Here is a 115,343-nt window from a genome sequence, read left to right on the forward strand (position 1 = left end):
ACGAAGAGGTCGTGGGTTCAAATCCCGCCACCCCGACAGTGAAGAACAGAAATCGAGGCCCTTCCGCTTACGCGGGAGGGCCTCGATTTCGTTGACGATAAGGTGAAGCCGTGGCATCCGAACCAGACTTCGCGCACAACGACATGGCGAGCCGTAGCCGACGTGAGAAAGCTGTCGGTCTTGCCAAGTTCGCCTGGGATCGCGATATCAGTAGTGCAGAGTTGCTCGACATGCCCGACGATCGGCTGCGCAAGCTTGCGCGGGCGGCGGGCGCCAATCCGCCGAGCACGCGGGAGACCTGGACGATCGCGGCCGGACTGCTCGACGAGAAAGCCGTGTGGGCAGCAGCCAACCCAGACCGTCCCGAAGCTCGGCGTGAGCATCCGGACGAGAAGATCATGTGGGTGAAGAAGCCGATCGAGCCCTGGCTGTGACAGCCGAATTGAGTGCAGCTGTGACAGCCGAATTGAGCGCAGCTGTGACAGCCGAATTCAGCGGAGCTGTGAACCGGTGATCGGGCAGGTCGATGAAGTAGTTGTGGATTGCTCCGCACCAGCCCAGTTGGCGATCTTCTGGGCCGGAATCCTCGGTGGGCAGCCGGTGGAGCGGAGCGCGGAGTGGGCGTTTGTCGACCCTCCAGGATGGACTCGCCTCGCCTTCCAACGTGTACCGGAATCCAAGCTGACGAAGAATCGTCTACACATCGACGTCAGTGTGGATGACGTCGTCGCTGCGACCGAAGCTGCCGAGCGCCTCGGCGCAACTCGGGTCGGCACTGTCCAGGAGGACCCGGCCGGCGCCTTTCAGGTGCTGCTGGATCCCGAGGGAAACGAGTGGTGCGTCGTCCGAAGTGCCGGAAGGTGATTTACGCTCCCGCTACGGTTTCGCGAGCCCAACGGTAGTCGGCCTTACCGCTGGGCGAGCGGAGGATGGTTGGTACGAGCACGATCGAGCGGGGGATCTTGTACCCGGCGACGTGGGTGCGGCAATGCTCCGACAATGATTCCGTCGCAACATCTTCGAATCCCGGTCGAACCTGCACCACCGCGGCGACCTTCTCACCGAATCGAGTGTCGGGCGCACCCGCCACCAAAGCGTCGAAAACTGCCGGGTGAGTTTTGAGTGCCTGCTCCACTTCTTCGGGGTAGACCTTCTCGCCGCCGGAGTTGATGCACATCGAACCGCGCCCGAGCAGCACGATGGTTCCGTCGGCTTCCATCGTGCCCATGTCCCCGAGCACCGCCAGACGAACCCCGTCGACGACGGGAAAAGTTGCAGCAGTCTTGGCCGGGTCGCCGAAGTAGGCAACGGGAACATGGCCGGCCCGGGCGATGAAACCGACTGTGTCCGAGCCTGGTTCGATGCGACGGAATTCGTCGTCGACAAGAATCATGTTGGGGTTGGATCGAATTCGCTTGGAACCGTCCTCACCGAATTCGACGACGCCGTCGTTGCCGGATTCCGAAGCACCGAATGCATCCTTGATCACCAACCCCGGTAGTCGGGTTGTCAGTTCTGCCTTCAGGTTCGGCGAGAACAATGCGCCACCCGACCCGATCAGTTGGAGAGTCGAAAGGTCGTAGCGCCCTTCGCTTGCGGTGATGGCGTCGGCGATCGGCCGAGCAATTGCGTCGCCGACGACGGTGATTCCGGTGATCTTCTCGGCCTCGACCAGTCGCAACACTTCCATCGGATCGAAGCTGCGGGTCAGCACTCGGGGCGCTCCCATGAGGAATGCCGTGAGCAGTGAATAGATTGCGGCTCCATGCATGAGCGGCGGGATGAGTAGCAGCACAGTTGGATTGGTGTTCGCTACAGCTGCATCCACAACCTCTTCGAGGCTACGACGCGGCGGCCCGCTGAGGTTCGCTCCGGACAGCGCGGCAAAGAAGAAGTCCTCGTGCCGCCACACCACACCCTTGGGCATTCCGGTTGTGCCGCCGGTGTAGATGATGAAATGGTCGTCGTTGCTGCGAGGGCCGAAGTCGCGGGTATCAGTCTGCGCGGCAAGGGCGTTCTCGTAGTCTTCGCCGACGATCAACACGTGGGTGATCTCCGGACACTGCGGAACCACGGCCAATGCCGTCGGCGCGAATTCCTCTTCGACCAGCAGTGCCACCATTTGAGAGTTGGTGTAGATGTACAGGAGTTCTGCATCGGTATAGCGGAAGTTGACGTTGATCGGTACCGCTCTGATCTTCAAGCAAGCCAGGAGCGCTTCGACGTACTCGACGCAGTTACGCATGTGAATACCGACGTGCTGCCCAGGCTCGACGCCCACCGACTGCAGGTGATGAGCGAGTCGGTTCGATCGCAGTTCGAGTTCGGCGTAGCTCAATCGCACGTCTTCCAGAATCAAGGGAACTCGATCGGGGATCGCATCGGCAACGGCCTCGAACAGATCGGCAATGTTCAGGGTCATCGAAATCCTCACTACACGCGTCTTCGCTTACCAGTACAGGTCTTTCGCGAAGCTAACACGTTGGTCGCACCCTGTAGTCCGAATTGCGTAGCGGTCCCGCTGAGCGAGACCTGACGCGCCGCTCACCTGGCGTCAACGGTGCGGATACCTCCCTGACCAAGCCCGATAGCCGAAAGGTAGGGTAGCCTAATGCACTCACGCACCACTCTCCGGAGCCGCACGTCGGTCCGGGTCGCCATGGTTGCCTTGGCGACTGTTTTTGCCGCTACGGCCTGCGGCTCTTCCGACGCCGGCGGCAACGCAAACGGCAACACCGATGTCGCGACCGGCGGCAAGCTGTTCAGCACCGCCGACACGGAAACCGCGAAGCTCGGCAGCGGTGCCGCGCCAGGCGAGTTCCCTCGCACCATCACCCATGCCCTGGGCGAGACCACCCTCGAGGCCAAGCCGACCCGCGTCGTCGTCCTCGACAGCGGTGAACTCGACGAGGTTCTCTCGCTCGGGATCACCCCGGTCGGCATCGCCAGCCCGGAAAGCGCCGCCGGTCAGCCGTCGTACCTGGCGGACAAGTTGGTCGGTGTCCCCGATGTCGGCACGACCAACAACCTCAACCTCGAGGCGATCACCGCACTGCAGCCCGATCTGATCCTCGGCAGCAAGCTGCGCCAGGACAAGCTTTACCCGCAACTCGCGGCAATCGCTCCGACGGTCTTCAGCATCCGCCCCGGCTTTCCGTGGAAGGAGAACTTCCTCCTTGCCGGTGACGCACTCGGCGAGGAGACCAAGGCTGAGCAGGTTCTCAACGACTACCAAGATGAGCACGCCGACAAGGTACGTGGGTCGATCGACGGCTCCCCGACCGTTTCACTGGTTCGTTTCATGTCCGGGAAGCTGCGCCTGTACGGCAATCTGTCGTTCATCGGCGTCATCTTGAAGGACGTCGGCCTGCCCCGCCCGGCGATCCAGGACATCGACGAACTGGCCGTCGAGGTCAGCCCCGAAACGATCACCGAGGCGGAGGGTGACCGAATCTTCTACTCCAGCTACGGAAATCCCGCCGACACGGGCCAGACCACCGTTGTTGCCGGCCCGCTGTGGGCAAGCATGGACGCAGTCAAGGAAGGCCGCGCCACCGAGGTGAGCGACGAGACCTGGTTCCTGGGCCTCGGCCCGACAGGTGCCGGCCTGGTTCTCGACGACCTGCAAGCCAAGCTCGGCAAGTAGCCGTCACCGGCACAAAGAACGCCGCCCGACTCTCCGGAGTCGAGCGGCGTTTTTTGTTCAGCGGTTGTCCTGCTCGAGGTGTTCGTTCATCGTCGAGTGAAGGTCGACGAGAAATTCCTCGAATCGACTGAGCAGTTCGGGCGGGTACTTCGCCATCATGGCGTCGAGTCGCACGGCAAGGGGCCCGAAGAACTCGTCCGCCAGGTCCTGCACATGCGCACTGCTGTGCAGCGTGACCACTCGCCGGTCGGCATTCTCTCGGGTCCGGACGATATGTCCCGCCTTCTCCAGGCGGTTGAGCAACGCGGTGGTTGCACCCGACGTCAGCGAGATCCGCTCTCCGAGGCGGGCGGGTGAGAGCGGCGTCCCCTTCTCCTCGGCAGCGGTGATTTCCATCAAGGCAGTCGCGTCGGTGGAATGCAGGCCGAGCCACGACGCGAATCGATGGCTGAATTCGGTGAACGTGCCACCGTACGCGCGGAATTCGTCCATCAGCCGCTCCCGCTCCACGGAGATGTCGCGCGGTGCCTCCACCTCAGTGATCCCACCTTTCCTGTGCCAGACGGCGGCCGGTCGAGCCCAGCGCGCACGTTGACAACTTACCGCCTCAAATATACCTTCATTGTAAAGTTACTTCACAATGGAGGTTTATTCGTGAACATCTCACCCACCACCCGCAAGTGGTTGGGCCTGATCGCCATTGCACTCGGCGTGGCACTGATCGTCGTCGACACCACGATCGTCAACGTCATAGTTCCCTCGATCATCGAAGATCTCGGGATCAATTCCGTTCAGGCTCAATGGATCCAAGAGTCCTACGCAATCGTGTTCGCGGCACTTCTGCTATTGGTCGGCAGAGTTGCCGATCTGGTCGGCGCTCGTCGCATCTTCATTGCCGGTGTCATCGTGTTCGGAACGACGAGCCTGCTGGCCGGACTGGCACCGAACGGCGGTCTGCTCATCCTGGCGCGATTCCTGCAGGGCGCCGGCGCGGCCATGATCCTGCCCACGTCACTGTCGCTTCTGAACGCGATGTTCACCGGAAAGGCGCGCGGCCAGGCCTTCGCGGTCTGGGGCTCCACCATCGGCGCTGCATCCGCCCTCGGCCCATTGCTCGGCGGCTGGCTTGCCGAACATGCCTCATGGCGTTGGGCATTCGGGATCAACATTCCGCTTGCTGCGCTCATTCTCATCGGCGCAGTGCTGTTCATCGCACCCTCGACGCGCACCGCAGGGCGCGTCGACGCCACCGGAGCGGCACTGTCCATCGCCGGCCTGGGCCTGCTGGCCTTCGGACTCGTCGAGGGACGAACGTACGGGTGGCTGACGACGAAGGAACCCTTCGATCTATTCGGTCTTTCATGGTCCAGCGGCCCGTCGCCGGTTCTGGTGGCGCTGGTTCTCGCCGTTCTGTCGCTCGGTGCGTTCGCCTACCGTCAAACCATGCTCACCCGCAGCGACGATCCGTCGCGGGCACTGATGGACGTACGGTTGTTCTCCATCTCGTCGTTCCGCAACGGCAACATCGCGACGCTGATCATCGGACTCGGCGAGTTCGGAATCGTTGCGGTGCTTCCTCTCTGGCTCCAGTTCACGCTCGGATACAGCGCACTCCAGGCAGGGCTCGCACTGGTTCCCATTGCCATCGGCAGCTTTGTCGCCAGTGGTGCGAGCTTCGGGCTGGCATCGAAGGTCTCGCCGTTGGGCTTGGTCCGTATCGGCCTGGCTCTCGAAGCACTCGGTCTCGCCGGTCTCGGATTCATCGCTGCGACAGACAGCCCCTGGTGGACTATCGCCGCAGTGCTGTTCTTCTACGGAATCGGCGTCGGTTTTGCGACTGCCCAGGTGACCAACGTCGTGCTCGAGGAGATTCCCGAGCAGAGCGCCGGTCAAGGCTCCGGCATTCAGAGCGCGTTCCGCCAACTCGGATCCGCACTGGGCATCGCTGTCCTCACCACGGTCTTCTTCAGCACTCTCAATTCGACGCTGAACAACGACCTCACCGGATCCGGTGTCGACCAAGCTCAGGCTGATCAGTTGACGCGGGCAGTCACCGACAGCGCAGGCGCCGCCATCGACTCGCTGGCCGGTTCACCGAACACTGCCTTCGTCGCCGACGCTGCCCAATCTGCGATGACTCACGGCATCACACTCGGCGGATACCTTGCGGCCGGATTTGTCGTGGTGGGCCTGATCGCCACGGCGCTCATCCCGAACAAGCCCGCCCCGTCAAACGAGGAGGAAACGAAAGCAGCAGCCGACGTCGCCTGACGGTCGGATCGGTGCAGTACGGTGCCGGTATGCGATTGCCCTGGTCACGGTCATCACAGTCACGGTCAGCACAGTCACGGTCAGCACCGGGGCTCAGTGAGGCCGACATCGTCGCCGTACGTGAGCAAGCACGCGAACTGGTAGTCCCAGGTTTCGCGACGTTCGACGAAATCTGCGAAGCCGCCCGAGACTGTGTCGAGGGCGGCTTCGAGAACGACGAACTCGGCAGACAGATCGACGCAGTAGTGCGTGAGGTCTGGGACCGAAGAGTCGAGGAGCAGACCCAGTGGACGGCTCCCGGAGACTTCGAGCGCCTCTCCGCAGCCTTCGCCGAACTCGAACGCAACGGCATCGTGGCCCGGATGAACTTCACCTGCTGCATGCAGTGCGGCACTACCGAAATCGACGACGAACGCACGCCGTCCGAACCCGACGAGAACGGGTATCCCTTTGTTCAGTGGGCGTACACGTTCTTCCACATGCAAGATGCGGAGCGTCTCGGCGACGAGCCGTCCGATCTCTACTTGTCCTACAGTGCGTTTCGTCCGGCCCACGATCTCGATCCCGCGCTGGTCGCCGCTGCTTTCGGCGGCGACGAAACCGCCAAGGCACACATGATCGCGCACACCGATCAGACCGTCGGGCGCCAGGTAGCCGACGCACTCCGAACTCAGGGGCTGAGCGTCGATTGGAACGGCGACAACAATCAGCGTATCCGTGTCACCGACGTATGTTGGCGTAAACCGCTTCCGCAGTAGGAGATTCAGCTGGGTGGCAATACGCGGTCGAGGAACGTATTGCTGAATACGCGGTGCGGGTCGTGTTCGTCGAGAGTGGCGAGAGCGAAGTCCCAATTCCCGTCGCCACCGGCACGGAAGGTGGCAGGCACTGTGCTGGTGAGGAATTCGTCGTCCTGGTACGCCGCCTGATCGGTGAATGCCCACCCCTTGGACCACTCCGGACGGAAGGTCGCGTAATCGCCGGAGTAGTTCGCGACCATCCACAGTTCCATTTCGCGAAGGAACGCAGGCAATCCCGCGGTGCCGGGAATCGAGACCACGTTCATCCAGATCGCTGTGTCCCAGTCTTGACGATCCGCCCGCGGCCGCACCGCTGACAGGTCCGGCACTCCGGCGCTGTCGACCAACACCTCGCCGTCATCGTCGACACCGCAGAGACGCACTTCGAACGGCATGTTGACGGGATACTGCCCCAGCGACGCGTAGTGCGTCATTCGTTCGTTCAGCCAACTCGTCATCTCGTGGACGACTCGGCCGATGTTGGACCGCTTGGTGATCACGGCTCCGCCCCCGGCTACGACGCGCAAGGTCGTGCGCCGGAGGTAGAACAGAACGTCTTTCGACCAGCCCCAGAGATCGTCGGTGTCGGTCAGCACCAATCCTGCTGCTACAGCGCCGAACTGAGAGGCGCCGAACAGCGGTGTCGCAGCTTGGAGACCCTGTGCCACCATCCCCAACGGGGTGGTGACTTCTTCGGGAATCGCGTCGGAGAAGAAGTAGTTGTACGGTCCGCTCACCTCTCGGGACTCCGGCGGTTTGACCGGGGTCGGTGTCCAGACCTTGAGCCACGGTGTTTGCGTGAACGGGAACCAGATTGCTTCCACCCGTCCGGATTTCTCGACGAAACTCTCGTAGGTACGCCCTGGCGAACCGGGAGCAGCAAAGAGTTCTTGCCACGGAATGTCGGTGAAACTCTGGCACCGCAGCCGATAATTCTCCCCGGCTTGCAGCGTCACGGAGGTGACGAAGGTTCGACCCAGATGGGTCAGGAAGGCGGTGCTCTCGACGTCCGATCGGTGAAATGTCTTCAGTGCGTACCGATTGATGCCTTCGTCCCACGCCACCACCGTGATCTCGGTGATCAGGTTGCTCAGCGAACCATACGATTGACCAGGGGTGATCGTCTCCCCCACAGCCGGATAGGTTGCCCCGTGAGCACCGATCGCCAGCGCGCCGGCGATGGACAGCTCACCGATCGCCGGAGAGTTGGCCCAGCCGAGCCCTTCTCGCTCGAGCGCTGTCAGAATCGCTTCGATACTGGCGCCGGCGCCCGCCGTGACCGTTGCGGGCGTGCCGTGCTGCACCACAACCGAATTCAAGTTGGCCATCGTATCGACCAGCAGAATTCGATCCGAAGGCGCGCCGGGCACCACCGTCAACGGGCTCCACCCGTGCATCGTTCCCTTCGCACGCACTGTGTACCCGTTGTCGAACGCCCAGTTGGCGAGGGTGACCACGTCGTCGCTGTGACGTGCCGCGGCCGTCCACACGCTGTCGAGCATGATTTCTCGCGACCAGTTCGCGTACGCCTGCTGTGACAACGGAATGTCCGACGGAAATCCGGGCGGTGGCGCGATGGTCGATGCCGAACCCCAGGGAACTGCTCCCGCCGGCGCCCAGGAAATGCCCGCGAGAGCAGCTGCGCCGGCACTCGCTGCGAGAAATCCGCGCCGGCTCACTCCGTCTTCGCTCGAGCTGTGCTCTGCCATGCGCTCTGCTTGATGCACCACTGCTCACTCCGTCAGCCGACTCGGTTCATGTCAGGGACGAACGTAGAACAAATATGATTACGATGCCAGTGGTTCCGTAATAAAAGTTTTCCGAAGCTCACTGCACCATCGGAGCGAATACCGCGTAGATCGCTTCCGGGGCACCGTCGAACGCACTGATGATCAACCAGGCAGTCAGAACCGTCAGAGCCGGCCCGATCAGAACCTTCTCTAGGTTCCCACCTGCACGGATGGACAGGAATGACGGCAGCCGTTGTTCCCACCATCGCTTGCCGCCGAGTGGGATCAGGGGCGCGAGAAACGGCACCCCTTCCTTGGTGATCGCATCGCCGAGACAGTGCGTGGCGCAGCCCAGTGCCACCGCAACACCTAGCCCCGTGGATCCGGCCTCACTCGGATACCACTGCCAGGTGAGGGCAGAGAGCACCAACGCAACGGCGGAGACCGCGAGCCAACCCTTCTCCTTGGCCAATTCACCCGCCAATCCACGGATGGCCAACCCGAGGCAGAAGAACAGGGTGATGATGATGGCTGGCTTCCCGAACTGAACAACCAGCGCCGAGACCCCGGCACCCAACCCGGCGGCGAACAGCGCGGTGTGCGTGAGCGTCCGATGCCCACCACGACGCTTGCCGTCCTTCTTGCCTTTGGTGATGCGGTAGAAGGTCACCGAAAGTGCGTCGATGCCTTTGGCCAGAGCCTTGCTGAGCGGACCGAATGATCGCGAAACCGTCGACTGACCGGTATCGAGGTCGGGAAGCAAGGCGGCTCCGGCGCACACCCCGGCAAAGGTCAAAGTTTCCGCAGTGGATGTGGGCCCTCCCCAGTCGAGAGGCAACAACTCCGCAACCACCAACCCCACAGCAGCACCGGACATCGCGTGGGTGGGGCCCATGACCATGAAACACAACACCTTTCGAAACGCGCCCCGCATCAGGCCGTACCGCACCTCTGCAAGACACCACACACATGACGCCGTCGGCGACGGCCCCGGCATGCTCGCCGAGACCGCCCCGAACGTAGCAAGTGCTACCGACAGGCTTGACCAACCTCCAGACCCAGTTGAGTACGGCCGTACCGTTCCAGGTCAAAGCGGTTCATGCGGAGCTTTTTTCGCTCGTCAGCCCGCGGCAACCGTGCATGACAGGGCAACACCCTCCTCCAGCGGAGCGACACCGGCCATGTCGAGCACGTCTGCCGGAACACCTTCGGTCGTCGGAGCCCATTCGACGGTCGGCAACGCCGGCACCCCTTCACGCGCAACGAATGTCGCAGCTTCGCTCGGCACTTCGATAGTGACTGCGGCCGTACCGGCCTCCTCCGCGCGCACGACCTTCCCCTCGTCGATGAGCTTCTGCAGCTCCTCGTCGGAAATCGGCGCCGCGACACCACACGCTACTTCGGGAGCCACACCCAACTCGGCTGGAGCGGTCGCGATCGACCGCACCGCCACCGGTGACCCGTCGGAAATCGGGTTGGAAGCCCAGGCGATTCCCGGCGCCACTGCCATACCGAGGACCGCCACGGACGCCACCACCACACCGGTCCGGCGGGCCCGCTTGCCGTTCACTTTCAATCGCGTCATCGTTGTTCTCCTTGATCGAACGTTCTCGAGTTCTCGGCGCGGTCGCATCCGAGAAACCCGAGGTTATGAAGCCAACACTGCAGATCTGTTGTCGGTTTCTTAGGAGTTGATGAGAATGCGACGGCCCTCGCTCCGAGCGAGGCCCCAGGCCTTGATCCGATGGCACCATGGCTGGGGTGAGTACACGCGAGCGCATCCTGATCGTTGACGACGACGCGAAGGTTCTGAATTCGCTCGAACGTGGACTCCGATTGTCGGGCTTCGACACGGCAACTGCCGTCGACGGACGATCGGCCTTGTCATCGGTGAACAAGCAATGCCCGGCCGCGCTCGTTCTCGACGTCAACATGCCCGGCCTCGACGGCGTCGGGGTGGTGACCGCCCTGCGCGCGATCGGCAACGAGGTTCCGATCTGCGTGCTCAGCGCCCGAAGTTCCGTGGGTGATCGCATCGCGGGGCTGGAGGCGGGCGCCGACGACTACCTCACCAAGCCCTTCGAGTTGGCCGAGCTCGTCGCCAGACTCCGCGCATTGCTTCGACGCACGACGCGAGCCACCCCGTCGGTCGACCATCCGATCACGGTGGGACCGCTGACGGTCGATCTCCGTGGCCATCGAGCGCACATCGACGGTAGGCGAATCGAACTCACCAAAAGAGAATTCGACCTGTTGTCGGTACTCGCCGAGCACGCCGGTGTCGTACTCAGTCGCGCACAACTCCTGCGACTCGTCTGGGGTTACGACTTCGCCGCCGACACCAATGTCGTCGACGTCTTTGTCACCTATCTACGCAAGAAACTCGAAGTCGACGGAGCGCCCCGCGTGATCCACACAGTGCGTGGGGTGGGCTTCGTCCTGAGGGCCGAACGATGAAGCGGCCGCTGTCACTTCAGACTCGCGTAGCCATCGCCTCGGGCCTGGCCGCCGGAATCGTGATTGCCGCGATCGGAATTGCGTTCGCGGTCTTTCTGCGTGTCAACGGATCCGAACAACTCGAACGCACTCTCGATTCCGTCACCCTGGGCGTCGCGGCGAGTGCGCCGAGCCCGCTATTCATCGAAACACCAACTGCAACAACAGAACCATCCGTGGTCGGCCCCGGATTCAACGCCGCGACCGTCAGCGCCTTGGCTACCACCGATGTTCGCAGTCGTGATGTTCTGGTGCCCGGCGACAGCGGCGCCGCACTGGCCGTCAGCATCCCCGAAGACCCACTGACCCAGGCAATCCGTGAGCAGCAGTTCCAAGTGGCCGCTGCAGCAGTGGTCGCCATCCTTGCCGCGGCCGGGCTCGGTTGGTTCCTCACCGGCCGAGCCGTCCGGCCACTACAGCAATTGACCGAAACCACCAGTTCGATCGGCAACAACCTCGACGTCGACGGACTCTCGCGCCGGGCACCGTCGGTACGTGGAACGCGAGAAGCCGAAGAACTGTCGGAGGCAATCCACAGCATGCTCAGTCGCATCGAAAGCGATCGAAGCCGCACCGAGGAGGCGTTGGAGTCGGCACGCGATTTCGCTCGCGTCTCCGCCCACGAACTGCGCACACCTCTCACGTCGATGCGTACCGATCTCGAAGTTCTCGCAACACTCGATCTCACGGAAAGCCAACGGCGCGAACTGTCCGGCGAATTGTTGGAAGCGCAGCGCCAGATCGAGCGCACCCTGACCGACCTCGAGACTCTAGCCCTGGGTGACGTGGCCGATCCCGAGGATTGTGCCGACGTCGATCTCGTCGAGGTTGCCGATCGCGCCGTCGCTGACGCCGGCCGTCTGCACCCGCAGGTCGACGTTCGTTTGAAAGCACCGGAAGAACTTTCGATTCAGGCCTTTCCCGCGGGTATCCGTCTGGTGCTGACCAACGCCGTCACCAATTCCGTTCGGCACGGCAATGCCGACGAAGTCGAGATCACCGTCCGATCAGGGGCTGCGACGGGTTCGGCGACGGTTTTCGTCGACGACAACGGTACCGTGATCGCGCCTTCGGAACGCGAAGCGATGTTCGAGAGATTCGTTCGTGGTACCGGTGCGGGCGACGCCGGAAGCGGTTTGGGACTGGCCCTCGTCGCGCAGCAGGCGAGGCTGCACGGCGGTAGCGCGCGACTCGACAAGAGCCCACTCGGCGGAACTCGATTAATCTTCTCGATCAACCCAATTCGACGTGCAGAGCCTCGAGCAGCGGCTTGGCCGCCTCGTCGAAGAATCGGTCTTGGGTATCTCCACCGATCTGTACCAGTGCCACATCGGTGAATCCGGCGTCGGTGTATGCCTTGACCGCTTCGACGATCACATCGAGATCGGGACCACACGGAATGCTTTCAGCTACATCCTCTTTGCGCACGAACTGAGTCGCACCCGAGAAGCTCGCCGGCGTCGGCAGTTCGGAGTTCACGGACCACCCTCCGCCGAACCACCGGAACTGCTGATGAGCTCGTGCAATTGCCGTGTCGCGATCAGGGTCCCACGAGATCGGAATCTGACCGATGGTCCGGCCTGCGGGAGCCAATCCGTATGCTCGGCCGTGCACGTGCTTCCACAAGTGCACTAGCTCCGAATCCGGTTGCACGGCAATCAGATCGTCGGCCATCGGACCGAAACGCTCGACGGACTTGTCTCCGGACATGGCCAGCGCCAGCGGAACCGGGTTCTCGGGGAGATCCCAGATCCTGGCGGACTGGACGTCGAAGTACTCCCCCTTCCAGCTCACCAGATCTCCGGCGAGCAGTGCGCGAATGATGCTCACCGCCTCCTGCAGCATGTCCTGGCGGGTGTCGATGGACGGCCAACCCTCGCCGACCACATGCTCGTTCAGGCTCTCGCCACTTCCCAATCCCAGGGTGAAGCGTCCGTCCGCGAGGATCTGGATCGTCGCAGCTTTCTGAGCGACGACGGCGGGGTGGTACCTCACGGTCGGACAAGTCACGTACGTCATCAAACCGACTCGCTCGGTGGCGTGGGCGACTGCCCCCAGCACCGACCAGGCGTAGGGTGCATGCCCCTGCTCGGTCAGCCACGGCGAGTAGTGATCACTCATCACTTCGAAGTCGAAGCCGACTTCTTCGGCCCGAACTGCATGGCGAACCAGTTCTTTCGGACCTGCCTGCTCCGTCATCAAGGTGTAGCCGAATCGTGCCATCACTGATCAACTCCCGGTATCTAGGCCTGAAACGAGTTCGGAAATCACACTGCCGTCGAGGTGGTCGAGAAGGTCGCGGGCGTCGTCGTACACGGCAGCCGCACCGGCACCTTCGAGTTCGTCGGTCGACATGCCGCCGCTGCGCACTCCCACAGCCACAACGCCCGCCCATGTCGCCGCCTTCATGTCCCAGACGGCATCCCCGACCATGACCGCATTGCCCGCGTCGACACCTGCCTTCGCGAGCGCGACCTCGATCAGGTCCGGATCAGGTTTGGCTTCGTCGACGGATTCCGAAGAGGTGGCGGCGTAGATCATTTCGTCGATGTCGAGCGTCCGGCGTAGCAACTTCAGTTCGTCGTCCGGCGCCGAGGTAGCGAGCACCACGTGCAGTCCGAGCGAGTGAACTCGGCGGATCAACTCGCGCGCTCCCGGCAGTACTCGGAGACGGTCGGCCGACTGCCGGTAGTACGTGGTGTGAAGTTCTTTGGCTCGCGGTCCGCACCCGTCGATGTCTTCGCCGAGCAAGGACTCCAGTAGTTGGTCTCCGTCCATGCCGATGCTGCGGTGTACCCGCCACGCGTCGACCGGGCGACCTACCTCGAAGAAAGCTCGCGACCACGCTTCTACGTGCAGATAGTTGGAATCGACGAGCGTTCCGTCGATGTCGAAGAGAACCGCACCTATTGCCATGGGAATTGACTGCCCAACACCTCGGTTCGCGAAACTTGTGCCCCGAGCATTCTCAGCTCGAGAAGCGGATCATGGAGAGTGCGAACAGCAGAAGTGCACGTCGAACAGGGGTGTCGTCATGGAGTCAGTCGTTGTATTCCTTCTCGCATGCTTCGTCTATTGGTTTGCGCTTCTGTAGTTGGGTAGACGGAAACGGACCGCTGCCGGGAAGTGATTTCCCTTGCAGCGGTCCGCATTCGGTAGACCTAGGCGATGCTCATGTCAGCGGGTCACTGACCTGCGCGTACACCTTCTTCGACGCGCTTGCCCAAATCTGCGTCGACGTTCTTCCAGTACTCGAAGACACGCAGCAGAACTTCTTCGCTGACGCCGGCAAGGGCGTGGCCGACGATGTTGCTCACCAGGCGCTCACGAGCTGCGTCGTCGAGAACTTCACGGACCAGCGTTCCGGCCTGTGTGAAGTCGCCGTCCTCGGCGTGCTCGATGTATCCGGCGCGCACTGCCTTGCCGTCGAACGCCCACAGTCCTTCGTCACCGGCAACCGACGGATCGGCATGCGGTCCGCCGTAAGAGTTCGGTGCGTACACCGGCGTCGACGGGGAATTGAAGCTGTAACGCATGGCGCCCTCCTTGGAGTAGGAGTTCACCTCGTTCTTCGGCGCGTTGACCGGCAGGTCGGCGTAGTTGGTGCCGATGCGGTAACGATGTGCGTCGGCGTAGGAGAAGACGCGACCGAGAAGCATCTTGTCCGGGCTGAATCCGATGCCGGGCACCACGTTCGACGGCTCGAAGGATGCCTGCTCGATCTGCGCGAAGAAGTTCTCCGGGTTACGGTTCAGCGTCCACTTGCCGACCTCGATCAGCGGGTAGTCCTTCTGGGACCAGACCTTGGTGAGGTCGAACGGGTTGAAGCGGTAGCCTTCGGCCTCGTCGACCGGCATGATCTGAACCTTGAGTGTCCAGCTCGGGAAATTACCGGCCTCGATGGCGTTGTACAGATCCGCGCGGTGGTAGTCGGGATCGCTACCGGCGAGGCTGTCTGCTTCGGCCTGCGTCAGGAACTCGATGCCCTGATCGGTCTTGAAGTGGTACTTCACCCAGAAGCGTTCACCCGCAGCGTTGACCCACTGGTAGGTGTGCGATCCGAAGCCGTCCATGTTGCGCCAGGTCTTCGGGATACCGCGGTCACCCATCAGCCAGGTCACCTGGTGAGCGGTCTCGGGACGCAGAGTCCAGAAGTCCCACTGCATGTCGTGGTCACGAAGACCGGAGCCGGGCAGTCGCTTCTGCGAACGAATGAAGTCGGGGAACTTGATGGCGTCCTTGATGAAGAACACCGGGGTGTTGTTGCCGACGAGGTCGTAGTTTCCCTCTTCGGTGTAGAACTTCATCGCGAAACCGCGCGGATCGCGCCAGGTGTCCGGGCTGCCCTGCTCACCGGCGACGGTGGAGAAGCGGACGAGGGACTCGGTCTTCTTACCCGGCTGCAGGAACGCGGCCTTGGTGTACTTGCTGACGTCGTGTGTGATGACGAGTTCACCGAAAGCGCCGCCGCCCTTGGCGTGGACGATGCGCTCCGGGACACGCTCGCGGTTGAACTGCGCGAGCTTCTCGATCAGGTAGTGGTCGTGAAGGAGCACCGGCCCCTGAATACCCGCGGTCAGCGATTCGTCATCACTTGCGACCGCGATACCGAAATTGTTGGTGGTGGGCTTGGTCATGGCGAAGCCTCCTAGCGTTGTGGGCTGGGCGTCAGAGGAGCGGGGCTGCATCCGAGTCGAAAGCATGGGCTGCATGCGAGGTGGCTGACTCGGAGGTTCTGGACGCATCAATTCGATTCTGCGAGACCGCGTCCGACTCGGTGTCGGATTCGGCAGAATTCTTCAGGCAATCTTCGCAACGGCCCCAGAACACGACCTCGGCTTCGTCGATTTCGAAGCCGTGATTATCGGAAGGTTCGAGGCAGGGAGCTTGGCCGACAACACAATCGACGTCGACGACCTTGCCGCAGCCGCGACAGACGAGGTGATGGTGGTTGTCACCAGTCCTCGTCTCGAACCGTGCGGGCGAACCCGCCGGCTCGATGCGTCGCAGCAATCCTGCGTTCACGCATGCCTTCAGCACGTCGTAAACGGCCTGTGTGGATACCGATCCGAGCTGCTGCCGCACGAGTGCTGCAACAGAATCGGCGTCTGAATGCGGTTGGGCTGTAACCGCATCCAGCACGGCGAGGCGCGGAGCAGTGACCCTCAACCCGACGGCGCGCAATTGCGCTCGGGGGTCGAAGTCATGCTCTCCGTCTCGCATGTTTCCCAGTATGCCGCTTTTCTGGAATTAGTCAAGAAAAGGATTGCCTAAGTTGAATCGAGACCGGTGTCACATATCAAGGACGGGAACAAATCCGGGGAGACCGCCGTTGAACACCCTGTCGGCGTCCGAACAAGCCCCGGGCCCCACCCCTTTTGTCGCTGCGAGCGACCACCCGCCGAGAGGCGCCTGTGGGACGTCGACACCTGACTTTCACACCACACGACCAAGGCCGCCCGGTCACTGACGGGCGGCCTTGGTCGCTTTTCGCAGGTCAAACCCCCGCTACCGATGCTTGGCCGCTCCCGTAGTCATTTTTCCGCCCAGAATCACGACGCCGTGATGGGTGCCCGCAGCCAGCCAGTCCGGCAGGGTCTGCCCCTCTGCCTCGACGCTCACGCGCGCGTATCGGAACGATCCCGTCAGCCTTGCCGACGCGATCGCCAGACCTCCACCGGACTCCGGCTGCGCAAATCCCAACGCCCCGGCGATCGGCAGACGCGGCCCAAGCATCCGCGTATCCGAACGCACCCGCCATCCGTCGCCGGTTGCAGTGAATTTCTGCTGCACGTCTCCGTCGAACTCGGCCAGAACCTTGGGTAGTTGCCAGTGGACTCGCCCACCGTGCACCGACGGTTCCGAATCCACCGCGATGAAAGGGACCGCCATCCGCGGCATAGGCCCGATCCGTTTCCCTGGCGCATGCAAGACCGGACTGGCGAGGATCTCGCGATACGGGCCGACCGGCGAATCGAGGTAGTCCACCATCATGGCCACCGTCATCGGAATCGTTCGACCATCCGGGCCGAGCTCGCGTGCCGCCGACGTACTGCGGTGCCACCACAGTGTCGCGCGAACGCGAGCCGGCCACGGCGGCGGATCACTCACCGGCCAATCGACGCGGTCACTTGTCGATTCAGGCACGCTCCACATCGGACACCTTCTCAGCTCGAATGGTCAGGGGAAGCCGCAAAGCGCCTGGTGCATGCGTCGGCACCACCGGATCGGACGGCAAAGTCGGATCGATACGTACGTATGGCTCGCCGGTCTTCGGGCGGGCGTCCGCGCCACCCTTGTTCGGCCACATCGCGCACGCTCGTTCCGCCTGCGCAGTGATGGTCAGGGAAGGATTCACTCCGAGATTTGCGCTCACCACCGAACCGTCCATGACGTGCAGTCCCTCGTGACCGTATGCACGCAGATACGGATCGACGACGCCACTCGACGCGCTGTCACCGATCGCGCAGCCACCCAGAAAGTGTGCCGTCATCGGGATGTTCACGATCTCGGCGATGGAACCACCCGGGTCGCCGTCGATCTTCTCGGCGACCTTGCGAATGGCTGTATGACCCTGCGGAATCCACTGAGGAGGTGGATCGCCCGGTCCCGGTCTACTGGTGAGGGAGCGCCCGAATCGTTTGGTGTTCTTGGAAAGTTCGAGGGAGTTGTCGTCGGTCTGCATCACCAGCGCGATGACGGTTCGCTCGGACCAGTTCCGTACCGACAACGACCGCAAGAACGCTCCTGGGTGTCGGGCCGCGACTGCCAGAGTCTTCAGCACCCGGGGAGTTCGCCCACCGCCGTCACTCAGGACGGTCTGCAGAAGTCCTATTGCATTGCTGCCCTTGCCGTATCGCACCGGCTCGATGTGCGTGTGATCATCCGGGTGAAAGGACGACGTGATGGCTACGCCCTGCGTGAAGTTCCGTCGACGCGACTTCGACGTTGCGGCCAGTACGGCTTCGGAATTGGTACGTACGACGGTGCCGAGAGTATCCGACAGGCCCGGCAGGGCACCGGATTCCTTCATACCGAGCAGCAGTCTCGCCGTTCCGTACGTTCCGGCGGCAACCACCACCTGATCGGCGGTGAACCGAACTTCTCGCCGGCGGACGCCGTCCGTTCGCCTCGCGAGCAGGCGGTAACCACCGCTTGCCGCCGGCCGAAGGTCGGTGACGGTCGTGAGCGGATGAACCCTGGCGCCCGCTTGCTCGGCGAGATGGAGGTAGTTCTTGACCAGCGTGTTCTTCGCACCGACTCGGCAGCCGGTCATACATCCCCCGCATTCCGTGCAACCTGTGCGTTCGGGTCCTTTTCCGCCGAAGAACGGGTCCGGCACGGAAACTCCTGCCTCCCCGAAGAAAACACCGACGGGGGTGGACGTGAAGGTCTCCCCCACGCCCATCTCTTCGGCTACGTCCTTCATCACCGCATCGGCAGGAGTGAAGGACGGATTGGTGCGAACACCCAACATCCGTTTGGCCTGGTCGTAGTACGGCGCCAGTTCGTCGTGCCAGTCAGTGATGTGCGCCCACTGACGGTCTTCGAAGAACCGATTGGGTGGCTGATACAACGTGTTGGCGTAGTTCAACGACCCACCTCCGACGCCGGCCCCCGCCATCACGAGCACATCCGGAAGAAGATGGATGCGCTGAACCCCATAACATCCGATCCACGGCGCCCACAGGTACTTTCGAAGTCTCCAACTGGTTTCAGGCAACTCGTCGTCGGCAAACCGTCGACCGGCTTCGAGCACCCCGACACGGTAGCCCTTCTCCGTCAGGCGAAGAGCGGCGACACTGCCACCGAATCCCGAACCGATAACCACCACGTCGTAGTGCGTCGCGGTCATGCCTCGACGCTTTCGATCTTGCGAGCGGAGTAGTTCTCCCGATCGAAATGCTCCAGCAGCGAACGGAATTTGAAAGTGAACGTCGGCCACTGCACCGAGTTGCGCCCCTCCGGATCGATGTACCAACTCGAGCATCCGCCCTTGTTCCACACCGTGTGCTGCAACTCGTGCTGAATTCCCTTGTTGTAGTGCACCTGCACCGTCTCGTTCACGTCGAGGGCATCGATCCGCTCTCGCTTCATGGTGTTCACGGCGTCGTTGACGTACTCGGCCTGGGACTCGAGCATGTACACGATCGAACTGTGTCCGAGGTTGGTGTTCGGACCGTACATGAGGAACAGATTCGGGAACCCGCTGACCGCAGTACCCTTGTACGCGTTGGGACTACCGTTCCAATGTGCGGCCAGCGTCTCGCCACGTTTTCCGGTGATCAGATGCGCAACAGGCGGTTCCGTCGGCGTGAACCCCGTGGCGAAGATGATGGTGTCGACCTTGTGCTCGACTCCGCGTCCGTCGACCACTCCGTTTTCGGTGACCGAGACGAGCCCACTGTCGACCAGACTCACGTCCGCGCGGTCAAGGGTGCGCAACCAGTCGTTGGACAGAAGCATGCGCTTGCAACCGATCGTGAAATCGGGAGTCAGTTTCCGGCGCAACTCCGGATCTTTCACCTGTCTGCGCAGATGAAGGCGCGCGGCCGCCTCGAAGGCAGGCAGCACCCACGTCGCGTGCGACATCGCGGCACCGAGTAGCTCGCGGAAGCCGTAAACCCACCCTCGAATCACCTTCTGTGTAACGGGAATCCGCGAGTACACGGCCTTCTGTGCAGCAGGCAGGGTGCGATCCATCCGCGGAATCACCCAGGCCGGAGTTCGCTGGAACACGGTGACATGGGCAGCAGGGTCGGCAATTTCGGGAACGAACTGAACCGCCGACGCTCCCGTTCCGATCACGGCTACGCGCTCACCGCGCAGTTCGTGTTCGTGGTTCCACGTCGCCGAATGGAAAGTGGTCCCCGAGAATTGGTCGAGGCCGGGGAAATCCGGGATCTTGGGCGTCGACAACGCTCCGGTCGCGGCGACCAGAGCTTTGGCCGTCAACGACCCTCGAGATGTCCGAATACGCCACAGCACCGCATCCTCGTCCCACACAGCAGCTTCGAGTTCGCAGTTCAGGACTACGCGTTCCACGATGCCGGTGTCTGCGGCCACCTTCTTCAGATAGTTGTAGATCTCGGGTTGACGAGCAAAGGTATGACTCCAATCGGCGCTCGGCGCAAAAGAATACGAGTACAACGCCGTCGGCACGTCACAGGCACAGCCTGGATAGGTGTTGTCGCGCCAAGTGCCGCCGATGTCAGCTCCACGCTCGATCAACACGACGTCTGCAGCGCGGTTGTCGCGAAGCATTCTGGCGGCCAAGCCCATACCGGCAAATCCGGCACCGACGATCAGCGTTTCGACATGTTCGGGAAGCTTCACTTCTTCTCCACTCGGGATTGCCAGGCCGGCAACAGTCGCGCTCTGAGCGCGTCGTCGGCTTCGGATGTACGAAACAGGGCTGAGACGGCAAGCCCACGAACGAGTTCGATGGTGAGTTCGACCGACTCGGAATCGAACCGATCACCGAACAACTCGGCGCTGCCGAACTCGAGCGCCTCACTCACCTTGCGTTCGAGGGGCACCGTCGCCGCATGCAGAACGGGATCGGTCCGCGCCGCGACCCACAATTCGAGGGCGGCATAGAACAGCGGCCCGGAGAACGCGTCCGACAGGACCTCGAGGCCTCGACCACGATCCACTTCAGCGGTGAGGATTTCTTCCAGCCGCTTGTCGACCAGATACTCGACGGCCGCGACGACCAGCGATTCCTTGGTCGGAAAATGATGCAGTTGCGTACCCCGCGAGACGCCTGCCCGGCGGGCGATCTCTTGCGTGCTGGTCCGTGCGTAGCCCAGCTCGACCAACGATTCGACGGCGGCGTCGAGGAGGCGCCCACGCATCGCCGCTGTACGTTCGGCCTGGGTACGGCTTACTTTCGCATCGGAAGCGGTCTCGGTCACAAGACAACTGTAGAGCCGAAACGTAAAACAGTCCAGGCTGACTTCAAATCTTGACACGTAACATACCGGTCAGTCAGCTCTGCCTGATAACGTCCTCGCATCGAGCGGAGGGAAACAATCGCTATGCCAGAGCAAACAGCATTTCCACACCGCCGTGTCGGGTTGGTGGAAGACCACGAGTCGGTAGCAATCGGCGTGTCCGTGATGCTCGAGGACGAGCCGGACCTCGAATTGGTGTGCATCGCGACCACTGTGTCCGAGATGCTCGCTCAGAACGTCGCCTTGGATCTGGCAATCCTCGACCTCCGGCTGGCCGACGGTTCATCGCCCAAGAGCAATGTCGAGCAACTGCGGGCCGCCGGGCTCGAGACATTGATCTTCACCGGGGCGGAAAACCCGTACCTCGTTCGCTCGGCCGCCCGTGCCGGCGTACTGGGTGTTGTACGCAAGTCCGAACCGACTGCCGTCGTGGTTGATGCGATACGCGCCGCCGCGTCGGGAAGGCAGGTGGTGACGACAGAGTGGGCTGCCGCAATCGACGGGGATCCAGGTCTCGACGAAGTGGGTCTGAGCCCTCGACAACTCGAGGTCCTCGAACTTTACGCATCCGGAGAGAAGGCGGATCGAGTTGCGCGACTCACCGGTTTGGCGCCGCAGACGGTTAACGACTACCTCCAGCGCATCAGGCAGAAATATGCGGCTGTCGGACGACCCGCACCGACAAAAACGGATTTGTACAAACGCGCGGTCGAAGACGGGGTGTTACCAATTCCTGAACGGCCTACTTCCGGAAAAAAGCTGACTTTGACTAACAATGAGGTTCGGCAACAATAACTCTCACAGCGCTGCCCCTGAAAATATGGGCAGAGGAATTGATGTCTGGGAAAAATTTCCCTCTTCGAATTACATTCATCTGACAAGAAGACGGCACTGTCGGGGGTCTGTCATTCCGCTACAGAGAAGTAAGGACGAAACTCATGACAGTCACTGTGGAAAACTGCATGGCACAGGATCCCGTCGGACCGCACCTTTCGGAGCGCGAAATCGAGGTTCTCAGGGAATGGCTACTGAGTGATTCGAAGTCACGCGTTGCTCAAAACCTCTACATCAGCGTGGGAACGGTGGGGACCCACCTGTCGCGGATTCGCGAGAAGTATGCCGACGTTGGAAGGAACGCACCGACGAAATGCGAATTACTCGTGCGAGCGATACAAGATCAGATAGTGACGATCGACGAACTCTGATCGACAGAGTTGCTTTCGACAAAACAGCCAGTGCTTCTGACGAAATTCTGAGGCTCTTCGGCCGTTTCATCGGCGCCGGCTATGTCTGCTATCTGATATTGCTTGCCCCTGCGATTGCAGAAGCCACCACGATGTCTGCGTCGTGGTGGACTCCACTGGCGGTGGTCGCGACTTTCGGTAGTGGGCTGGCGCTGGGAGCATCGACGTTCCACGCCGACACCCGATGGGTGAAACGAACTGCGAGCGCAAATGCGGTTCTCTACGTCGTGGTCATCCTCCTGTGGTGGCCGGCGTGGAATGGTGACCACGTCACAGATTTCACCTTGTGGATTTCCAATTTCCCCGGCGTCGCCAGCCTTGCTGCCGCTGCAGCTTGGCGACCGGCCGCTGCCGTCGTGCACCTTTTCGTAGTGGCAACACTCGCACAGTTGACCAATCACATAATCCGGACGAGTCCCACGACGCACCTGTTGGTTCCCGACCTCGCCTTCGCCTGGACATTCTGCGCGGTTTTCGTAGCAGCGGCCGTCATGGCCTTGCGAACCGGACGAGTACTGGATGCGACCATCGCCACCACTCATGCCGCTGCCGCCGGCGCCGCCGCGGCCGAGGCCAAATCCGTCGAACGCGAGAGATTCGACGCACTCATCCACGACACCGTGATGTCGACTCTGCTCGCTGCTTCGAGAAACGACGCCGATCCCTCGGTCGTCGCTCAGGCGCGAAGGACGGTGGCAAGACTCGACGAACTGCGCTCCGGAACCGACCACGAGACGAGTTTCGACTTCGACGGAATCCTCGCTCAGTTGCGTTCAGCCGCTTCGGAAGTGGACGAAAACATCACGTTCGAGACCGCCCTCTCCGACGGGTCTGATCCGAGCGGATACGCACCCGACTCGATTCGTGCGATGGCCGGTGCGATGGCCGAGGCACTGCGCAACAGCGTCAAACACGCCGGAAGCAGTGCACGGCGTTCGGTCACGGTCACGGCAACCGCCACCCACCTCGAAGTAGTCGTCACCGACGACGGCGTCGGCTTCGATCCGAGCTCCGTCGAGACGCATCGCCTCGGAATCACTGTCAGCATCCGCGGCAGAATGCGTCAACTCGACGGCGGATCGGCAACCATTCGATCGTCACCCGGCCGCGGCACTTCGGTGACTCTGACGTTGAGCTTGCCCGTAGCGGTGATGACATGACCAGGCCGGACGGACGAGATGTCCGCGATCTTCTCGGCATGCACAGCCGTGCTGCTCGATTCATGGCTGCATGCTTCGCGCTCACCTGCGTGATCTCGGTCGCCTACACATCCTCCGACGTCCGCGCAGTCTGGCCGATGATCTTGGCAATTATCGTGTGCTCGACTGCGGCTTTCACACTCGTACTGAGCAGAGGCGACCCGATGCCGCTGGGGCAGAGCGTTCTGGTGTCTCTGACCGGCGCCGTCACGAGCGGCCTGGTGTTGTCAGTGGTTCCCGTCCCCGTCAACGACATGACTCAACTCTGGATGTTCGGGATGTCGACGGCAGTCTTCACCTTCATGTGCGTTCGTGGGCGTACAGCACTCGCGTGGCTCGGGCTTGGACTTATGGTGTTGGCGACCGCCATCTGGTCCTCCACCACCGGCCAGGGGGCCATGTACGGAGTGTCGTTGACGGTCATCAACGCGGGCCCTGTTCTGATGTCGACCTTCTTCGCATACACCATCCGTCCTCAAGCCAAGGTTATCTACGAACTTCGTGAGCAGTCCACCCAACGAATTGCCTCCGCATCCGCCAGTGCTGCGATTCTCGAGGAACGCGACGCGCAACTCGACAGGCTCGATGTCCTTGCACGCCCGCTCCTCGAACGGGTCGCTTCCGGGGTTCCACTGACAACCACCGAGCGGCAAGAATGCGAACTCCTCGAGGCGCAACTCCGAGATTCGCTGAGGGCGACAGGCTTACAACAAACAGATGTCATCGATGCTGTGCGTGCCGCTCGAAACCGCGGCGTCGAAGTGGTCCTGCTCGACGACCACGGAATGGATGGCGCGAACGCCGACGTGCGCGACCGAATCCACTCGAGCATCGTCCGGGAACTCACCGCGATCACGCGAGGAAAAGTGACCATACGGATCCTTCCACCTCGGCGTACCGCTATGGCCACGATGCTGGTCGACACTGAAGACGTTCGACGAATCGAGTTCGATCACAACGGAATGCAGCTGCTACGGCAGGGGGACCGGGGAGAGCTCGGCACCTCGTCCATGTCCGTCGATCCGACTACAGACAGCGCCGTCGAACCCGAATAGCTTTCGAGGAGAGTGAGATTCACCGGGTCGATCACCAGGAGAAATGAATGATCTTCGAACTGCGTCCAGCGCATGTCGCACGTGCCCTCGCCGCACTGTGTGCCCTTCCGATTCTGTGGACATTCGCAGTAGAGGGAATCACCACGACAACGGAATACGACTACAGCACGGGCGAAGTGTCCTCATCGAGCGACCTGGGCTCTCAGATCGGAAGCGTCGCGATCTGGATCGTCCTCGCGATCGCATTTGCCGCCGGTGCATGGTATCTGGAGAAGCAGCGCATCGGTTGGCCGGCCGCGGCGCACGAGCAGCTGGTCAAACTGCAGCTGGCATCACCCAACCGAGAAGAGTAAAGGTCCCTACCGCTTCCGATCGCCGGCGCGGAGAAGATTACTGGGAACCGTATGGCCCACTATCTCCTCTGCAACGGCAGCGGCACGAATGCTCGCATCCAGGTCGATACCTGTCGCGATGCCCATGTCTTCGAGCATGTAGACCAGTTCCTCCGTCGCGATATTGCCACTGGCACCGGGAGCGAACGGACAACCACCGAGACCTCCGGTGGACGCGTCGAGGTTTCGAACACCGTGCTGCACAGCCGCAAACGCGCACGCAAGACCAGCGCCACGCGTGTTGTGGAAGTGCGCACCCAAGCCGAAGTCACCTACTCTTTCGCCCACAGCGTCGATCAATCGTCCGACACGTCCCGGCGTGGCAGTGCCGATGGTATCTGCGATCGAGAACTGATCAGCACCGAACTCCTTGGCCTGCTCCGCAATCCGCAGAACACGATCCGGGTCGGTTGGACCGTCGAACGGACAGTCCCAGGCTGTGGCCACGATGACCTCCACCCGTCCTCCGGCGTCGTGGACGATCCGGACGACCTCTCCGATACGTTCGGTCGCTTGCTCCGTCGTCGACCGAGTGTTGGCCTCGCTGTGGCCATTCGATGCCGACACAACATATTCGACGGTTTTCATTCCTGAGGCGACGGCCCGTTTCGCTCCACCGATTCCGGCGACCAATGCCGAGAACTCGATGCCGGGCCACTGGTGCAGTTCTGCGGCCAACAATTCCGCGTCGGCCAACGCCGGCACAGCGCGCGGTGAGACGAACGACGTCGCCTCGATACGCGAAACACCCGTCGCAGCCAGAGCGTCGACAAGACGAAGTTTCTCGGCCAGCGACACCGGGTCTTCGATCTGCAACCCGTCCCGTGGTCCGACTTCACGAATACTGACTGCTGGAATACCCACGCCAGGTACCGACATGTCAGATCACGCCCTTCATCTTCAGTTCTGCCTGCTCGTCGTCCGAGAGTCCGAGGAGCCCGCCCCACACCGAGGAGTTGTCGTGACCCGGCGCCGACGCTCCCGCGTTGCGCACGGATCCGGGTGTCTCACTGAAGGTAGGCACGACGCCCAGGCCGAGGACGTTTTCACCGATCCGCTCGTCGTAGTGGTCGACGAGCATCCCACGCTCGATCAGCTGCGGGTCCTTGACGACATCTTCAACCGTATTGATCGGCCCGGCAACAACTCCCACTTCGGTGAGGCGTTCCACCAGGCTGGTGGGGTCTTGGAGCGCGACCCAGGCACTGATCAGTTCGTCGAGCTCGTCCTGATGTTTGCCACGCGCAACATGATTGGAGAAGCGGTCGTCATGCGCTAGTTCCGGTCGCCCCATGATGGTGCACAGACGCACGAAGAGCGTGTCCTGATTGGCTGCGATCACCACCCAGTTTCCTTCAGAGGTCTGATAGATGTTGGACGGCGCAATACCCTCCAATCTCGTTCCCGAGGGCTGCCGGATGATCCCGCCCCGATCGTAATCCGGGATCGTGGATTCCTGCACCGCCAGACAGGATTCCGTGAGGGCAACGTCGACCACCTGACCACGGCCGGTCCGCTCTCGTGAGAGCAACGCCGCCAGCACTCCCTGAACGGCGAACATCCCGCCGAGAGAATCTCCGAGCGAAAGGGCAATACGCGGAGGCGCCTGCCCTGGATAACCGTTCAGATGCCGAAATCCGCTGACCGCTTCGGCAACCGAGGCGTAGCCGGCGCTCTTGGCTTGCGGTCCACTCTGCCCGTAGCCGGATACCCTGGCCAACACCAACTTCGGATTGCGCGCACTGAGAACGTCGAATCCCAGGCCCCACTTCTCGAGGGTGCCCGGCCGGAAGTTCTCGACTACCACATCGGCATGTTCGATCAGATTCAGAAACAGGTCTCGTCCCGCGTCGACGCGAAGGTCCAACGTCACACACCGCTTGTTGCGGGCGTGAACCGTCCAGAAGAATCGATGACCGTCCTGCTCGGCCTGACCCCAGGTACGAAGCGGGTCCGGGCGGTCCGGCGATTCGATCTTGATCACGTCGGCGCCCATGTCGCCGAGCAGTTTCCCGGCGAAGGGCCCGGCGATCAAGGTTCCGAGTTCAATCACCCGATATCCGTCCAGGGGCCCGGTGGGCGCACCTTCCGACACAGCTGCCTCCTCTGGGAACTTTTCTCCCCTTGAAGGCTACGTCACCACCCGATATCGCAACATCATGTCGTGGTCTTCGTGATCGAGCATGTGGCAGTGCCAGACGTACCCCTGAAGGTCCCCCATGCCGACTTCTCCGTGTGCCGAGTGATCTGCCATGGAACCTCTCGCGAAAGTTGCATCCGGATCGAAGCCCAACTCGTCGGCCGTCGGAAAGCGCACGATCACGCGGGTAATCGAGTTGGCATCCACGATGACAGTGTCCTTCTCCCCCGTTTCCCACACTTCGGGAGGCCGCAGCGGGGAGGTCACGAATTCCTCGGCCGACGGCGTCCACCGGACTCCCAGGTCAGGTACCGGATACCGCTGCATGAGCGCTGCAGTGTCGATGTTCTGGCGCCCCACAACGCGGAACGCCACCAAGTGCAGATGAATCGGATGCGGTTCTGTGGTGATGTTGATCAAATTCCATTGCTCGATGGTTCCCTGACGCGGCAGTTCGATATCTGAATCAGTGAACCGCAAATTATTGAGCGACATGGTGATCGACGGGTAATCCGAGGGACGCGACAGCTGCATGATCGTGAGATTTCGCACCACATCCGGGGACGCCGGTTCGGCAGCAACGGAATTCAGCTGCTGCGGGATCGAGCCGGTGAATCCCTTTGCGCTGCCCACGTCGAACCGACAGAAGACCGGCATCACCTGCGTGCCGCGTTGCGCCACCGCAAGGGGTACCGGTTCGTCGTTGCGCAATTCCACCGTCGTGCCCGGCTCGAGCATACTGAAGTCGACAAGCAGATCAGCGCGTTCACCCGGACTCAGCCGGACGTGATCCGTCGGCGCAGGAGCGGCCAAAAATCCTCCTTCGGAACCGATCACCCAGAACCGCATACGATTTGCGAAGTGCAGATTCCACACCGAATAGGTTGCGGCATTGAGCAGTCGCAATCGGTACAGTCCGCGAGCCACCTCCACTTTCGGCCATACGACGCCGTTCACTACACCCACGTCACCGGGAGTCGCCGGATCCCAGGAACCCTGCGGAGTGAGCCACGTGGAACGGACACTCTGTTGACCGTCGGAGGTGAAGACCTTGTCCTGCAGAATCATCGGAAGCTCGAATTCGCCGGACGGCAAGCCGAGAGAATTCCCGGTGGTGCCTGTATCTGCGTCGTCACGGAGAAAATACATCCCGACCAGCCCGGCGTAGACGTTGAGGCGCGTCATTCCCATGGCGTGATCGTGATACCAAAGATTGCCGGCTGCACGACCATTCGTGTACTCGTGAACCAAACCTTCGCCCGGACGCTGGATCAGCTCCGGATGCCCGTCGAACTGCGGTGCAGTAACTCCTCCGTGCAGGTGAAGCGAGGTGGGGACCTGTGTGCGGTCGAGGTCGCTGACGCCGTGCAGACCCGGATCGACATCCGCGGCAAGCGGATACGCAGAAATGTCATTGGCATATCGGACTGTGACGAGCTGATCGACGTGAGCTTCGATGGTGGGGCCCAGATAATCCATTCCGCCGTAACACAGCGACGGCGACGACGGTAGGTCCGGATGGAATCGGTGCATCGACGATGCCGCACGAAGCTCCAGGTTGCCACCCGAAATGCCCGGCAGGACAGGAAGGGTCTCCCGAAACGGTTCCAGACGGGGCGACGGAAGTTGGAACGGGCGCAGTGGATCGACATCAGGTGGTCGAGCCGTCGCTAATCCAGCGGACAACGCGCTCAGACCGGCCAGCAGGCCAAGCCCTTGAACAAACGATCGGCGACGGATCTTGTGTGACTCGTCCACTCACGGCCCCCTCACGCTGACGGCATCCGGAGCGGGTTACCCGTGTGCCCGCACGGTCAAACACCGACCACCTTCTCCAACCAAAGCTCGAAAATCGGCGACCTTACCCCACCGCACCGGTCGCCGTACTCGACGACCTCCTCCGTCCCGACGAAACACGTTTGCGGACAACGGATGCACTCTTGCAGCTTTGCGAGAAGCCGAAGATTCGAAAACACTCTTGACTCGAACGCATGTTCGAGTATAATTTGGGGAGGGGATCGGGGGATTCAATGAGTGTCTTGTTGTCGGACGTGGTGTCTGGTTCTGCGGTGGGGTTACGCGGACGCCTGTGGCGGTTGACTGCTGCCGAGTTGCGCGCTGCTGCTGTCGAAGCGAGTGCGGAGATTCTTCGTCTCGAAGCTGTGCGTGTGGCGGTGGTGGACGAGTTGTCGTTGCGCCCGGATGATCAGGTGATTGCCAGTCGCGGTGTGGGTGCGTGGTTGGCGGCTAACACGATGCTGCAGGTTCGGGACGGGAAGAAGATCGCCGCGTTGGGTGCTGCTTTGCGGCCGTTTCCGGCTGTGGCGGCTCGGTTCGATGGCGGGGAGTGCTCGTTCGAGCATGCCGTGTTGATCGTGGCGTTCTGTGAATCACCACCGAAGGGCATGCCGGAGGAGGCGCTCCCTCGCTGTATCGACCTACTGCTTGCGGCTGCGTCGGGCGTGGAAGCGACGACCACGAAAGTGCGGAACGTGATCGCGACCTTGGAGCGAATCTTCGAATCCGATGAAATTCCACCCGCCGAAGACGTCGACCGGAATGAGCTGCGGATCGCGTCGACATTGAACGGTCGAGTGGTGGTGCGCGGTGATTTCGACGCCCTCACCGGCGAAATGCTGTTGTCGGCGTTGTCGAATCTGACGATGCCCACCCCGGCACCCGATGGAACCCCGGATGCTCGGTCGGCAGCGAAACGAACTGCCGACGGGTTCACCGAACTGATCCGCCGCTATCTCGACTGCGCCAAAACAGGCACAGACGGTGGTCAACGCCCGCACGTGAACGTGCACCTCAATGCTCGTGATCTCGCTGAGCATCGGGATTGCGCCGCGTCGCCTTCTGATGTGGACGACGAAGGCTCACCCGATCTGGACTTGTCGGATCTTGATGTCGGCCACATGCCCTGGCTCGGGCCACTGTCGGTGTCGCAGACCCGACTCCTCGGATGCGACTGCTTCCTCTCCACCGTTCTGCTCGACGATCACGGCGCGCCCTTGGATGCGCAACCAGGAAAGAGGTTGGTCACCGCCGAACAACGCGTCGCCCTCATCGCCCGAGACAAAGGCTGCGCCTTCCCGGGCTGCACATGCGTGCCCGCCTGGACTGATGCGCACCATATCCGGCACTGGGCCAACGGTGGCCCGACGGTGATGAACAACCTGGTCCTGCTGTGCCGTTCACACCACCGACTGATGCACCGAAAATCAGGGTTCGTCGGGAAATGGGAAATCCGAATAGGAGTCGACAACAAACCCTGGTTCATTCCCCCGCCCTCGATCGACCCCGGGCAGCAACCGCGCCCGGCGAACACCACATTCAAAACCTGAGAACGAACCTCAGGCACAACAGAACACGGCCGAGCACCGCATCGAAGGGATCCCCCCGATGCGGTGCCAACAGGCCGTGGCGAACCCGTCAGACGGCCTGCGCAACCTTGGCGGCTCGCGGGAATCGCTCCCGAATCTCCGCTGGCGTGACAACTCTCGGGTCCAGGGGTTGCTCGTCACGCAGGTGGCGCTCCAACACCTTGCCCGTCATCGGCGCAATGACTTTCAGAGCAGTGGTCATGTTCTTCGGTGAACTACCCAACCGGACTGCCGTTCGCACCGCGGGCGCAATTGCTCTGTCCAACAACGCTGGCTGATCGAACCCACCCATCGTTCGCATCCAGCCGGGCAAAGTCGCGATAGTGGCCGGCGCGACCAATCGGCTGAATGTCGCGAACTTCGTCTTCCCCTGCGCTCTCGGTGTTCTCAACAAGTAGTGCATCGCCCGGTTGGCACGCTCGGAGGTACACAATCTGGGCCTGACTTCAGCGAAGTACTCACGTACCTCGTCTCGGGAGCGTGGAACGTCGGAGGTCTTGCATGTCTGTAGTTCGGCAGCGATCACGCATTCTTCCCAGTACCGCTGCTCTTCGACAGCTGAAAGCGGGCCCGGCCCATACATCTCGTAGCACTTGAGCACCGAATGCCAACCCGTCACGTGGATCCAGAGTTGTGACGCCGGATTGTTTGCGCTGTAACGAGTTCCGGTGATCGGTTCGATGCCCGCAGCCTGAGCATGAACTGTCATGAGGTGGTCGGACAGCGCCAGTGCTGTCCGCCCGTCGGCAGTGGCGACGGTCAGGAAGTACGCCAAGGTTCGGTCGAGTCGCCCGGCCGGATCGCTGTAAATCCCGCTCATGTCTGCCACTGCGGCAGCCAAGAAGGGGTCGAAGTGCTCGAGCACCACCGACCGCTGGAACCCGATCAGCGCTGTCGGCGCGGCCCAGATCTTCCAACTGGGTGATCCTGGGCCGAAGAAGCCGTAATCCTCACGCGGTCGATTCATCGTCAGTTCAGACATTTCATTCCTCCCCGTTCGTTGAGCCGGCACCGTTCATTTCGTAGGCACCAGACAAGGCGACTACTTGCTGCCAGACGTACTCGAATCGCTCCGCCGCGAACGTGGGGCGCCGAATAGATGCGAGTGCCAACCGTTGCTGATCTTCACTGGCGCTGGGTTTTCCGTACAACTCCACCGCTGCAGCACTGAAGTCGCGGACCAGGACATCGAAGATCTGATCCAGCACCCCACCGCTCCGCTGTCCCTCGTCCAATCCCAAGATCTCGGCTTGTTCGAGGATCAGCTGGCCGTAGACGACGAGGGTGAAGAGTTCGGTGATCGCAAGGCCGAAGTCCAAGTCGACCTGCTGCGCCGCATCCGGTGCAGCTTCGGCTAGAAGGGTCACGAGCGCTTCTGCCTGCTCCACGAACAGTGCAACGTTGGGAACATCCGCAAACTTCGCGTACACCGCTCGCCAGTCGTCGAATCGAACCTTGGACAACCCCCGTGCCGGGCCCTGACGGAACAGGAACTCGTCGTCGGCTGCGTCGTTACGCGTCGGAATCGCCGGAAATGACTCGGGGGCAAAGAGGTACGCCGGCATGAACTTGGCGATCAGGGCGAGATTGACGGCGACGGTCCCCTCGAGCTTGGGCAGCCCGTCGACATCCATCTTGGCCACCGCGAGGTAGCTGTCCTTCTCGAAGCCCTTTGCCGCAGCGATGTCGGAGAGCAGTCCGATCACCTTCTGTGCCTCGGTTGTCACCTTCATCTTGGTGACGGGATTGAACAAGAGGTAGCGGCGGTCCTCGGGCGATGCGGTGCGGAAGTAGTCCACCGCACGATCCGAGAAGAGCCTCATCGCCAGCAGGCGCGCGTACGCGTCGACGAATTCACGTCGTACGTGTGGGAACGCCGTGACGGGATTGCCGAACAGGATTCGATTGTGCGCGTGGGTAATCGTCTCGTACAAGGCATGAGTCGACATACCGATTCCGCCGAAGCACAGGTTGAACTTTCCGATGTTCACGGTGTTGAGTGCGGCACTGAAAGCTGCCTCGCCGGTATGCAGGATATCCTCTGCCGCAACGGGATAGTCGACGAGTGAGAACTCCGCTACGTACATCTGGGCCGGAACGATGTTCTTCACCACGGTGAATGCCGGATGGTCCGAGTCGGCGTAAAAGAAGACGTACTGATCAGTGCCCTCCACTCCGTCGACACGGCCGAAGACAGAGACCGTGTTGGCGCAGTTGCCATTTCCGATGTAGTACTTCGAACCGCTGGCCAGGTACCCGCCGCTGCCGTTGGGCGTCAAGACCATGTCCGTGGAGTAGACGTCCGCGCCATGCTCTTTCTCGGACAGTCCGAATGCCGCAACGCCTCCGGAAGCCAAAGCGGAAGCTGCTCGCGCCCTTGCCGTCTCGTTGTCGCTCTGCCACACCGGCCCGAGGCCGAGGATGGTCACCTGCCACGGGTACCAGTAGTTGAGTCCGTAGAAGCCGAGGATCTCGGACAGTGCGGCGATACGACTGGTATCCCAGCGCTTGTCGGAGTCGCCACCACTGTCGCGGGCGGGCGTCAGAAATGTGGCGAACAGGCCTTCCTTTGCCGCGAAGTCGAGGAAGTCGGAGTAGAAGATCTTGTCGTGATAGTCGGCCAGGAGTCGATTCTTTCCACGCGCCTCGAACCAGTCGACGGTCGCGCCCAGCAGTCTCCGCGTGGTCGCGTCGAACTCCGGCCGATCGTACGTGGAGGGATGGAGCAGCAGATCATTCGGCACTAAAGAGGTCGACGCTGTCATAGCGGTTGTTCTCCTCGAGATCTCGGCAGAGGCGCCTCACTGAGCACCATTCGAATGCAACGCCACCGTAACAATTGCAGACGATGAATACAACGGTTGCGTATTATTCACGAAGAAGTGGCAGGCAGATTAGGGTGAGAGCGGAGGTGATGCACACGATGACCAGGTCACAAGCTGACGCAACGGATACACCGCGGCGCAAGTACGCCCCTCGCATGGCGCCCGAGCAACGTCGCGAGCAGCTCCTCGACGCAGCATTCGAGGTCACCGGCCGCGTTGGCCTGCACAACCTCAGCATGGAATCCGTCGCTGCCGAAGCCGGTGTCGGCAAGCCCGTCCTCTACACGATTTTCGATACCAGGACCGATCTCGTCGCTGCACTGCTGCGCCGCGAGCACGAGCGAGCCATCGCTCAGGTGCTCGAAACCATGCCGACAGATCTGAGCGAACTCGGCCCAGCGGCGTCGTACACCGGGACCGTCGGCGCCTTCGTCGACGCCGTACTGGAGAACCCGACGCGCTGGCGCCTGATTCTGACGTCTGTCGAGAACGCCCCCAGCGAGTATCACGGCTTGTTGAAGCTCTCTCGCGGAGCTGTCTTCGCCCGCGCCGAAGAACTGGCCCGCGCCGGGATTGCCCTCGAGTCGAAGCTCGAAGGCCTTGATCCGGTTCTCCTCGCACACACCATGATGTCGTTCGCCGAAATGCTCGGACGACTGGCCGTCAGTGATCCCGAAACCTATACCCGAGAACGACTTTCCAGTTTTGCCGTGGCTCTCGCACAATCGGTCGGGCGTTAGCGGCCGACTGAAACCTGTCGGTCGGATCTGCTTCAATACACGCATGACATCACCATCGATCGAACCGCTACAGCTTTTCGAAACGTCTCCGGGCAACTGGTCACTGATGCTCACCGACCAGCATTTCGGCAAGGTGGCATCGATATTCGAGCAGGTAGAGGGTTTCGAAGGCTCCGGTTACGACTGGGCGTCGGTCGCCCACGCAGTGGTAGGCCGCGATGCACCGCATCTGGAGGGCCGCTTCGGCACCGATCCCGAAGCGGGCATGTTTGTTGCGTACGGCAGCGACAACGGAGCTCTCGGTGAGCTCGGAGCGCTACTCGCCAAAGCGTATTCGGATGCCGAGTACCTCGGTGGCCTGGTCGCCATTTCCGAACTCGACTAGAGCGCCGGTCGAAACGACACCGGCCCCACACCTAGGTGCGGGGCCGGTACCGAACGAAAGATCTAGCCGACCAACAGCTCGGCAATCTGAATCGTGTTGAGCGCGGCACCCTTACGCAGGTTGTCGCCCGAAACGAAGAGCGCGAGTCCGCGTCCCTCCGGGACACCCGGATCCTGACGGATACGACCGACCAGCGACGCGTTGCCACCGGCAGCGGCCAGCGGCGTCGGAACCTCGACCAGCTCGACGCCCGGAGCGTCGGCGAGGATCTCCTTGGCGCGAGCAACCGAGAGCGGGTTGGCGAACTCTGCGTTGATCGCGAGCGAGTGCCCGGTCACGACGGGAACGCGCACGCACGTACCCGAAACCAACAGATCGGGAAGTCCGAGGATCTTGCGGCTCTCGTTGCGGAGCTTCTGATCCTCGTCGGTCTCGCCGCTTCCGTCGTCGACCAGCGAACCTGCCAGCGGCAGGACGTTGAACGCGATGGGGGCGACGTAGTTGTTCGGGGCCGGGAAGTCGACGGCACTGCCGTCGTGAACCAGCTTCTCCGCGTCTCCGACTACGGCGCGCACCTGGCCGAGGAGTTCCTCGACGCCGGCGATGCCGCTACCGGACACGGCCTGGTAGCTGGAGACGATCAGACGCTGCAGACCGGCTTCGTCGTGCAGAACCTTCAGCACCGGCATCGCTGCCATGGTGGTGCAGTTGGGGTTCGCGATAATGCCCTTGACCAGGTTCTTCGTGTCCTGCGGGTTGACCTCGCTCACCACGAGGGGAACCTCGGGATCCTTGCGCCATGCCGAAGAGTTGTCGACAACGGTCGCGCCGGCAGCAGCGAAGCGCGGAGCCTGGGCGCGCGAGAGCGTCGCACCGGCTGAGAACAGGGCGATGTCGATGCCCTTCAGGTCCTCATCCGATGTGGCGGCCGCATCCTCGACGATGATCTCTTCGCCGCGGAAGGGCAGCTTCTTACCGGCGGAGCGTGCAGATGCGAAGAACCGCACCTTGTCCGCGGGGAAGTTCCGCTCTTCGAGCAAAGTGCGCATGACGATGCCGACCTGACCGGTCGCACCGACAACAGCGATAGTCGTCATGAGAAATTACCGTCCCGTTCCAGCGTGTACTACTGCTTCTTCTTCGCCACCGAGCCCGAAAGCGTCGTGGATGACACGTACAGCGTCGTCCAATTCGGTGTCCTTGACCAGCACTGAGATGCGGATCTCAGAGGTCGAGATGAGGTCGATGTTGATGTCTGCCTTGGCCAGCGCCTCGCAGAACGTGGCGGTGACGCCCGGGTGGCTCCGCATTCCGGCGCCGACCAGGGAAACCTTGCCGATGTGGTCGTCGAACAAGATCTGCGTGAAGCCGATGTCTTCCTGACGCTTGGTCAGGATCTCGACGGCGCGGGGGCCGTCGGCCGTCGGAAGCGTGAAGGTGATGTCCGTCTTGTTGGTCTCCACCTTGGAGATGTTCTGCAGCACCATGTCGATGTTGATCTCGGCATCGGAGACTGCGCGGAACACCTTGGCAGCGTGTCCCGGTGTGTCCGGCAATCCGACAACGGTGATCTTGGCTTCGCCGCGATCGTGCGCGACTCCGGTGATCAGGGCCTCTTCCACAGGAATGTCCTCCATCGATCCGGACACGATTGTTCCGGGCTTGGTGGTGTATGACGAACGGACGTGCACAGGCACGTTGTAACGACGGGCGTACTCGACGCACCGGAGCATGAGCACCTTCGCACCACACGCTGCGAGTTCGAGCATTTCCTCGAAGGAAACCGTCTCGAGGCGGTGAGCGTCGGGGACGATGCGCGGATCGGCGGAGAAAACGCCGTCGACGTCGGTGTAGATCTCGCAGACGTCAGCGTTGAGTGCAGCTGCCAACGCCACGGCAGTGGTGTCCGAGCCACCGCGTCCGAGCGTCGTGATGTCCTTGCTGTCCTGGCTGACGCCTTGGAATCCGGCGACCAGAACGATCGAGCCTTCGTCCAGCGCAGTGCGAACACGGCCCGGCGTGACGTCGATGATCTTGGCGTTTCCGTGGCTGCCGGTCGTGATGACTCCGGCTTGTGAGCCCGAGAACGAACGAGCTTCGGCGCCGAGGGAGTGAATTGCCATCGCTACCAAGGAGTTGGAGATGCGCTCACCCGAGGTCAGCAGCATGTCCATTTCACGGGCCGGCGGGGAAGGGCACACCTGCTGAGCCAGATCGAGCAGCTCATCGGTGGTATCGCCCATCGCTGACACCACGACGACGACATCATTGCCGGCCTTCTTGGTCTCGACGATCCGTTCAGCGACTCGTCGGATGCGCTCGGCGGTTGCCACCGAGGATCCGCCGTACTTCTGGACGACGAGAGCCACGCGTTTCTACCTCCAGGTCGAAATTGTTTACAGATACCAGAGGTCGAGCTTACCGAGGTGGTCCTGGGACTTCCCGATGCGTACTGCTGTTCGCCTCAGATCCGCGCGGGATCAGTTGCGAGATCCGCGATCGCATCAACGTCGCAGAACGCGAGCCACCGGCAACGTAACCGACCACCGTGACGGCAACTCCGCAGGCGAGAAGCACGCGGATACTGCTGACCAGCGAAACTGCCAGCGCGTCGTACACCGCGACTGCCGCCTCAGATGACGGTATGTCTGAATTCTGTAAATAGACTCGCCGCACGACGGCCAGCGCCACCAACAGGGCGATCATCGCCACCGCCGTCGCCAGCCCGACCAGGGACAGTGCGCGCATTCGCCTCGGCGCAACTGCGACGGCCGCGATCGCACAGGCCAGCGACACCCACGGCAGCCAGGCCGCTGCCCGGTCGAGAGTGTTCGAGAGGTCCTGGGCCCGCACCAGCTCGTCGGATTGCAGGATCTCGAACTGCGGATCGAACGTCGGAAGACGATCGACGACGGTGAATCCGCGATCGCGGAGGTTCGTCCGCAGTTCTGTCATGATCGGCTCGAGGGACAAGGTGACTGTTCCGCTGTCGTCGGACCGAACGATGCCGTCGGTGGCTCTGCCGGTCACCATCGCAGCAAGTTGCGCGTGCGCCTGACGGTTGGCCGCGGTCCAGAGCGTCGCGAACTGGTCGCTGGAGACCAACGACTGAGCCGCCTCCCGAACAAGTTTCTCGGCTTGTCTCGTCACCACCTGCGGAAACCGGTCCAACCGCTGCGTCAGTTCCTCGGTCAGCCGATCAACGACAGCCGCTTGGACAGCAGGTTCGGAAGCCAACGGGGCAACCGTCTCGACGTAACTGTCGGTGTCGTTCACCTGGGTGTGGACGAACAGCGCGAGCACCGAGCCGGCAGCACCGAGACCAGCGAGAACGATCAGCAGTGAACAGACGATCCAGCGGATCGAGCGCATCACGTGTGCTTGGCGCGCGCCGGTCGAATCTTCGCGGTGATGTGGTGAATGCGGTGATCGTCAGCGGGTATCCGGAAGGTCTCGGTAACCCGAACGGTCATCAGGTTCCGCCCGAACAACCCGGCGTCGAGGAGGTAGTCAGCCGTCAGGTCGTCCCCGTCGACCGTCCACTCCACCTCACGAATGTCGCGGATCACGCGATACTGAGGACCTCCGGAAAGGCTGCGCCGCAAATGATTCCCCGAAAATCCGGTCTTGAGCCCGACCTCGTGGCGTACCGCGTCCGGAGCCAGCGGTACGGAACTGCCATCGTGACTGCGGAGCGCGTCGAGGTACGCGCTCGCCACGGCGATTCGGGGATCCATGGACGACAGTCCACCATTTTCGGGGCCGAAACGGCAGCACAATTCGGCGACAAATTGGACATGAGGGCGAACCCCACCGATTTCTCGCGAAATCCAGGAGTAGAGTGCTGTGCATGCAGCGCGCACTCCTTCTTGGTTGCCGCGACGGGGTCTGATCCAGACTGGCCTCCCGCCGCGGGGTTTTTGTGCGCCGGTCGACCAAGCCTTCCGGACTCATGGTCTTGACCAACAGGTCAACAGGCCGGGTCCACAATCCTGGAGATCACACCCATGTCCCCCGCTGACGCATTCACCACCGGCACTCGCACCATCACCCCGCCCACGAAGCCGGCACCGTCCGACCAGCCTGCGTGGAACACGCAGAAGAACTCGTCGATGCCGACGTTCCGCTACCGCCCGTTCGCCGAAGAGGTCGAGACGGTCACGCTGCCCGACCGCACCTGGCCGGACAAGATCATCGACCGAGCACCCCAGTGGTGTGCCGTTGACCTGCGCGACGGCAACCAGGCGCTGATCGATCCGATGAGCCCGGCGCGCAAGCGTCGTATGTTCGATCTCCTGGTTCGTATGGGCTACAAGGAGATCGAGGTCGGCTTCCCGTCCGCGAGCCAGACGGACTTCGATTTCGTTCGCGAGATCATCGAGGACGGCGCCATCCCGTCCGACGTCACCATCCAGGTGCTGACGCAGTCGCGTCCCGAGCTGATCAAGCGCACGTTCGAGGCCTGTGAAGGTGCCGAGAACGCGATCGTGCACTTCTACAACTCCACCTCGATTCTGCAGCGCCGCGTCGTATTCCGCGCCGACAAGGACACGATCAAGAAGATCGCCACCGACGCCGCCGAACTGGTCCTCGCCGAGTCGAAGAAGTACCCGGACACGAACTGGCGCTGGGAATACTCGCCCGAGTCCTACACCGGCACCGAGCTCGAGTACGCCAAGGAAGTATGTGACGCCGTCACCGAAACCCTGGGTGCGACGCCGGCCAACCCGGTCATCCTGAACCTGCCCGCCACCGTCGAGATGGCGACACCCAACGTGTATGCCGACTCCATCGAGTGGATGCACCGCAACCTGGCCCGCCGCGATTCGGTCATCCTGTCGCTGCACCCCCACAACGACCGCGGCACGGGTGTCGCTGCAGCCGAGCTGGGCTACCAGGCCGGCGCGGACCGCATCGAAGGCTGCCTGTTCGGCAACGGTGAGCGCACCGGCAACGTCTGCCTGGTCACTCTCGCTCTGAACATGTTCACGCGCGGCGTCGATCCGCAGATCGATTTCTCGAACATCGACGAGATCCGTCGCACGGTCGAGTACTGCAACCAGCTGCCCGTCCACGAGCGTCATCCGTACGGCGGCGACCTGGTCTACACCGCGTTCTCCGGCAGCCACCAGGACGCGATCAACAAGGGCCTCGACGCCATGAAGGTCGACGCCGACAGCCAGAACTCCGACGTCGACGACATTCTCTGGCAGGTCCCCTACCTGCCGATCGACCCGAAGGACGTCGGCCGCAGCTACGAGGCCGTCATCCGTGTGAACTCGCAGTCCGGCAAGGGCGGCGTCGCATACATCATGAAGGCCGATCACGGTCTGGTGCTGCCGCGTCGTCTGCAGGTCGAGTTCTCGCAGTCGGTCCAGAAGATCACCGACGGCGAGGGCGGCGAGGTCTCGCCGAAGGAAATGTGGGATGTCTTCCACGAGGAGTACCTCGCTCCCATCACCCCGCTCGAGCGCATGAAGCAGAAGGTCACCGCGTCCGAGGAGGACGGCGGCACCGATGCGATCACCGCGATCGTCAAGGTGAACGGCAAGGAGCAGGAGATCTCGGGAACCGGCAACGGCCCGCTCGCTGCCTTCGTCGACGCGCTGGGAAGCATCAACTTCGACGTTCGTGTCCTCGACTACTCCGAGCACGCGATGTCCGCCGGTGACGACGCCCAGGCCGCGGCCTACGTCGAGTGCGCCGTGACGGGCCCGGAGGGTCAGAGCACCGTCGTCTGGGGTGTGGGTATCGCCACGTCGATCACGACGGCCTCGCTGCGCGCTGTGGTCTCGGCAGTGAACCGCGCCAGCTGACACTCAGCTCCTGACTCGTGAACAATCCCTGGTCTCACCCGATTTTCGGGTGGGGCCAGGGCCGTTTTCAGAGCACTGAAGATTTTCGGTCGATGTTTTCGATTCGGCATGACATTGGTCCCGAAAGAGTCGGTTAGCGAAGTTAACAAAAAGAATTCACCCATCGAGGATGATGCAGACGCCACGTGCGCGTGAGATAGTCAGCTCAGACAAATCCGACTTGTGAAATGGAGCTCGACAATGGATTCCTTTTGGGACTTCCTCTGGCTGATCATCATCAGCTTCGCGTTCATCGCGTACTTGATCCTGCTCTTCTCGATCATCACCGACCTGTTCCGCGATCACAAGACCTCCGGCTGGGTGAAGGCAATCTGGATCGTCTTCCTGTTCTTCATTCCGCTGCTCACCTCGCTCGTCTACCTGATCGTTCGCAGTGACGGAATGGCACAGCGGTCCCTCGAGGCTGCGCAGCAGGTCAAGAACGCACAGGACAGCTACATCCGTGAGGTTGCCGGAAAGTCCCCGGCCGAATCCATCGCAGATGCAAAGGCACTTCTCGACGCCGGCACCATCAGTGAAGAAGAATTCGCAGCACTGAAGGCCAAGGCTCTCGCCTGATACCGGCCCTCACTAAGCGGCCCTCACTAAACCGTGAGGATTGCACTACCGAAACGGGAGCGACACTAATCGTGTCGCTCCCGTTTTGTGTTCATTCACCAACAGCTGCTCATTCACCGACAGCCGTTCATTCACCAACGGCCCTTCATTCACCGACAGCCTTCATTCACCGACAGCACGCGCGACGTCACGAAAGGCGTCGAGCACGACTCCGATAGCCGGACTGCGGTTGGCGTGTAACCGAGTCGCCAATTCATAAACTCGTGCAGCGCGCACTCCCGCCACCGGTTTCCTCGACACTCCGGGATGCGTGATCGCGTATCGCGGCATCAAAGCCACGCCGTGGCCCGCCGCCACCAGCTCTTCGATGACGCGGAAATCGTTTATCCGATGAGCGACGCGAGGCTGGACGCCGGTTACCGACGCAACCGACAGCAGAACGTCGTCGACCGGAAACCCGCCGCGCACGCTTATCCAGTTCTCGTCGGCCAATTGTTCCAGCCGGACCGAATCCTGCTCGGCGAGGGATGATCAGGCCGCAGCACCAGATCGATCGGTTCACGCATCAGCGGTTGCACGCTGACCCGGGGAAACGACGTCTCGGCTCCGCGTTCGTCACGGTGGGTGAGGATCACATCGTGATCGGCCAACAGCCCAGGGACAGCGGACGCCGGTTTGTCGACGTCGTAGGCGTCGATGTCCACGTCCGAGTTCTTCAGCGCCGTCAGGACACCGGGCAGCAGGAGCGCCGCGCCGGAGGGAAAGAACGCGACTCGCACCTTTCCCCGCGGCGAGCCTCGGTACGACGCCATCTCGTCCGCCGCCCGGTCTAGCGCCGCCACCACGTCGTCGGCGCGAAGCACCAGCGCTCTGCCCGCGTCGGTGAGGCGCAGCGTGCGCCCGTCCGGTTCGAGGAGCGAGACCCCCGCTTCTCGTCCGAGGATCTTGAGTTGTTGCGAGACGGCGGACGGCGTCATCGAGAGGGCGAGAGCAGTAGCGCCGACGGTTCCTCGGTCGGCGAGCTCGCGGAGGATTCGCAAGCGCGTGGCATCCATACGGTGACGAATATCCATGTAGCAAAACTACATGGATAGTGCATCTATATTCGCTTGTTCTGATGATTAGTAAGGCTCACGATTAACGCATGACTCCCCGCGACCGTCTCCTCGGCCTGACCGTGATCGTCTTGTGGGGTCTGAACTTCCTGGCCATTCGCGTCGGCCTGGATCATTTCCCGCCGTTCTTCTTCGCAGCGCTGCGGTTTCTGATCATCGCGATTCCGGTGGTCATCTTCGTGCCGCGTCCACAGGTGCCGCTCCGCTGGCTGCTGCTCTACGGATTCGGTTTCGGATTCGGCCAGTTCGTCTTCCTCTTCTGGGCGATGCATTCGGGGATGCCGACGGGCCTTGCATCACTTGTCCTGCAGTCGTCAGCACCGTTCACCGTCCTACTCGGCGCTTTCCTGCTCCGCGAGAAGCTCAGCGTCTGGCAGGTCTCCGGTATCGCCGTCGCCGTTGGCGGGATGTCCTTGATCGGCTGGGACCGCTCGCACCACGCGGCACTGCTGCCCGTCGTCCTCACACTCCTCGGCGGCCTGTCCTGGGCGTTCGGCAATCTCGGCAGCCGCTTGGCTGCGGCAAACACCGTCGGCGAGCCTGCACCGATGCGCTTGATGTTGTGGATGTGTGTCATCCCGCCGTTACCGATGCTCGCTCTGTCAGCCGTGGTCGAAGGCCCCACAGTCGGCTGGCACGCACTCGGCACCGCATTCAGCGCCGACGCCTGGCCGTCGCTGGTCGGGCTGGCCTACATCATTCTGCTCGGCACCATCGCCGGATCCGGGCTCTGGACGATGCTCATGGGCCGCTATCCCGCCGGCATGGTGGCGCCGCTCTCCTTGCTGGTGCCAGTCGTGGGAATCGGCGCGTCCTGGCTGTTCCTGCACGAGGATCCGAGCCCGTTGTCACTGGTCGGGGCGGTCATCGTGATCGCCGGAGCGAGCGCCGCACAGATGAGACGTAAGCCCGCGAACACTGTTTTCTCGGACACACCTGCAGCCTCACCACCGGCGCGACTCGGCGTCTGACGACGCCCTGTGCCAAACTCGGGCCGTGGGAACTGGACTATCGATCACAGCGCGCGGAAAGCTCGCCATGCGAGCTGCCGCAGCAGCATCTTGGGCATCGCAGAAGGCCGGTCGCGGCAAGGGTTCGATGATCGGCGGGCTGATCGCCCTCAAGATCGACCCGACGCTCATGACTCAGCTCGGACGCGGCAAGCGCACCGTCGTGGTCACCGGCACCAACGGCAAGTCGACGACCACGCGTATGACCGCCGCAGCGCTCGCGACACTCGGTGACGTCGCCACGCAGGCCGACGGCGCCAACATGGATGCCGGGATCGTGGCCGCCCTGGCCGCGCGTACCGATGCGACGCTGGCGGCACTCGAGGTCGACGAACTGCACGTCCCCCACGTAGCCGACGCCGTGAACCCGGAAGTGATCGTGCTGCTGAATCTCAGCCGCGATCAGCTCGACCGGGTCGGCGAGATCAACATGATCGAACGGAAACTGCGCGCGTGCGTCAACGCGCATCCGAATGCGGTGATCGTCGCCAACTGCGACGACGTACTGGTCACCTCCGTGGCATACGACGCCACCAACGTCGTGTGGGTTGCTGCCGGCGGCGGTTGGGCCGGCGATTCCGTCAGCTGCCCGCGCACCGGCGAACCCATCGTGTGGGAGGGAAAGCACTGGCGCAGTACCGGTTCCGACTTCGCGCGGCCCGAGCCGACCTGGTGGCTCGACGACGACAATCTCTACGGCCCCGACGGCCTGAAGATTCCGATGACGTTGACCCTCCCCGGAAAAGCCAACCGCGGCAACGCATCTCAGGCCGTAGCGGCTGCAGCGGCTTTGGGTGCAGATCCGGTCGGGGCAGTTGCCGCCGCATCGACGGTTCAAGAAGTCGCGGGTCGATACAGCACCGTCGAGGTCGGACCGCACTCCGTTCACATGCTGCTCGCGAAGAATCCCGCCGGCTGGCAGGAAGCGCTGTCGATGATCGATCCCACGGTGGACGGTCTGGTCATCGCGGTGAACGGTCAGGTGCCGGACGGCGAGGACCTCTCCTGGCTGTGGGACGTGAAGTTCGAGCACTTCGAAGGTGTCAAGGTAGTGGCCGCCGGTGAACGCGGAACAGATCTGGCAGTTCGCCTCACGTACGCGGGCGTCGAGCACACTCTCGACCCGGACCCGTTGCGCGCCATCGCTTCCTGCCCTCCCGGACGTGTGGAGGTACTGGCGAACTACACGGCCTTCCGTGACCTCAACACTGCCATCGCGAAGGAGTCTCGCAATGTCTGACTCGACAGTTCGCATCGGTCTGGTACTCCCCGACGTCATGGGCACCTACGGCGACGGCGGCAATGCCCTGATCCTGCGTCAGCGCCTGCGGATGCGCGGCTACGACGCCGAAATCGTGGACATCACCCTCAGCGATCCGGTCCCCGATTCGCTCGACGTGTACACGTTGGGTGGCGCCGAGGATTCCGCTCAGCGCCTCGCAACGCGTCACCTCGCGAAATACCCTGGTCTGCAACGCGCCGCCGAGCGTGGCGCACCGGTTCTGGCGATCTGCGCTGCCATTCAGGTGCTCGGCAACTGGTACGAAACCTCCAGCGGCGAACGCGTCGACGGTGTCTCGATGCTCGACGTCACAACCTCGCCGCAGGAGAAGCGTTCCATCGGCGAAGTCATCACGAAGCCGCTGATCGACGGACTCACCGCGCCCCTCTCAGGTTTCGAGAATCACCGCGGCGGAACAACTCTGGGTAGCTCAGCCTCTGGATTCGCACGTGTCACCCATGGTGTCGGAAACGGCGTCGGCGACGGATTCGAAGGCGTCGTGCAGGGTTCGGTGATCGGGACGTACATGCACGGACCCGCTTTGGCTCGCAACCCCGAACTCGCGGACCTCCTGCTCATGCGCGCCTTGGGTGTGAACGAGCTTGAACCCCTGCATCTGCCCGAGGTCGACAAGCTCCGCAAGGAGCGACTCGCGATTCGCTGAGCCAGTGTCGTCCGTTCGGACGACTGTTGACCGGCCACGTCAGCTCGTAGCCTCGTTCCATGCGTCTTCGTGTGGCGATCTGTATTGCGGCGACTGCGATCATTGCCGTCGGGTGTTCGACGCAGGGCAGTGGCGGGCCCAAAGAAGCAGGCGGGACCCAGCAGGTAAGTGTCACTGCTGATCCGGCTTCAGAAGCGAGCGCAACGGCGCCTACCGTCATCGTGCTGGACGCCTCGGGGTCGATGAAGCAGGACGACGCTCCCGGTCCTCGAATCGATGCCGCCAAGAACGCGATTCACACTCTCGTCAGTGGCCTCCCAGACGATGCTGCGCTCGGTCTGATCGCGTACGGCACCGCCACGGGTAGCAGCGACGCCGAGAAGGTCGCGGGTTGCCGCGACATCAAGACCGTCGTGCCACTCGGACCACTCGATCGAAATGCATTCGCAGCGGGAATCGACGGGCTGTCCGCGTCGGGATACACGCCGATCATGGCTGCGCTTCAACAAGCCGCCGCCGCACTCCCCGCCGATGGTGAGCGCACGATCATCCTCGTCTCCGACGGGGAGGACACCTGCTCGACCGAACCTCCGTGTGAGTCCACCCAAGCGATGCCCCACGATCCTGACCTGACCATCCACACCATCGGATTCAAGCTCGACGCCGCTGCGTCCGCCCAGCTGAAGTGCATCGCCGACGCAACCGGGGGCATGGCGATCGACGCTGCCAACGCGGCGCAACTCACCGCACGACTGGCGGTTGCCTCGGATCCCGAATCCGCACGGGAGCGACTCTCCACCAGCGGCTTCCGCAACCTTCGGATCGGCATGACGGAGGAGGAAACGCGGAAAGCCGCCGGCGACCTTGCGCCGGTATCGAAGACCGGAACAGTGGTCGTCCAGTGGCAGGACTGCGAATTGACCTTCACCGACGGCGTTCTCGTCGAAATCGCGCCCCGGACCGGCGCTGCCACACTGGACGGACTGACCGTCGGCCAGAAGATGCAGCGTGCCGCCGAACTTTACGGTCCCTTCACTGCCACAACCAATTCCGACGGGGAATCCGTCGCAGTCTTTCCGGCCGACACCGAAGCGGGAACCGGCTATCGCATCACCTTCACACCCGAAGGCAAGAAGGCGGATGAGGGAACGATCACCCGCATAGTCCTCTGCCGATGCTTGCCTGCGACTGCGGGATCATCGGCAGGCGGTACCCCGACCGAGATCGTGAATCTTGTTGCCGTCGACGGTTCCGGCAAACCCAAATCCGGTTGGAGCGTCCAAACGCCGGCCATGAAGATCAGCGAGTGCTACGCAGCATCACAGTCGGCTGTCACGCCGGGAGTCATCACCTGCGGAAGCACCGCAGACGGGGCGGACGCGTGTTGGCCCGGTCCGGAGCCCGATTCGATTCTCTGCCTGCAATTTCCCTGGGGAACAGAACTGATCACCGCTCGGGGAGTCGACGGCGTCGAGGCCTATCCGCCGCCCGCCGACCCGACTCCCTTCGGGCTCGAACTCGAGAACGGTCTTCTCTGCCGCGTCCGACACGGCGGTTCGTGGCCCTCTACCGAATCCGACCCCCGTCTGGCGGGCGCCTACTCCTGCCGAGGGCAAGGGGCGGATACCCCCATCGTGTGGGCCGAAAACACCTATCCGATCGATCGTTCCGAAGATCGGTGGACCGTGCTGGTCGGACCGTCGAAGGGACCGTTGGAAACCGTCGCCGTCACCAAGGCGATATTCCTTGCCGCCGAATGAGCGCTCAGACGGTTTCGGATTTGCCCTCGGTCAGAATCAGTTCCACGGCCAACAGCGCGGCGCAGGCCAGTCCCGCGACCAGTTCGGGCACCGCGGTGTAGGTACCACCGAGCACGACGACTATCGCGACCGAGAACGGCACGAGGGTGCGTACCGAGGAGTCGTGTAGTCGAATGTGGATGAACCACAAGGCGGCAAGGATGACCGCGACCGGAACGGTGACGGCAGCACCCGTCACCAACGCGCTGCCGTCACCGTGATGAGTCCAGAAGTCGACGCGCGAGGCCAACCCCGCACCGATGGCGGCAGCGGCGGCGAAGATGAAGTAGTGACCGAACCCCCAGACGAAGGGTGAGACGTTGTCACCGCCGATCACTTCGCCTGCATTGCGTTGGAAGTACAACCACCACAGGCTGAAGACAATCAGAATGCCGCCGATCACGACGTAGGTGACCTGCGCTGCCGGATGCTCACCGTCCACGGCGTCCTGAATCGCGATGGTGGTCGAAAGGATCGTCTCGCCCAGAACGATGATGAAGAACAACGAGTACCGCTCCGCGATGTGATGCGGGTGCCACGGCGTCATGCCCGGCTTCTCCGACCAGATCGGTACCGCGAATTCGCACAGAACCAACACCAGGAACGTCGGGACGTAAACGGCGGACGGCACGAAGTAGAAACCGATCCAACCGATCTGGACCAACACGATTCCGAGAGCGTATCGACGCGCCGTGAGCGCATGCTCGGGGTCGTTCCGCGAGACCCTGAGCCATTGGATGACCAGTGCTATTCGCATGATGACGTAGCCGACGATGATCAGCAGGGCGTCGTCGTTGAAGAAGCGGACGATGCCGGCTGCAAGGACCAGCGATCCGAGGATCTGGAATATGGTCAGCAGCCTGGCGATTCCGTCGTCGTTGTCGTACGCCGAGGTGAACCACGTGAAATTCAGCCACGTCCACCAGATCGCGAAGAAAGCCATCGCGAAGTGCCCGACGCCCGAAGCCGCATGCCCTTCGCTGATCGCGTGGTGCAGACCGGTGGCCGCTTGAGCGACCGCCACGACGAAGCAGAGGTCGGTGAGCAGTTCGAGCGGCGTCGCCACCCGGTGCGGCTCGTGCGGGTCCCGCGGAACCAACGGCCTGATGAACGAACTGGTGCGATTCACGAAGGGCAGAGTAGCGCGATGATTGCCGACGCGCTGCCCGTGACTGGAACCTGTCGTCTCAGATATTCACGCCGACGCCCCGATCTGGGCTCGGATCTCCAACTGATCGGCGAGTTCGGCGCCTATCGCCCCCGCGCTCCCCAAAGTGAAGGCGATCTGCCGTCCCCACAGGAAATAGCGGTGAATCGGATAGTCGACATCCGCACCGATTCCGCCGTGCATGTGCTGGGTCGCGTGCACCACGCGCAAACCGCCACGCGACGCCCACCATTTGGCGACCAGCGCCGCTGCTTCCGCTTCACTCTCGACTCCGCTGTCCATCAGCCAGGCAGCGCGGTGGGTGGTCAATCTGGTGCTCTCGGTGTCGAGGTACGCGTCGGCGGCCCGGACGGCAACTGCCTGGTTGGTCGAGAGTGGACGACCGAATTGCACTCGCTCGGAGGTGTATTTCGCCGTCATCGCCAGCGCTTCCTCGCAGACGCCGGTAGCCAGGGCCGCCAGAGCGACCCGCGCACGTCGTAACGTCCAGTCTCGAACCACCGCGCCGTCCGCGGGAAGTGCGTCAGCTGCAGTAACCGCAACCCCGTCGAACTGCACAGCGCTGTTGCTCTCGCGGTTCGTCACCGCAAGCGGTGTACGCACCAGCGCGTCCCGGTCCGTCGGCACGATCATCACGGTGACACTGCCGTCCGGCATCGTCACCGGAACCACCAGTGCGGCAGCGAACTCGGCGGCAGACACGGAGTCGACGCGGCCTGACAGAACCCAACCGTCAGGCGCCGGCTCGGCGCGAACCGCCGTCTCGGCGTTGTAGCCGGTGTCGAAGGCGCCGGTGACGATCACCGAGCCGTCGAGCAGTCCCGGAAGCCACGACGCTTTCTGCTCCGTACTGCCGAACTCGGCAATCGGCAGCGCTGCCGTCGAAATCACCGACCAGAGCGGCACCTGGGCGACCCGGCGGCCTTGTTGTTCGAGCACCGCTGCCAGGCCTAGCATTCCGAGTCCCGCTCCCCCGACTTCCTCTGGCAGAGGAATTCCCAGAACGTCGGAGTCGGCGAGGAGCTTCCACAGTTCGGCGTCGAAACCGCCGGCGCCCTCCACTTCCCGCAGGCGGTCCACTCCGGACTTCGCCGAGAAGATCGATTCACTCAGATCCCGCACCGCGGACAAGTTGTCGTCGAATTCGAATTCCATGTCAGCTCTTTTCGTTCTGTGCAGCGGGTCGGCGACGCGCAGCAAGCGCCATGCCCAGACATTTTGCGGCGACGATTTCACGCATCACTTCGTTGGTACCACCGCCGAAGGTGTTGTTCTGGGCGCGTCGACCCAGGTTCTCGACCCGCCCTTCCAGTACCGCTCCGGGCGTGCCGGGGCGCAGTAAGCCCTTGGCGCCCAGCACTTCCTGCAGCATGCCGTACGCACTGACGACGGCTTCGGTACCGAAGATCTTGGCCGCGGCCGAATCCCCGCCGCCCAAGGTGTTGGCGGCGACGTCCGCCACCAGTCGCAGGTTCATCAGGTCGGCAGCACTGAGCAGCGCGTAGACTTCCGCCAATTTCTCACGTACCCAGTCGATGTCGTAGACGTGGCCGTCACCGGCGGGTTCGGTCTTTGCCCATTCGACCACCTCGGCAAAGAGCTCGTTGGCTATACCACCGCGTGCTGCCAGGGCAACACGTTCGTGGTTGAGCTGGTTGGTGATGAGCTTCCACCCTTGATTGAGCTCACCGACGACATTGCTGATCGGCACCCGAACATCTTCGTAATAGGTTGCCGAAGTGCTGATTCCGCCCACAGTGTGAATTTCGGTGACCGAGAACCCCCGCGAATTGGTCGGTACCAAGACCACGGAAATGCCCTGATGCGTCGGCGCGTCGGGATCGGTGCGAACGGCAAGCCAGACCCAGTCGGCAAACACACCGGCGCTGGTGAAGATCTTGTTGCCGTTGATGACAAGCTCGTCACCCTCGATGCGGGCGCGTGTTTCGAGGGCCGCGAGATCGGTGCCCGCATTGGGTTCGGTGTAGCCGATGGCAAAGATCAGTTCGCCCGCCAGAATCGGACGCAGGAAGAAGTCCTTCTGAGCTTGCGTCCCATGCTTGATCAGAGCGGGTCCGACGGTGTTCAGCGTGACCAGCGACAGCGGCGCATTGGCGCGAATCACCTCGTCGTAGAACACGTACAGAGCTTCGGGGTTCTCGCCCCGACCGCCGAATTCCTCCGGCCACCCCAAGCCCAGCCAACCGTCTTTACCCATTCGGCGCAGAATGCGATCGAAGACGGGGCCGCCTTCGGTCTGATCCACGAGAGCACGGCGGTCTTCGGCGTTGATGATCTCCGCGAAGTACGCCCGCAATTCCTTGCGCAGAGTCTTCGACTCCTCCGACAAATCCAAGTACATGGTGAAACTCCTAAGATCTACGAACGCGGCAGGCCGAGTACGCGCTGCGCGATGACGTTGAGTTGAATTTCGACGGTTCCGCCGCCGAACAGAATCGAGGGAAGTCCGATGTGGTCTATCGCGTAATTCGCCGACGGGTCGACAACGGCGGCACGAGGTCCGAGCAGTCGCAACAGATCCCGCGAGCCCTCACGCTGTGCCAGGGCGTTGTACACCTTCGACACGCTGATCTCGGCGCCCGGTTCCTGACCCGCCAGTCGCGCCGACACCCCGCGTAGATTCATCGCGGACAGTGCCAACTCACGAGAGATACTGCGGCCGAGGCCCTCCACTGCGTCTTCGCGAGGGCAGTCGTGGCTCGCGTCGGCGATAACCTGACGGAACAGCCGACTCGAACCGTGGTGCAGCGTGCTGCCCATACTCAGGCGTTCGTTGGACAGCGTTGTCGCAGCAAGCTTCCACCCTTGCCCCGGCTCCGCCACCAGGCAGTCGTCCGGGACGAAGACGTCGTCGAGGAATACCTCGTTGAACTCCGACTTACCGGTGGCTTGTTTCAGCGGACGTACGTCGACACCTTTCGAGGTCATGTCGACCAGGAAGTACGACAGCCCACGATGTTTCGGAGCGTCGGCGTCGGAACGCGCCAGGCATACTCCCCAATCGGCCTCGTGCGCGCCCGAGTTCCACACTTTCTGACCCGACAGGACCCAGCCACCGTCGACCTTGCGCGCTTTCGTGCTCAGACCGGCCAGGTCTGATCCCGCGCCCGGCTCACTGAACAGCTGGCACCAGATGATGTCGGCGCGCAGCGAAGGCTCGACGAACCTGTCCTGCTGCTCGGCGTTGCCGTGTTCGAGAATCGTGGGCAGCACCCATTCCCCGATCACCGTGGACGGTTGAGCCCAACCTCGCATCGCGAATTCGTGTGCGATGACGGCCTGTTCTCTCGGTCCTGCTCCCAGCCCGTACGGCGCCCGATAGTGCGGGGCTACCAGTTTGGCGTCGGCAAATCGGGCGCGTCGAGCGCTCCCCTTGGCCGGCGCCCAACTGGCGCTGGTGGTTCCGTCGTCGGGCAGCAGCGCAACCTCGTCCAGAACCCTGCGAACCTGCTCTCGTAGTTCAGGCAGCATGTCCGGGTCTACAAAGGAGAAATCCCGTTCCGAATCGGCGGACCGGTCTCCCAACGTGTGTGCCCACTTCACCTCGGAACCCGCCACCGCAGCGATACTGATTGCCCGGCGCCAGTACAGATGCGCGTCATGCTCCCAAGTGAATCCGATTCCGCCGAGCAACGTGACACATTCGAGGGCGTTCTCGATGCCGACGGGCAAAGCGGCCAACGCAGCTTGAGCCGAGACAAGTCTCTGCTGATCCTCGCCGTGCTCTTCGGACCGAGCTGCGTCCCACGCTGCGGCACAGGCAATCTCGGAGCGGACCAGCATCATGGCCGCCTTGTGCTGAACTGCCTGGAAGCTTCCGACCGGACGGCCGAACTGCTGCCGGGACTTCACGTAGTCGACCGCGGTGCGTAGCGCCCACCCGGCGATACCGCTCGCCTCCGCAGCCAACACCGTGTTGACGATCAGTTCGACTCGGTGCGCCTGGAGACCTTCGACGATCAGCCCAGCGTCGACCTTGTGATCGGTCAACGTCAGCGTCCCGATCGAGCGTGTCAGATCCACTCCGTCTTCGACCTCCACCGCAGCGGAAGACGACTGCTCGAGCCGGAACCACAACTCGCCGTCTTCGCTGTTCGCTTGCACGAGAACGACATCGGCTCCGGGTAGACCTAGAGCCGGGTCGGCAGAACCGCTCACGGTCCACCCTGCATCGCTGCGAGCCGCGCGCAATCCCACGCCGGTGCAGACTGCTCCGGTTGCACCGGCAGCCAATTCGGTCAGCATTGATTCCGCAGCCGGGCCGGCAGCTGTTGCGAGGATCCCACTGGCGATGACCGTCGGAACGTACGGTCCCGGGTAAAGCGCATCACCCAATTGCTCGACTACCACCGCCAGTTCGGCAAGACCTGCCCCGTCACCGCCGTACTGCTCCGGCAGGTGCACTGCGTGCAGTCCCTGACGGACCAATCCATCCCACGAGTCCGGCCGATCACCGGCGGCGTACCGCTTGACGTTGCTGCGCGTGTCGGCGATTCCACCGAAGCGGTTCGCGAATGCGGCTACCGCTTCCGCCAGGTCACGGTGATCTTCGAGCAGGGGCAGTGCCATGGCAGGTTCCTCAATCTTCGGTTCTTGTCAGATGCGTTCGAGAATCAGGCAGGTGGTTGCGGCGGACGCGCAGATCGCGATCAGTGCGATGGACTTGTCCCGGCGCTCCAGTTCGTCGATGACATTGGCCAACAGTCTGATTCCGGTTGCACCGGCCGGATGGCCCAGTGCGATTGCACCACCGTTGACGTTCAGCAATTCGGGATCGACGCCGTGAACCTGCGCGAACGACATCGGTACCGAAGCAAATGCCTCGTTGACCTCGAACAGGTCGATGTCGTCGATCGTCAGACCGGTGCGGCCGAGCACGATGTTTGCCGCGTCCACGGGACCGTCGAGCATGAACTCGATGTCTCCGCCGATGACGCACTGCGCCAATATCTTTGCCCGCGGCCGCACGCCGAGCATCCTGGCTCGATCCTCGGACATCAGCAGAGCGGCACTCGCACCGTCCGAGACCTGCGAAGACGTTCCAGCGGTGTGCAATCCGCCCTCTTGAACGGTCCGCAGTTTCGCGAGTCCTTCGAGACTCGATTCGCGCAGACCCTGATCCCGATGAACCGGAGCGTCAGAGCCCGGAGCGACCACATCGATGATGTGCGAGTCGAAGCGTCCTGCCTCCCATGCTGCTGCGGCTCGCTGCTGCGAGCGCAGCCCGAAGGAGTCGAGATCCTCGCGGCTGAAACCGCGCTTGACAGCAATCCGATCGGCCGCGGTGTACTGGTCGACGGTATCGAGTGACCACGACTCCGGACGCGGTGTTCCGAGGCCGGTACCCACCTTGTAGGTGAGTGGTGCCCGCGACATCAACTCGACACCACACGCCACACCCACGTCGACTGCACCGATGGCAATCTGCCCGGCAATCAACTGCACCGATTGCTGCGCGGTTCCGCACTGCGCGTCGATCGTGGTGCAGCCCGCTTTCAACGGAAGGCCCGCATGCATCCAGGACGTACGCACGATGTTTCCGAACTGCTCACCGAGAGGCGTCACACAGCCGCCGATGACCTGGTCGACCGCGTCAGGATCCACGCCCACCCGATCCAGCACGCCTTTCTGCGCATAACCCAACAGTTCCGCCGCGTGGACTCCGGACAGCCAACCCTCACGCTTGCCGAACGGCGTTCGTGCTGCGTCCACGATGACGGGCTTCATGCCAACTCCTCGGTTCGTAATGCTGGGTTCTCCGGTAATGCTGCGCCGTCCAGACCACGCACGGTCAGGGACCACTCGTCGATCAGGTCCAAGCTGACGCTCGAGCGCGCGGTGAACTCGGTGTCGCAATCACACAGCGCTGTGACCGCTTCCACCATTTCTTCCATAGATTCGACCTGATCCGGCCGGATAGTCTCACCGACCAGGACTCTGGCGCCCTCACTGAGCACCGCTGCCCGCGGTTGAACCGTGTTGACGCGAACCCCCTGGCCGTAGAGTTCCACGCCCATGCCGTTGCTCATCCTGTTGAGCGCTGCTTTGGAGGCGCCGTACACGGTCATGGCAGTTCCCGGTTCGACCCACGTGAACGGCGGGCCATGCCACGGTTTGACGGTGCCACTGGACACGTTCACGATCCAGCCGTGTCCGTTTGCCACCATCCCCGGCACCACGGCTTGCATCAGATCGAGCGGTGCATGGACATTTGCCTCGAACATCAACCGTCGCCGCCGCAGTGGGTAATCCGAGAGCGGCTGATAGATCGCCGCTGCCGCGTTGTTCACCAGGATGTCGATCGTCCCGCCAAGCTTCTCGATCGCCAGCGGCACAACGGTGTCGCGCTGCTGCTCGTCCGTCAGATCTGCGACAACTATCTCGACTTTGTTTCCGTACTTGGCAATTCGAGCCGCAGTCTCTTCGAGACTGCCCGGCAGGGTTGCATGCGTGCCGAGCGTCCGGGCCACGAGAGCGACGTCAGCGCCTTCCGCTGCCAGCCTCTCTGCGACGCCTGCACCGATTCCGCGGCTGGAACCGGTGACAAGCGCTCGGCGTCCTTCGAAGCGATCGGTCATGCTACTTCCACTTCGCAGCGAAGCGATTGATGCTCTCCGCAATCCGAGCAACTTCGTCGTCACGCAAACCGTGGCTCATGCCGAGTGTCATGCCGCGGGCAAAAACTGCGTCCGCTTCCGGCAAACCTTCGGCCGGCTGGCGAAATTCGATGTTGTTCATCATGGGGTGACGAGTGACGTTGCCGCTCCACACAGTTCGGGTGTCGATGCCGTCGGCCTCGATGGCTTCCTGCAGGTCGCTGCGCGTGAAGGGGGCGTTCTCGTTGATCATCACCGGGTAACACAGCCACGCCGTGTCGAGACCGTCGAGTTCTACCGGCGTCGTGAAGAATTCAGGATGGGCGCCGTATGCCGCCGAGAAGGCCGCAAATGTTGCCTTACGCGTCTTGTAGTTCTGTTCCAGCTTGTCGAGCTGCACGACGCCGTATGCTGCGCCGAGTTCGGAGGGCTCGAAGTTCCACGACATGAGCTCGAAGATGAAGTCGTTGTCGTAGTCGACGCCGTCGAGTTCTTCACGGAAGACTCGGCCGGACTTGGTACTGCCGAACAGGTTCGGCTCGCTACGACGGCCCCAGCGGCGAAGCAGCAAAGCCTTGTCACGGCTGGCTTCGTCGTCGACGCACACCATTCCACCGGTTCCCGCGCACGTGATGATGTGTGCCATCGAGAAACTGGTGACGACGATGTCCGCCCGAGACCCGGTGGGAGTACCGCGGAGCGTGGCGCCGATCGCGTCACACGAATCCTCGATCACCTTGAGTCCATGGCGATCAGCGATATCACGGATGACGTCCCAGTCTGGGCAGTTGCCGGCCAGGTTCGGCATCAGGATGGCACCGGTCTTCGCGGTGACCATGGCTTCGATCTTGGTGACGTCGACGTTGAACGTGTTGGGTTCCACGTCCACGAACACCGGCACCAGACCGGCACGCACGATCGGTGCGATGTCGGTGGAGAACGTCAACGGCGACGTGATGATCTCACTGCCGGCAGGCAGTCCGAGCAGCTCGACTGCCAAGTACAAACCCGAGGATCCCGAGTTGCACATGACGCCGAACTTCTTGCCGGCCAAGGCCGCGATACGTTCTTCCATCTCGAAGACGTTCTTGCCGATGCGCAATCCTTGATGCCCGCTGCGCAAGACGTCGACAACAGCCTGTATTTCTTCCTCGCCGTGGGTGGCCCTGGCGTAGGTGATCCGCTCGCTCATCTTGTTCCTGCTTTCTCGAATAGGCGGCAGATTCAGCGATCTGCCGAGAGGACGAGCGCACTGTGCGGGACGGGAGAGCCGCCGGTCACGAGCACGTTGTCCAGAGTTTTGGTCGGTTGATTGGTGGAGGTGCCGCGGATCAGGCGAACACCTTCGGCAATACCGTTGACGCCGTGGATGTATCCCTCACCGAGTTGACCGCCGTGGGTGTTGATCGGCAGGCGACCGTCCAGCTCGAGATTGCCGTCGGCGATGAAGTCTTTTGCCTCGCCCCGACCGCAGAATCCGTACTCCTCGAGTTGAAGCAGAACCATCGGGGTGAAAGCGTCGTAGAGAATTGCGGCATCGATGTCGTCCGGCCCGATACCGGCCTGGTCCCACAGTTGGCGCGCCACGAGTTCGACTTCCGGCATGCTGTCGATGTCGTCGCGGTAGTAGCTGCTCATCGAAATCTGTTGCGGACCTACACCTTGCGCAGCGCCACTGATGACCGCAGGTTTGTGCGGCAGGTCGCGGGCGCGCTCCGCACTGACGATGACCAGCGCCTGTCCGCCGTCACTTTCCTGGCAGCAGTCGAGTAGGCGGATGGGATCGGCGATCATGCGTGAGTTCTGATGGTCCTCGATAGTGATCGGGCGTTCGTAGAACCAGGCCTTGGGGTTGTTCGCCGCATGCTTGCGTGAGAGGACCGAGATCTGGCCGAAGTCGGCGCTTGTTGCCCCGTACTTGTGCATGTACAGCTTGGCGAGGAAGGCTTCCTGCTGCGCCGGGGTCAGAAGCCCGTACGGGTTGATCCAGTTCCGATACTCCTGGTCCGTCGACGCGTTGTACGCAAAAGGTGGCGGGCCGGCGCCGAATCGGTGACCTGATCTTTCGTTGAAGGCACGGTAGACGACCACAACGTCGGCAACTCCGCTGGAGACGGCAAGCGCTGCTTGTTGAACCGGTGCGCAGGCACCGCCGCCGCCGTGTGGAATTCGACTGAAGAACGTCAATTCCGGGATCCCGAGGGCGCGTGCGACCGCAATCTCGGGATTGTTCTCCATGGTGAACAGCGCAAATCCGTTCACCTCTTCTGCCTCGATGTGAGCGTCGTCGAGTGCGGCGATCACGGATTCGCACGCCAACTGCCATTCGCTACGGCCGGAGTTCTTGGAGAACTCGGTTGCGCCGATTCCGGCGATGGCTGCTTGCCTCGAAAATCCTCGTGTCATGCGATTACCCTTTCCACCGGTTCGAGAGTCACGTCGGCCGTCACGTGTGTTCCACGGGCGTTTTTCCCGAGAACCGTCACGGTGAGCGCCCGGCCGTCTGTGGCGGTGACCTCGCCGGTGAATGTCATGGTGTCTCCGGGAAAGTTCGGAACACCAAGCCGTAGTGATGTTTTGACGATCCGTGATGCCGGGCCGGACCAGTCGGTGATATAGCGGTCGATGAGCCCGTTGGTGGTGTTGATGCTCATGAAGATGTCGGGAGTTCCGCGATCCTGGGCCTTGCCCGGATCGTGATGCACGTCCTCGAAATCCTGAGAAGAGATCGCAGTGGCGACGATCAGCGTTCGATCCAACGGCAATTCGAGGCTGGGGAGGACCGAACCCACTTCGCAGTCAATCAGTTTCGTCATTGCACCGAACCCCGTCGCCTCAGTTGCGGCAGCATCTCGCCGTGAGCGTGCTCGGAGAAGGTCACTTCGAGTTCCAAGCCGAAGTCGAGTTCCTCGTGATCGATCCCCGCGATGTCGGCAACCAGACGCGTGCCTTCTTCGAGATCGACGAGTCCGACGGCGAGTGGGTACTCGAAAGCAGGATCCTTCGGGTGATGGATGACCGTGAAGCTGTGCAACGTGCATCGCCGCGTGGATTCGACTGTGTCCCAACTGAACGAGCGGCATTCCGGGCACGCGGGTGCGGGTGGGTGGCGCAGAGTCTTGCAATCCGCACACCGTTGGATCTCGAGGCGACCCTCTTTGGCCGCAGAGAAGAAGAAATCGTTGTCGTCGGTGACGGTCAGTCTCGGAACAGCGGTGTTGCGGGAGCCAGTCTCGCTCATGCGATTACCTCCTGGACTTCGAGTTGAGTATCTGTCTGGGCATCTGGTTTGAACCTGAGCAATCGAAAGCGCTCTTCGACCAACGTCTTTCCGTCCTGGTCGACGTACTCCTTGAACAGAGTGATGAAGCACCCGTGACCGAGGGCAGTCTGTTTGAACGGCGAGATCGCTTCGATGGTGAAATGCGCGGTGACGTGGTCTCCGGGGCTCAGCTCCGCGAAATACTCCTGCTCGACGTTGGTCGCGACAACGGAGGTGTATCCGGCCTCGTCCAACAGCGCCAGCAGTCGTGAATAGGCGAAGTCCTCGGAGACTCCGTCGGCACGAAGTTGCTGGACCTGCCGATAACGGCGGTAACCCGCCATCACCCAGGTCGAGATCATGGCGGGCGGACAGACGACGTCTCGACGGCCGGTACTGCGGGCGGCCTCTGCGTCGACGTAGATCGGGTTGCGGTCGTCGTGCGCCTCGACCCAGTTGCGGATCATCGCCTCGTTGACGGCGTAGCGGGCGACGCGGGGTGGTTCGGCCTCTGCGCCGATGAAATTCGGAAACTGCGTCTGCAGGCTCTGCACTGAAATCCTCCGTGAACGAAAGTTGAGCAAGCGCTTGATTTTGAAGCTAGCATAGGAATCCGGAAGTGGAAACACGCGATCTCACCGACGAATTGGTTCGAGCCGGAGCTATCAGGCAGGATTGCGCTACGTTCGACGCCGGCAGCCCGGCACCCCCGAAACCCTGCCCTGAGCAGGACCGACAACCAGTGGAGATTTCAGTGGCATCACCAGATCGTCGGGAGAAGATCCTGGAGAGCTCAGCCGAGCTGTTTGCCAGGAAGGGTGTCGCCACCACGACCGTTCGCGAGATCGGCGACGCCGCCGGTGTGTTCTCGGGCAGCCTCTACCACTACTTCAAGTCGAAGAATGCGATAGTTGCCGAGCTCATGCGCGGCTTCATCACCGACATTCAGCTCCGCTTCGATCAGGTGGAGAAGACGGCAAACGACCCCGAGGAAGTCCTGCGCGGCTTGATCCGCGAGACGCTGGTCGTCATCGAACTACACCCGCACCCGACGGCGATCTACCAGAACGATCGGGCTTATCTTCGCGACAACGATCTCCTGCAATCCGTCGACGGGCCTTCCCGCCAAGTCCGCGAGCATTGGATGAAAGCGATTGCCGAAGGCGTCGATCAGGGAATCTTCCGCAAAGACGTGGCACCGGAAATTTTCTATCGATCGGTACGAGACACCTTGTGGTCGACAACGCATTGGCCGGATCGCCAGAAGTACACCACCGACGAGTTCGCGGATCTGATGATCACGCTCTTCCTCTCGGGATTCAGGGTCGCCTGACCAGATCCGGCAAATCCAGATGTTTCGGGGTTCGTCCCTGCGGCAACAGGATCGACACCGCGAACACGACCACCGCGCAGCCCGCGCACACCAGGTAGGCGACGGAGAATCCGGTCCACGACGTGGAATGTTCCGAACCGCTGATCACGAATGCAGCGAGAATGGTTGCCACCGTCGCACTGCAGATCGTGCTTCCGGACGTCCGCAGAAGTGAGTTCACCCCGTTGGCAGCCGCCAGTCGCTGACGAGGTACGGCAACCAGAATCAGCAGCGAGAGCGTGCTGTACACGATGGCAGTCCCGACCGCTGTGATACCCAGTGCTGCAACCACTCCCCACAGCGGCTTACCGGCAACGGCGTGAATCCCGTACCCGCCGGCGAGGAACACGGCGCCGGTCAACATCGCGGTCCGTGAACCGAAGCGGTCGGTGATACGCACCGCAACCGGTGAGAACAGCACCATCGCGATACTCGCCGGAATCTGGCAGAGCGCTGCCGCGATGATCGACAGGCCGTACCCGGCACCCGGCCCCTTCATCCCCTGCAGCAGTTGTGTCGTGATCAGCGTGTTCCCGAAAAACGCGAACCCGACCAGCAGAGCCGCCAGATGCGGGATCAACACCGCACGTTTCACGAGAGCACGGACGTCGACCAGCGGATTGACGTTGCGCCGCTGTTGAATTACCCAGAGCGTGAACAGCACCGCCGACGCGGCCAGCATGGAGATCACCGCTCCACTGGTCCACCCCCAACTCGACCCCTGAGTGATCGGCACAAGCAGAGCAATCATCGCGGCGCTCAGACCAACCGCCCCGACGCCGTCGAATCTTCCCGACGGATTCGGCTCGGACTCTCGAATGAACAGCACCGCAGCAAGAGTCACGGACAGCCCGATGGCGGTGGTTACCCAGAACAGGACGTGCCAGTTCGAGTACTGCGCGATCATCGCGGAAAACGGTATGCCCAAAGCGGTTCCGACGCCGAGCGTCGAACTCATCATGGCCACTGCGCCGTTGACCTTGTTGCGTGGCAATTCGTCACGGAGCATGGAGATTCCGATGGGGATGACTGCCGACCCGGCCCCCTGCAACGCTCTCGCGAAGATGAGGACAGCGATGTCCGACGACAGCGCACACAACATCGAGCCGAGAGTCATCATCGAGAAAGCAACCAGAAGCATCTTCTTCTTGCCGAACATGTCGGCGAGTCGACCGAAGATGGGAGTGACGACAGCGCCGACCAGCAGCGTGACGGTCACCAGCCAGGACACGGCCGTGCGTCCAGCGCCGGTGAAGTGCGGCAACTCCGGCAGCAGTGGAACGATGACCGTCTGCAGAACAGCCTGGAACACTGCGGCGGCGACAACGATGGGGAACAGGAAGCGGGAGCGCGGCTGCGCGAGTCCCGCATCGGAGGTGGTGACTGCAAGCGTGCCCGGCGGACGGTCGAGCGTCGTCACCCCACACCGCCTGTTCTCACTAGGTAAATATCCGTTCACCTACATTAGGTGAACGGATATTTACCTAGCAAGAATTGTGACGCCGCTCACCCGTCGAGCAGCTTTTGCACCAGCGGTGCGTACAGCGCAACCACCTCGTCCTGGGTGCCGGTGGCATGGCCGGCCATCATCCGTCGGCGCATGATCGCCACTCCGACCACCATCGACATCGCCAGTTCCGCGCGCAATCTCGCGTCGGGGCCGGACAGGCGACCGGCGAGGGTGTCGATCATCTGCGTCGAATAGTTCTCGCGCAGCTTGCGGTTGCTCTCTTCACTGACGCCGCTCATGAACAACAAGCTCATGGACAGCGGCTTGTACGACTCCAGCGGCTTGGTGAACAGCGAGACCATGCGCTTGCCGAGCGAGTCGTTCGGGGCGTCGAAGACCGTGACCGCCGCTGCCCGGAAGTCGACCAACTCGTCGTACAACTGCTCTTTGGAACCGAAGTACTTGATGATCAGAGGCGCGCTGACGCCTGCGTCTTCGGCGATGTCCTTGAGCGTGATTTCGCGGTACGGCCGAGTCGCGAATGCTTTCCCGGCCGACGCGATGATCTGCGCACGCGTCTGCTCGGACGTACGACGCACCTGCTGACCTTGCTCCGTGCCGCTCATCAAGCGTTCCGCGACAATTCACGACGGCCGGACAATGCCCGACCCAGCGTCAACTCGTCTGCGAATTCGAGATCGCCACCCATCGGAAGACCCGAAGCCAACCGAGACACCGTCAGCCCCGGAATGTCTCGCATCATGCGAACGAGATAGGTAGCTGTCGCCTCACCCTCGGTATTGGGGTCAGTGGCGATGATGACCTCGGACACGTCGACGCCGTCCTCCTGATTTGCGATGCGAGCCAACAACTCCCGGATACGCAACTGGTCAGGCCCGATCCCCGAGAGCGGATTGAGCGCACCGCCGAGCACGTGATAGCGACCCTTGAACTCACGGGTGCGCTCGACGGCCTGAACGTCCTTCGGTTCCTCCACGACGCAGATCACCGTGCGATCGCGACGTGCGTCGGCGCAGATGCGGCACTTCTCCTGATCGGAGACAGTTCCGCACACCGTGCAGAACTGAACGCCGTCACGGATGCGCTGCAATGCATTTTTCAAACGGTCGATCTCGGGAGGCTCCACGGAGAGCAGGTGAAAAGCGATGCGTTGAGCGCTCTTCGGCCCGACTCCGGGAAGCTTCCCGAGTTCGTCGATCAGATCCTGAACCGGACCTTCGTACACGCGTTCTCGTTTCTAGAAGCCGGGGAGACCGGGAAGGCCTCCGCCGAGTCCGCCGGCCAACGGGCCGAGCTTCTCAGCAGCGACTTCCTGTGCCTTACGCGAAGCGTCCTCGATCGCGCCGATCACCAGATCCTGCAGCGTCTCGACATCTTCGGGGTCGACGACCTTGGGATCGATCTGCAGACCGACAACCTCGCCGGTGCCCTTGACCGTGGCGACAACCAGTCCGCCACCGGCCTGACCGGTCACTTCGGCCTGAGCCATTTCCTGCTGCGCCGCCATCAATTGCTGCTGCATCTGCTGAGCCTGAGCCAACAGAGCAGACATGTCGGGTGCTCCACCTGGTTGCACGAGCGGTCCTTTCTACAGAGTTATCCCCACCAGCGTAGTCGGTGCGCGCTACCGTGAGCGGGTGCGCCGGAACCAGTCAGACACCGTAAAACCGTCAAGAGGGTCAAACATGGCATCACGTGTGTTCCGCTCCACTGCCCTGATCGCCATGGTCGGGGCCGGGCTTCTGAGCGCTGCGTGCACGATTCCGACCGAGACTGCCGAGGCCACGACTTCGGTCGAGGTGTCTCCGCTGAGCACTGTCGCCGCTGACGTCCCCGCTGCGCTCACCGGCAAGGTCGTCTTCCTCGATCCCGGGCACAGCGGGGCGAACGACGACAGCATCAACACCCAGGTCCCCACGGGCCGCGGCGGCACCAAGAACTGCCAGACCACCGGCACCAACACCGATGCCGGGTTCCCCGAGCACACCTTCAACTGGGAAGTCGCGAGCCTGGTCAAGAGCGAACTCGAAGGCCAAGGCGCCACAGTGGTCCTGAGTCGACCGGACGACATCAGCGTCGGATCTTGCGTCGACGCACGCGCCGAAGCTGCCAATTCCTCCGGCGCCGACGTAGTGGTGAGCATTCACGCGGACGGCGCAGCAGCCGGAGCCGAGGGCTTCCACGTCTGCTACTCCGCGCCCCCGCTGAACACGGTGCAGGCCGGCCCGTCCGTCACCTTTGCCGAAACCATGCGCGACTCACTCGTCACAGCCGGACTCACCCCGTCGACCTACATCGGTGACGACGGGCTGGCACCACGCGCCGATCTGACGGGACTCAATCTGTCGCAGCGGCCGTCGATTCTGGTCGAACTCGGCAACATGCGAAATGCCGACGAGGCAGCGCGCATGACGAGCCCGGACGGTCAGCAGGAATATGCGTCCGCCGTCACCAGCGGAGTCACGGCCTTCCTCACAACCCCCTGACCTGTCTTCTGTGGAGAAATTCCACTTGTCCACAGGTATGTCGGCACCGCCGAAGTAGCCCGCTCACCTGGATACGGTTCTGCCATGGGGCCGATACTTCAGGTAGATTTCGCTGCTCTGCAGCAACTTTCAGCTGATCTGTCTCGAATCGCGGATCAGATCTCGGGGATCGATTCCGCCGGCCCGATTTTCGAAGCCGCGGCGGCCCTGAACTCGTCCGCTGTCGCGGCTGTGTCGACTGGGAATGCCGGCGTCATCGCCGACGCGTACCGGTACCTGGCTACGCAATTGGGACTCATGGCGTCGGGAACCGCTGCCGCAGCACGTCTGTACGACGCTGCCGAGGGCGAAGTGGTGTCCGAACTGCGCGGAGCCTACTGATGCAGCCCACCGTCTCTCAGCTTCGAACATGGTCACCGGAGAAATTGCGCACAAGCGCTTCGGAATTGATCGACATCGACCGGCAGATCGAAGTCCTCGGCAATGACGCCGGACGCAGCATCGACGCCGTCCGCGAATTCTGGCAGGGACAAGCGTCGAGCGCGGCGGCAGTGCAGTGGTCTGGTATCTCGCTTTCCTCGTCGCGGCTGTCGGTTGCGGTTCGCGTAGTTGCGGATCTGTATGGCGGAGCGGCCAATACGATCGGTGCGGCGCGAAAATCAGTTCTGGACCTGGTCGAGGAGGCAACTCTCGAACACGGCTTGACGGTGTCAGACAGTGGAGCGGTATCGGCACCTGAGACGAAGCAGCCGTGGAATCTGGCCGACGCCATGCAAGATTCCGAAAACGACACGGCTGCAAAGGTTTTTCAGCAGAAGATCTCCACTGCATTGACGGCACTCGACGACGAAGACAACCGGGCCGCGACTGCTCTGGGTGCGGCATTCCGAGAGATCGGATCACTCCTTGGCAATCAGCCTGATCGCCTCGACCGCACTGTCCTCGACATCCTCGATGGGAGGTCGACACTCCCCGGGACACCAACGGAGCTACACCGACTCTGGGAATCGCTCACGCCCAACGAGAAAGACGCGTTGGCGAGGTGGGATCCGTCCATCGGTAGCCGGGACGGCCTTCCCGCTCTGGACCGGGACTACTACAACCGGCGGTACCTCTCTGCGCTCGAGCAGTTACCGGATCGAACGGTAGCTGCCGGATACACGGCCGTGCGCGGCGAACTTCGACCGGACACGTTCCTTCTCTCGGTCACGGATGGGCATGCCGTCGTGGCAGTCGGTAATCCCGATGCCGCCGGCAACGTCGCAACACTGGTTCCCGGAACCGGCTCCGGGCTGTCGGGCGTCGGCGGAGACCTGCAACGAACCAAGGCCATGTACGACGCGGCGGTCAGGGCGGCGCCAACGGAAGCCACATCAGTGATCCTGTGGTCCGGATACGACGCTCCCCCAGGCATTCCCGACGCAGCCTCGGATCGGTACGCCAACTCCGCAGCGCCGAGGCTCGACAGCTTCCAGGACGGGTTACGAGCCTCGCATGACGGCCCGCCTTCGCACAACGTGGTGATCGGTCATTCCTACGGCAGCACCGTCGTCGGTGCCGCGACTACCCGTGGCGCTTCTCTCGACGTCGATGAACTGGTTTTTGTCGCAAGCCCCGGCGTCGATGCCGAGCGCGTGAACGAACTGAGCCTGGACGGCGTCGACTCGGCCGAGATGGCTCGCCATGTTCATTCGACGACGGCCTTCTGGGATCCGGTCCAATTGATCCCCACGATCCTCGGAGTCCACGGGTTCGACCCGTCGGATCCGGAATTCGGCGCGCAGGTATTCACCGGATCTCCCGGGGAGCCTGGGTTCGGAGTTCACAGCGATTACTGGGAAAGCGGAAACCCCGCACTCACCGAATTCGGACGGATCATTACCGGCCCATGAAAGAAGGCGCCGTACCGGTGAAGGTACGACGCCATCTCGGTGATGCAGGATCGGTTAGACGAGTTCGCGCTTGAGGTTGTCCAGGACCTGGGCCTGGATGCGCTGCAGACCCTTCGGAGCGAACGTGCGCTCGAAGAAGCCGCCGATACCGGTGGCACCCTGCCACTGGGTGAGCGTCGTCACCGTCGTTCCGGTGCCGTTGGGGGCAACGGTCCAGGTGGTGACGAGGCTGGAGTTCGCGTCCTTCTCGGTGATGACGTTGCCGTCGACCGTCACTGTCGCCTTGACGTTGCGCGAGCGCTTTTCCGTCGCCTTGAGCGTCCACTGCGCGACGGTTCCGTCACCCTGGCCACCTTCGACGACCTTGTAGTCGAGGTACTGCTCGGACAGGATTCGCGGGGCGAACCGTCTCGTAGTCCGAGAGCGCCGCGAGCACCTTGTCGGGTGCTGCTGTGACGACTGTCGAACTCATTGCATTGACCTGACCCATATGCCCTACGTCTCCTTGCTCGACCAACGCGGCTCGATACCGCGAATGACTACCCGAATCCGCACCTCGAACTGCGCAGATATTCCTTTCCATACTGCCTGCTGCGCCCGGGTATCTCGACCATCTACCCATTCCGTGTGAGCTGGTTCACCACTCGGAGCATTTACCGAGTTCGATTGCAACAACTCGATCAAATTCGGGCATTAATACCCCTCCGGATAGCTTGCACACGCAACTACCGATAGCGTCAGGGTGTGACTCTCTCGTTCAATGGGGTAGTTCAGAAGTTAGATCGAATCCGGACAAAGCAAGGCCCGGGTTCCGATGCTGCGCGTGAAATGGGGTTCGAGCAGCACAGAGAAGGCGTCGAACGCCTACTCGCGTCATACCGCGCCATTCCCGCCGATGCTTCTGTACGCCTGGCAAAGAAGACATCCAATCTGTTCCGCGCTCGCGCCAAGACGTCGGCCCCCGGCCTCGACGTCAGCGGTCTGGCAGGTGTCATCGCCGTCGATGCGCAGGCGCGCACAGCCGACGTCGCCGGCATGTGCACGTACGAGGACCTCGTCGACGCGACGCTGCCCTACGGGCTGGCGCCCCTGGTCGTGCCTCAACTCAAGACCATCACCCTGGGCGGTGCGGTGACCGGCCTGGGCATCGAGTCCACCTCGTTCCGTAACGGCCTGCCGCACGAGTCGGTACTCGAAATCGACGTACTGACCGGAAGCGGCGAGATCATCACCGCAACACCGGACGGCGAACACGCCGAACTGTTCTTCGGTTTCCCCAATTCCTACGGCACCCTTGGCTATTCGACGCGATTGAAGATCGCACTCGAACCCGTCAAGAAGTACGTCGCCTTGCGCCACGTGCGCTTCGATTCGTTGAAGAAACTCGAAGAAACGATGGATCGCATCGTCACCGAACGCGAGTACGACGGGATCGCCGTCGACTATCTCGACGGGGTGGTCTTCACCGATTCCGAGAGCTACCTCACACTCGGCGTGCAAACCGACGAGGAAGGCCCGGTCAGCGATTACACCGACCAGGACATCTTCTACCGGTCGATCCAGCATTCGTCACTCACCCAGCCCAAGACGGATCGCTTGACCATTCGCGACTACCTGTGGCGCTGGGACACCGACTGGTTCTGGTGCTCACGAGCTTTCGGTGCACAGAACCCGAAGATCCGGCGCTTCTGGCCCAAGCAGTACCTGCGCAGCAGCTTCTACTGGAAGCTGATCGCCCTCGACCACAAGTACGACATCGGAGATCGCCTCGAAAAGCGCAAGGGCAAGCCCCCGCGCGAACGCGTCGTCCAGGACGTCGAGGTACCCATCGAACGAACCGCGGACTTCGTCTCGTGGTTCCTCGAGGAAATCCCGATCGAACCACTGTGGTTGTGCCCGTTGCGTCTTCGTGAGCCAAGCCCGGCCGCCGCTTCTGCATCACGGCCGTGGCCCCTCTACCCCCTCGAACCCAAGCGCACCTACGTCAACATCGGCTTCTGGTCTTCGGTGCCGATCGTTCCCGGTGAGCGCGAGGGGGCAGCAAATCGACTGATCGAAGAAAAGGTCAGCGATTTCGACGGACACAAATCGCTCTACTCCGACTCCTACTACTCGAAGGAAGACTTCGAGGAGCTGTACTACGGCGGCGACCGGTACATCGGACTCAAGGAACGCTACGACCCGAAATCCCGTTTATTGGATCTATTCTCTAAGGCGGTGCAACGTAAATGACCACGTTCAAAGACTCCAAAAGCCAGGACAAGCTCTCTATTGCCGAGATTCTCGAGACGCTTTCCGACGGCATGCTGCCGCTTCGATTCACCGCGTACGACGGCAGCACCGCCGGCCCCGAAGATGCCGACTACGGACTGCACCTCAAGTCGACTCGCGGAACCACTTATCTCGCAACGGCGCCCGGCGATCTCGGCATGGCCCGCGCGTACGTCTCCGGCGATCTCGAAGCCGAGGGTGTCCACCCCGGTGATCCGTACGAGATCCTGCGCATCATGGGTGACGAACTCCACCTCAAGCGCCCGTCCGCACTGACGCTCGCCAGCATCACGCGCTCCCTGGGCTGGGATCTGTTGCGGCCCATCGCCCCGCCGCCCCAGGAACATCTCCCACGGTGGCGTCGCGTCGCAGAAGGACTGCGTCACTCCAAGACTCGTGACGCCGAAGTCATCCATCACCACTACGACGTCTCCAACACCTTCTACGAGTACGTCCTCGGCCCGTCCATGACGTACACCTGTGCCGCTTACGACAATGCGGAACAGACGCTCGAAGAAGCCCAGGAGAACAAGTACCGCCTGGTGTTCGAGAAGCTCGGACTCCAGAAGGGTGATCGACTTCTCGACATCGGCTGCGGCTGGGGCTCGATGGTCCGCTACGCGGCCAGGCGCGGCGTCAAGGTGATCGGCGTGACTCTCTCTCGCGAGCAAGCGGATTGGGCACAGAAGGCCATCGAGGACGAGGGCCTCGCCGATCTCGCCCAGGTCCGTTTCTCCGACTACCGCGACGTGGCCGAGACCGGATTCGACGCAGTGTCCTCCATCGGCCTGACCGAGCACATCGGCGTCGGAAACTACCCGGCGTACTTCGAGTTCCTCAAGGGCAAGCTGCGTGAGGGTGGGCGTCTGCTCAACCACTGCATCACCCGTCCGGACAACCGAAGCAGCGCCAAGGCAGGCGGATTCATCGACCGGTACGTCTTCCCCGACGGGGAGCTCACCGGTTCGGGTCGCATCATCTCCGAGATCCAGAACGTCGGCCTCGAGGTGCGTCACGAAGAGAACCTTCGCGAGCACTACGCACTGACGCTCGCCGGATGGTGCCAGAATCTCGTCGACAACTGGGACGCCTGCGTCGCCGAGGTCGGCGAAGGAACCGCCCGCGTCTGGGGCCTGTACATGGCCGGCTCACGACTCGGGTTCGAGCGCAATGTCGTTCAGCTGCACCAGGTTCTGGCCGTCAAGCTCGGCCCCAAGGGTGAGGCGCATGTGCCGCTTCGCCCGTGGTGGAAGGCCTAGGGGCAAAGCCCCTGTGCGCCTTTTTGGTAGTCGGCACTACCAAAAAGGCGCACAGGTGCCGCAGGCACCCGACTGCGTCCTCACCCAACCTCCCCGCTGCAAGACCGTCTCCACCTCGTGCGCAACCTGGCACGGGGTCTTCATCACCTCGTCGAATCCGTAGACCAACCGCGGACGACCTGCCAGCTCTGCCGCATTGTCACGGCGGCGATCACGAAATGCCACTTCTGCCATGGAATGCGCCCACCGACCGTCGAGACGCACGATCAGCGGCACACTGACTTCGCTGTAGTCGCAATCCTCGTACAGCGTGCGGCCGTCGACGCGGACCGGAGACTGGCGTCTGGCCGACGGCAACCCGTGCGCCTGCTCCACGTCGACCGCATAGTGGTATTCGAGCGTTGACTGCACCCCGTCTGCCAGGAGTCGTACCGCATCGGAAAGCGCGCCCTTGAATCGATGTGGTGTTCGTTCGTCAATCCGACGACGCACATCGTTCAACGGAATTCGCGCATTTGTCACCGTGGTGATGAGTGAAACGTAGGCGCTTCGCGCTGTGGATTCGGCGGTCGCAAGATCAATCGCGGTATCCGCCCGCGACGTTCGAGGTATGACTGACGGCACGCCGATGTATCGGTGGGCTCGGGATCGGTGGACGACTACCCCGGGGTGAACCACGCCACCCACTCTGACAAGTGCACCCGACGTTCGCACTGGAACTCGGCGGATTGTCGCGGACTGACAGCGAGCGGACTTGCCGTAGGGCACGGTGACATGGACTGGCTTGTCTGCGTCGATGCGACGCATTCCCCATTCCTCAGCTGCAGTGTCGTGGCTCAGAATCGCTTGCGGGCCACCATAAAGCCAAGCGGCGTTCAAGATCATTTCTCTGGTGAGCGGGCCAGCGGTCACTGCATACACGCCTTGTAGAACGCGCTGCCATTCGCCGCGGTCCAGAAAGTTCCGCAGCATCCCTCGGTTGTATCCGAATGACGAGAGTTGCTGTTGCCGTACCAGACCGGATTGCGCATCGAGAATCCGGAGAAACTCGCTTCCACCATGAGACGTAGTCATGGCACCAAGCGTCAGGCCGAACTCCGACAGGACTGACGTGAAATTCGCTGTCGGAGTTCGTCTGTGGATAACTCACCAGCTGGGGATAAACCCCTGTGCGCCTTTTTGGTAGCCGTAACTACCAAAAAGGCGCACGGGGGCTATGCCCCTAGCGAAGCCGGCGGGGTGAACCGCGGGCCGTACTGCGCAGCGAGTTCCTTTGCACGAGCGACGAAGCCGGCCGTGCCGCCCTCGTAACCGACGATGAACTGGTGAACGCCACCGGTCCAGGCCGGGAATCCGATGCCCATGATGGAGCCGATGTTGGCGTCCGCCGTGGTGATCAGGACGTTCTCGTCGAAGCACTTCTGCGTCTCGATCGCCTCGATGAACAGCATGCGGTCGATGAGGTCCTGGATCGGGGCGTCGGAGGTTCCGGAGTTGAAGTTCTCGCGGAGTCCGGACCACAGGCCGGTGCGCTTGCCCTCTGCGTAATCGTAGAAGCCGGCTCCACCGAGCTTGCCCTTACGATCGAACTTCTCGACGAGGGTGTTGATGACCTCGCCGGCCGGATCTGCCGGCAGTTCCTTGCCTTCGGCCTCGGCGGCGTCGGCAGATTCCTTGCGGATCTTCTGCATGAGGGTGAGGTTGAGCTCATCCGAAAGCTGAAGCGGCGCAGCCGGGTAACCGGCCTGCATACCGGCCTGCTCGATGGTGGCAGGCTCGACGCCCTCGGCGAGCATGCCGATGGCCTCGTTGATGAAGGTTCCGATGACACGCGAGGTGAAGAAGCCACGCGAGTCGTTGACCACGATCGGCGTCTTGCGGATCGCCTGGACGTAGTCGAACACGCGAGCCAGAGTCTCGTCGGAAGTCTTCTCACCGCGGATGATCTCCACCAGCGGCATCTTGTCGACGGGCGAGAAGAAGTGGATGCCGATGAAGTCTTCCTGACGCTTCACGCCGGTGGCGAGACCCGTGATGGGCAGCGTCGAGGTGTTCGAGCCCAGCAGTGCCTTGGGATCGACGATGTCCTCGATCTCCTGGAACACCTTGTGCTTGAGTTCCTGGCTCTCGAAGACTGCTTCGATGACGAAGTCGACGCCGGCGAAATCTGCCGGGTCAGACGTCGGGGTGATCTTGGCAAGGAGTGCGTCGGACTTCTCCTGCGTGGTCTTGCCGCGCGAGAGTGCCTTGGCCTCAATGCCTTCGGCGTACGCCTTGCCCTTGTTGGCAGCCTCGATGCTGACGTCCTTGAGGACGACGTCGAAGCCGGCCTTCGCGGAGACGTACGCGATGCCCGCGCCCATCATGCCTGCGCCGAGGACGCCGACCTTCTTGATGGTGGACTTCTCGATGCCTGCCGGACGTGAACCGCCGCCGTTGATCGACTGCAGGTCGAAGAAGAACGCCTGGATCATGTTCTTCGCGACGCGGCCGGTCACCAGCGAGGTGAAGTAGCGAGCCTCGATGAGCAGCGCGTTGTCGATGTCGACCTGCGAACCCTCGACGGCTGCGGCCATGATGGCGCGCGGAGCCGGCATCGGAGCGCCCTTGAGCTGCTTACGCAGGTTCGCGGGGAACGCCGGAAGGTTGGCAGCGAATGCCGGAGTGGACGGAGTTCCGCCAGGGATCTTGTAGCCCTTGACATCCCACGGCTGAACGCCGCCTTCGGGGTTGGCCTTGATCCATGCCTTCGCAGCCGGAACCAGCTCCTCTACCGAGCCGACGACCTCGTCGATGAGGCCGACTTCCTTGGCCTGAACGGGTCCACGCTGCTGCCCCTGGAGCAGGACGCCCATGAGCGCGTTCTGCAGGCCGAGCATCCGCACGGTACGCACGACGCCGCCGCCGCCGGGCAGCAGGCCGAGGGTGACCTCGGGCAGGCCGATCTTGACGCCCTTGACGTCTGCCGCGATGCGGTGGTGGGTCGCGAGAGCGATCTCGAGGCCACCGCCGAGCGCCGCACCGTTGATGGCGGCGACGACCGGCTTGCCGAGAGTTTCGAGACGACGCAGGTCTGCCTTGATCTCGACGCTGTGGTTGTAGATCTCCTCGGCCTGCTCGGGGCCGACCTTGATCATGTTCTTGAGGTCGCCACCGGCGAAGAAGGTCTTCTTGCCGGAAGTGATGACGGCACCGGTGATGGAGTCCTTCTCGGCGACCAGACGGTCGACGGTGGCCTTCATCGACGCGATGTACGCGTCGTTCATGGTGTTTGCGCCCTGGTTGGGATCATTGATGGTGAGCACGACGATGCCGTCGGCGTCCTGGTCCCAGTTGATGATGTTCTGATCAGTCACTTTGCTTGACTCCTGGTAAGCCTCGTTGGAAGGACGGACGCCGCGTCAGACGCGCTCGATGATGGTGGCAACGCCCATACCGCCGCCGATGCACAGGGTGATGAGGGCGCGCTTGCCGCCACGACGCTCGAGCTCGTCGACCATCGTTCCGGTGATCATCGCGCCGGTTGCACCGAGCGGGTGACCCATGGCGATCGCGCCACCGTTGACGTTGAGCTTCTCGTCCGGGATGTTCAGGTCCTTCTGGAACTTCAGGACGACGGAAGCGAATGCCTCGTTGATCTCGAAGAGGTCGATGTCGTCGACTGTCAGGCCGGCAGCTGCCAGAACCTTCTTCGACGCCGGCGTCGGGCCGGTGAGCATGATGGTGGAGTCGGCGCCGCTGGTGGCGGTGGCGACGACGCGAGCGCGCGGCGTCAGACCCATGTCCTTGCCGGCCTGCTCGCTACCGACGAGCACGAGGGCAGCGCCGTCGACGATTCCCGAGCTGTTACCGCCGTGGTGAACGTGGTTGATCTTCTCGACCCAGTGGTACTTCTGCAGCGACACGGCGTCGAATCCGCCGATTTCACCGATCACACCGAACGCGGGAGCCAAGCCGGCGAGGTTCTCTGCCGTGGTGCCCGGACGCATGTGCTCGTCGTTGTCGAGGATGGTGATGCCGTTGATGTCCTTGACCGGCACTACCGACTTGGCGAAGTATCCGCCGGTCCACGCCTTGGCGGCGAGGTCCTGCGAGCGCACGGCGTATGCGTCGACGTCGTCACGCGAGAAGCCCTCGATGGTGGCGATGAGGTCTGCGCCGACGCCCTGCGGCACGAAGTAGTTGTCGTAGTTGGTGGCGGGGTCGAGTGCCCACGGTCCACCGTCGGATCCCATCGGAACGCGGGACATCGACTCGACGCCACCGGCAATCACCAGTTCGTCCCAGCCGGACCGAACCTTCTGAGCAGCCATGTTCACGGCCTCGAGGCCGGAAGCGCAGAAACGGTTGAGCTGAACGCCACCGACGGTGTCGGGCAGTCCCGCATCGTTGACTGCAACGCGGGCGATGTCCATTCCCTGATCGCCAACGGGGGTGACGACGCCCAGGATGAGGTCGGAGATCCGGTCCTCGTCGAGGTCGGGAAAGCGCACGCGCAGTTCCTGGATCAGACCCGTGACCAGCGAGATCGGCTTGACCGAGTGCAACGACCCGGTCTTCTTGCCGCGGCCTCGCGGGGTACGGATGGCTTCATAAATGAATGCCTCTGTGGTCACTGTGAGGTGTTCCTTCCGTGTAATTCGTCGAACCGGTCTGCAGATCGTCCGCGCCACCTTCGGTGGTGGCGCATGGCCGAGGTACAGACCTCAGCCCTTTCACTGTAGAACGTGTTCCAAATTCATGGGAAGGACCGAAGCGATCCTGCTAGGTGACCGAGGTGATCCGACGCGCGAACGCCTGCCCGCTTCGGTTCATTTCGAGTGCGCCCCCGGAAGCACTCACGGCAAGATGCGATACGGCAACATCATGTCGTGATCTTCGTGATCGAGTAGATGGCAATGCCACACATATCCCTGGAGTCGACCAGAATCAGCCATATCGTGGCGCCCGCCGCCCGTCATCCCACCGCCCGTCATCCCACTGCCCGTCATCCCACCGCTCGGAAGACGATCGAACATCGCGTCGGGATCGAAACCCAGCTCATCCGCGGTGGGGAATCGCACGATGATCCGGGTGACGGTGCCGCCGTCCACCCTGACGGTGTCCTTCATTCCCGCTTCCCACGGCGCCGGCGCGATCATCGGCCCCGCCTCGAACCCTTCGGGCGACGGAGTCCACTTGTTGCCGATCACCGGCTGCGGATGTCGGATCAAGTACTCCAGCGTCCGCATCGGTGTTCTGCCGAGAATCCGGAAATTCACCAGGTGCAGGTGTATCGGATGCGGGTCCGGCGTGGTGTTGACGATGTTCCACTGCTCGACGGTGCCTTGCCGCGGCCTCTCGACGTCCGTGGTGCTGAACGTCAGGTTGTTCAGCGTCATCTGAGCCGGTGGATTCCGCAGTTCCAGTTGCTGGCTCACCGTCACCGTGCGAATTACCGTCGGCTGCTCCAACGGGGCGAGAACGTCACGTTGCCGGCGCCCACCGCGCAGTTGCGACGGAACACCACCGGTGAATCCGCGCCTGGCGTCACCGCGGAACCGGCAGAACAGCGGCATCGTCACTTCACCGATGACAGCGGCGGGTAGCGGGGGCGCCTCGTCGTTGCGAAGCTCCACCGTCGAACCCTCCGACAGTCCGGTGAAATCGACGAGGAGGTCGTACCGCTCCCCCGGTGCGCAGCGGAAGGCATTGACCGCGACGGGCGCGTCGAGCATTCCGGCGTCGTTGCCGATGACCCAGAACGTCATCATGTTCGAGAAGTGAAGATTCCACACACTTGCCGACGACGCATTGACGATGCGGAAGCGGTAAAGGCCCCGAGCCACAGCCAGTTCCGGCCACACCTTGCCGTTGACCAAGCCGACGTCGCCCACCGCGCCGCCTTCCCACGATCCTTCCGGGATCAAGATGGTGGATCGGCCGTTCTGGGCGCCTGTCGGCGTGAAGATCTTCTCCTGCAGGATCAACGGGATCTCGAATTCCTCGGCCGGCAACCCCAACGGATTTCCCAGTTTGCCGGTGTCGAATTCATCCCTGATCAGATAGTTGCCGATCAGACCGGCGTAGACGTTGAGCCGGGTGATGCCCATCGCGTGATCGTGATACCAGAGGTGGGCGGCTTCCTGACCGTGCAAAAAGTGATGCATCGCAGCCTGTCCCGGCATCACCAGCAGCTCCGGATGGCCGTCGCTCTCAGGTGAAGTGACTCCTCCGTGCAAGTGCAACGACGTCGGCGGGTTAGCGCGAAAGTCTGCCTGCATTCCATGCAGCGTCATATCCATGTCCGCTGCCAACGGATGTCCGGTCAGATCGTTCTCGAACGTCAACATGATCGGCTCGCCGGAATGCGCCTCGACGGTAGGGCCCAGATAACCGCCACCGATCTCTCCGCTGCGGTACGACAGTGCTGGGGACGAGGGAAAATCCCGATGAAAGGCATGTTGCCCCACTTGCGCTGTCAGTGTGATCTCGTTTCCGGAAAGCGTTGACAACGAATGTAGTTCGTCACAGAACGGCTCGAACTCCGGCGAATGAAAAATCAACGGAGACTCGATATCCACACTCCCCGCCGGAGCAGCACCTGCCTTTGCACCCAAAGCAACAGCCGCTGTGCCGACTACCGACCCTTTCAGAACCGATCTTCTGGAAACCCCGATACCCATACATTCCCCTCCCCATCGAAACGGGTTGCGTTCTCCCGCAAGGAAAACGCAACCCGTCTCTCCACTTCGATCTCGGAAAATCCCCCGTCTACTTTCCGTCGATCGCCTCCAGCACCGAATCGATCAGCGACTGTGGAAGTTTCGACGGCGGAGAGATTTCCAGTTCTCCCGGAGCGCCCGGCATCGTCCAGACAGTTCTGTGCCGAGCGATCGCGAGCTTCTCCCGTGATCCGTCCTCATTGACCTTGAAGTACTCGAACTCGAGGTCGATCCCCCTCTCGTAGAGGGCAGACAAGGACATCGTGACCAGGACGTCGTCGAACGGCATGACCTCGCGCAGATGCTCAACCCTGGTGTGCACACAACGAAGTTCCCCGAGAGCGCCTCTGGCCGCCATGGCCTCACGCTGAGAACGGACCAGGAACTTGTCCCGAACCCTCGACTGCCAGATGTAATAGTTGCCGAAGTAGATGTTGCCCACGACGTTTCCGTCCTGCAACGTCGTCGAGAACACCTCGGATTCGAGCAGGTACGGATTGCGCGGCACCATCGGAGCCGAGCGGATCACGGAACCACAATCGACGTTCTTCGGTTCGGTGGGAACAGCGATGTTCTTCGTCCCCGTCGGAATCGTCATCGGCTCGATGAAATCGTGGAAGTACTGCGGCATCGGCCGTGCCGCCACCACACCGTGGGAGAGGATTTCCACCCACGTCGTCTGCATCGCACTCCACCCGATGTGAGTGCGCGTCTCGCCGTCGACCCGGCACCATTCGACATGCAGATTGGTGGTTGCCCGATCCGGACCGGTGAGCTCGGTGATCCAGATCGTCCCCTCGACAATGTCGTCGGTGTACAGGTTCGCATCGATGAACACCTCGGAGTTGTTGGTCACCATGCCCCAACGACCCGTCGCCATGTCCTCCACGATCTGCTTCGAGATCGGTCCGGTTCCCCTCTCTCGCAAAGCGCCCAACCACAGCGCGAAGCTCGCGAACCCCACTGATCCACCGACGTTGCACGCGTCCCGGAACCCGACGGGGAACCGGATCGACACCGCCGGATAGCCGCTCCGGGCCACCACATGCACGTCGGAGCCGTAGGCCATCGGATCGAACTGCGCGAGAGACTTCGCCGACAACGGTCCGGAGTCGAACTGCGGTGCCGGGTCCTGCGCCGGTTCCTCCGCATCCTCCTCATGAGTCACAAACGCGAGAATCCGCTCCTCGTTGTCCGTCAACAGAGCTGGAAAAGTCAGAACCACCACGCTTCCCTCTGCGCCGCCGCGGAAGGTCACTGCGTCGTCCTCCCTGGCGCCCATCGCCAGAGAAACCGACATCTGCCCCGTGGCCTTTCGGATCGCCTCGGCCGCCGCCCACAGCCTGGTTCCCGCACGATCGAGTGATTCGCCGCCTGCGATCAACTCGTCCAGCAGCGAAATCCGCGCCGAACCCAGAAGCGCCTTCCACTGCACGGCGGTTCGGGAGCGAATCGGTTCGATGTCACACCCCTGAGGCCAGTCGCCGGCCGAACTGAGTGACTTGCTGCCGTCGTGCGAGAGCGAGACATCCACAGAGGGCGGAATATCACCGACGACGACGGGCTTTCCGGTTTCCTGCCATTCGATGGCAAAGGCATTACTCATTTGATCACCACATCCTCATCGAGATGAATGTTCACGGCCGCCTCGGCGATCGGTTTCTCCTGCTCGTGGCGTTCCGACTTGGTCAACTCGTGAATCCCCGGGGTATGCGCGACCACAACCCGCGGGCTCTTCACTCCCAACGCCCGGCTGTGTTGCGCGAGCTTGTCGAGAATGATCTGTGCGTCGCGCGCAGTCGGATCCGCGATTTCCTCAGCTGTAGGACGGCTTTCGTCGTGGGAGAGAATCTGGGAGCGATATCCCTCGAGCTGCATCACCACTCGTCCGTCCTTCACCACCGCCACGTCGGCTTGCATGTGGGTCTCTGTCTGCACCTTGTCGTAGGCGTACGCGGTGAACGAACGAGCCTCGAATCGTCCGTCGTACATGTCGATTCGCGCAATGTTGACCGGAAGGCAGATCTCCCGCGGAACCATGATCTGACCCGATTGGAGCAGGGAATCGAGGAAGTAGGGATCACCGAGGAGGTGCTGCTTACGGTCGGCTCGCGAAATAGCGCTGAAGAGAATGTGCTCGGAATCGAGGCTCGAGATCTCTTCGAGTCGGCGGAAATCGCCCTCCTGGAACAGCAACCACGAGTAGAGATCGTCCAACGGATCGATGTCGAGCACCGGTCGCGGCAACTCCTTCTCGAACTCCGGCAGTGTTTCGTCCAGCCCGAAGATGAAGTCGGCCGAGAAATGGGGCCGTCCGTACCCGGTCCGTTCGGTGCCGATCGTGACATGCACCCGCGTTCCTGCAGCATCACGATCCTGCTCCACGACGCTTGCCTTGATCTCGACTCTGGTGCCCTCGACCGTGTCGACGACGATCGGTCGATCCAGCTTGATGTCGTCGATGCGGACGCGGCCCAGAGTCACGCGTCCGGTGACATAGGCCGCCGCCTGCGACATCGCCTCGAGCCCGAACACCGTCGGAAGCAGCGCCGATCCCTTCCAGACATGGTCGAGGACAAAAGGATCTGCCGAGGTGGACAACGTCGTCCGGGTAACCAGTTCTACCTGCGGCTCGAAGGTCACCACTTGGTCGATGTAGCGCGACACCGCCGGCAGAGCCGGTGCTGCCGGTGCCCAGGTGTCGAGACCGCCGAGTCGACTGGTCACGACGATACGACTTGTCTCGGGTCCGCTGTCGACCAGGCGAAGGAAATGATCCACTCCCGCAGCCGTCGAAATCGGCATGACACCCATCTTCGCGAGGTGGTTGACACTGCCCATGCGGGCGCCCATGCCGGTCTCCCCCCACACGCTGTACGCGAGCGAGAACGTCCGAGTCTTCGGGTGCCCGGCGGCATACCGCACCACCATTTCGTCGAGAAGCTCGTTTCCGTATGCATACCAACTGTTTCCGGGCATACCTGTGAATCCGATGATGGAAGAGAAGCCCACGAACAGCTTCAGGTCACGATCAGCGAGCGCTTCGACAAAGTTGGCTGCGCCCAGGACCTTAGGTGCGACCTCCTTGAAAGCCGCAGCGCTGTCGACTCTCTCGAACCGCCGCGGGACATTCGCCCCCGCACCGTGGACAAACCCGGTGATCGGCCCAACCTCGACCTCGATCTGGGCGACGACGCCGGCCACCGCCGCAGCATCCGTGACGTTGCAGCGATAGTAGTGAGCGCTCAATCCGGCAGACGTGAAGTCCGCAAGAGTGGAAGCGATTTCGTCACCCGCTTGTCGCTGAGAGCTTCCGATCAGCACTAGTTCGGCGCCTGTCTTTCGGCCGAGAGCCAGAGCGCATTGCGCCATGATGCCTTTCGCGCCACCGGTCACGACCACTACATCCGAACTCCCCAACCCGCTCTCGCGGACGGTGTAGTCGCTTGAGGCGAGAACCCGCGGTTGCAGTGCCGTGCGTCCCATCTCGGTGTCGTAAGTCGCGAACACATAGGATGCAACCGAATCCAACTCGGAGACGACGGTGGTTGCCACCACCGCGTCCGCAGTCGAGCCGTCGAATCCTATGACGCGGACATCCAGTTCGGGGCGCTCGTGATGCACCGAAGCGGCAAAAGCCGCCGCACTCGATACCGGCGCCGGATTGCCCAACTCGACATCGGTGAACTGAATCACTGCCAATGTGGTTCGTGCGCCTCCGCTTTGCTGCGCCGGAACCATCTTGTACATGTGTTCGATCCCACGGCGCAAGCCGATTTCGGTGACGGAATCATCGGTCACACGCGGCATTACGGCAACCACGTGCTGTGCATTCGCAGGAGCGCCGTCGGAGAATGTGCGAATGTCGACCTGAGCACCACGCCCTCGCAGTTCGGATTCCAACCTTCCGACCAAACCGGCGTCGTCACCGATGACGACAAACGTCGTGTCCGTGAGGTCTCGGACTCCGTGCAACGCTGTCTCGCTCCGAACCTTTTCCAGGGTGTAATCGCGAACCCAGGTGAAGCTGTCGGCTGATAGACCCTTTGCCTTCACCGGCAGCGCCCGCGCAACCGGCTGCTGCTGCCCCGACTTCTCTTTCGCGGATCGATCGAGCACTTCGATGAGTTCACCCAGGCTGACGTTGACGAGTTCGGCCGGATCCAGATCACCCTGAACACCCAATCGCGTTGCCACAGTTGCTATCGCATCGGCAGCCTTGATCGAGTCCATGTTCAGGTCGTCGAGCAGGTGGAGATCCACATCGAGAGACTCCACCGGAAATCCGGTGTCCTCCGCGATTACCTCGAGCAGTATTCGCGACACGTCCGACTGCACCGAACTCGCTGCTGGAACGGCAGAACCGGGATTCGGTGATGCCGCAAGGATCAGCGATGCTGCTTCTCCGATCGTGGCATTGGCCAACTCGGCAGGGTCGAGGTCGACAACCTCGAACTGATGCGCAACCTTCGAAATAGCCTCTGCCGCACTGATCGAGTCGAGATTCAGATCATCGAGCAGACGCAGATCCGTCGTGATCGACTCGGCGGGGAATCCCGTCGTATCGGCGAGGATCCTGATCAGCTCACTTTCCACGGACCCAGCGCCCGCGTCAGCCGGCTCTTCGACTACCGGAGCCGAAACCGGCGAAGGAGCTTTCGCTGCCACGGATTCGTGGCCGTTGGTGACTGCCCGCGAAGTCGGAGCAGATGGAGAAGACGGAGAAGTCGCTCCACTGCCTACATCAGCACGAATCACGTCGACGAGGAAGGTCCCGCGTCGGCTCAGGTAATCGGCCAGCGCCGCAGCCGGATCCCCGCCGGACGTACCAAGTGCGAGCGGTTCGGGAGCAGAGGTAACCGTCAGCTTCGCCTCGGCCAGGTTCTCGATGAACACCTTCTGATCGGCAGGAACGAATTCGCGCACGAACCGGCCGTCGAAAAGTTCGTTCCATCGGACCTGAGCGCCGTGTACGTACATCGCGGCCAGTGCGACATTGAAGTCCTCGTCGCGTCCGGACTTGGACGCAACGGGGAAGCAGCGCACGCCGTCGGTCCCATTGATCGCCTTGGTGAGCCCGGTCAGCACACGGCCGGGTCCGACCTCGACGAGCAGGTCCACGTCCTGCGAGATTCCACTTACCGTCTTGACCCAGTCGACCGGTGAGACAACCTGTTTGGTGACCAATTCGCGAAGTGCCAGTGGCGTCTGTACGCGTTTCCCTTCGACGCAGGAATACACGGGGCAAGTCAGCGAATCGACTTGCTCGTCAACGGGCGCAGTGGACTTCAGCCCCCGCTCGGCCTCGTTCATCATCTCGGAGTGGAAAGCATTCGACACGGCAAGCGCCTGAGCCGACACTCCGCGCGTCTTCGCGATGGCAACCACATCGTCGACCGCGTCTTTGGTGCCCGAAACCACGGTCTGTGTAGGCGTATTCAGATTCGCGACGGTCGCGTAACCCTTTGTTTCCGCGATGATCGCCTCAGCCGTCGATCGGTCGCAGGTCAGGCTCGCCATCGCGCCGTTTCCACCACCACTGACAGCCATGGCCGCACCCTTCGCCGCAGCCAAGGTGATCAGCGTCTTCTGGTCGTAAGCTCCTGCCGCGTAGAGCGCGGTCAACTCGCCGAGACTGTGGCCGGCGACAGCACTGGGTGTGACACCCAATCGGCGGAGGTACTCGAACCAGAGCAGCGAAGCCAAAGCGACGGCAGGCTGGGTGAACTGCGTCTGGGCGAGATCCCGCTTCCACTTCGCCAATTCCGCAGCGTCAGCGCTCTTGACCGGGTTCCGCAGAATTCGAGGCGTGATCGCCTCCGCTCCAACTCCCTCCAACCAGCCGTCCGCCTCGGTCGCCAGTTCGCGTGCCCACTCGAAGCGCTCGATCAGCACGCGCGCCATCTCTAGTTGTTGGGATCCCTGTCCCGGGAACAGGAATCCGATGTCGTGGTGGACGGCGTTCGAGATCGAGATCTCGTTGCTCACGACCTTCACCTGGCCGGATGCAGGAGCGGAGTTCTCGCAGATCACGGCAAGCTGACGCATGCGTTCGGCCAACTGCGCGGGACGTCCGGCCACCACTGCAGCACGGAAGGGCGCGGTCGGCGAGATCACTCGAGAGAGCTTCGCCGAAAAGTCCAGCAGCTCGGCAACACTCAACGGAACCGCCAGATCTGCAACATCCCGCGCTCGGGTCGCCAAGTCCATCGCAGAATCTGCAGAAAGTACGAAAACCTCGGTGTCCTGATACGACGCCATCATCGTGCGGACGTCTTGCGAGGGTGTCAGCTTGCTGGACGGTGCATCAGCCGATTCGATCGCGACGTGGCAGTTGATACCGCCGAAACCCATGGCTTGCGCACCGGCACGCATCTTCTCGGACGGATCTCTGATCTCACCGTTGACGAGCGGAAAGAGTGCCGGTGCTTCGGTTCCGAACGCCGGGTTCGGGTCGGTGCAACCGGCGAGCGGCGGAAGGATTCGTTGATTGACGGCCATGGTCGCCTTGATCAGCGCAAGGATGCCCGACGCCGCCTTCGTGTGCCCGATCAACGACTTCAGTGACGTCATGCCGATGCTACGAGCCTCGACGGGCCCGTCCGTCTGAGCGGCCTGCTGGACGCCGGCCAGTTCGACGGGGTCTCCGACGGGAGTACCAGTTCCGTGTCCTTCGACGAAGGCAACCTCGCTGGCCGCGAATCCCGCTCGCGAGTATGCGCGACGGATCATCTCGGCCTGAGTTTCGGCGCGGGGCTTGGTGATTCCACCCTTGCCATCGGTGGAGATGCCCCAGCCGCGAATCGTCGCGTACACGTAGTCGCCGTCCGCCCTGGCGTCCTCGAGTCGTTTCAAGGCCACGAATCCGCAACCTTCACCCGGGATGAATCCGCTTCGGCTTGCGTCGTACACGTTCATGTCGCCACGGGTCAGTGCACCCAAACGGGCGAATCCCACCAGTTCCAAAGGATCCAAGCTGACGTCGACTCCCCCTGCCAAGACGAAGTCGGCCGCGCCGGACGCCAGCTTTTCGGCTGCAGTCGCCACCGCGAGCATTCCGGACGCGCACGCACCGTCCACGACGTACCCGCCGCCGTTGAAGTCGAGATAATTGCAGATCCGGCCGGCAATCGTATTCGACAACATGCCGGCGAGAGTGTCTTCACTCGGCTCCACCAATGGGCCCTTGTAGACCTCTTCCATCGTCTCGGCGAGAGCATCGGCGACGGAACTGTCCAACTGGCGCGCTTCGGCTGCGACAGCGAGTGCGCGCTTGACGTAAGGCCAACGCAAACGCATCGACCACATCCGGGATTCTTCACCGGTGAGGGAGTTGCCGACGATTGCGGCGCTGCGTCCAGTGGGTACCGATCCTCGGCTGTAGCCCGCGTCGGTCAAAGCCCCGAGTGCTGTTTCCAGAGCCAACCAGTGTGTGAGATCTGTCGACTTGAAGGTCCGCTCCGGTATCCGGCGACCGACCCAGTCGAATTCGAAACCATCCATGAACGCGCCGCGATCGGCGTATGTCTTGTCGACGTCGTCAGGGCTCGCGCTCCAGTAGTCGTCGAGGGACATCCGTGACTCCGGAAACTTTCGGAATTGCATCCGACGCGCGAGGACGTTCTCCCAAAATCCTTGCAGATCATGTGCACCGGGGGACCACATGCTCATCCCGACTATCGCAATCGCAGGATTAGTTGAATCTTCAGTCATCTTACACTTCCTATTTTCGCGCGCATCCACGGGAGACTCAATCGACCGAAGACTAACCACGCCCTCATCGGTGTGTAAAACGCAGATTCACCTCAAGGCATAAACAAATAACAAGGGTTGTTCGGCGCAATGAACGTGTTTCAGCAATTTTACAGCAATCGAGAGTTAGCTGTAACTCGGAGTTACTTATTTGCTTCGCAACCGGTCATGCTCCTGCTTGAACATCCGTACCGGATCCCGGTTTCACGGCCGCCATTTTCTCGCGATCGGCAAATATTCAGTTGAATATACACCGAAATGCCGCAATGCCGAATATGTGGCCAATTCGCCGAATGTCCCAAATTGGTCGATCCCCGCAAATCAAACATCCGACAACTATCAATCTGAACATTCGTGACACACCGAAATTTAACAGCAGCACTCGAATGCCCATCAGACAACGAGAAATTCCAGATATTCTTCGGCGACCATCGTCCGAATCGACGTTTCGTTACACCGGAACTGAGCGAACGAATGTGCCAGCAAACCGGCCACATACAATTCAGCTTTGCGAGGCCGAGCCGGCGCGCTTTCGAGACGCGCGCGCACAAAGGGAACGGCACTTATAACAATTCGATCACACAGTGGTGCAGCTGGATTCCGACAGCTGTTTCACGCACACGGACCGACTCGGCAACTCAGCTTTCGAGGCGGCGAGCTCCGAGGACGTCCTTGAGGAGTTCCTTTGCAACATCTTCGGGATCACGTCTGGCAGTCGGATCAGCGGGCTCCGCCGCCTCCGCAAACATCTCGTCCTCGTCCTCCGGCGTTGCAGGCGGAGGAGTTGCCTCGTAGTCGACCTCAGGAGCAGGGGCCGGTCCAGGGTCTTCCGGATAGTCGGGGGCCTCGGGCGGCGGAATGTCGTCCGATTCGCCGCGCTGGGGCTGCGGGGCCTTGGGCTGCTGCGCTGCGCGCTCCTGACTGGGCCGCGAGAAGCGGGGCGCAGCGGCAGGGCGGCTCGGAGCTTCTGTCGCCTTGGTTGCGCTCGATACTGTCGGCGCTGTAGGCGCACCTTCTTGATACTCGACTTGCCAAGTGCCACCGAACATTTCGGCAAGGACCTCGCAAATGACCGCCGCGTTGTGCGGTTGCGTCACACGAGCACCCAGGACCGGTGAGCCGTGAGCGATGACAACGACATGTCCACGCACGTCGTGAACCGTCGCAGCGGACAGCATGGCCGGAAGAACCTTGTTTCGTTCACCGACCTTGTTGCGCAAGGTGTTCCACGATTCACGGAGAGTCTCGACTGTGGGGCCTGCCGAGACCGGCGCAGCTTCGGCAACCGCCGGCTCGTCGAACTCGGGCTCGGGCTCGTAGTCGGGTTCCGGCTCGGCAAGCCCGATCAGCTCTTCCGCCTCGACAGAAGCAGTAACCGGTGGTTCAACCACAGGAGCTTCAACTATTGGAGCTTCGGCAACCGGAGCTTCAACCACCGGAGCCTCGGCAACCGGCGGTTCCACGATCTCGACAGTGGGAGTCTCGACGACGGGAACTGCCGCTACCGGAGGTTCGACGACAGGAGCCTCCACAACCGGCGGCGCCGCAGCTGGAGCAGGCGCGGCTGGTTCCGGCCGTGCCTCAGGCTCGGCCTTGCGTTGAGAGGGCCGTTGAAACTTGGAAGCAATCTCCGGTTCGAGCGGCGGCACGGTGGGTGCCGGCGTTGCTGCCGCGCGAGGAGCAGCCGCGACTCCGGCAGCCGGAATACCTTGTTCCAGGCGCTCCAGCCGCTGCAATACAGCTGACTCGGTGTCGGAGGCCGACGGCAGCAGCATTCGCGCGCACATCACTTCGAGCAGCAGCCGCGGCGCCGTCGCACCACGCATTTCGCTGAGTCCGGCATGGACAGTCTCGGCGAAGCGGGTGAGCGTGGCCGGGCCGACTCGTTGAATCTGCTCACGCATCGTGACCAGCTCCGCTTCCGGAGCGTCGACCAATCCTCGTTCGCTGGCGTCGGAAACAGCCTGCATCAAGATGAGATCACGCAGGCGCTCGAGAAGATCGAGCGCGAATCGGCGTGGATCGTGACCGGCGTCCATCACGCGATCGACAGTGCCGAACAACGCGGCCCCGTCACTGGCAGACAGGGCGTCTACTGCTTCGTCGATGAGCGCGACGTCGGTGACTCCGAGAAGAGAGAGCGCGCGCGGATACGTGACACCTTCTTCTCCTGCGCCCGCGAGCAGCTGATCGAGGACACTCAACGAGTCACGAGGGGAACCGCCGCCGGCCTTGATGACCAGTGGATACACCGCAGGCTCGACCGGTACGCCCTCCTGGGCGCAGATCTTTTCCAGGAGTCCGCGCATGGTCGACGGCGCCAACAGGCGAAACGGGTAATGGTGCGTACGCGAACGGATGGTCGGGAGAACCTTTTCCGGTTCCGTCGTCGCAAAGATGAAGATGAGGTGTTCCGGCGGCTCTTCGACGATCTTGAGCAGCGCATTGAAACCCGCCGCCGTCACCATGTGTGCCTCGTCGATGATGAAGACGCGGTAGCGAGATGCGGCGGGTGCGTGGAACGCCTTGTCTCGGAGTTCTCGGGTGTCGTCGACGCCACCGTGACTTGCGGCGTCGAGTTCCGTCACATCCAGGTTGCCTGTGCCGCCCGGGCCCAGCGAAACGCACGAGTCGCACACGTCGCACGGCGTCGACGTCGGTCCCTGCTCACAGTTCAGCGAACGCGCCAGGATTCGCGCCGACGACGTCTTTCCGCAGCCGCGCGGGCCGGAAAACAGGTAGGCATGGTTGATGCGTCCGGTGTCGAGGGCCGTGCTGAGCGGTGCGGTGACATGCTCCTGCCCCACCACCTCGGCGAAGGACGCGGGTCGATACTTCCGGTACAGGGCCACGCGCAAAGACTACCGGCGACCCACGACAGGTGGTCCGGTGCGGGTGCAACGCCGACTTCTCCCGAAACATGTTCGCAACACAATCGCAGTGCGGAGGAAACCGCACGCACTCATCGTGGGTTCCGTGCACGCGGGCTGGTCCGCGTGCGTGAGGAGAAAACTGTGCCCGCCACCATCGATGCCGGAGCAACTGCCTGGTTGCTCGTCAGTACTGCACTCGTACTTCTGATGACGCCAGGACTCGCACTGTTCTACGGCGGCATGGTCCGCTCGACGGGCGTACTCAACATGATCATGATGAGTTTCGTCTCGATCGCACTCGTCACGGTTGCGTGGTTGTTCGTGGGCTACAGCCTCGTGTTCGGCGACGATCACGGTGGCATTATCGGCGGACTCGAGCACATCGGCATGGCGGGCATCGACCCGTCGACGGTGCACGGGAATGTCCCGGAAGTGTTGTTCGCAACCTTCCAATTGACGTTCGCAATCCTTACTGCAGCGCTCATCAGTGGTGCGATCGCCGACCGCGCGAAGTTCTCCGCCTGGATGATCTTCGTCCCCATCTGGTCCTTGCTCGTCTATGTCCCCGTCGCTCACTGGGTGTGGAATCCGCAGGGATGGCTCGCCCAGATGGGCGCACTCGACTACGCCGGTGGCCTCGTGGTCGAAATCGTGTCCGGAGCGTCGGGTCTGGCATTGGCACTGGTCCTCGGCCAGCGGATGGGTTTCAAGGCCGAGTCGATGCGTCCGCACAATCTGCCGTTCGTCCTGCTCGGCGTAGGCCTGCTCTGGTTCGGTTGGTTCGGATTCAACGCCGGCTCGGCCCTTGCGGCCGACGGTATGGCCTCGCAGATCTTCCTCAACACACTCGTCGCCGGTTGCACCGGACTACTCGGCTGGCTGTTCGTCGAGCAGAATCGTGACGGACACCCCACGACGTTCGGCGCAGCTTCGGGCGTCGTCGCCGGTCTGGTCGCGATCACCCCGTCGTGCGGAACGGTGAACATGTTCGGTGCGCTCGTCATCGGTCTGATCGCCGGCATCGTCTGCTCGTACGCCGTGGGATGGAAGCACAAGCTCGGCTACGACGACTCCCTCGACGTCGTCGGCGTGCACCTCGTCGGCGGAATCGTCGGCTCGTTGCTGATCGGACTCCTCGCGACGGCCGTGATGACGGGCGGTCCGGAAGGTTTGTTCTTCGGCGGTGGATTCGCGCAGTTGGGCAAGCAGTTCGTCGGCGTCGTCGTGGTCGCGCTCTATGCCTTCGGTGTGACCTACGGTCTCGGAAAGCTCATCGACAAGACCTTCGGCTTCCGCATTTCGCGTGAAGACGAGGCCCGCGGAATCGACGTTGCCCTGCACGCGGAGTCGGCCTACGAGCACGGAGTCCTCGGCCACGGTCCGATCGGCGGACAGAACCCGAGCCCGTTCCTCCAGCGTCAACGTGAGGAACGGGAGAACCGCGAGCGGGACTGACCGCCCTCACCGGTTCGCGATTTCCTCCATCAGGATCGGAACGCCGACATTGCAGGAATGAATCCCGACGACGGTGGTCAGTTTCAGCACCTCGAGAATCTCCTTCGGGGTCACTCCCATGTCGAGCGCGGCGCGAATATGGCGTCGTACGCCGGGTGCGTACATGTGTGTGCTCACCGCATCGACGGCTATGCACAGCAACTGGATCACCTGAGGTGACAGCACCCCGCTGTTCCAGGGCTGCATCGCTGTCTTCATGTACAGCTCGGTCCACTCGGGATCCAGCTCCGAAAGTCCGTCCCACAACGGATTCCAGCCACCCGAATCCTTCATGGCCTGGGTCACGGGAAAAGCTTCACTTGCTCGAACGTCAGTCATCGATCTCCTCAGACCATCGAAAATGCTTGATTCAGTTCACGTTTGAGAATCTTTCCGGTTGCCGTCATCGGCAGCGACGGCACGAACTCGATGCGACGCGGATATTTGTAGGCGGCCATCTGTTCCCGCGTCCATTCCACGAGATCCGATTCGGAGATCTCCTCACTCGGCTCTCGGATCACGAACGCGACAACTTCTTCGCCGAGGCTCGAGTCCGGCACCCCGACGACGGCGACGAGTGAGACGGCTGGGTGAGTGAGCAGAACCTCTTCGATTTCGCGTGGGTAGACGTTGAATCCGCCCCGCACGATCATGTCCTTCGCGCGATCGACGATGTAGTAATTTCCGTCGGTATCGACCCGTGCCAAATCCCCGGTGCGAAACCATCCGTCGCGCATGACTTCCGCCGTCGCCTCGGGTCGGTTGAAATAGCCCTTCATGACGTTGTGCCCGCGAATGGCCAACTCACCCACTTCATCGGGGCCGGTGATCGTGTGCCAAGAGTCATCGACAAGCCGCGCTTCGACGCCCCAGATCGGCACGCCGATCGAACCGGGCCGGGGGTCGCTCTCCGGGTCACTGAACAAGGCCAGCGGAGAGGTCTCGGACAACCCGTACCCTTCGAGGATCTGAACACCGAAGCGTTCCCTGAACTGTGTCAAGATTTCGACGGGAAGCGCTGCACCACCGGAGATCGCGCACCGCATGTTCTGTGCAACGGTCTCGATATCCACCCCGGATTTCACTACCTCCTCCAGCACGCCGAGCAGTCCCCAATACATGGTCGGGACGCCCGCGAAGACCGAGATCTTTTCGCGTTCCATGATCTCGAGTGCCGCGGTCGCATCGAAGCGCGGCATCAACACCAAAGTGGCACCGACGCAGATTCCCGCATTCATGGTCACTGTCTGGCCGAACGAGTGGAACAACGGCAAAGTCAGGAGATAACGCTCATGCATGGACGGAACGCTCTCGAACAACCGGTTGGTCGACAGTGCATTCAAGACCATGTTGCAGTGAGTGAGTTCGGCGCCCTTGGGCTTTCCGGTAGTGCCGCTGGTGTAGAGAATGACCGCGGTGTCCGTCGGTTCACGAACAACCGCGGCTGCAGGCGTTTCCGTGCCGGACACGGATGCCAGTGCTTCGCCTAGAGTCTCGACTCCGAGGATCGACGACGGTGCACCCGACTCGGCGCTGATCACGATCAGGGCCGAACAGGTCTCGCTCTGCTCGAACCCGGCGATGGCGTACTCAGCGATCGGCAATTCGGGACTTCCCTCGAAACAGAAGTACAGCTTTGCTTCCGAATCAGCTAGGTGATAGGCGATTTCGCGCCCTTTGAGCAGAATGTTCAGAGGAACGACGACGCCGCCGGCCTTGAGAATGCCGTAGTAGACGATCGGGAACTCGAGAACGTTCGGGCAGGACAACGCTACCTTGTCACCTGGCTCGACACCCCGCGAGACGAGCAGATGGGCGATGCGATTCGCGTAGGCGTCGAACTGCGCATACGTCAGCCTCGCTTCCCCGAGAACCAGCGCATCCCGTTCCGGGTATCGCCAGGCCGAGTCTTCCAGCAGAGCAGCAAGATCAAGCATGACTGTCTTCCTCCTGCTCCACGGAATCCGTGGCATGAGACGAGGCAGCGCGCGCCACCGACTCGAGCAGTTCCCGCACCAATGATTCCGCCCGCGGCCAATACCCGTATCCGGACTCCGGATTGAGGTGTCCGACTTCACCCAGATCCAGCAACCGACTCCCCCATCCTTCAGCCAAACCCACAACTCGGCGATACCCGGCGAGCGGATCGTTCCGACTCGCCGCGACCGTGCTCGGAAACGGCAGACGCTGACGCGGTATCGGTAGCCACCCGTGTCGGTCGAGATCTTCGAGAGACGGATAAGACTCGGGCAGCGGAAGTTCGAGATCCGCCGGCGTGACCAGAAGTGCGCCCGCAACCTCTCGATGATTCGCCCTCGCCCAGTGAGCAACTGTCATGACTCCGGCGCTGTGCCCGACCAGGACCACCGGCCCGCAGACACTTGTCAGCACCTCGTTCAATGCCGCAACCCGCGCATCGCGGCTGAGCTTGTCGGTCTCGAGGGGAGGAACCGTCAGAACGTTGTCGAGCCTGCGCGCGAGGTGAGTCTGCCAATGATCTTCGACATGATCCCGCAGACCGGGAACCATTACTACCGTAGTTGATTCATTCATCATGAGCTCCGAACGTCTGTTACTTCAGTGGCGCCGAGGATCTCGGGCCGATTCTGCAACGTCGCCAGCCGCCTCATCCCGGCGGGATAGGCACGCTTGCCGGCTACCAACGCGAGGGCTGCGACGACATAGACGAAGGGCGAAAGCTGTAGAGCGCCGAGAAGACCCAGGTGATCGGCGAGGATGCCGACAACGAAGGGACCGAGCGCCAGCCCGAGAAGGTTGTTGGCGACGGTGAGCGTTCCCATGGCCGACGCTCGAATCGAGTGATGGGTAAGGTTCGCGACCATCGCTGCCGTCGGCCCCGACGAACCGGCGGAGAAGAATGCACCGATACCGAGCAACACGAGTTGTGCTGTCCCCGTGCCCAACCGGAGCCCGATGCTCAGCGTCACCAACGAGATGGCGCAGTAGACAATGGCGGTGGTCCATTTTCGCGCCGAATCGTCGCGGCTGAATCTATCTGTGATGAAACCGCAGACCACCATCCCGCTTCCGACCAGGAGGACGAACACGGAAGCCGTGACGCCGGCCTTGTCCGGGGCCAAATCGTAGTAACGATTGAAGAAGCTCGGCAACCACGCCAGAAGTACAGCGGCGGTGAACATCTGGAGACCACCACCGATGTAGGCGAACAACACGGCGGGATTGGTGAACAGCGAGGACACCGGCGCACGAAAACCGTCGTGTCTCACCGCTTCCCCGGCGGCATCCGGCGCGGCCTCGACGGCGTAAGCGGTGAGCTTCTTCTCGGTGACGAGGGCACGGAAGAGCGCGACCAGAATCAGACCGAAGATTGCCATGGCGGCAAAAGACCACCGCCAACTGAACTGGACTGCGATGAACCCACCGATTGCCACACCGATGACCGAACCGAACGATCCACCGGCCATGAAGGCACCGGCAAGAGCTGCGTGCACGCGGGGCGCAAACACACTGAGGACCACGGCGATACCCACGCTGCCGTACGCCGCTTCACCGACACCGACCAGGAACCGGGCGCCCAACATCTGTTCGTAGGTCTGAGCGATTGCGCACAGCAACGTCGCGACACTCCACAACACCGCCATCAAGATCAAGCTCTTGACGCGGCCCCAGCGGTCCGCGAGCAGCGACAACGGGAACGTCAACAGCCCGACCATCAATGCCACCACGCTGCTCAGGGAGGCGAGGTGCGAATCGGAGAGATCCCAGTCCGCTTTCAGGATCGGGAAGACTGCACTGAGCACCTGCCTCGACATGTAGTCCGAGAGCAGAAGACCGAAAGCCAGGGCGAAAACGATCCACGGGTATAACTTTCGTCGTCCGCCGATTCCGAGCGCGGTGTCCACACGTGGCGTGGCGGGAGCTTGCAGTCCCATGACTCTCCTAGGAAGTACTCGAGGTAGACGGGGGGATTCGGGGGTACGAACCGTCGCGGTTCGTACCCCCGGAACTGTCGTACGAGAGGATGCGAACTCAGGCGTGCTGCGTGAATCCCAGCTGGCCGATACGGCGGTTGGGCGCGTAACCCAGCTTCGCCAACGTCTCGTCGGTGTCGGCATACGTCTCACCGATCCGGTAGATGTCCCGAGCTTCCTTCGCCGTAGCCACCTCGCGGCCCAATTCGCCTGCAATGCGCACCAACTGCTCGATCTGCTGCACCGACGTCATCTTCTCGCCCTTGCGGCCCCAGATGGTGTCCTCGTTGCCGCAGCGAGCGTGCAAGCCCATCGCGATGGCCATCGTGTTCACCGGCAGGACGCTACGCATCAGCGTTTCCAGCGTCAGGCACGCACCGTCGGGAACACGCTGGACGAAGTTCATCATGTTGTACGGGTTGGGTCCGTCGAAGCCGCCGCCGATTGCGACCCACGTGAGGTTGACCGGACCCGTGTAGATGCCGCGTCGGATCAACCGCTCCACCGTTTCGAGCTGCGGAATACTGGACAACTGGAAATGCGGCTGGATTCCGGCGGCCTGCAACCGGCGCAGGTGCTCTGCCACCCACTCCGGACCGGCGGGCACAGTCATTTCCCGATACGTATCGGCCAATTCCGGACGCTGCATCGACGTACCCGCGATGTCGTCGTCGGTCATCAGTTCCATGATGTTCATCTGGCTGGTATTGATCGCGATCGTCACCTGATCGGGAGCCGGCTCCAATTCCGCCAGCATGTGACGCACGTCGTCGGACAACCACTTCGCATCGGCACCTTCCCCCTCCGGGGCAAACGAAATCGACCCGCCGACCTGCAGAATCATCTCGGGAACGGCCTCACGCAAGCGACCGAGAAGCTCGTTGAACTTCGACAGACGCTTCGAGCCCTTGCCGTCGAGTTCACGCACGTGGATGTGGAGAACTGTGGCACCGGCGTTGAAGCAGTCGACGGCTTGCTGGACGTGCTCGTCCATCGACAGAGGGAGGTCTTCTGCAAAATCGTCCGGCTCCCACTCCGGTCCGTAGGGAGCAACGGTGATGACAAGCTTGTCCTGGGTTTCGGGGAACAGTGAATCGTCGTGGAAATGCATAGCGTGACTCCGATCGAGTGAATGAATTTATCTTCGGGGCTGGGAAGAGAGATCAGAACGGTGCGTCGCCGATGATTCCGGCGCGCTCCATCTTTCGAACCGCGGGCCAGTAGTCCTGCACCGCGTAATGCTGTGTCGAACGGTTGTCCCAGATCGCGACGCTGTTTTCGGTCCAGCGCCACCGAACCTGGTACTCGGGAATCTGAGCCTGGCTCGCCAGGTAAGTGAGCAGATTCCCGGCGCCGGGGGCGTAATCGATTCCATAGCGGACGTTCTCGGGCGTGTGATAGTTCACGAGGTGTGTGGCGAACGAATTGACGAAGAGAATCTTCTCGCCGGTCTCCGGATGTGTTCGTACCACGGGATGTTCGGCGTCGGGGAAGCGCTCCTTCAGCTGGTGCCGCTGTTCGATCGGCATCCGAGCGCCGAAGGTCGACTCGATACTGTGCCTGGCACGCAGATCCTTGATCTGCTCCTTGACCCGCGCCGGCAGATTCTCGTAGGCGAGTGCCATGTTCACCCAAATCGTGTCGCCGCCGACAGGAGGTGTTTCCACACAACGCAATACACATCCCATGGGCGGGTTAACGCGCCAGGTGGCGTCGCAGTGATATGCATTCTCGAAATGCTCCGGCGGGCTGTCCAGATCCTTGTAGATGCGGACCAGGCCCGGGTGGTCGGGGTCGCTGCCCAGAGCCGGATGATCCTCGAGTTCACCGAATCGCTGGGCAAGTTCTACGTGCTCGGCTTTGGAGAAGGTCTGGTCGCGAAAGAACAGAACCTTGTGTTCGAGCAACAATGCCTTGATTTCGGCGAAGAGTGCATCATCTCGCGCGACCTCGCCGAGATCCACCCCGGACAACTCTGCCCCGATCGAACAGGTCAATTTCTCGACGCGGATCGTATTCCTCGACGAGGGAAGGTTTTCTGTGAGCGTTGCGGTGTTGGTCATGACAATTCCTCTGGGAAGTGCTGTTTCGGTTCAGACGGAGAAGACGGAGGAACCGATACTGCGACCGGACTCCATGTCGTGGTGCGCACGCACCGCATCTTCGAGGGGGTATCTCTGGTTGATCTCGATCTTGATTCGCCCGGACTCGACGTGTGAGAACAGTTCGCCCGCCAGTTCGGCACGTTCTTCGGGATCCGCGATGTAATCGGCGAGAGCCGGACGTGTGAGGAAGAGTGATCCCTTGACTGCCAACTGCATTGCCTGAATCGGCGGAGTCGGTCCGGACGCCGTTCCGAAGCACACCAGCAGCCCCCGCCTGGCAAGGCAATCGAGAGAGATGTCGAACGTGGATTGCCCGATACTGTCGTAGACAACCGGCACGCCGACGCCCCCGGTGATCTCCTTGACACGCGCGACGACGTCCTCGCGGGTGTAGATGACGACTTCATCGCACCCGTGAGCTCGGGCAACGCTCGCCTTCTCGTCGCTCGACACCGTTCCGATCACTTTGATTCCCAACAGTTTTGCCCACTGGGTGAAGATCAGTCCAACCCCGCCCGCCGCAGCATGTAGCAACACGGTGTCTCCCGCTTTCAACGGGTAGATGCGACGCAGAAGGTAGGCGGCAGTCAGTCCTCGCATGGTCATGGCGGCCGCGGTGTCGAAGGCGATGCCGTCGGGTAGCGCGATCAGGTCGGACGACGCCATGATCCGCTCGGTGGCGTACGCACCCAGCGGACTGCCGGTGTAGGTCACACGGTCCCCCACCGCAAAATCGACTACTCCCTCGCCGATCTCTTCGACCACACCGGCGCCCTCGACGCCCATCCCGGCAGGCAATTGCGCAGGATAGAGGCCACTTCGAAAGTAGGTGTCGGCGAAGTTCAACCCCACCGCTTCATGACGAACCCGAACCTCTCCGGCGCCCGGTCGTCCTACCTCGATCTCTTCCCAACGCATGACGGACGGTGTGCCGATCTCGTGGAACCGAATGGCGTTTGCCATCAATGCTCTCCAATTCTGTGGGCGGGCTCGACTCGATTACGGTCGAGCTGTATTCGTACGCAACAACTTCCAGAAGTCGGTGCTCGACTTCGTGGTCGTGCCGAACTGATGTGAACAAAACTATGTGAGATCCGGCTCACATGCTTAACTTGACGAGACACACAACACAACATTTCGGGACATCGAGTAAAGGGGGCCCCATGAAGCCACTCGCCCGCTACGCGTCACTGAACCGATACGTCGACCTGTGCCGAACAGTGGACGTGGACGCTGTGGCCCTCATGAGAAGTGTCGGCCTGAGCCCGGCAAGCCTGGCGAACCCCGACCAATGGGTACCGGCCGCCTCCATCGCATCGCTCCTGGAGCGATCGGCAGCGGAGTCCGGACACGAAGACTTCGGGCTTCTACTCGCCGGCCTGCGTCGACTGTCCAATCTCGGTCCCCTCAGCTTGGTCATCAGGGAAGAACCAGACGTCAGGAGCGCGCTCGACGTATTGATGCGATACGAGCACACGTACAACGAGTCATTGCGCATTCGATTGAACGAGGTCAACGGACTCGCCACCCTGCGAATCTCGCTCGAGGTCGGCGAACCGGTCGACACCAGACAGGGCGTCGAACTCGCAGTCGGCGCGACACTGCAGATCCTGCGGAGTTTCCTGGGTTCTCGATGGCAACCGGTCAGCGTGGGATTCACGCACAATGCCCCGAAAGACACGAGCACGCATCGGCGAATCCTCGGCGAGACGGTGGAATTCGATCACGAGTTCACCGGTATCGTTTTCTTCGCCGCCGACCTGGATGCGGCTAACCAACTTTCCGACGAGTTACTCCGGCCGTACGCTCGCCAGTTCCTCGACTCGCTTCCCGCCTCGGAAACCTCCGATACCCTCAGCCGCACCAAGGAATTGATCGAAGTTCTGCTTCCGACCGGCCGCTGCTCTGTCGAGCAGGTGGCACGCAGTCTCGGATTCGACCGGCGGACACTGCACCGTCATCTCGCCGAATCCGGAGATACGTTCACGGCCGTTCTCAATTCGGTTCGAAGCTCCCTCGCGGAACGATTTGTCTCCAACCCTCGCTATTCGTTGACCGAAGTGGCTGTGCACCTCGGGTTTTCGACGCAGGGTAGTTTCTCGCGCTGGTTTCGCACTCAGTTCTCGATGAGCCCGAGCGCGTGGCGGACTCAGCGCTCGATCAGCTGACCAGCACGACTCCGACGTAGGCGATCGTTGCCACCCACACAGTGGAAATCGCGGCCAGCACGAATGGCCGGGCGCCAACTCCACGAATGACGCTCAACCGCACCCCCAGCCCGAGTGCGAACATCGCGGCCGCCAACAGCGCCGTCTGCACCGTCTTCGCCAGCCCCAGAAGCTCATCCGGCAAGATGCCCGTGGAGCGCAAGCCCGTACAGCCGATGAACGCCACGACGAAAAACGGAACCAACGGAGGACGCTTGGTGGCGGTGCTGTCGACCATCCTGCGTTGCCGGATGCTCAGAAATGCCATGACCGGCGCCAACATCAACACGCGCGCAAGTTTCACCACGGTCGCGACACCCAACGCGGTGGCGCCGAGAGCGCTGCCGGCAGCCACCACTTGCGCCACTTCGTGGATCGACCCACCGGCCCACATGCCTGCACCGACCTCGTTCATACCGAAAGCGTTGGCCAACAGTGGGATTGTCGGAATCATCAGAGTTCCGAAGATCACCACCAACGCAACAGCGGTGAGCAACTCTTCCTCTCGCGCATTCACCACACCGTCCGCAGCAGCCACGGCGGCAGCGCCACAGATCGAGAAGCCGCAGGCAATCAGAATTCTCTGCGACCAACTCAATCCGAGAAGTTTTCCGGCATACATGGTCCCGGCGATACCGAGGAACACAATCGCCACCACAACGGCGATCACTCCCCAGCCCAAACCGACGATGTCGGAGAACATCAATTGCAGCCCGAGCAGAGCGATACCCACCCGAAGTAGCCGTTTCGCCGAGAATGCCAGGCCAGGTTGGAATTTCGCCGGCAAAGAGACGGCATTCGCCAACACCGCACCCGCCACGATCGCAATCAGCAACGGACTCACGGCGGAGGTGAACTGACCGGCTATCAGCGCGACCGTGGCCCCCAAGGCGCACAACGCAACTCCGGGCACCAATGCAGCCACACTGGACCACCGTCGTACTTCTGACGAAGGGGCGACTGCGGGTTTCTCGGCCACGGACTTCACATCACGGTTCACTCATCCAGCGTCCTTGAGTCACCATCGCTCCGGTAGGGCGATTTCTACCATCACGGCATATCAAATCGATATGAACGTGAAGTTCGGTATAGCCTGTTTGCATGACCAGACGGTGGCCCGACCTCACCACTCTCGAGCTACTCATCGGCATCGATGATCACGGAAGTCTCAGTGCGGCAAGCCGTTCAGCAAACATTGCGCAGCCGAATGCCAGCCGCGCCGTCAAAGCCCTCGAGCGGCAGCTCGGGATGCCACTCATACACCGAAGGTCGACGGGGGCGGCTTTGACTCCGCAGGGGACCGTCATCGTCCACTGGGCGCGCCGCGTCCTCGCCAACTCGAGGCAGCTTCTCGACGTCGCCGAAGGGATGCGGACCGAACGATCCGCGGAATTGACCGTGTGTGCCAGCATGACCGTCGCCGAACATCTGATTCCGGCCTGGCTCGGTATCTTTCGGTCACTACATCCTGGTGTCACCGTCCACCTTCAGGTCTACAACTCGACCCGCGTCCTCGAGGCTGTCGAGGTGGGAATGTGCGACCTCGGATTCGTCGAGTCACCGACCGTTCCGAAGAGCCTGTCCAGCGTCACCGTCGCGCGTGACTCGCTGGTCGTGGTCGTTCATCCGGATCATCCATGGGCGCGTCGACGAAAGCCGCTGACCGTCGCCGAACTGGCAGCGACGCCGCTGCTGGTGCGCGAGCCCGGATCGGGAACCAGAACGACTCTCGACCTGGCGTTACACGAATACGAGCGCGGTGCACCGTTGTTGGAACTGGGTAGTTCGGCCGCGATTCGAACCAGCGTGCTCGGTGGCGTCGGCCCGGCGGTACTGAGCACGCTGGCCGTCGAGGACCAGGTGAAGCAGGGAGAACTTCGGGTCGTAGCCGTCGAAGGCTTGGAACTCGACCGATCCCTGCGTGCAGTGTGGCGCCCGCCGCGTCAGCTCGAGGGCCCCGCAGGCGACCTGATGAAAGTAGTGCGTGCCAGCGGGTCCCGGAAGTCCTGAAAGCGGCTTACTTCTTGTCGGCCTTCGCTGCTGCCTTTGCGGCCTTCTTGAACTCGCGGACCTCGAGCAAAGACTGTTCGTCGACCACGTCTGCAATCGAGCGCCTCGAACCTTCGAGCCCGTAGTCGCCGGCCGCTTGGCGCCAACCTTTCGGCTCGACGCCGATCTGTTTTCCGAGCAACGCCAGGAAGATCCGGGCTTTCTGATCCCCGTAACCGGGTAGGGCTTTGAGCCGCTTCAGTACTTCCTTGCCGTCGGGATTTCCCGAAGTCCAGATCGCCGCGGTGTCGCCGTCGTAGTTCTCGACAATGAACTGGCACATGAGCTGGATACGCTCGCCCATCGACTTGGGGAATCGGTGCACAGCCGGAGGCTCGGCACAGACGGCGATGAACTCGTCGGTGTCCATGTCGGCGATACGCCTGACGTCGATACCGCTGAGCCGATCCGCCAGCTTCTTCGGACCGAGGAAGGCCGTTTCCATCGGAACCTGTTGATCGAGAAGCATTCCGATCAACAACGCCAACGGGTCCTCGGCGAGGAGAGCATCAGCTTCGGGGTCACCGACAAGGTTCAGTTGAAGTGCCATGAGTCCGATACTGCCACGTCAGGCGGCAGTTGTGACCGGCGCCGACGCATCCGGGGCCGGAATCTTCCACTTCTTCCAGCCGAACAGAACCAACGTCGAGACCGCGGCAAGCGTGAAGACCCAGAGGTAGACGCCGACGGTCGGAATCCGCAGATACTCGGGCGGCACGAACATGAACAGGCCCATTCCGATGAAGCGATCCGTACCCGGAATGACCGACGGGTCCCACCAGGTGTGAGACCAGTTCAAGACCGGGAGCAGGAAAACGAACGGCGCCACCCACGCCCAGCGCTTCTTCGACACCATCGCGTAGTGCGCGGCGAGGACGACCAGCGGGACGAACCACACCCAGTGATGGCCCCACGAGAACGGCGAGACAGTGGTCGCAGTCAACCCCGTCATGGTGAGGCCGAGCAATTTCTGGCCGTGCCGGTGAGCAATCCACGCGGCACCGAGTCCGAGGCATACCGCCAGCGCACTGAAGACTAGAACCAGGACCCGCGACGGCGTCGGAGTGTGAGTGAGCTGAGCGATCAGACCGGACACGGACTGGTTGCTCGGAGCATCCGTCGGTCCGACGCGTTCGCTGTCGACAAGAGTGCCGGTCCAGTACTTGTACGCATCGTTGTAGATCACGACGAAGCCGATCGCAACGGTCGCAGCGAACGTCACGACGGCCGTCACCAACGCACGCCATTGACGAGTGATGAAAAGGTACGCCCAGAAGAAGGCCGGAGTGAGCTTCACGCCGGCGGCGATGCCTGCCCCGATTCCTCGGAGCCGACTCTTCTCGTCCCGACCGAGGTCCCACACGATCAAGAGCAGCAGGAAGATGTTGATCTGCCCGAGCCAGAGCGTCGTACGTATCGGTTCCATGAACAGAAAGATCGTGGTGGCCAACGCACTGACGGCGTACGCCTTCACGTCGAGCCGATAACCGAGGTACTTCCAGCACAACACGATCACTGCGAACAGCGCAGCGATGTTCAAACCCGTCCACACGACAATCGCCTGTTTGAACGAGAGCACCGCCCACACCGTGAACAGCAAAGCCGCAAACGGGGTGTACGTGAACATCATCCCTTCCAGGACTGGCCCGTCGTACAACGGAAGGCCCTGAACCACAACGCTGCCGCCGTGGCGGTAGACGTCGAGATCGAGGAAATTTTCGAAGATGCCCCAGTACCGCGTATTCATCGGCACGGCGAAAAGAACCATCAGCACGGACGCGACTGCCAGAACACCGAGTACAGAGAATCCGAGAACACCGACACGGAGGGTGCGTCGCGGTATGTCAGCTTCGACGACCGACTCCGAGTTCGCGGTGTGCGCCTCGAAAGAAGGCCCATCCGAAGCGTTGATCGCGCCCGTCACTACAACCTCCGGGATTCACACCCTATGTCGGGAATTGATGCTCCGAACGGTACAAGACAAGACCGAAAAGTACCGACCGGGCACGCCGCTTCGAGAACTCAGATCTCGGAGAGACGCGATTCGGTAGCTGCGAGCAGAACACACGTAGCCACGCCGTCCATGGCAACTTCGAGTTCAGCCGTGGACGGGAAGCTCGGGGCCAACCGGATGTTCCGGTCGTCCGGATCCGTGCTGTACGGGAAAGCCGATCCGGCAGCGGTGAGCGCGATACCCGCGTTCTTCGCCAGTTCGATGACGCGCTTGGCCGTGCCGTCGACCACGTCGAGGCTGATGAAGTATCCGCCCTTCGGCTCCGTCCAGGACGCGACCTTCGAAGCACCGAGACGATCCTCGAGGATCCGCAGTACGAGCTCGAACTTGGGCGCGAGGAACGCGCGATGCTTCTCCATGTGCGCACGAACGCCGTCGGCATTGCCGAAGAAACGCAGGTGGCGAAGCTGATTGACCTTGTCCGGTCCGATGCTCTTCTTACCCAGAAACTTCTGGTACCAGGCAAGGTTTTCCGCCGAGCTACCGAAGAAGCTCACACCAGCGCCGGCGAAAGTGATCTTGGACGTCGACGCGAACACGAGCGGACGGTTGGGGTGTCCGGCCTCCGCTGCCATCGAGAGAATGTCGTAGGAAGGCGCAGTCTCGCCGACAAGCGGATGTACGGCGTACGCGTTGTCCCAGTACAGGCGGAAGTCGGGCGCGGCCGTCGGCATCGACGCGAGCGTACGGACAATTTCTTCGGAGTACACGGCACCCGTGGGGTTCGCGTAAACCGGAACCGCCCACATGCCCTTGATCTGCGGATCTGACGCAACAAGTTCGGCGATCTTGACGACATCCGGGCCGTCGTGGTTCATCGGCACCGCGATCATCTCGATGCCGAGGGACTCGGTGATCGCGAAGTGGCGGTCGTAGCCCGGTGCGGGGCAGAGAAACTTGATCTTCTCTTCCTGTGCCCACGGCCGGGCCGAATCCGGAGTGCCGTGGAGCAGTGAGAACACGACGTTGTCGTGCATGATCTCGAGGCTCGCGTTGTTGCCGGCGAGAAGGTTCGCAACGGGGATACCCAGCAGCTCACCGAAGATGGCGCGCAGTTCCGGCAGACCGGTGAGTCCGCCGTAGTTACGGCAGTCGGTGCCGCTTCCGTCACGGAAATCACCGTCGCCGGGCAGCGTCAGCAGCTCTGCGGAAAGGTCGAGTTGTTCCGGGGAAGGCTTACCGCGGGTCAGATCGAGTGCGAGCTTCTGCGCCTGGAGCTGCGTGTACTTCGCGCTCTGGCTCTCATGCTCGGAGGTGAGTTCTTCATGGCTCATCAACCCGATCTGGGTTTGGATAGGCATCCGGAGCGGCCTTTCACCGACGAGGCGGGGTCGGGTATGTGAAAAAATAGAGGACCCCGCGCACCCGGCAGAGCCCGTTGACCCTTGCTGCCTTCCGGCCCTGGGGGAGTTCACAGGATGCGCGCCGCGCGGGATCCAATGAACAGTGTAGACGGCTTTCGCCGGCCGCTGCACACCACCTACCGGGGCCGAGATGCAAACCTCGAGTTCCACCGGTTCTTCGCAGGTCAGGTACCCGTTTAACGCTTCGCGCCCGCAATTGGGTATGCTGCTCCACGGAGGATTCGCCTAGTGGCCTATGGCGCTCGCCTGGAACGCGGGTTGGGTTAACGCCCTCAGGGGTTCAAATCCCCTATCCTCCGCCAAAGGAACCCCTGTGAACTGCTGAGAAGCGGTTCACAGGGGTTCTTTTCTGTCCTCATGCAACGAGTAATGCAACAGGGTCTCGGTTCAGCTCGATGTTCTGCGAGCTCAGACGGTCTGCCGACTCGTGGTGGTTTCGATCCGCAGCGCGCCCAATCGGAATGCTGCTGCGTGATTTCGAGTGGCCCGCCGATGGCCCGAACCCGATTCGGGAAGCTATGGCCACATCTGCTCCTGCAGCCCGCGTTGGTCATGAAATGACACCCGCGCCGCAAGTCTTATTTATCCAGATCCCATTCTGGATAAGATAGGCATGGAAAGCAAGGCGGCAATATAGCGTGGATACGGGGAGAGACCAGATGGCGTACAGGACGTTGAAATCGATCTTTCACCAACGAGATCGTGCTGGTGCCGATGCTGAGGAGCGAGCGCGACGCGATTCTCCCGCCGCCGTCCACTGGGACCTACTGATCGGCGAACACTCGACGTTCGCACTGATGACACCCGAAGTCGCAGCGCTGATCGAACGGATCATGAGCTTCGAGCCGAAGATCCGGGCTGAGTGGAACGGGCTGCCGGCCCTCGCGCGCACCCACTACCTGCATCGCATGGTGATCGACGAGATCCAGGCAACGAACGAGATCGAACAGGTCCGCTCAACCCGGAAGGAGATCAGCGAGGCAATCGAGATGGTGTGGGCGGAGCAACCCCTCGCGAACAAGCGGTTCGCCGAGATGGTGCGGCTCTATCTCAATATCGGCAACGACCAGGCCGAGAGTCCGCAGACGCTCGACGACATCCGAGACGTCTACGACGCGGTAACTCGGGGCGAGATTCGCGACGAGGACGCCCCCGATGGGAAGCGGTTCCGGCAAGGGCCAGTATCGATCACGTCAGGAATCAAGGTCGTGCACACCGGTGTGGTACCCGAGTCAGCGATCGACGACGCGCTGACCCTCATGCTGAGCCAGGGGGGCGACGACTCGATTCCACGACTGATCAGGGCAGTGGTCGCGCACTTCATCTTCGAGTACACGCACCCGTTCTACGACGGCAACGGCCGAACCGGACGCTACCTTCTCGCGCTGGACCTTCGACAGGTGTTGGCTCCGTATGCGAGCCTGGCATTGTCGGCGACCGTCGCCGACAACAAGGATCGTTACTACAAAGCATTCTCTGACGCGGAGAATCCATTGAACCGCGGAGATCTGACGCCCTACCTGATCGATATGCTGGAGATCATCGCCGAGGCGCAACATCGACTGCTGCTCGACCTCTCCGAGAGGCGGCATAAGATCGACACACTCGAGGCGCGTATCCGCGTTCTGGTGGAGGATGAGGAATTTCCGCTGAACTTGGGACTCGATCGCGAGTCGACGCCGCCGGTTGGTAGCAACCACATCGGCGCAGTCCTGTTCACCCTGGGTCAGGCCCACTGCTTCGAGGCGAACCGCGCCATCAAGTTGAACACCCTGGTCGAGGTGGTGGGTCGATCCAGCCAGTTCGCCCGCCCGCGACTTCAGCGCCTGGACGATGCCGGGATCATTGAGACGGTTACGAAGAGACCGCTGCGCTTCCGGCTCACGGCACGGGGGGTATCGCTCCTCGATCTGGATGGGGAGTGATTTTCGCCAGGTCGCAGATGGGCTAGGTGGCGATTGGGCGCACGATCGACGTTTCCATTCCCACTCGCGAATGGAGTGCAGTGGCCGCAACATTTGTGGTCTTCGTCGGCGCACTGGTTCTGCCGCCGGGTACCGCACGACGATTGGTTGCAGCGAGCTGGGCCGTCCACCCGATTTTCGACCTACTTCACGAGCGTGGTCCAGAATCACGTCTGCCGGATTGGTACCCCGCAATTGCGCGGGATACGACCTCGGAGCCGCTGGACTTCTTGCTGCCGAACCACGCAATTTCGTTTGACAGACTCACAAACCCGAGGACAGACTTTCCGTCCAACCCAACCATCGGGAGTACGCGTGATTGCCGGCCAGACCAATCTGCTCGCAGATTGCAGCAGTTGCTTCGGTCTGTGCTGCGTCGCACTCCCCTTTTCCAAGTCCTCCGACTTCGCGACCAACAAGAATGCCGGCGACCCCTGCAAGAACCTGCAGCAGGATTTCCGTTGCGGCATTCACACCGGATTGCGAAAGAAGGGCTTCACCGGTTGCACCGTCTACGACTGTTTCGGTGCGGGACAGAAGGTTTCACAGCAGACCTACGACGGCGTCAGCTGGCGTGATGCCCCGGAGACCGCGTCAGACATGTTCGAAACCTTCCCTGTCATACGCCAGTTGCACGAACTGCTCTGGTATCTCGCCGAAGCCCGCTCGCTGAAGCAAACCCACTCGATACGAAAGGAACTCGACGCTGCACTCGCAGAGACGGAAAGCCTGACCAACGGCACACCTTCGCAGATTCAAACCGTCGACGTCTCAGCACACCGAGCGGCAGTCAACACACTGCTCTTGCAGACGAGTAACCTTGTGCGCTCACCGATCTCAACCAAGAAGGGTCGAAAACTCGACCACCGCGGCGCAGACCTCATCGGCGCCAAATTTCGTGGTTCCGATCTACGTGGGGCCAACTTTCGCGGGAGTTACCTGATCGGTGCAGACCTCCGCGACTGCGAACTCGATCGAGCCGATCTGATCGGTGCAGACTTGCGCGGCACCGACATTCGCGGCGCAAAACTCCGCGGCAGTATCTTTCTCACGCAGTTCCAGATCAACGCGGCGATCGGCGATTCGGCTACCACGCTGCCCGATTCACTGACCCGCCCCAGCCACTGGGCCTGAACCCGACTGTCAACTCCGTCGTCTGTCGGCGACTGTCAACTCCGTCGACGGAGAACGACCTTGTTAGCTTCCGGATCGACAGACACCCACGGCGGGTCACCGTCCGTTCCGTCCTCACGATGCATCAATGCGCTCTGACGCTGTTCGAATTCATGATGCTTGGACCCCTGAAACAGGGCAGCAACCTCTTCGAAGCCCGCGGCCGAGACCGGACGAGTCGTACGTCCCCGAGTCCACGGCAGTGCCCGGCCGCCGGTGAGCCGGTTCCAGAGAGTCTCGGCGAAAGCGAACAGGACCAGCAGCACGAGCAAGCCTGGCAGCGTCAACGCGAACAGAGTGCCCATGAAAGAAGTCTAGCGACGAACGCCCCCGGTCCCCTCGACTTCCGATCGGCCGCCCTATGTCTGGTCCCGCGGTCGATGATCTGCCACAATGCAAGCTGTTACGACTAGTAACACCTTCGGGGGGAGGATTTCACGTGAGCTTGATACTTGCAGCTACCGATCGTTCGGAGCTTGCCCAGACGCTTGGTACCGAATTAATACATTTCGGGCACCAGATACAGCTCGTCCGCACCGGGCGTCGACTACTCGATGACCTGGACACCGACAGTTTCGATATCGCCGTGATCGATCTCCTTCTGCCGGACATCGACGGCTACGAGATCGCACGGCAGATCCGCTTGCGCAGTTCGATGCCGATCATGATGCTGGTGGATACCTACGAGGACATCGACGAAGCACCACATCGCGCTGTCTCGGACTTTGTGCTGAACCCGATCGATTCTCACGCGCTCGATCTTCGGGTCACCGCAATCCTTCGTGAAACCGCACATCCCGCCCCCGGCAAACACCAACGTCACGGTGACCTGCTCCTCGATCGACGTGCGATGACGGCGACGATGGGCGGAAAGCTGCTGGTCCTCAGTCGGACCGAATGGCGGGTACTCCTGGAGCTGTCGACCGAGCCTGGGCGCGTGTACTCACGTGATCACCTGATCCGAAACGTGTGGGGTTCCGACCACGAAAGGACGCGTGTAGTCGACGCAACCATTCTCAGCCTGCGGTCCAAACTCGAATCCGATCCCGCGAAACCGAAGTACATCAAAACCATCAGGGGATTCGGATACCGCTTCGGCCCGGTCGACTGAAGTCGCCTTCGTGTCGGTGCCGCTCGATAAGCTCTTGTCATGGGTTGGTACACACCACAATCGGTCGCCCCGGATCTCTCCGACATCCTGGTGTGTGGCTGGACGGCGTGCGCAGAAGGAGAACACCTCCTCGTGCCCGATGCTTGCATGGACGTGCTGTGGATACGCGGCGTCGGCATACGCGTCTGTGGCCCCGAAACCGCTGCATGGTCATTCACTCTTCCGCCCGGAACACGCTCCGTGGGTGTTCGATTCCGCCCTGGATCGGCATCGCCGATGTTGCGAACCTCGGCGTCCGAGCTTCGGGATTCTCGCGCCGATCTCAGCGATGTAACCGACGCACGCACGGAACGAATACTGTTGAACCGCTTGGAAAATTCCGAAGACCACGAACAGGTCTCCATCCTCGAAAGCGCTGTTCGGAGTTGGGTAAGTTCGAGTTTCCGTCACGATCCGGTGATCAACCACGTTCGCACCGCACTGTCCGAACATTCGTGGAATGTCAGCTCTCTCGCCGACGCGGCGGCACTGACTTCGCGCCAACTCCAACGTCGATGCAACGACGCCTTCGGATACGGCCCGGCAACGCTGCGCTCGATCCTGCGCCTCCAGCGCTTCATGGCGCTCGCTCGCAGTCGACCCGCGCTGGGACTCGCTGAATCCGCCGCCCACTGCGGATTCAGCGATCAGGCCCACTTGACCCGTGAATGCCGCCGAATCTCGTCGCTGACCCCGGCGGCTCTACTCCGCACCCAAGCCCCCGACTGGCACGGGTCGGATACCGTTGTCGCGCTGGCGGAGGGAGACGCGGTCGCGTAATCCCGACCGCGCTCCCCCGCCGTCACTTCTGGCTGAAAAGCGTCCTTGCCGACCACAGCCCACCGAGGGAAAGAACTGCGACCGTCATGTAGTAGTAACTGGGGGCGTCGAGCGAGCCTGTTGTACTGATCAACCAGGTCAAGACCAACGGCGCGATTCCGCCGAGCAAAGTCACTCCGAGGTTGTACGACAATGACATTCCGGTAGCCCGGATCTCTGCCGGGAACAGCGAACTCATCAGGGCGGGCAAGGGACCGAAGGCAAACGCCATGATGACACCCAGGACCGAAACAACCAGGACGAGAGTCAGAGTCGACGGGTGATCGACCATCAATTTGAAGAGCGGCCAGGCCAAGACGATTGCCGCAACGGCGGCCCAGGTCATAACTCTCGCCGGTCCGACCCGGTCTGCAAGATGCCCGATCAACGGCACGGTGATCAAGGTGACCAGTCCGGCGACGATGCCGCCGAGATAGCCGGCCGAGGCGGAAACTCCGAGGTTCTTCACGGCAAACGTCGGCATGTACAAGATGAGGTAGATCGAGATAGTCGCGACGCCCACTACTGCGGCACCGGTCAGCACCCGGCCGAGATGCCTGGTCAGCGTCGTCTTCAGCGGAGCCCTTTCCGGAACGCTCGTCTTGAAATCGTCCGTTTCGTCAAGCTTGGCACGGATGTAGAGTCCGACCGGCCCGACGATGATGCCGAAGAAGAACGGAACGCGCCAGCCCCACGAGTAGAGCGCTTCATGCGAAAGGTGAGTGTTGAGCACGTATCCGAACAGCGATGCCAGGAAAACCGAGGCACCCTGGCTGGCAACTTGCCAGGAAGAGTAGAACGCCTTCTTGTGTGGCGCAGTCTCCACGAGGAAGGTTGTAGCAGTACCGAATTCACCGCCGGCGGAGAATCCTTGAATGAGACGTGAGACAAGGATGACGACGCCGGCCCACGGTCCGATCATCGAGGTCGTCGGCGCCACGGCCATGATGAGCGTGCCGATCATCATCAGCATCATCGTCAACGTCAAGGCGTTCTTGCGCCCGCGACGATCGGCGTAGCTACCGAGAACCATCCCGCCAAGCGGCCGGATGACGTACGAGATCGCGAACGTCGCGAACGTCAGTATCAAACCGAGCGTGTTGTCGCCGCCGGGAAAGAAATTATGGGCGATCACCACTGCGAATGATGCGTAGACGATGACGTCGAACCATTCGAGCGCAGCGCCGAGCGAACTGCTGATCACCGCCTTGCGAGCAGCGGCCAGGCGTTCCGGGGTGACTGTTCCGGAGGTTGGCGTAGTTGCCGTGGACATGGTTTTCCTTAGGGGGTCAGGGTGGGTCAGGCGCGGGCGTGAGCGATGACGTTCCGAACGAACTGCTCGCACTGTGCCAATTGGTCAAGTGTCACGTACTCGTCAGGTGCATGCGCCTGAGTGATGCTTCCCGGCCCACACACGACAGTGGGGATACCGATAGTCGCGAACATCCCGGCCTCGGTGGCGTACGCGACCTTTTCGTCCGAGGCCCGACCACCCCATTGTTCGACCAGTGCGGCCGCCGAAGCATTCGCACCCGTCTCCAGGGGAGGAACCGAGGCCGACACGTGCATCGTCACGGAGGCTGACGGGTTTTCTTCCTGCATCAGGTTTTCGATCCGATTCGCCTCGGCGGCAAAGCGTTCGAGCAAATCTGCGGCGCCAGCTGAGCTGATGCTCCTGAATTCGAAAGTGATGGAGCAATCCTCGGGGACAGTGTTCACTGCGATCCCGCCGGATACGAGATTGACCGAACACGTCGTCCAGGCCACGTCGAATGCGTCGTCGTACGGGCCGGACGCACGGAGCTCGTCGGCCGCGCTTCTGACGAATCGAATCAACTCCGCGCCGTATTCGATCGCGTTGACTCCTTGCGGAGTAAGCGACGAGTGCGCCGAAACACCATGCAGATCAACACGTATGACGTTCATCGACTTGTGTGCGCGAATGACCCGCATCTCCGACGGCTCTCCGACGACGCACACATCAGGGCACAGGTTCCGGGAAACAACCTCCTCGACCAACCCGGCCGCACCGATGCAGCCGACTTCCTCGTCGTAGGAGAATGCAAAGTGAATAGGCTTCGCCAGCGGCCGAGCAACGATGTCGGGGATCGCAGCGACGACGATCCCGATGAACGACTTCATGTCGCACGTGCCACGTCCGTACAGGCTTCCGTCGCGAACGTCGGGCGCGAAAGGGTCGCTACTCCAGTCTTGATCGTCGACCGGCACTACGTCTGTATGGCCGGAGAACATCACACCGCCGGCAGTACTTCCGTCAGGAGGAGTGAACGTTGCCAACAAGTTGAGCTTCGTTCCCTCGTCATCGGCAACAAGTACCGGCTCGACCCCATGGCGACGTAGTTCCGCCGCAATGAGATCGATCAACGGTCGATTGCTCACGGCACTCGTCGTATCGATTCCGATGAGGCGTTGCACCCACTCGAGGCTTCTCTCTGTCGGAACAGCGGGCAACGTGGTCGATGACATCTGGTTTCTCCTTTCACAGCATGAACGCGGTGGGCACTCGCCACCGCGTTCTGCCCTTCGAGCATGAATGAAGTGATCCCAGACACAGTGAAGATGCACGATACTTGCACCATGATCGAAGAAACGCAGGATTCCGCCGTACTGGACGACGTCGACCTCGCCCTGATCAATTGCCTGCAACTCGACCCGCGAGCGTCGTGGCGCACGGTTGGCGACGCGCTCAAAGTGGATCCGGTTACCGTAGCTCGCCGCTGGCAGCGGTTACAGGATTCCGGCACCGCCTGGGTCTCTGCCAGGGCAACCGGCCATGGCCGTCCGGAGTCGTGTCTGGCTTTCGTCGAAGTCGACTGCACGACTTCGAACGCGTTGACGATTGCAGAACGACTTGCCCGCTGGCCGCACGTACTGAGCGTCGAACACACAAGCGGCCCAGGCGACTTGACACTTCTCGTCGAGGTCAGAGACATGGCTTTCCTGTCGCGCTTCCTGCTTCGGTCGCTCGCGTCGGTACCCGGGATCGTTAGTTCGCGTGCACACCTCGTCACCGAGGTCTTCGCGATCGGAGACGACTGGAAATTGCAGGTACTCGATGCCGCGCAGCGAGCGACGATGACAGACCGGCCTGTGCGATACAAATACGCGCCGACGGATCAGCGCCATCACGGGAAGACGTTCGACGCTGTCGACCGCCAATTGATATTGAAACTGGGTGAGGACGGTCGATCCTCGATTGCCGAGCTCACGGTCGGTACCGGCCTCAGCGAAAGTACGGTCAGGCGGCGACTTGCCGAATTGACGTCGCGCAACCAGATCGTGTTCCGCTGCGACGTGTCTCTGCCACTGTCCGGCTGGCCCCTCGTGACCTGGGTGTGGGGATATGTCGATCCCACGGACCGGTCGACGATTCGTGCCCTGGTGGAGCGAGTGCCGGGAACGCGGGTGTGCATGCGGATATCCGGTGGACGCGCCAACACACTGCTCGCGATCGCCGCACACTCCCTTCGCGAAACTCCCATTACCGAAGTACAACTCGCACAAGAGGCACCGGGCCTGGTGGTGCTGAACAGGTCGGTGGTGCTGCGATCGATGAAGAGGGTGGGCCGACTTCTCGACGACGAGGGCAAGAGTGCCGGGGTTGTACCGATGGACATCTGGGCGGAAGCCCCGGAGATCGAGTGAATGTCCGAAATAATCAATCATGACGCGCCGCGGTGGAGAAGGATTGTTGTCATGACTTCAACAGAGATCTCCCCCGCCCAGCGTTATCGGGATCTGGCCGCCGGATTCACGGCCCGGATCGACGCCGTACCCGCCGACCGCTGGGACGACGATTCCCCCTGCGAGGGCTGGACCGCCCGCGACGTGGTGAGACACGTGCTCGACAGCGAACGAGACATGGTCAAGGTAGTCGGCCTGGAATTGGCACCCGGTCCGTCGGTCGACGACGACCCGTCGGCAGCCTGGGCGGCCGTCCGCGATTCGATGCAGGAAATTCTGGACGATCCGGCAAAGTCCACCCTGGAATACGACGGACACTTCGGCAGGACCAACCTCGGGGCCACGGTCGAAGGGTTCTTGTGTTTCGATCTGGTCATCCACGGTTGGGACCTCGCGGCCGCAACCGGCACCGATACGACGATGCGAGACGCGGACGTGGAGTGGGTGTCGGAGATCGCCGCGGGCCTGGGCGAGTCGATCCGCATGAGCGGTGTGTGCGGCCCGGAAATACAGGTTCCGGACAACGCTGACAAAGCGACGAAACTCCTTGCCTTCCTCGGCCGGAAGGCGTGAAAAAGCACCCCTGACGTGGGCATTACTTCCATACGCATGTAATGTCGCGGTATGCCGGAACGCCGAAAATCCTCCACGAGTCCAGACCTGCTTGCGGCGGCATTGTTCGATGTCGCCGCGGAATCCGGACTGGAAAATGCCAGCGTTCGCGAGGTCGCAAAACGGGCGGGTGTCTCGATCGGCGCAGTGCAACATCATTTCTCGACCAAGGACGAGATGTTCGCATTCGCACTGCGAACACTCGTCGATCGATTGTTGACGCGACTGGCCGAATCGTCCGCCGACGCAGACCCGCATACCGCCCTGTTCCAGGCACTCTCGCAACTCCTGCCCCTCGACGAGCAACGCACGCGTGAGGCGCATGTGCTCGCCGCGTTTGCCGTGCGCGCCGCAACCAGTGAGTCACTCTCCGAAATCCGCCGGACAACCCTGTTCACAATCCGCACCGGCATCTCGACAGTTCTGATCGGCATCGGAACTCCGGAAGCGGAAACCAGAGCGGCACTTCTGCTTTCAACCGTCAATGGATTGGCACTCGACGCACTCGGAAGCCCCGCCATGTATCCGCCGCAGTACCTCGATCACGCTTTGGAAACCCAGATCCGCCTCACCCTGCACGACGCCGAGAACCCGCTCGCCTCCGTCGGGCTCGCCAGCTGACGTGGAAGGAGCAGGACGCTTCGCGCCGAGTCCGTCCGGCGATCTCCATCTGGGAAACCTCCGGACTGCCCTCCTGGCCTGGCTGTTCGCCCGCACCAGCGGGCGCGACTTCCTCATTCGGGTAGAGGATCTCGACCGTGTCCGCCCCGGCGCGATGGAACGACAACTCGACGATCTGCGCAGGCTCGGCCTCACGTGGGACGGCCCAGTCGTATTGCAGTCACACCGTCTTCCCTTGTACCACAAGGCTATCGACCAATTGCGCGAGCGTGACCTGACCTATCCCTGCTTCTGCACACGCAAGGAGATCCTGCAGGCACCGTCAGCGCCCCATGCTCCAGACGGCGCCTACCCCGGCACGTGTCGGAACCTTTCGGAGGCCGAACGCGCCGAGAAATCGGCAAGTGGCCGATCTCCCGCGCTGAGGCTACGGGCCGGCATCGACTCGTTCACCGTCCATGACGAACTGTTCGGCGAGGTGACGGGACCAGTCGACGACGTCGTCCTGCTCCGCGGAGACGGGGTGCCCGCTTACAACCTTGCCGTTGTCGTCGACGACGGTGCACAGAACATCGACCAGGTGGTTCGCGGCGACGACCTCCTGACCTCGGCTCCGCGTCAGGCATACCTTGCCCAGCTGCTCGACATCGAACCACCGTCGTACGCCCACGTTCCTCTTGCCTTGAACAGTGAAGGCAAGCGACTCGCGAAGCGCGACGGCGCAGTGACTCTGGCAGATCAACTCGAGGCCGGACGCAGTACCGAGCAGGTTCTGACGATGATCGCGTCGAGCATCGGTCTCGCCGAACCCGGCGAGGTTGTCACACCACCCCAATTGGCGGATCGATTCGACTCTCGCAAGATCCCCCGGACCCCGTGGATTTTCCCGGCGAAGTAAGTGACGTATCAATCGGTGCCTCGTCGGAACAAAACTACGATTGTCCGATATGACAAAGCCGTCCGCAATAGCTATTCGTTGGCAATTCTCGAATAGTGAAGTACGGTCGAGACTGGCGAAGGAAATTCAGGGCGAGTTGTTCCTGCAAAACCACGCCCGGGATCTGAACCTGGAATCCGACCACAGTACCCACTTGCAGCATCCACGCTGACACGCACGTGCGGCACGGGCGACTCAGGACGAAAAGGAATACGCATGGTCCGCGAGCTTCGCGAGGCACTCGACGACCATCAATTCGAGGTGTTGTATCAACCCCAGGTCAATCTGAACTCGTCAGCAATTATCAGCTATGAAGCTCTTTTGCGTTGGCGCCATCCGCTGCGAGGGTTGATCGAACCTCAAGATTTCATGCGCTCCGCCGAATCCTCTGGGCTCATCATTCCCATCGGGCTACAAGCTCTGGAAATGATTTGTGCCCAAACAGCGTCGTGGCCTGAGCACATGATGGTCGCGGTCAACTTTTCGCCTCGCCAACTCGCTACCCCGCACGCCGCTCACGAGATCCTCGGAGCGCTCGACAGTTCACAAACGCCACTGAGCAGAATAATCGTGGAAGTCACCGAACTCGGCGTCGTAGGCCGGCATGCCGCCGAGACTCTTCACGTCTTGCACAACGAGGGAATTCGAATCGCGCTGGATGATTTCGGGGCGGGCTTCGCGTCCTTCTCCGCATTGTCGGAATTGCCGCTCGACATTCTCAAGATCGACCAATCCTTGACCTGGGCTGTCAGCGCAGCGGGTCGTGCTGGAGACCGCGCCTTCATGGTCATGGAGTCCATCGCCGACATCGCTCGGAAGCTAGGGCTTGATTCGATCGCAGAGGGCGTCGAAACCGCGGAACACGCAGCCAACGTCTTGCGGGCCGGCTGCGACATGGGCCAGGGCTATTACTTCGGCAAGCCACTTCCTGCGTCGTCCGTCGTCACTCCCGTGTGAGCGCTCGCCACTTCAGCACGACGACACTTCAGTACGACGACGATGCACTCGCTATGAGTGCGACCACGAGAATCACGGCAAAAATTGCCAAGAAGGCCGCGCCGACCGCAATTCCGGCTATCGCAAGCCCGCGCCCCTGTTGACCTGTCTGCTTGATCTGATTGAGCGCGACAATTCCCAGAATGATTCCGACGATTCCGCCGAGACTGTAGAAGCAACCACCCGCAAGCGATACAACCAGCGATGCAATTGCGAGACCATTGGTGCCGACCGGCTGCATCGGCGGTGCGTACCCACCCGCGAATTGATTCGGTTGACCGTACGGGTTCGGAGGTTGGCCGTACTGAGGCTGTCCGTATTGAGCCTGTCCGTATTGTCCGGGTTGCTGATATTGATTCTGCTGATATTGATTCTGCGGTCCGAAATTCTGCGGCGGCAGGTACGGGTTGGGTTCACCGATTCCGCCCGGCTGGGGGTTATTACCGGGCGGGTTGTACGACGGCGGTGGATAACCCGGGTACTGCTCGTTGGGAGTGGTATATCCGGGAACTTCAGGTGAAGACTGCGTTTCGGACGGGGACACGCCGTACCCCTCAGGAGGCAGGCTCGGAAATTCTCCGTACCCAGGTTTTGCCTGGTAATCGCTCGAAGAATCGTCGTTGTTGCCCCCGGAACTCGTCATACAACGCAGCCTAAACCACAGGTGACCTCCGAATCCAAGTGAGCAGATGTCATCCACATCGCTCTTTGATCCCAGTAGGGTCATATCCACTGTCACACTCGAGCGCGATATTTACGACTGAGGGGAACACATGACAACCGGTGGGTACGACCCCAACCAGAATCCAGAAGGCGGGAAGCAATTCCCACCCCAGGATCCATATGGCCAGCAGGGAACACCTCCTCCCGGAAGTTACCCCCCTCCCGCAGGCCCCCCGCAAGGCGGAAGCTACCCGCCCCCGCAGGGCGGAAACTTCCCGACCCCTCAGGGTGGCAACTACCCGCCTCCCGGTGGATACCCGCCGCCGCCCCAGGGCGGAAACTTCCCGCCGCCTCCGCAGTTCAACGACCAAGGTGCGTACGGCGGAGGAAACCGGCTGCCCTCTGGCGCCGAAGCCGGTGGACTGGGTATTCGATTCGGCGCTCGCCTTATCGACTACATCATTCTCGGCCTAGTGGTCGGGCTCCTGATCATCTTCGTCGATTCGGGATACTGGATAACAGGCCTGCTGACTGCCCTTCTGACATTCGCATATTTCGTTGGGTTCGAGGTCACACAAGGTTGGACCCCAGGCAAGAAGCTCCTTGGGCTGTCGGTGAAGGCCCCGGGAGGCGCGGGCCTTCCCACTCCGCAGCAGTCCGCAATTCGCAACGCATTCAACCTCTTGTCGATCATTCCGATCATCGGAGGACTTCTCTCGCTCGTTGCGTACATCGTCATCGCGGTCACCATCAACAACAGCCCCACCAAGCAGGGCAAGCATGACGAGCTCGCTGGTGGAACTCAGGTAGTCAAGGGTTAGGTGCGCATATGACAACCGGTGGGCACGACCCCAACCAGAATCCCGAGGACGGAAAGCAATTCCCGCCCCAGGATCCCTACGGCCAGCAGGGAACGCCTCCTCCTGGGAGCTATCCCCCGCCGGCGGGGCCTCCGCAGGGCGGAAGCTACCCGCCGCCTGGTGGATACCCCCCACCTCCTCAAGGTGGCAATTACCCGCCGCCAGGTGGATATCCGCCGCCTCCACAGGGTGGAAGCTATCCCCCTCCCGGTGGCAACTACCCACCGCCCGGTGGATACCCGCCACCTCCCGGAGGCGGTAACTTCCCACCGCCGCCCGCCAACGACTACGGCGCAGGATTCGGTGGACCGCAGCTTTCTGTGGGTGCGGCAATTACCTACGGCTGGAACAAGTTCAAAGACAACGCATTGGTTTGGATCGGAATCTCGATCATCGCGTTCTTGATCGCCGGACTGATCCAGGGCGCTTTCAACGGTTTCGACTACACCAATACCGAATTCAGCGCGCTGTCGATCGTGGGTGGATTGGTCACCGCTATCGTCGGCTACATCATCCAAGCCGCATTCCTTCGTGGAGCGTTGAGCGAATTGGATGGAATCAAGCCGGCTTTCGGCACCTTCTTCCAATTCACCAACATCGGCGCAGTTGTTCTCGGCGGTTTCCTGGTAGCAGTGGCAACTTACGTCGGTTTGGCTCTCTGCATCATTCCCGGCATCATCGCGGCGTTCCTGCTCTACTACACGCTGACCTTCATCGTGGACAAGAATCAGGATGCGATTTCGGGCATCAAATCGAGTTACGCGTTGACCTCGTCGAACGTCGGAACGTTGGTCCTGCTGGCGCTCGCTCTGATCGGTATCAACATCGTCGGTGCGCTGCTGTGTGGAATCGGTCTTCTGGTGACGGCGCCCGTCGCGTTGATCGCCAGCACCTACGCATACCGCGTGCTGACCGGCGGCCATGTAGCTGCCTGATCCGTTCGTTTGCATCACCGAAGGCC

The 115,343-nt window shown here is 61.9% G+C and carries 100 protein-coding genes, 2 tRNA genes, 1 other RNA gene and 2 pseudogenes (1 of these 105 only partly in view); 43 read left to right on the forward strand and 62 right to left on the reverse strand.

The genetic code is table 11. The features are described from left to right. The 3 genes from ABIE52_RS19550 to ABIE52_RS19560 all read left to right on the forward strand — a co-directional run. Positions 1 to 36, forward strand: a tRNA-Pro gene (locus ABIE52_RS19550); it begins 38 nt to the left of the window's first position. A 74-nt stretch (positions 37 to 110) separates the two neighbouring features. Then, complete coding sequence (locus tag ABIE52_RS19555) at positions 111 to 434, forward strand: hypothetical protein (RefSeq protein ID WP_003943496.1); 324 nt, start codon at positions 111 to 113, stop codon at positions 432 to 434. A gap of 76 nt (positions 435 to 510) precedes the next feature. Beyond that, on the forward strand, positions 511 to 864 hold the full coding sequence (locus ABIE52_RS19560) for a VOC family protein (RefSeq protein WP_192712907.1): 354 nt from the start codon (positions 511 to 513) through the stop codon (positions 862 to 864). A 1-nt stretch (position 865) separates the two neighbouring features. Here the strand turns inward: ABIE52_RS19560 and ABIE52_RS19565 are convergent, their stop codons facing one another. After that, the gene (locus ABIE52_RS19565) at positions 866 to 2,422 is read right to left on the reverse strand and encodes an acyl-CoA synthetase (RefSeq protein ID WP_007732369.1); all 1,557 of its coding nucleotides are present in this window, start codon (positions 2,420 to 2,422) and stop codon (positions 866 to 868) included. Positions 2,423 to 2,611: 189 nt separating this feature from the next. Here ABIE52_RS19565 and ABIE52_RS19570 point away from each other — a divergent pair, with 189 nt between their 5' ends. Then, on the forward strand, positions 2,612 to 3,646 hold the full coding sequence (locus ABIE52_RS19570; protein ID WP_354541522.1) for an ABC transporter substrate-binding protein: 1,035 nt from the start codon (positions 2,612 to 2,614) through the stop codon (positions 3,644 to 3,646). A gap of 57 nt (positions 3,647 to 3,703) precedes the next feature. Here the strand turns inward: ABIE52_RS19570 and ABIE52_RS19575 are convergent, their stop codons facing one another. Further along, positions 3,704 to 4,180 carry a MarR family winged helix-turn-helix transcriptional regulator gene (locus ABIE52_RS19575; protein WP_003943458.1) on the reverse strand — a complete coding sequence of 159 codons (477 nt, stop codon included), beginning with the start codon at positions 4,178 to 4,180 and terminating at the stop codon, positions 3,704 to 3,706. Positions 4,181 to 4,300: 120 nt separating this feature from the next. Between ABIE52_RS19575 and ABIE52_RS19580 the strand changes: the two genes are divergently transcribed. Further along, positions 4,301 to 5,917, forward strand: a complete 1,617-nt coding sequence (locus ABIE52_RS19580) for a DHA2 family efflux MFS transporter permease subunit (RefSeq protein ID WP_192712905.1) — start codon at positions 4,301 to 4,303, stop codon at positions 5,915 to 5,917. Positions 5,918 to 5,946: 29 nt separating this feature from the next. After that, on the forward strand, positions 5,947 to 6,675 hold the full coding sequence (locus ABIE52_RS19585; RefSeq protein WP_257217845.1) for a DUF6891 domain-containing protein: 729 nt from the start codon (positions 5,947 to 5,949) through the stop codon (positions 6,673 to 6,675). Between the two features lie 5 nt (positions 6,676 to 6,680). Here ABIE52_RS19585 and ABIE52_RS19590 read toward each other — a convergent pair whose 3' ends face one another. From ABIE52_RS19590 to ABIE52_RS19600, 3 genes are all read right to left on the reverse strand, one after another. Next, a complete protein-coding gene (locus ABIE52_RS19590; RefSeq protein ID WP_257217846.1) occupies positions 6,681 to 8,426 on the reverse strand; it encodes a cholesterol oxidase substrate-binding domain-containing protein in 1,746 nt (581 codons plus the stop codon). A 118-nt stretch (positions 8,427 to 8,544) separates the two neighbouring features. Continuing rightward, positions 8,545 to 9,348: a metal-dependent hydrolase gene (locus tag ABIE52_RS19595; protein WP_064689102.1), complete on the reverse strand. Its 804-nt coding sequence runs from the start codon at positions 9,346 to 9,348 to the stop codon at positions 8,545 to 8,547. Between the two features lie 219 nt (positions 9,349 to 9,567). Further along, a complete protein-coding gene (locus ABIE52_RS19600; RefSeq protein WP_149357825.1) occupies positions 9,568 to 10,032 on the reverse strand; it encodes a light harvesting protein subunit alpha in 465 nt (154 codons plus the stop codon). Between the two features lie 167 nt (positions 10,033 to 10,199). Between ABIE52_RS19600 and ABIE52_RS19605 the strand changes: the two genes are divergently transcribed. Both ABIE52_RS19605 and ABIE52_RS19610 read left to right on the forward strand, forming a co-directional pair. After that, positions 10,200 to 10,904 (forward strand): response regulator transcription factor, encoded by a 705-nt coding sequence (locus ABIE52_RS19605; RefSeq protein ID WP_003943475.1) that lies wholly within the window; start codon positions 10,200 to 10,202, stop codon positions 10,902 to 10,904. Next, on the forward strand, positions 10,901 to 12,280 hold the full coding sequence (locus ABIE52_RS19610) for a sensor histidine kinase (RefSeq protein WP_149357826.1): 1,380 nt from the start codon (positions 10,901 to 10,903) through the stop codon (positions 12,278 to 12,280). Before ABIE52_RS19605 ends, ABIE52_RS19610 begins: the two co-directional genes overlap by 4 nt. Here ABIE52_RS19610 and ABIE52_RS19615 read toward each other — a convergent pair. From ABIE52_RS19615 to ABIE52_RS19650, 8 genes are all read right to left on the reverse strand, one after another. Further along, positions 12,177 to 13,166 carry an LLM class F420-dependent oxidoreductase gene (locus tag ABIE52_RS19615; RefSeq protein ID WP_007732341.1) on the reverse strand — a complete coding sequence of 330 codons (990 nt, stop codon included), beginning with the start codon at positions 13,164 to 13,166 and terminating at the stop codon, positions 12,177 to 12,179. The genes ABIE52_RS19610 and ABIE52_RS19615 overlap by 104 nt on opposite strands. A 6-nt stretch (positions 13,167 to 13,172) precedes the next feature. Further along, positions 13,173 to 13,859, reverse strand: a complete 687-nt coding sequence (locus tag ABIE52_RS19620; protein ID WP_003943463.1) for an HAD family hydrolase — start codon at positions 13,857 to 13,859, stop codon at positions 13,173 to 13,175. Between the two features lie 269 nt (positions 13,860 to 14,128). Next, on the reverse strand, positions 14,129 to 15,580 hold the full coding sequence (locus ABIE52_RS19625; protein ID WP_003943483.1) for a catalase: 1,452 nt from the start codon (positions 15,578 to 15,580) through the stop codon (positions 14,129 to 14,131). 31 nt (positions 15,581 to 15,611) lie between these two features. Then, positions 15,612 to 16,166, reverse strand: coding sequence for a Fur family transcriptional regulator (locus ABIE52_RS19630; RefSeq protein WP_003943517.1), 555 nt, complete (start codon positions 16,164 to 16,166; stop codon positions 15,612 to 15,614). A gap of 285 nt (positions 16,167 to 16,451) precedes the next feature. Continuing rightward, positions 16,452 to 17,099, reverse strand: coding sequence for an acetoacetate decarboxylase family protein (locus ABIE52_RS19635; RefSeq protein ID WP_042446642.1), 648 nt, complete (start codon positions 17,097 to 17,099; stop codon positions 16,452 to 16,454). After that, the gene (locus ABIE52_RS19640; RefSeq protein WP_007732329.1) at positions 17,083 to 18,798 is read right to left on the reverse strand and encodes a GMC oxidoreductase; all 1,716 of its coding nucleotides are present in this window, start codon (positions 18,796 to 18,798) and stop codon (positions 17,083 to 17,085) included. The genes ABIE52_RS19635 and ABIE52_RS19640 overlap by 17 nt, the downstream gene beginning before the upstream one ends. Continuing rightward, positions 18,795 to 20,279, reverse strand: coding sequence for a flavin-containing monooxygenase (locus tag ABIE52_RS19645; protein ID WP_192712904.1), 1,485 nt, complete (start codon positions 20,277 to 20,279; stop codon positions 18,795 to 18,797). The genes ABIE52_RS19640 and ABIE52_RS19645 overlap by 4 nt, the downstream gene beginning before the upstream one ends. Further along, positions 20,276 to 20,800: a TetR/AcrR family transcriptional regulator gene (locus ABIE52_RS19650; protein WP_202427151.1), complete on the reverse strand. Its 525-nt coding sequence runs from the start codon at positions 20,798 to 20,800 to the stop codon at positions 20,276 to 20,278. The genes ABIE52_RS19645 and ABIE52_RS19650 overlap by 4 nt, the downstream gene beginning before the upstream one ends. 183 nt (positions 20,801 to 20,983) lie before the next feature. Here ABIE52_RS19650 and ABIE52_RS19655 point away from each other — a divergent pair, with 183 nt between their 5' ends. From ABIE52_RS19655 to ABIE52_RS19675, 5 genes are all read left to right on the forward strand, one after another. Next, a complete protein-coding gene (locus ABIE52_RS19655) occupies positions 20,984 to 21,694 on the forward strand; it encodes a response regulator transcription factor (RefSeq protein WP_007732315.1) in 711 nt (236 codons plus the stop codon). Between the two features lie 167 nt (positions 21,695 to 21,861). Continuing rightward, positions 21,862 to 22,104, forward strand: a complete 243-nt coding sequence (locus ABIE52_RS19660; protein ID WP_003943509.1) for a LuxR C-terminal-related transcriptional regulator — start codon at positions 21,862 to 21,864, stop codon at positions 22,102 to 22,104. A gap of 131 nt (positions 22,105 to 22,235) precedes the next feature. Next, positions 22,236 to 23,303 (forward strand): sensor histidine kinase, encoded by a 1,068-nt coding sequence (locus ABIE52_RS19665; RefSeq protein ID WP_042446628.1) that lies wholly within the window; start codon positions 22,236 to 22,238, stop codon positions 23,301 to 23,303. Continuing rightward, complete coding sequence (locus tag ABIE52_RS19670; RefSeq protein WP_192712902.1) at positions 23,300 to 24,397, forward strand: DUF8320 family protein; 1,098 nt, start codon at positions 23,300 to 23,302, stop codon at positions 24,395 to 24,397. Before ABIE52_RS19665 ends, ABIE52_RS19670 begins: the two co-directional genes overlap by 4 nt. Before the next feature lie 47 nt (positions 24,398 to 24,444). After that, on the forward strand, positions 24,445 to 24,750 hold the full coding sequence (locus ABIE52_RS19675; protein WP_007732306.1) for a hypothetical protein: 306 nt from the start codon (positions 24,445 to 24,447) through the stop codon (positions 24,748 to 24,750). 6 nt (positions 24,751 to 24,756) lie between these two features. On the opposite strand, the gene ABIE52_RS19680 is transcribed toward ABIE52_RS19675, so the two are convergent. From ABIE52_RS19680 to ABIE52_RS19690, 3 genes are read right to left on the reverse strand one after another with little or no spacing between them, the layout of a single operon-like run. Then, positions 24,757 to 25,653, reverse strand: coding sequence for a hydroxymethylglutaryl-CoA lyase (locus ABIE52_RS19680; RefSeq protein WP_370333090.1), 897 nt, complete (start codon positions 25,651 to 25,653; stop codon positions 24,757 to 24,759). Positions 25,654 to 25,669: 16 nt separating this feature from the next. Beyond that, positions 25,670 to 26,884 carry a CaiB/BaiF CoA transferase family protein gene (locus ABIE52_RS19685; protein WP_007732303.1) on the reverse strand — a complete coding sequence of 405 codons (1,215 nt, stop codon included), beginning with the start codon at positions 26,882 to 26,884 and terminating at the stop codon, positions 25,670 to 25,672. Positions 26,885 to 26,920: 36 nt separating this feature from the next. Next, on the reverse strand, positions 26,921 to 28,687 hold the full coding sequence (locus tag ABIE52_RS19690) for a multicopper oxidase family protein (protein ID WP_192712901.1): 1,767 nt from the start codon (positions 28,685 to 28,687) through the stop codon (positions 26,921 to 26,923). A gap of 272 nt (positions 28,688 to 28,959) precedes the next feature. Between ABIE52_RS19690 and ABIE52_RS19695 the strand changes: the two genes are divergently transcribed. Further along, positions 28,960 to 30,276, forward strand: coding sequence for an HNH endonuclease signature motif containing protein (locus ABIE52_RS19695; protein WP_192712900.1), 1,317 nt, complete (start codon positions 28,960 to 28,962; stop codon positions 30,274 to 30,276). Positions 30,277 to 30,364: 88 nt separating this feature from the next. Here the strand turns inward: ABIE52_RS19695 and ABIE52_RS19700 are convergent, their stop codons facing one another. Further along, positions 30,365 to 31,297 (reverse strand): oxygenase MpaB family protein, encoded by a 933-nt coding sequence (locus ABIE52_RS19700; RefSeq protein ID WP_192712899.1) that lies wholly within the window; start codon positions 31,295 to 31,297, stop codon positions 30,365 to 30,367. 1 nt (position 31,298) lies between these two features. Beyond that, positions 31,299 to 33,080 carry an acyl-CoA dehydrogenase family protein gene (locus ABIE52_RS19705; RefSeq protein ID WP_073512824.1) on the reverse strand — a complete coding sequence of 594 codons (1,782 nt, stop codon included), beginning with the start codon at positions 33,078 to 33,080 and terminating at the stop codon, positions 31,299 to 31,301. A 149-nt stretch (positions 33,081 to 33,229) separates the two neighbouring features. Here ABIE52_RS19705 and ABIE52_RS19710 point away from each other — a divergent pair, with 149 nt between their 5' ends. After that, the gene (locus tag ABIE52_RS19710; RefSeq protein WP_007731498.1) at positions 33,230 to 33,880 is read left to right on the forward strand and encodes a TetR/AcrR family transcriptional regulator; all 651 of its coding nucleotides are present in this window, start codon (positions 33,230 to 33,232) and stop codon (positions 33,878 to 33,880) included. A gap of 43 nt (positions 33,881 to 33,923) precedes the next feature. After that, positions 33,924 to 34,265, forward strand: a complete 342-nt coding sequence (locus tag ABIE52_RS19715) for an Imm51 family immunity protein (RefSeq protein WP_003943507.1) — start codon at positions 33,924 to 33,926, stop codon at positions 34,263 to 34,265. 62 nt (positions 34,266 to 34,327) lie between these two features. On the opposite strand, the gene ABIE52_RS19720 is transcribed toward ABIE52_RS19715, so the two are convergent. The 4 genes from ABIE52_RS19720 to ABIE52_RS19735 are packed head-to-tail and all read right to left on the reverse strand — an operon-like array spanning position 34,328 to position 38,002. Further along, the gene (locus ABIE52_RS19720; RefSeq protein ID WP_042447794.1) at positions 34,328 to 35,362 is read right to left on the reverse strand and encodes an aspartate-semialdehyde dehydrogenase; all 1,035 of its coding nucleotides are present in this window, start codon (positions 35,360 to 35,362) and stop codon (positions 34,328 to 34,330) included. Positions 35,363 to 35,368: 6 nt separating this feature from the next. After that, positions 35,369 to 36,634 carry an aspartate kinase gene (locus tag ABIE52_RS19725; RefSeq protein WP_003943494.1) on the reverse strand — a complete coding sequence of 422 codons (1,266 nt, stop codon included), beginning with the start codon at positions 36,632 to 36,634 and terminating at the stop codon, positions 35,369 to 35,371. Positions 36,635 to 36,683: 49 nt separating this feature from the next. Continuing rightward, positions 36,684 to 37,637 carry a hypothetical protein gene (locus tag ABIE52_RS19730; protein WP_007731502.1) on the reverse strand — a complete coding sequence of 318 codons (954 nt, stop codon included), beginning with the start codon at positions 37,635 to 37,637 and terminating at the stop codon, positions 36,684 to 36,686. Beyond that, a complete protein-coding gene (locus ABIE52_RS19735) occupies positions 37,637 to 38,002 on the reverse strand; it encodes a DUF8021 domain-containing protein (RefSeq protein WP_095969631.1) in 366 nt (121 codons plus the stop codon). Before ABIE52_RS19735 ends, ABIE52_RS19730 begins: the two co-directional genes overlap by 1 nt. A gap of 270 nt (positions 38,003 to 38,272) precedes the next feature. On the opposite strand from ABIE52_RS19735, the gene leuA reads away from it, so the two are divergent. Next, positions 38,273 to 40,081: a 2-isopropylmalate synthase gene (gene leuA / locus ABIE52_RS19740; protein WP_003943488.1), complete on the forward strand. Its 1,809-nt coding sequence runs from the start codon at positions 38,273 to 38,275 to the stop codon at positions 40,079 to 40,081. A gap of 240 nt (positions 40,082 to 40,321) precedes the next feature. Then, entirely contained in the window at positions 40,322 to 40,699 is a 378-nt protein-coding gene (locus ABIE52_RS19745) for a PLDc N-terminal domain-containing protein (RefSeq protein WP_003943489.1), read from the forward strand. A 162-nt stretch (positions 40,700 to 40,861) separates the two neighbouring features. Here ABIE52_RS19745 and ABIE52_RS19750 read toward each other — a convergent pair. After that, positions 40,862 to 41,754 (reverse strand): annotated as a pseudogene (locus ABIE52_RS19750) (LysR family transcriptional regulator). Between the two features lie 89 nt (positions 41,755 to 41,843). On the opposite strand from ABIE52_RS19750, the gene ABIE52_RS19755 reads away from it, so the two are divergent. The 4 genes from ABIE52_RS19755 to ABIE52_RS19770 are packed head-to-tail and all read left to right on the forward strand — an operon-like array spanning position 41,844 to position 46,530. Beyond that, positions 41,844 to 42,785, forward strand: coding sequence for an EamA family transporter (locus tag ABIE52_RS19755; protein WP_003943484.1), 942 nt, complete (start codon positions 41,844 to 41,846; stop codon positions 42,783 to 42,785). A gap of 25 nt (positions 42,786 to 42,810) precedes the next feature. Then, positions 42,811 to 44,064: a Mur ligase family protein gene (locus tag ABIE52_RS19760; RefSeq protein ID WP_192712898.1), complete on the forward strand. Its 1,254-nt coding sequence runs from the start codon at positions 42,811 to 42,813 to the stop codon at positions 44,062 to 44,064. Beyond that, positions 44,057 to 44,770 carry a type 1 glutamine amidotransferase gene (locus ABIE52_RS19765; protein WP_007731510.1) on the forward strand — a complete coding sequence of 238 codons (714 nt, stop codon included), beginning with the start codon at positions 44,057 to 44,059 and terminating at the stop codon, positions 44,768 to 44,770. Before ABIE52_RS19760 ends, ABIE52_RS19765 begins: the two co-directional genes overlap by 8 nt. 59 nt (positions 44,771 to 44,829) lie before the next feature. After that, positions 44,830 to 46,530: a vWA domain-containing protein gene (locus ABIE52_RS19770; RefSeq protein ID WP_007731512.1), complete on the forward strand. Its 1,701-nt coding sequence runs from the start codon at positions 44,830 to 44,832 to the stop codon at positions 46,528 to 46,530. 4 nt (positions 46,531 to 46,534) lie between these two features. On the opposite strand, the gene ABIE52_RS19775 is transcribed toward ABIE52_RS19770, so the two are convergent. The 11 genes from ABIE52_RS19775 to ABIE52_RS19825 form a co-directional block, all read right to left on the reverse strand. Then, a complete protein-coding gene (locus ABIE52_RS19775) occupies positions 46,535 to 47,698 on the reverse strand; it encodes a low temperature requirement protein A (RefSeq protein WP_047271595.1) in 1,164 nt (387 codons plus the stop codon). A gap of 66 nt (positions 47,699 to 47,764) precedes the next feature. Next, a complete protein-coding gene (locus ABIE52_RS19780) occupies positions 47,765 to 48,892 on the reverse strand; it encodes an acyl-CoA dehydrogenase family protein (RefSeq protein ID WP_192712897.1) in 1,128 nt (375 codons plus the stop codon). A gap of 1 nt (position 48,893) precedes the next feature. Continuing rightward, a complete protein-coding gene (locus ABIE52_RS19785; protein ID WP_192712896.1) occupies positions 48,894 to 50,099 on the reverse strand; it encodes an acyl-CoA dehydrogenase family protein in 1,206 nt (401 codons plus the stop codon). Positions 50,100 to 50,116: 17 nt separating this feature from the next. Beyond that, entirely contained in the window at positions 50,117 to 52,327 is a 2,211-nt protein-coding gene (locus tag ABIE52_RS19790; RefSeq protein ID WP_192712895.1) for an acyl-CoA dehydrogenase family protein, read from the reverse strand. A 27-nt stretch (positions 52,328 to 52,354) separates the two neighbouring features. Beyond that, a complete protein-coding gene (locus ABIE52_RS19795) occupies positions 52,355 to 53,485 on the reverse strand; it encodes a steroid 3-ketoacyl-CoA thiolase (protein ID WP_058227092.1) in 1,131 nt (376 codons plus the stop codon). After that, positions 53,482 to 54,336 (reverse strand): SDR family NAD(P)-dependent oxidoreductase, encoded by an 855-nt coding sequence (locus ABIE52_RS19800; protein ID WP_058227091.1) that lies wholly within the window; start codon positions 54,334 to 54,336, stop codon positions 53,482 to 53,484. The genes ABIE52_RS19795 and ABIE52_RS19800 overlap by 4 nt, the downstream gene beginning before the upstream one ends. A gap of 1 nt (position 54,337) precedes the next feature. Further along, a complete protein-coding gene (locus ABIE52_RS19805) occupies positions 54,338 to 55,546 on the reverse strand; it encodes a DegT/DnrJ/EryC1/StrS family aminotransferase (protein WP_058227090.1) in 1,209 nt (402 codons plus the stop codon). Between the two features lie 32 nt (positions 55,547 to 55,578). Beyond that, entirely contained in the window at positions 55,579 to 56,760 is a 1,182-nt protein-coding gene (locus tag ABIE52_RS19810; protein WP_030535711.1) for a lipid-transfer protein, read from the reverse strand. Beyond that, the gene (locus ABIE52_RS19815; protein WP_047271582.1) at positions 56,757 to 57,170 is read right to left on the reverse strand and encodes a hotdog family protein; all 414 of its coding nucleotides are present in this window, start codon (positions 57,168 to 57,170) and stop codon (positions 56,757 to 56,759) included. The genes ABIE52_RS19810 and ABIE52_RS19815 overlap by 4 nt, the downstream gene beginning before the upstream one ends. Beyond that, positions 57,167 to 57,595, reverse strand: a complete 429-nt coding sequence (locus tag ABIE52_RS19820; protein WP_058227088.1) for a Zn-ribbon domain-containing OB-fold protein — start codon at positions 57,593 to 57,595, stop codon at positions 57,167 to 57,169. Before ABIE52_RS19820 ends, ABIE52_RS19815 begins: the two co-directional genes overlap by 4 nt. Continuing rightward, positions 57,592 to 58,170, reverse strand: coding sequence for an FAS1-like dehydratase domain-containing protein (locus ABIE52_RS19825; RefSeq protein ID WP_192712894.1), 579 nt, complete (start codon positions 58,168 to 58,170; stop codon positions 57,592 to 57,594). Before ABIE52_RS19825 ends, ABIE52_RS19820 begins: the two co-directional genes overlap by 4 nt. A gap of 65 nt (positions 58,171 to 58,235) precedes the next feature. Here ABIE52_RS19825 and ABIE52_RS19830 point away from each other — a divergent pair, with 65 nt between their 5' ends. Continuing rightward, entirely contained in the window at positions 58,236 to 58,949 is a 714-nt protein-coding gene (locus tag ABIE52_RS19830; protein WP_172827063.1) for a TetR/AcrR family transcriptional regulator, read from the forward strand. Here the strand turns inward: ABIE52_RS19830 and ABIE52_RS19835 are convergent. The 4 genes from ABIE52_RS19835 to ABIE52_RS19850 form a co-directional block, all read right to left on the reverse strand. Then, a complete protein-coding gene (locus tag ABIE52_RS19835; RefSeq protein WP_192712893.1) occupies positions 58,936 to 60,408 on the reverse strand; it encodes an MFS transporter in 1,473 nt (490 codons plus the stop codon). The genes ABIE52_RS19830 and ABIE52_RS19835 overlap by 14 nt on opposite strands. A gap of 86 nt (positions 60,409 to 60,494) precedes the next feature. After that, positions 60,495 to 61,064, reverse strand: coding sequence for a TetR/AcrR family transcriptional regulator (locus tag ABIE52_RS19840; protein ID WP_192712892.1), 570 nt, complete (start codon positions 61,062 to 61,064; stop codon positions 60,495 to 60,497). Then, complete coding sequence (gene recR, locus ABIE52_RS19845; RefSeq protein ID WP_003943917.1) at positions 61,064 to 61,684, reverse strand: recombination mediator RecR; 621 nt, start codon at positions 61,682 to 61,684, stop codon at positions 61,064 to 61,066. The genes ABIE52_RS19840 and recR overlap by 1 nt, the downstream gene beginning before the upstream one ends. Positions 61,685 to 61,696: 12 nt before the next feature. Beyond that, positions 61,697 to 62,035, reverse strand: a complete 339-nt coding sequence (locus ABIE52_RS19850; protein WP_003943929.1) for a YbaB/EbfC family nucleoid-associated protein — start codon at positions 62,033 to 62,035, stop codon at positions 61,697 to 61,699. A 109-nt stretch (positions 62,036 to 62,144) separates the two neighbouring features. Between ABIE52_RS19850 and ABIE52_RS19855 the strand changes: the two genes are divergently transcribed. The 3 genes from ABIE52_RS19855 to ABIE52_RS19865 all read left to right on the forward strand — a co-directional run bounded on the left by ABIE52_RS19855 (position 62,145) and on the right by ABIE52_RS19865 (position 64,837). Further along, positions 62,145 to 62,945, forward strand: coding sequence for an Rv3717 family N-acetylmuramoyl-L-alanine amidase (locus ABIE52_RS19855; RefSeq protein WP_047271578.1), 801 nt, complete (start codon positions 62,145 to 62,147; stop codon positions 62,943 to 62,945). 84 nt (positions 62,946 to 63,029) lie between these two features. Continuing rightward, a complete protein-coding gene (locus tag ABIE52_RS19860) occupies positions 63,030 to 63,326 on the forward strand; it encodes a hypothetical protein (protein ID WP_020905903.1) in 297 nt (98 codons plus the stop codon). After that, positions 63,326 to 64,837, forward strand: a complete 1,512-nt coding sequence (locus tag ABIE52_RS19865; protein ID WP_047271577.1) for an alpha/beta hydrolase — start codon at positions 63,326 to 63,328, stop codon at positions 64,835 to 64,837. The genes ABIE52_RS19860 and ABIE52_RS19865 overlap by 1 nt, the downstream gene beginning before the upstream one ends. A gap of 54 nt (positions 64,838 to 64,891) precedes the next feature. On the opposite strand, the pseudogene ABIE52_RS19870 reads toward ABIE52_RS19865, so the two are convergent. Beyond that, positions 64,892 to 65,327: pseudogene (locus tag ABIE52_RS19870) on the reverse strand (SRPBCC family protein). A 338-nt stretch (positions 65,328 to 65,665) separates the two neighbouring features. Between ABIE52_RS19870 and ABIE52_RS19875 the strand changes: the two are divergent. Together ABIE52_RS19875 and ABIE52_RS19880 are read left to right on the forward strand one after the other, a co-directional pair. After that, a complete protein-coding gene (locus ABIE52_RS19875; protein WP_007731548.1) occupies positions 65,666 to 67,069 on the forward strand; it encodes an FAD-binding oxidoreductase in 1,404 nt (467 codons plus the stop codon). After that, the gene (locus tag ABIE52_RS19880) at positions 67,066 to 68,367 is read left to right on the forward strand and encodes a class I SAM-dependent methyltransferase (protein ID WP_003943932.1); all 1,302 of its coding nucleotides are present in this window, start codon (positions 67,066 to 67,068) and stop codon (positions 68,365 to 68,367) included. The genes ABIE52_RS19875 and ABIE52_RS19880 overlap by 4 nt, the downstream gene beginning before the upstream one ends. Positions 68,368 to 68,403: 36 nt before the next feature. Here the strand turns inward: ABIE52_RS19880 and ABIE52_RS19885 are convergent, their stop codons facing one another. The 7 genes from ABIE52_RS19885 to ABIE52_RS19915 all read right to left on the reverse strand — a co-directional run bounded on the left by ABIE52_RS19885 (position 68,404) and on the right by ABIE52_RS19915 (position 85,675). After that, positions 68,404 to 69,441: a type IV toxin-antitoxin system AbiEi family antitoxin domain-containing protein gene (locus tag ABIE52_RS19885; protein WP_007731550.1), complete on the reverse strand. Its 1,038-nt coding sequence runs from the start codon at positions 69,439 to 69,441 to the stop codon at positions 68,404 to 68,406. A gap of 140 nt (positions 69,442 to 69,581) precedes the next feature. After that, positions 69,582 to 71,723 (reverse strand): 3-hydroxyacyl-CoA dehydrogenase NAD-binding domain-containing protein, encoded by a 2,142-nt coding sequence (locus ABIE52_RS19890; protein ID WP_192712891.1) that lies wholly within the window; start codon positions 71,721 to 71,723, stop codon positions 69,582 to 69,584. Between the two features lie 45 nt (positions 71,724 to 71,768). Next, complete coding sequence (locus tag ABIE52_RS19895) at positions 71,769 to 72,983, reverse strand: acetyl-CoA C-acetyltransferase (protein ID WP_007731553.1); 1,215 nt, start codon at positions 72,981 to 72,983, stop codon at positions 71,769 to 71,771. A gap of 222 nt (positions 72,984 to 73,205) precedes the next feature. Further along, entirely contained in the window at positions 73,206 to 75,032 is a 1,827-nt protein-coding gene (locus ABIE52_RS19900; RefSeq protein WP_192712890.1) for a multicopper oxidase family protein, read from the reverse strand. 88 nt (positions 75,033 to 75,120) lie between these two features. After that, positions 75,121 to 76,677, reverse strand: a complete 1,557-nt coding sequence (locus ABIE52_RS19905; protein ID WP_192712889.1) for a hypothetical protein — start codon at positions 76,675 to 76,677, stop codon at positions 75,121 to 75,123. Then, positions 76,674 to 82,784: a type I polyketide synthase gene (locus tag ABIE52_RS19910; protein ID WP_192712888.1), complete on the reverse strand. Its 6,111-nt coding sequence runs from the start codon at positions 82,782 to 82,784 to the stop codon at positions 76,674 to 76,676. Before ABIE52_RS19910 ends, ABIE52_RS19905 begins: the two co-directional genes overlap by 4 nt. Before the next feature lie 677 nt (positions 82,785 to 83,461). Next, positions 83,462 to 85,675, reverse strand: coding sequence for a DNA polymerase III subunit gamma and tau (locus ABIE52_RS19915; RefSeq protein ID WP_192712887.1), 2,214 nt, complete (start codon positions 85,673 to 85,675; stop codon positions 83,462 to 83,464). A gap of 162 nt (positions 85,676 to 85,837) precedes the next feature. On the opposite strand from ABIE52_RS19915, the gene ABIE52_RS19920 reads away from it, so the two are divergent. Continuing rightward, positions 85,838 to 87,151 carry an ammonium transporter gene (locus tag ABIE52_RS19920; protein WP_003943791.1) on the forward strand — a complete coding sequence of 438 codons (1,314 nt, stop codon included), beginning with the start codon at positions 85,838 to 85,840 and terminating at the stop codon, positions 87,149 to 87,151. 6 nt (positions 87,152 to 87,157) lie between these two features. Here ABIE52_RS19920 and ABIE52_RS19925 read toward each other — a convergent pair whose 3' ends face one another. The 7 genes from ABIE52_RS19925 to ABIE52_RS19955 all read right to left on the reverse strand — a co-directional run bounded on the left by ABIE52_RS19925 (position 87,158) and on the right by ABIE52_RS19955 (position 94,211). Continuing rightward, positions 87,158 to 87,529, reverse strand: coding sequence for a carboxymuconolactone decarboxylase family protein (locus ABIE52_RS19925; RefSeq protein WP_158170250.1), 372 nt, complete (start codon positions 87,527 to 87,529; stop codon positions 87,158 to 87,160). Positions 87,530 to 87,537: 8 nt separating this feature from the next. After that, a complete protein-coding gene (locus tag ABIE52_RS19930; RefSeq protein ID WP_192712886.1) occupies positions 87,538 to 89,127 on the reverse strand; it encodes a long-chain-fatty-acid--CoA ligase in 1,590 nt (529 codons plus the stop codon). Further along, complete coding sequence (locus tag ABIE52_RS19935; protein ID WP_073512873.1) at positions 89,120 to 89,743, reverse strand: RBBP9/YdeN family alpha/beta hydrolase; 624 nt, start codon at positions 89,741 to 89,743, stop codon at positions 89,120 to 89,122. Before ABIE52_RS19935 ends, ABIE52_RS19930 begins: the two co-directional genes overlap by 8 nt. Further along, positions 89,743 to 91,104: an MFS transporter gene (locus ABIE52_RS19940; RefSeq protein ID WP_064443008.1), complete on the reverse strand. Its 1,362-nt coding sequence runs from the start codon at positions 91,102 to 91,104 to the stop codon at positions 89,743 to 89,745. The genes ABIE52_RS19935 and ABIE52_RS19940 overlap by 1 nt, the downstream gene beginning before the upstream one ends. A gap of 97 nt (positions 91,105 to 91,201) precedes the next feature. After that, positions 91,202 to 92,254, reverse strand: coding sequence for a beta-keto acid cleavage family enzyme (locus tag ABIE52_RS19945; RefSeq protein WP_003943988.1), 1,053 nt, complete (start codon positions 92,252 to 92,254; stop codon positions 91,202 to 91,204). 52 nt (positions 92,255 to 92,306) lie between these two features. Next, complete coding sequence (locus tag ABIE52_RS19950) at positions 92,307 to 93,206, reverse strand: TauD/TfdA dioxygenase family protein (RefSeq protein WP_007731564.1); 900 nt, start codon at positions 93,204 to 93,206, stop codon at positions 92,307 to 92,309. Positions 93,207 to 93,236: 30 nt separating this feature from the next. Beyond that, positions 93,237 to 94,211: a quinone oxidoreductase family protein gene (locus ABIE52_RS19955; protein ID WP_003943928.1), complete on the reverse strand. Its 975-nt coding sequence runs from the start codon at positions 94,209 to 94,211 to the stop codon at positions 93,237 to 93,239. A gap of 200 nt (positions 94,212 to 94,411) precedes the next feature. On the opposite strand from ABIE52_RS19955, the gene ABIE52_RS19960 reads away from it, so the two are divergent. Continuing rightward, on the forward strand, positions 94,412 to 95,416 hold the full coding sequence (locus tag ABIE52_RS19960; protein WP_073512843.1) for an AraC family transcriptional regulator: 1,005 nt from the start codon (positions 94,412 to 94,414) through the stop codon (positions 95,414 to 95,416). On the opposite strand, the gene ABIE52_RS19965 is transcribed toward ABIE52_RS19960, so the two are convergent. Next, positions 95,409 to 96,455, reverse strand: a complete 1,047-nt coding sequence (locus ABIE52_RS19965) for a YeiH family protein (protein ID WP_081377557.1) — start codon at positions 96,453 to 96,455, stop codon at positions 95,409 to 95,411. The two genes, ABIE52_RS19960 and ABIE52_RS19965, sit on opposite strands and share 8 nt — an antisense overlap. Before the next feature lie 101 nt (positions 96,456 to 96,556). On the opposite strand from ABIE52_RS19965, the gene ABIE52_RS19970 reads away from it, so the two are divergent. Beyond that, positions 96,557 to 97,465 carry a LysR family transcriptional regulator gene (locus ABIE52_RS19970; RefSeq protein WP_007731572.1) on the forward strand — a complete coding sequence of 303 codons (909 nt, stop codon included), beginning with the start codon at positions 96,557 to 96,559 and terminating at the stop codon, positions 97,463 to 97,465. A 7-nt stretch (positions 97,466 to 97,472) separates the two neighbouring features. On the opposite strand, the gene ABIE52_RS19975 is transcribed toward ABIE52_RS19970, so the two are convergent. The 4 genes from ABIE52_RS19975 to ffs all read right to left on the reverse strand — a co-directional run bounded on the left by ABIE52_RS19975 (position 97,473) and on the right by ffs (position 100,960). Continuing rightward, positions 97,473 to 98,054: an HhH-GPD-type base excision DNA repair protein gene (locus ABIE52_RS19975; RefSeq protein ID WP_003943868.1), complete on the reverse strand. Its 582-nt coding sequence runs from the start codon at positions 98,052 to 98,054 to the stop codon at positions 97,473 to 97,475. Between the two features lie 18 nt (positions 98,055 to 98,072). Next, the gene (locus ABIE52_RS19980) at positions 98,073 to 99,428 is read right to left on the reverse strand and encodes a glycosyltransferase 87 family protein (RefSeq protein ID WP_073512844.1); all 1,356 of its coding nucleotides are present in this window, start codon (positions 99,426 to 99,428) and stop codon (positions 98,073 to 98,075) included. A gap of 98 nt (positions 99,429 to 99,526) precedes the next feature. Then, positions 99,527 to 100,819: an aspartate aminotransferase type Ic gene (locus ABIE52_RS19985; RefSeq protein ID WP_019746524.1), complete on the reverse strand. Its 1,293-nt coding sequence runs from the start codon at positions 100,817 to 100,819 to the stop codon at positions 99,527 to 99,529. Between the two features lie 41 nt (positions 100,820 to 100,860). Further along, positions 100,861 to 100,960: signal recognition particle sRNA small type (gene ffs / locus ABIE52_RS19990), an RNA gene on the reverse strand. A 136-nt stretch (positions 100,961 to 101,096) separates the two neighbouring features. Here ffs and ABIE52_RS19995 point away from each other — a divergent pair. From ABIE52_RS19995 to ABIE52_RS20005, 3 genes are all read left to right on the forward strand, one after another. Continuing rightward, positions 101,097 to 101,184 (forward strand) — tRNA-Ser (locus tag ABIE52_RS19995). Positions 101,185 to 101,541: 357 nt separating this feature from the next. Continuing rightward, positions 101,542 to 102,807 (forward strand): Fic family protein, encoded by a 1,266-nt coding sequence (locus ABIE52_RS20000; RefSeq protein WP_073512845.1) that lies wholly within the window; start codon positions 101,542 to 101,544, stop codon positions 102,805 to 102,807. 354 nt (positions 102,808 to 103,161) lie between these two features. Further along, positions 103,162 to 103,980, forward strand: coding sequence for a pentapeptide repeat-containing protein (locus ABIE52_RS20005; protein WP_042447733.1), 819 nt, complete (start codon positions 103,162 to 103,164; stop codon positions 103,978 to 103,980). A gap of 35 nt (positions 103,981 to 104,015) precedes the next feature. Here the strand turns inward: ABIE52_RS20005 and ABIE52_RS20010 are convergent, their stop codons facing one another. Further along, positions 104,016 to 104,324: a DUF6191 domain-containing protein gene (locus ABIE52_RS20010; protein ID WP_007731580.1), complete on the reverse strand. Its 309-nt coding sequence runs from the start codon at positions 104,322 to 104,324 to the stop codon at positions 104,016 to 104,018. Positions 104,325 to 104,458: 134 nt separating this feature from the next. Here ABIE52_RS20010 and ABIE52_RS20015 point away from each other — a divergent pair, with 134 nt between their 5' ends. Both ABIE52_RS20015 and ABIE52_RS20020 read left to right on the forward strand, forming a co-directional pair. Then, on the forward strand, positions 104,459 to 105,130 hold the full coding sequence (locus ABIE52_RS20015) for a response regulator transcription factor (protein WP_007731581.1): 672 nt from the start codon (positions 104,459 to 104,461) through the stop codon (positions 105,128 to 105,130). A gap of 39 nt (positions 105,131 to 105,169) precedes the next feature. After that, positions 105,170 to 105,949: a helix-turn-helix domain-containing protein gene (locus ABIE52_RS20020; protein ID WP_003943809.1), complete on the forward strand. Its 780-nt coding sequence runs from the start codon at positions 105,170 to 105,172 to the stop codon at positions 105,947 to 105,949. 22 nt (positions 105,950 to 105,971) lie between these two features. Here ABIE52_RS20020 and ABIE52_RS20025 read toward each other — a convergent pair whose 3' ends face one another. Both ABIE52_RS20025 and argE read right to left on the reverse strand, forming a co-directional pair. Continuing rightward, positions 105,972 to 107,261 (reverse strand): MFS transporter, encoded by a 1,290-nt coding sequence (locus ABIE52_RS20025; RefSeq protein ID WP_030535736.1) that lies wholly within the window; start codon positions 107,259 to 107,261, stop codon positions 105,972 to 105,974. Between the two features lie 26 nt (positions 107,262 to 107,287). After that, entirely contained in the window at positions 107,288 to 108,475 is a 1,188-nt protein-coding gene (gene argE / locus ABIE52_RS20030) for an acetylornithine deacetylase (RefSeq protein WP_065455096.1), read from the reverse strand. Positions 108,476 to 108,586: 111 nt separating this feature from the next. Between argE and ABIE52_RS20035 the strand changes: the two genes are divergently transcribed. From ABIE52_RS20035 to ABIE52_RS20055, 5 genes are all read left to right on the forward strand, one after another. Then, positions 108,587 to 109,654 (forward strand): Lrp/AsnC family transcriptional regulator, encoded by a 1,068-nt coding sequence (locus ABIE52_RS20035; protein ID WP_064073653.1) that lies wholly within the window; start codon positions 108,587 to 108,589, stop codon positions 109,652 to 109,654. Between the two features lie 51 nt (positions 109,655 to 109,705). Continuing rightward, positions 109,706 to 110,266, forward strand: a complete 561-nt coding sequence (locus ABIE52_RS20040; protein WP_007731584.1) for a TIGR03086 family metal-binding protein — start codon at positions 109,706 to 109,708, stop codon at positions 110,264 to 110,266. A 51-nt stretch (positions 110,267 to 110,317) separates the two neighbouring features. Beyond that, complete coding sequence (locus ABIE52_RS20045) at positions 110,318 to 110,926, forward strand: TetR/AcrR family transcriptional regulator (RefSeq protein WP_019746515.1); 609 nt, start codon at positions 110,318 to 110,320, stop codon at positions 110,924 to 110,926. A 1-nt stretch (position 110,927) separates the two neighbouring features. After that, positions 110,928 to 111,824 (forward strand): tRNA glutamyl-Q(34) synthetase GluQRS, encoded by an 897-nt coding sequence (gene gluQRS / locus ABIE52_RS20050; protein ID WP_042447725.1) that lies wholly within the window; start codon positions 110,928 to 110,930, stop codon positions 111,822 to 111,824. A gap of 255 nt (positions 111,825 to 112,079) precedes the next feature. Further along, complete coding sequence (locus ABIE52_RS20055; protein ID WP_003943863.1) at positions 112,080 to 112,820, forward strand: EAL domain-containing protein; 741 nt, start codon at positions 112,080 to 112,082, stop codon at positions 112,818 to 112,820. Positions 112,821 to 112,848: 28 nt separating this feature from the next. Here the strand turns inward: ABIE52_RS20055 and ABIE52_RS20060 are convergent, their stop codons facing one another. Then, a complete protein-coding gene (locus ABIE52_RS20060) occupies positions 112,849 to 113,502 on the reverse strand; it encodes a DUF4190 domain-containing protein (RefSeq protein WP_030535740.1) in 654 nt (217 codons plus the stop codon). A gap of 130 nt (positions 113,503 to 113,632) precedes the next feature. On the opposite strand from ABIE52_RS20060, the gene ABIE52_RS34035 reads away from it, so the two are divergent. Further along, on the forward strand, positions 113,633 to 114,343 hold the full coding sequence (locus tag ABIE52_RS34035) for an RDD family protein (RefSeq protein WP_192712885.1): 711 nt from the start codon (positions 113,633 to 113,635) through the stop codon (positions 114,341 to 114,343). An 8-nt stretch (positions 114,344 to 114,351) separates the two neighbouring features. After that, positions 114,352 to 115,317: a DUF2189 domain-containing protein gene (locus ABIE52_RS20070; RefSeq protein ID WP_223304518.1), complete on the forward strand. Its 966-nt coding sequence runs from the start codon at positions 114,352 to 114,354 to the stop codon at positions 115,315 to 115,317. The last annotated feature ends 26 nt before the right edge of the window (positions 115,318 to 115,343 follow it).

Origin of the sequence: Rhodococcus sp. OAS809 (genome assembly GCF_040546695.1) — a bacterium.
In the GTDB taxonomy this organism is placed as follows: domain Bacteria; phylum Actinomycetota; class Actinomycetes; order Mycobacteriales; family Mycobacteriaceae; genus Rhodococcus_F; species Rhodococcus_F qingshengii.

Bases quoted from the DNA above. Each gene is read 5' to 3' on its own strand.
- ABIE52_RS19625 (WP_003943483.1), bottom strand. From the start codon at position 15,580: ATGACCAAGCCCACCACCAACAATTTCGGTATCGCGGTCGCAAGTGAT.
- ABIE52_RS19975 (WP_003943868.1), bottom strand. From the start codon at position 98,054: ATGGCACTTCAACTGAACCTTGTCGGTGACCCCGAAGCTGATGCTCTC.
- ABIE52_RS19800 (WP_058227091.1), bottom strand. From the start codon at position 54,336: ATGACCGATCGCTTCGAAGGACGCCGAGCGCTTGTCACCGGTTCCAGC.
- ABIE52_RS19605 (WP_003943475.1), top strand. From the start codon at position 10,200: ATGGCTGGGGTGAGTACACGCGAGCGCATCCTGATCGTTGACGACGAC.
- ABIE52_RS19715 (WP_003943507.1), top strand. From the start codon at position 33,924: ATGACATCACCATCGATCGAACCGCTACAGCTTTTCGAAACGTCTCCG.
- ABIE52_RS19710 (WP_007731498.1), top strand. From the start codon at position 33,230: ATGCACACGATGACCAGGTCACAAGCTGACGCAACGGATACACCGCGG.
- ABIE52_RS20070 (WP_223304518.1), top strand. From the start codon at position 114,352: ATGACAACCGGTGGGCACGACCCCAACCAGAATCCCGAGGACGGAAAG.
- ABIE52_RS19935 (WP_073512873.1), bottom strand. From the start codon at position 89,743: ATGAATGAATCAACTACGGTAGTAATGGTTCCCGGTCTGCGGGATCAT.
- ABIE52_RS19855 (WP_047271578.1), top strand. From the start codon at position 62,145: ATGGCATCACGTGTGTTCCGCTCCACTGCCCTGATCGCCATGGTCGGG.
- ABIE52_RS20035 (WP_064073653.1), top strand. From the start codon at position 108,587: ATGATCGAAGAAACGCAGGATTCCGCCGTACTGGACGACGTCGACCTC.
- ABIE52_RS19630 (WP_003943517.1), bottom strand. From the start codon at position 16,166: ATGCGAGACGGAGAGCATGACTTCGACCCCCGAGCGCAATTGCGCGCC.
- ABIE52_RS20040 (WP_007731584.1), top strand. From the start codon at position 109,706: ATGACTTCAACAGAGATCTCCCCCGCCCAGCGTTATCGGGATCTGGCC.
- ABIE52_RS19950 (WP_007731564.1), bottom strand. From the start codon at position 93,206: ATGACCAACACCGCAACGCTCACAGAAAACCTTCCCTCGTCGAGGAAT.
- ABIE52_RS20060 (WP_030535740.1), bottom strand. From the start codon at position 113,502: ATGACGAGTTCCGGGGGCAACAACGACGATTCTTCGAGCGATTACCAG.
- ABIE52_RS19660 (WP_003943509.1), top strand. From the start codon at position 21,862: ATGGCACAGGATCCCGTCGGACCGCACCTTTCGGAGCGCGAAATCGAG.
- ABIE52_RS20020 (WP_003943809.1), top strand. From the start codon at position 105,170: ATGGGTTGGTACACACCACAATCGGTCGCCCCGGATCTCTCCGACATC.
- ABIE52_RS19790 (WP_192712895.1), bottom strand. From the start codon at position 52,327: ATGGCACTGCCCCTGCTCGAAGATCACCGTGACCTGGCGGAAGCGGTA.
- ABIE52_RS19615 (WP_007732341.1), bottom strand. From the start codon at position 13,166: ATGGCACGATTCGGCTACACCTTGATGACGGAGCAGGCAGGTCCGAAA.
- leuA (WP_003943488.1), top strand. From the start codon at position 38,273: ATGTCCCCCGCTGACGCATTCACCACCGGCACTCGCACCATCACCCCG.
- ABIE52_RS19620 (WP_003943463.1), bottom strand. From the start codon at position 13,859: ATGGCAATAGGTGCGGTTCTCTTCGACATCGACGGAACGCTCGTCGAT.
- ABIE52_RS19675 (WP_007732306.1), top strand. From the start codon at position 24,445: ATGATCTTCGAACTGCGTCCAGCGCATGTCGCACGTGCCCTCGCCGCA.
- ABIE52_RS19970 (WP_007731572.1), top strand. From the start codon at position 96,557: ATGACCAGACGGTGGCCCGACCTCACCACTCTCGAGCTACTCATCGGC.
- ABIE52_RS19570 (WP_354541522.1), top strand. From the start codon at position 2,612: ATGCACTCACGCACCACTCTCCGGAGCCGCACGTCGGTCCGGGTCGCC.
- ABIE52_RS19730 (WP_007731502.1), bottom strand. From the start codon at position 37,637: ATGCGCTCGATCCGCTGGATCGTCTGTTCACTGCTGATCGTTCTCGCT.
- ABIE52_RS19595 (WP_064689102.1), bottom strand. From the start codon at position 9,348: ATGGTCATGGGCCCCACCCACGCGATGTCCGGTGCTGCTGTGGGGTTG.
- ABIE52_RS19590 (WP_257217846.1), bottom strand. From the start codon at position 8,426: ATGGCAGAGCACAGCTCGAGCGAAGACGGAGTGAGCCGGCGCGGATTT.
- ABIE52_RS19640 (WP_007732329.1), bottom strand. From the start codon at position 18,798: ATGACCGCGACGCACTACGACGTGGTGGTTATCGGTTCGGGATTCGGT.
- ABIE52_RS19955 (WP_003943928.1), bottom strand. From the start codon at position 94,211: ATGGCAAACGCCATTCGGTTCCACGAGATCGGCACACCGTCCGTCATG.
- ABIE52_RS19705 (WP_073512824.1), bottom strand. From the start codon at position 33,080: ATGACAGCGTCGACCTCTTTAGTGCCGAATGATCTGCTGCTCCATCCC.
- ABIE52_RS19780 (WP_192712897.1), bottom strand. From the start codon at position 48,892: ATGGAATTCGAATTCGACGACAACTTGTCCGCGGTGCGGGATCTGAGT.
- ABIE52_RS19600 (WP_149357825.1), bottom strand. From the start codon at position 10,032: ATGACGCGATTGAAAGTGAACGGCAAGCGGGCCCGCCGGACCGGTGTG.
- ABIE52_RS19665 (WP_042446628.1), top strand. From the start codon at position 22,236: ATGTCTGCGTCGTGGTGGACTCCACTGGCGGTGGTCGCGACTTTCGGT.
- ABIE52_RS19985 (WP_019746524.1), bottom strand. From the start codon at position 100,819: ATGCCTATCCAAACCCAGATCGGGTTGATGAGCCATGAAGAACTCACC.
- ABIE52_RS19700 (WP_192712899.1), bottom strand. From the start codon at position 31,297: ATGTCTGAACTGACGATGAATCGACCGCGTGAGGATTACGGCTTCTTC.
- ABIE52_RS19930 (WP_192712886.1), bottom strand. From the start codon at position 89,127: ATGCTTGATCTTGCTGCTCTGCTGGAAGACTCGGCCTGGCGATACCCG.
- ABIE52_RS19695 (WP_192712900.1), top strand. From the start codon at position 28,960: ATGAGTGTCTTGTTGTCGGACGTGGTGTCTGGTTCTGCGGTGGGGTTA.
- ABIE52_RS19880 (WP_003943932.1), top strand. From the start codon at position 67,066: ATGACCACGTTCAAAGACTCCAAAAGCCAGGACAAGCTCTCTATTGCC.
- ABIE52_RS19735 (WP_095969631.1), bottom strand. From the start codon at position 38,002: ATGGATCCCCGAATCGCCGTGGCGAGCGCGTACCTCGACGCGCTCCGC.
- ABIE52_RS19795 (WP_058227092.1), bottom strand. From the start codon at position 53,485: ATGAAGCCCGTCATCGTGGACGCAGCACGAACGCCGTTCGGCAAGCGT.
- ABIE52_RS19655 (WP_007732315.1), top strand. From the start codon at position 20,984: ATGCCAGAGCAAACAGCATTTCCACACCGCCGTGTCGGGTTGGTGGAA.
- ABIE52_RS19755 (WP_003943484.1), top strand. From the start codon at position 41,844: ATGACTCCCCGCGACCGTCTCCTCGGCCTGACCGTGATCGTCTTGTGG.
- ABIE52_RS19910 (WP_192712888.1), bottom strand. From the start codon at position 82,784: ATGACTGAAGATTCAACTAATCCTGCGATTGCGATAGTCGGGATGAGC.
- ABIE52_RS19875 (WP_007731548.1), top strand. From the start codon at position 65,666: ATGGGGTTCGAGCAGCACAGAGAAGGCGTCGAACGCCTACTCGCGTCA.
- ABIE52_RS19925 (WP_158170250.1), bottom strand. From the start codon at position 87,529: ATGACTGACGTTCGAGCAAGTGAAGCTTTTCCCGTGACCCAGGCCATG.
- ABIE52_RS19960 (WP_073512843.1), top strand. From the start codon at position 94,412: ATGAAGCCACTCGCCCGCTACGCGTCACTGAACCGATACGTCGACCTG.
- ABIE52_RS19810 (WP_030535711.1), bottom strand. From the start codon at position 56,760: ATGACACGAGGATTTTCGAGGCAAGCAGCCATCGCCGGAATCGGCGCA.
- ABIE52_RS19670 (WP_192712902.1), top strand. From the start codon at position 23,300: ATGACCAGGCCGGACGGACGAGATGTCCGCGATCTTCTCGGCATGCAC.
- ABIE52_RS19720 (WP_042447794.1), bottom strand. From the start codon at position 35,362: ATGACGACTATCGCTGTTGTCGGTGCGACCGGTCAGGTCGGCATCGTC.
- ABIE52_RS19840 (WP_192712892.1), bottom strand. From the start codon at position 61,064: ATGAGCGGCACGGAGCAAGGTCAGCAGGTGCGTCGTACGTCCGAGCAG.
- ABIE52_RS20025 (WP_030535736.1), bottom strand. From the start codon at position 107,261: ATGTCCACGGCAACTACGCCAACCTCCGGAACAGTCACCCCGGAACGC.
- ABIE52_RS20010 (WP_007731580.1), bottom strand. From the start codon at position 104,324: ATGGGCACTCTGTTCGCGTTGACGCTGCCAGGCTTGCTCGTGCTGCTG.
- ABIE52_RS34035 (WP_192712885.1), top strand. From the start codon at position 113,633: ATGACAACCGGTGGGTACGACCCCAACCAGAATCCAGAAGGCGGGAAG.
- ABIE52_RS19900 (WP_192712890.1), bottom strand. From the start codon at position 75,032: ATGGGTATCGGGGTTTCCAGAAGATCGGTTCTGAAAGGGTCGGTAGTC.
- ABIE52_RS19820 (WP_058227088.1), bottom strand. From the start codon at position 57,595: ATGAGCGAGACTGGCTCCCGCAACACCGCTGTTCCGAGACTGACCGTC.
- ABIE52_RS19805 (WP_058227090.1), bottom strand. From the start codon at position 55,546: ATGAGCGAGCGGATCACCTACGCCAGGGCCACCCACGGCGAGGAAGAA.
- ABIE52_RS19770 (WP_007731512.1), top strand. From the start codon at position 44,830: ATGCGTCTTCGTGTGGCGATCTGTATTGCGGCGACTGCGATCATTGCC.
- ABIE52_RS19785 (WP_192712896.1), bottom strand. From the start codon at position 50,099: ATGTACTTGGATTTGTCGGAGGAGTCGAAGACTCTGCGCAAGGAATTG.
- ABIE52_RS19585 (WP_257217845.1), top strand. From the start codon at position 5,947: ATGCGATTGCCCTGGTCACGGTCATCACAGTCACGGTCAGCACAGTCA.
- ABIE52_RS19815 (WP_047271582.1), bottom strand. From the start codon at position 57,170: ATGACGAAACTGATTGACTGCGAAGTGGGTTCGGTCCTCCCCAGCCTC.
- ABIE52_RS19650 (WP_202427151.1), bottom strand. From the start codon at position 20,800: ATGCGTGGGCGCCTCCTCGACGCCGCCGTCGAATCGTTGGTCGAGCTG.
- ABIE52_RS19885 (WP_007731550.1), bottom strand. From the start codon at position 69,441: ATGACTACGTCTCATGGTGGAAGCGAGTTTCTCCGGATTCTCGATGCG.
- ABIE52_RS19865 (WP_047271577.1), top strand. From the start codon at position 63,326: ATGCAGCCCACCGTCTCTCAGCTTCGAACATGGTCACCGGAGAAATTG.
- ABIE52_RS20000 (WP_073512845.1), top strand. From the start codon at position 101,542: ATGGCGTACAGGACGTTGAAATCGATCTTTCACCAACGAGATCGTGCT.
- ABIE52_RS19745 (WP_003943489.1), top strand. From the start codon at position 40,322: ATGGATTCCTTTTGGGACTTCCTCTGGCTGATCATCATCAGCTTCGCG.
- ABIE52_RS20055 (WP_003943863.1), top strand. From the start codon at position 112,080: ATGGTCCGCGAGCTTCGCGAGGCACTCGACGACCATCAATTCGAGGTG.
- ABIE52_RS19565 (WP_007732369.1), bottom strand. From the start codon at position 2,422: ATGACCCTGAACATTGCCGATCTGTTCGAGGCCGTTGCCGATGCGATC.
- ABIE52_RS20045 (WP_019746515.1), top strand. From the start codon at position 110,318: ATGCCGGAACGCCGAAAATCCTCCACGAGTCCAGACCTGCTTGCGGCG.
- ABIE52_RS19940 (WP_064443008.1), bottom strand. From the start codon at position 91,104: ATGGGACTGCAAGCTCCCGCCACGCCACGTGTGGACACCGCGCTCGGA.
- ABIE52_RS19765 (WP_007731510.1), top strand. From the start codon at position 44,057: ATGTCTGACTCGACAGTTCGCATCGGTCTGGTACTCCCCGACGTCATG.
- ABIE52_RS19905 (WP_192712889.1), bottom strand. From the start codon at position 76,677: ATGAGTAATGCCTTTGCCATCGAATGGCAGGAAACCGGAAAGCCCGTC.
- ABIE52_RS19610 (WP_149357826.1), top strand. From the start codon at position 10,901: ATGAAGCGGCCGCTGTCACTTCAGACTCGCGTAGCCATCGCCTCGGGC.
- ABIE52_RS19635 (WP_042446642.1), bottom strand. From the start codon at position 17,099: ATGTGGAGCGTGCCTGAATCGACAAGTGACCGCGTCGATTGGCCGGTG.
- ABIE52_RS19860 (WP_020905903.1), top strand. From the start codon at position 63,030: ATGGGGCCGATACTTCAGGTAGATTTCGCTGCTCTGCAGCAACTTTCA.
- argE (WP_065455096.1), bottom strand. From the start codon at position 108,475: ATGTCATCGACCACGTTGCCCGCTGTTCCGACAGAGAGAAGCCTCGAG.
- ABIE52_RS19945 (WP_003943988.1), bottom strand. From the start codon at position 92,254: ATGCATTTCCACGACGATTCACTGTTCCCCGAAACCCAGGACAAGCTT.